This is a genomic window from Pseudochrobactrum kiredjianiae, assembly GCF_030362795.1.
Classification (GTDB): Bacteria; Pseudomonadota; Alphaproteobacteria; order Rhizobiales; family Rhizobiaceae; genus Pseudochrobactrum; species Pseudochrobactrum kiredjianiae.
The window spans coordinates 1-96078 of record NZ_JAUCBM010000011.1 but is presented as its reverse complement, the minus strand read 5'-3'; the positions used below and the strand labels follow the sequence as shown (position 1 = coordinate 96078).

Annotated in this window: 82 protein-coding genes and 1 pseudogene; 46 read left to right on the top strand and 37 right to left on the bottom strand. The window is 49.7% G+C overall.

The genetic code is table 11. From position 1 onward, the window contains the following. Nucleotides 1-370 (top strand): DDE-type integrase/transposase/recombinase (locus QUF18_RS16520; RefSeq protein ID WP_289388376.1); only part of this gene is annotated, 370 nt, incomplete at its 5' end. A gap of 178 nt (nucleotides 371-548) precedes the next feature. On the opposite strand, the gene QUF18_RS16515 is transcribed toward QUF18_RS16520, so the two are convergent. Further along, nucleotides 549-950, bottom strand: coding sequence for a DUF4440 domain-containing protein (locus QUF18_RS16515; RefSeq protein ID WP_289388375.1), 402 nt, complete (start codon nucleotides 948-950; stop codon nucleotides 549-551). A gap of 18 nt (nucleotides 951-968) precedes the next feature. Next, a complete protein-coding gene (locus tag QUF18_RS16510; protein WP_289388374.1) occupies nucleotides 969-2378 on the bottom strand; it encodes an MFS transporter in 1410 nt (469 codons plus the stop codon). Between the two features lie 117 nt (nucleotides 2379-2495). Between QUF18_RS16510 and QUF18_RS16505 the strand changes: the two genes are divergently transcribed. The 7 genes from QUF18_RS16505 (at nucleotide 2496) to QUF18_RS16475 (ending at nucleotide 10137) form a co-directional block, all read left to right on the top strand. After that, complete coding sequence (locus QUF18_RS16505) at nucleotides 2496-3392, top strand: LysR family transcriptional regulator (RefSeq protein WP_289388373.1); 897 nt, start codon at nucleotides 2496-2498, stop codon at nucleotides 3390-3392. 135 nt (nucleotides 3393-3527) lie between these two features. Beyond that, nucleotides 3528-5738 (top strand): TonB-dependent receptor plug domain-containing protein, encoded by a 2211-nt coding sequence (locus tag QUF18_RS16500; protein ID WP_289388372.1) that lies wholly within the window; start codon nucleotides 3528-3530, stop codon nucleotides 5736-5738. Continuing rightward, nucleotides 5732-6709: an ABC transporter substrate-binding protein gene (locus tag QUF18_RS16495; protein WP_289388371.1), complete on the top strand. Its 978-nt coding sequence runs from the start codon at nucleotides 5732-5734 to the stop codon at nucleotides 6707-6709. Before QUF18_RS16500 ends, QUF18_RS16495 begins: the two co-directional genes overlap by 7 nt. Next, nucleotides 6709-7698 carry a FecCD family ABC transporter permease gene (locus tag QUF18_RS16490; RefSeq protein ID WP_289388382.1) on the top strand — a complete coding sequence of 330 codons (990 nt, stop codon included), beginning with the start codon at nucleotides 6709-6711 and terminating at the stop codon, nucleotides 7696-7698. The genes QUF18_RS16495 and QUF18_RS16490 overlap by 1 nt, the downstream gene beginning before the upstream one ends. Nucleotides 7699-7709: 11 nt before the next feature. Further along, on the top strand, nucleotides 7710-8711 hold the full coding sequence (locus QUF18_RS16485) for a FecCD family ABC transporter permease (protein WP_289388370.1): 1002 nt from the start codon (nucleotides 7710-7712) through the stop codon (nucleotides 8709-8711). Nucleotide 8712: 1 nt separating this feature from the next. Further along, a complete protein-coding gene (locus tag QUF18_RS16480) occupies nucleotides 8713-9516 on the top strand; it encodes an ABC transporter ATP-binding protein (RefSeq protein WP_289388369.1) in 804 nt (267 codons plus the stop codon). Nucleotides 9517-9642: 126 nt separating this feature from the next. Further along, nucleotides 9643-10137 (top strand): hypothetical protein, encoded by a 495-nt coding sequence (locus tag QUF18_RS16475; protein WP_289388368.1) that lies wholly within the window; start codon nucleotides 9643-9645, stop codon nucleotides 10135-10137. Nucleotides 10138-10185: 48 nt separating this feature from the next. Here QUF18_RS16475 and QUF18_RS16470 read toward each other — a convergent pair whose 3' ends face one another. The 3 genes from QUF18_RS16470 to QUF18_RS16460 form a co-directional block, all read right to left on the bottom strand. After that, nucleotides 10186-10488 (bottom strand): hypothetical protein, encoded by a 303-nt coding sequence (locus QUF18_RS16470; RefSeq protein WP_289388367.1) that lies wholly within the window; start codon nucleotides 10486-10488, stop codon nucleotides 10186-10188. Between the two features lie 62 nt (nucleotides 10489-10550). Beyond that, the gene (locus QUF18_RS16465) at nucleotides 10551-12260 is read right to left on the bottom strand and encodes an amidohydrolase (protein WP_289388366.1); all 1710 of its coding nucleotides are present in this window, start codon (nucleotides 12258-12260) and stop codon (nucleotides 10551-10553) included. Nucleotides 12261-12351: 91 nt separating this feature from the next. Continuing rightward, nucleotides 12352-13425: a saccharopine dehydrogenase family protein gene (locus QUF18_RS16460; RefSeq protein ID WP_289388365.1), complete on the bottom strand. Its 1074-nt coding sequence runs from the start codon at nucleotides 13423-13425 to the stop codon at nucleotides 12352-12354. Nucleotides 13426-13522: 97 nt separating this feature from the next. On the opposite strand from QUF18_RS16460, the gene QUF18_RS16455 reads away from it, so the two are divergent. Further along, nucleotides 13523-14089 (top strand): TetR/AcrR family transcriptional regulator, encoded by a 567-nt coding sequence (locus QUF18_RS16455; protein ID WP_289388364.1) that lies wholly within the window; start codon nucleotides 13523-13525, stop codon nucleotides 14087-14089. Nucleotides 14090-14130: 41 nt separating this feature from the next. Beyond that, a complete protein-coding gene (locus QUF18_RS16450; protein WP_289388362.1) occupies nucleotides 14131-14928 on the top strand; it encodes a class I SAM-dependent methyltransferase in 798 nt (265 codons plus the stop codon). Nucleotides 14929-14952: 24 nt separating this feature from the next. Here the strand turns inward: QUF18_RS16450 and QUF18_RS16445 are convergent, their stop codons facing one another. Both QUF18_RS16445 and QUF18_RS16440 read right to left on the bottom strand, forming a co-directional pair. Next, the gene (locus QUF18_RS16445; protein WP_289388361.1) at nucleotides 14953-17688 is read right to left on the bottom strand and encodes an autotransporter family protein; all 2736 of its coding nucleotides are present in this window, start codon (nucleotides 17686-17688) and stop codon (nucleotides 14953-14955) included. A gap of 298 nt (nucleotides 17689-17986) precedes the next feature. Beyond that, nucleotides 17987-18850, bottom strand: coding sequence for a MurR/RpiR family transcriptional regulator (locus QUF18_RS16440; protein WP_289388360.1), 864 nt, complete (start codon nucleotides 18848-18850; stop codon nucleotides 17987-17989). 114 nt (nucleotides 18851-18964) lie between these two features. On the opposite strand from QUF18_RS16440, the gene QUF18_RS16435 reads away from it, so the two are divergent. The 7 genes from QUF18_RS16435 to QUF18_RS16405 all read left to right on the top strand — a co-directional run bounded on the left by QUF18_RS16435 (nucleotide 18965) and on the right by QUF18_RS16405 (nucleotide 26947). Next, nucleotides 18965-20590: an ABC transporter substrate-binding protein gene (locus QUF18_RS16435; RefSeq protein WP_289388359.1), complete on the top strand. Its 1626-nt coding sequence runs from the start codon at nucleotides 18965-18967 to the stop codon at nucleotides 20588-20590. A gap of 143 nt (nucleotides 20591-20733) precedes the next feature. Beyond that, nucleotides 20734-21711, top strand: coding sequence for an ABC transporter permease (locus QUF18_RS16430; RefSeq protein WP_289388358.1), 978 nt, complete (start codon nucleotides 20734-20736; stop codon nucleotides 21709-21711). Then, the gene (locus QUF18_RS16425; protein WP_289388357.1) at nucleotides 21708-22607 is read left to right on the top strand and encodes an ABC transporter permease; all 900 of its coding nucleotides are present in this window, start codon (nucleotides 21708-21710) and stop codon (nucleotides 22605-22607) included. The genes QUF18_RS16430 and QUF18_RS16425 overlap by 4 nt, the downstream gene beginning before the upstream one ends. Further along, the gene (locus tag QUF18_RS16420) at nucleotides 22607-23626 is read left to right on the top strand and encodes an ABC transporter ATP-binding protein (protein ID WP_289388356.1); all 1020 of its coding nucleotides are present in this window, start codon (nucleotides 22607-22609) and stop codon (nucleotides 23624-23626) included. Before QUF18_RS16425 ends, QUF18_RS16420 begins: the two co-directional genes overlap by 1 nt. Further along, nucleotides 23623-24624, top strand: a complete 1002-nt coding sequence (locus tag QUF18_RS16415; protein ID WP_289388355.1) for an ABC transporter ATP-binding protein — start codon at nucleotides 23623-23625, stop codon at nucleotides 24622-24624. Before QUF18_RS16420 ends, QUF18_RS16415 begins: the two co-directional genes overlap by 4 nt. After that, nucleotides 24624-25499 (top strand): alpha/beta hydrolase family protein, encoded by an 876-nt coding sequence (locus tag QUF18_RS16410; RefSeq protein WP_289388354.1) that lies wholly within the window; start codon nucleotides 24624-24626, stop codon nucleotides 25497-25499. Before QUF18_RS16415 ends, QUF18_RS16410 begins: the two co-directional genes overlap by 1 nt. 29 nt (nucleotides 25500-25528) lie before the next feature. Beyond that, nucleotides 25529-26947 (top strand): M20 family metallopeptidase, encoded by a 1419-nt coding sequence (locus QUF18_RS16405; protein ID WP_289388381.1) that lies wholly within the window; start codon nucleotides 25529-25531, stop codon nucleotides 26945-26947. An 83-nt stretch (nucleotides 26948-27030) separates the two neighbouring features. Here QUF18_RS16405 and menC read toward each other — a convergent pair whose 3' ends face one another. The 8 genes from menC to QUF18_RS16365 all read right to left on the bottom strand — a co-directional run bounded on the left by menC (nucleotide 27031) and on the right by QUF18_RS16365 (nucleotide 36610). After that, nucleotides 27031-28167 (bottom strand): o-succinylbenzoate synthase, encoded by a 1137-nt coding sequence (gene menC / locus QUF18_RS16400; protein ID WP_289388353.1) that lies wholly within the window; start codon nucleotides 28165-28167, stop codon nucleotides 27031-27033. Nucleotides 28168-28246: 79 nt separating this feature from the next. Further along, on the bottom strand, nucleotides 28247-29776 hold the full coding sequence (locus QUF18_RS16395; RefSeq protein WP_289388352.1) for an ABC transporter substrate-binding protein: 1530 nt from the start codon (nucleotides 29774-29776) through the stop codon (nucleotides 28247-28249). A gap of 51 nt (nucleotides 29777-29827) precedes the next feature. Beyond that, nucleotides 29828-31228, bottom strand: coding sequence for a M20 family metallopeptidase (locus QUF18_RS16390; RefSeq protein WP_289388351.1), 1401 nt, complete (start codon nucleotides 31226-31228; stop codon nucleotides 29828-29830). Continuing rightward, on the bottom strand, nucleotides 31215-32798 hold the full coding sequence (locus QUF18_RS16385; RefSeq protein WP_289388350.1) for a gamma-glutamyltransferase: 1584 nt from the start codon (nucleotides 32796-32798) through the stop codon (nucleotides 31215-31217). Before QUF18_RS16385 ends, QUF18_RS16390 begins: the two co-directional genes overlap by 14 nt. Before the next feature lie 18 nt (nucleotides 32799-32816). Further along, entirely contained in the window at nucleotides 32817-33791 is a 975-nt protein-coding gene (locus QUF18_RS16380; protein ID WP_289388349.1) for an ABC transporter ATP-binding protein, read from the bottom strand. Beyond that, a complete protein-coding gene (locus tag QUF18_RS16375; protein WP_289388348.1) occupies nucleotides 33788-34786 on the bottom strand; it encodes an ABC transporter ATP-binding protein in 999 nt (332 codons plus the stop codon). The genes QUF18_RS16380 and QUF18_RS16375 overlap by 4 nt, the downstream gene beginning before the upstream one ends. Before the next feature lie 10 nt (nucleotides 34787-34796). After that, the gene (locus QUF18_RS16370) at nucleotides 34797-35696 is read right to left on the bottom strand and encodes an ABC transporter permease (RefSeq protein ID WP_289388347.1); all 900 of its coding nucleotides are present in this window, start codon (nucleotides 35694-35696) and stop codon (nucleotides 34797-34799) included. Continuing rightward, a complete protein-coding gene (locus QUF18_RS16365) occupies nucleotides 35693-36610 on the bottom strand; it encodes an ABC transporter permease (protein WP_289388346.1) in 918 nt (305 codons plus the stop codon). The genes QUF18_RS16370 and QUF18_RS16365 overlap by 4 nt, the downstream gene beginning before the upstream one ends. Nucleotides 36611-37042: 432 nt before the next feature. Between QUF18_RS16365 and QUF18_RS20415 the strand changes: the two are divergent. Together QUF18_RS20415 and QUF18_RS16360 are read left to right on the top strand one after the other, a co-directional pair. Beyond that, nucleotides 37043-37177: pseudogene (locus QUF18_RS20415) on the top strand (helix-turn-helix domain-containing protein); the annotation flags it as partial. A 33-nt stretch (nucleotides 37178-37210) separates the two neighbouring features. Next, a complete protein-coding gene (locus QUF18_RS16360) occupies nucleotides 37211-37780 on the top strand; it encodes an IclR family transcriptional regulator (protein WP_289388345.1) in 570 nt (189 codons plus the stop codon). Nucleotides 37781-37814: 34 nt separating this feature from the next. Here the strand turns inward: QUF18_RS16360 and QUF18_RS16355 are convergent, their stop codons facing one another. Then, nucleotides 37815-39146, bottom strand: coding sequence for an aminotransferase-like domain-containing protein (locus tag QUF18_RS16355; RefSeq protein WP_289388344.1), 1332 nt, complete (start codon nucleotides 39144-39146; stop codon nucleotides 37815-37817). A 102-nt stretch (nucleotides 39147-39248) separates the two neighbouring features. Here QUF18_RS16355 and QUF18_RS16350 point away from each other — a divergent pair, with 102 nt between their 5' ends. The 5 genes from QUF18_RS16350 to QUF18_RS16330 all read left to right on the top strand — a co-directional run bounded on the left by QUF18_RS16350 (nucleotide 39249) and on the right by QUF18_RS16330 (nucleotide 44253). Continuing rightward, complete coding sequence (locus QUF18_RS16350; protein ID WP_289388343.1) at nucleotides 39249-40211, top strand: ABC transporter substrate-binding protein; 963 nt, start codon at nucleotides 39249-39251, stop codon at nucleotides 40209-40211. A gap of 126 nt (nucleotides 40212-40337) precedes the next feature. After that, complete coding sequence (locus QUF18_RS16345; RefSeq protein WP_289388342.1) at nucleotides 40338-41228, top strand: ABC transporter substrate-binding protein; 891 nt, start codon at nucleotides 40338-40340, stop codon at nucleotides 41226-41228. Beyond that, entirely contained in the window at nucleotides 41225-42145 is a 921-nt protein-coding gene (locus tag QUF18_RS16340; RefSeq protein ID WP_289388341.1) for an amino acid ABC transporter permease, read from the top strand. The genes QUF18_RS16345 and QUF18_RS16340 overlap by 4 nt, the downstream gene beginning before the upstream one ends. Continuing rightward, nucleotides 42142-42927 (top strand): amino acid ABC transporter ATP-binding protein, encoded by a 786-nt coding sequence (locus tag QUF18_RS16335; RefSeq protein ID WP_374807185.1) that lies wholly within the window; start codon nucleotides 42142-42144, stop codon nucleotides 42925-42927. The genes QUF18_RS16340 and QUF18_RS16335 overlap by 4 nt, the downstream gene beginning before the upstream one ends. Nucleotides 42928-43059: 132 nt before the next feature. Beyond that, a complete protein-coding gene (locus tag QUF18_RS16330) occupies nucleotides 43060-44253 on the top strand; it encodes a M20 aminoacylase family protein (RefSeq protein WP_289388340.1) in 1194 nt (397 codons plus the stop codon). Nucleotides 44254-44352: 99 nt separating this feature from the next. On the opposite strand, the gene QUF18_RS16325 is transcribed toward QUF18_RS16330, so the two are convergent. After that, nucleotides 44353-45117 carry an AraC family transcriptional regulator gene (locus QUF18_RS16325; protein ID WP_289388339.1) on the bottom strand — a complete coding sequence of 255 codons (765 nt, stop codon included), beginning with the start codon at nucleotides 45115-45117 and terminating at the stop codon, nucleotides 44353-44355. Between the two features lie 165 nt (nucleotides 45118-45282). Here QUF18_RS16325 and QUF18_RS16320 point away from each other — a divergent pair, with 165 nt between their 5' ends. Next, nucleotides 45283-46245: an alpha/beta hydrolase gene (locus QUF18_RS16320; protein WP_289388338.1), complete on the top strand. Its 963-nt coding sequence runs from the start codon at nucleotides 45283-45285 to the stop codon at nucleotides 46243-46245. Nucleotides 46246-46264: 19 nt separating this feature from the next. After that, nucleotides 46265-46873, top strand: coding sequence for an FMN-binding negative transcriptional regulator (locus tag QUF18_RS16315; protein ID WP_289388337.1), 609 nt, complete (start codon nucleotides 46265-46267; stop codon nucleotides 46871-46873). Between the two features lie 35 nt (nucleotides 46874-46908). Here the strand turns inward: QUF18_RS16315 and QUF18_RS16310 are convergent, their stop codons facing one another. Continuing rightward, nucleotides 46909-47325, bottom strand: a complete 417-nt coding sequence (locus QUF18_RS16310; protein WP_221723071.1) for an Lrp/AsnC family transcriptional regulator — start codon at nucleotides 47323-47325, stop codon at nucleotides 46909-46911. A 254-nt stretch (nucleotides 47326-47579) separates the two neighbouring features. Here QUF18_RS16310 and QUF18_RS16305 point away from each other — a divergent pair, with 254 nt between their 5' ends. The 5 genes from QUF18_RS16305 (at nucleotide 47580) to QUF18_RS16285 (ending at nucleotide 52394) form a co-directional block, all read left to right on the top strand. After that, entirely contained in the window at nucleotides 47580-48356 is a 777-nt protein-coding gene (locus QUF18_RS16305; protein ID WP_289388335.1) for an ABC transporter substrate-binding protein, read from the top strand. Between the two features lie 157 nt (nucleotides 48357-48513). After that, nucleotides 48514-49161: an amino acid ABC transporter permease gene (locus QUF18_RS16300; protein WP_289388334.1), complete on the top strand. Its 648-nt coding sequence runs from the start codon at nucleotides 48514-48516 to the stop codon at nucleotides 49159-49161. 11 nt (nucleotides 49162-49172) lie between these two features. Then, nucleotides 49173-49829, top strand: coding sequence for an amino acid ABC transporter permease (locus tag QUF18_RS16295; RefSeq protein ID WP_289388333.1), 657 nt, complete (start codon nucleotides 49173-49175; stop codon nucleotides 49827-49829). Beyond that, nucleotides 49826-50590, top strand: coding sequence for an amino acid ABC transporter ATP-binding protein (locus QUF18_RS16290; RefSeq protein ID WP_289388332.1), 765 nt, complete (start codon nucleotides 49826-49828; stop codon nucleotides 50588-50590). Before QUF18_RS16295 ends, QUF18_RS16290 begins: the two co-directional genes overlap by 4 nt. 124 nt (nucleotides 50591-50714) lie before the next feature. Beyond that, nucleotides 50715-52394: a M20/M25/M40 family metallo-hydrolase gene (locus QUF18_RS16285; protein ID WP_374807186.1), complete on the top strand. Its 1680-nt coding sequence runs from the start codon at nucleotides 50715-50717 to the stop codon at nucleotides 52392-52394. Nucleotides 52395-52468: 74 nt separating this feature from the next. On the opposite strand, the gene QUF18_RS16280 is transcribed toward QUF18_RS16285, so the two are convergent. Further along, a complete protein-coding gene (locus QUF18_RS16280; protein WP_289388331.1) occupies nucleotides 52469-53551 on the bottom strand; it encodes an AraC family transcriptional regulator in 1083 nt (360 codons plus the stop codon). Nucleotides 53552-53672: 121 nt separating this feature from the next. Between QUF18_RS16280 and QUF18_RS16275 the strand changes: the two genes are divergently transcribed. The 6 genes from QUF18_RS16275 to QUF18_RS16250 are packed head-to-tail and all read left to right on the top strand — an operon-like array spanning nucleotide 53673 to nucleotide 61925. After that, nucleotides 53673-54845 (top strand): isovaleryl-CoA dehydrogenase, encoded by a 1173-nt coding sequence (locus QUF18_RS16275; protein WP_289388330.1) that lies wholly within the window; start codon nucleotides 53673-53675, stop codon nucleotides 54843-54845. A gap of 12 nt (nucleotides 54846-54857) precedes the next feature. Continuing rightward, the gene (locus QUF18_RS16270) at nucleotides 54858-56462 is read left to right on the top strand and encodes a carboxyl transferase domain-containing protein (RefSeq protein WP_289388378.1); all 1605 of its coding nucleotides are present in this window, start codon (nucleotides 54858-54860) and stop codon (nucleotides 56460-56462) included. A 7-nt stretch (nucleotides 56463-56469) separates the two neighbouring features. Beyond that, nucleotides 56470-57261 (top strand): enoyl-CoA hydratase/isomerase family protein, encoded by a 792-nt coding sequence (locus QUF18_RS16265; protein ID WP_289388329.1) that lies wholly within the window; start codon nucleotides 56470-56472, stop codon nucleotides 57259-57261. A 4-nt stretch (nucleotides 57262-57265) separates the two neighbouring features. Further along, nucleotides 57266-59275: an acetyl/propionyl/methylcrotonyl-CoA carboxylase subunit alpha gene (locus QUF18_RS16260; protein WP_289388377.1), complete on the top strand. Its 2010-nt coding sequence runs from the start codon at nucleotides 57266-57268 to the stop codon at nucleotides 59273-59275. Nucleotides 59276-59308: 33 nt separating this feature from the next. Next, nucleotides 59309-61000 carry an AMP-binding protein gene (locus tag QUF18_RS16255; RefSeq protein ID WP_289388328.1) on the top strand — a complete coding sequence of 564 codons (1692 nt, stop codon included), beginning with the start codon at nucleotides 59309-59311 and terminating at the stop codon, nucleotides 60998-61000. A gap of 19 nt (nucleotides 61001-61019) precedes the next feature. Further along, nucleotides 61020-61925 (top strand): hydroxymethylglutaryl-CoA lyase, encoded by a 906-nt coding sequence (locus QUF18_RS16250; protein ID WP_289388327.1) that lies wholly within the window; start codon nucleotides 61020-61022, stop codon nucleotides 61923-61925. 110 nt (nucleotides 61926-62035) lie between these two features. Here QUF18_RS16250 and QUF18_RS16245 read toward each other — a convergent pair whose 3' ends face one another. From QUF18_RS16245 to QUF18_RS16230, 4 genes are all read right to left on the bottom strand, one after another. Continuing rightward, nucleotides 62036-63715, bottom strand: a complete 1680-nt coding sequence (locus tag QUF18_RS16245) for a dipeptide ABC transporter ATP-binding protein (protein WP_289388326.1) — start codon at nucleotides 63713-63715, stop codon at nucleotides 62036-62038. Beyond that, entirely contained in the window at nucleotides 63712-64593 is an 882-nt protein-coding gene (locus QUF18_RS16240; RefSeq protein ID WP_289388325.1) for an ABC transporter permease, read from the bottom strand. Before QUF18_RS16240 ends, QUF18_RS16245 begins: the two co-directional genes overlap by 4 nt. Continuing rightward, nucleotides 64593-65567 carry an ABC transporter permease gene (locus tag QUF18_RS16235; protein ID WP_289388324.1) on the bottom strand — a complete coding sequence of 325 codons (975 nt, stop codon included), beginning with the start codon at nucleotides 65565-65567 and terminating at the stop codon, nucleotides 64593-64595. Before QUF18_RS16235 ends, QUF18_RS16240 begins: the two co-directional genes overlap by 1 nt. A gap of 107 nt (nucleotides 65568-65674) precedes the next feature. After that, nucleotides 65675-66382: a creatininase family protein gene (locus QUF18_RS16230; RefSeq protein WP_289388323.1), complete on the bottom strand. Its 708-nt coding sequence runs from the start codon at nucleotides 66380-66382 to the stop codon at nucleotides 65675-65677. Between the two features lie 182 nt (nucleotides 66383-66564). On the opposite strand from QUF18_RS16230, the gene QUF18_RS16225 reads away from it, so the two are divergent. The 3 genes from QUF18_RS16225 to QUF18_RS16215 all read left to right on the top strand — a co-directional run bounded on the left by QUF18_RS16225 (nucleotide 66565) and on the right by QUF18_RS16215 (nucleotide 69363). Then, nucleotides 66565-67134 carry a MarR family winged helix-turn-helix transcriptional regulator gene (locus QUF18_RS16225; RefSeq protein ID WP_289388322.1) on the top strand — a complete coding sequence of 190 codons (570 nt, stop codon included), beginning with the start codon at nucleotides 66565-66567 and terminating at the stop codon, nucleotides 67132-67134. Between the two features lie 38 nt (nucleotides 67135-67172). Continuing rightward, nucleotides 67173-68750, top strand: coding sequence for an ABC transporter substrate-binding protein (locus QUF18_RS16220; protein WP_289388320.1), 1578 nt, complete (start codon nucleotides 67173-67175; stop codon nucleotides 68748-68750). A 415-nt stretch (nucleotides 68751-69165) separates the two neighbouring features. Then, complete coding sequence (locus QUF18_RS16215) at nucleotides 69166-69363, top strand: hypothetical protein (RefSeq protein WP_289388319.1); 198 nt, start codon at nucleotides 69166-69168, stop codon at nucleotides 69361-69363. A 272-nt stretch (nucleotides 69364-69635) separates the two neighbouring features. Here QUF18_RS16215 and QUF18_RS16210 read toward each other — a convergent pair whose 3' ends face one another. The 6 genes from QUF18_RS16210 to QUF18_RS16185 all read right to left on the bottom strand — a co-directional run bounded on the left by QUF18_RS16210 (nucleotide 69636) and on the right by QUF18_RS16185 (nucleotide 76062). After that, nucleotides 69636-70631, bottom strand: a complete 996-nt coding sequence (locus QUF18_RS16210; RefSeq protein WP_289388318.1) for an ABC transporter ATP-binding protein — start codon at nucleotides 70629-70631, stop codon at nucleotides 69636-69638. Next, nucleotides 70628-71653, bottom strand: coding sequence for an ABC transporter ATP-binding protein (locus QUF18_RS16205; RefSeq protein ID WP_289388317.1), 1026 nt, complete (start codon nucleotides 71651-71653; stop codon nucleotides 70628-70630). Before QUF18_RS16205 ends, QUF18_RS16210 begins: the two co-directional genes overlap by 4 nt. Beyond that, nucleotides 71650-72555 carry a D,D-dipeptide ABC transporter permease gene (gene ddpC / locus QUF18_RS16200; RefSeq protein WP_289388316.1) on the bottom strand — a complete coding sequence of 302 codons (906 nt, stop codon included), beginning with the start codon at nucleotides 72553-72555 and terminating at the stop codon, nucleotides 71650-71652. Before ddpC ends, QUF18_RS16205 begins: the two co-directional genes overlap by 4 nt. Nucleotides 72556-72557: 2 nt before the next feature. After that, complete coding sequence (locus tag QUF18_RS16195; RefSeq protein ID WP_289388315.1) at nucleotides 72558-73571, bottom strand: ABC transporter permease; 1014 nt, start codon at nucleotides 73569-73571, stop codon at nucleotides 72558-72560. Nucleotides 73572-73762: 191 nt separating this feature from the next. Then, on the bottom strand, nucleotides 73763-75304 hold the full coding sequence (locus tag QUF18_RS16190; protein WP_289388314.1) for an ABC transporter substrate-binding protein: 1542 nt from the start codon (nucleotides 75302-75304) through the stop codon (nucleotides 73763-73765). 134 nt (nucleotides 75305-75438) lie between these two features. Then, nucleotides 75439-76062: a helix-turn-helix domain-containing protein gene (locus tag QUF18_RS16185; protein ID WP_289388313.1), complete on the bottom strand. Its 624-nt coding sequence runs from the start codon at nucleotides 76060-76062 to the stop codon at nucleotides 75439-75441. Between the two features lie 148 nt (nucleotides 76063-76210). Here QUF18_RS16185 and QUF18_RS16180 point away from each other — a divergent pair, with 148 nt between their 5' ends. Continuing rightward, the gene (locus QUF18_RS16180) at nucleotides 76211-77473 is read left to right on the top strand and encodes an amino acid deaminase (protein ID WP_289388312.1); all 1263 of its coding nucleotides are present in this window, start codon (nucleotides 76211-76213) and stop codon (nucleotides 77471-77473) included. A gap of 46 nt (nucleotides 77474-77519) precedes the next feature. Here the strand turns inward: QUF18_RS16180 and QUF18_RS16175 are convergent, their stop codons facing one another. Then, nucleotides 77520-78977 carry a M81 family metallopeptidase gene (locus QUF18_RS16175; RefSeq protein WP_289388311.1) on the bottom strand — a complete coding sequence of 486 codons (1458 nt, stop codon included), beginning with the start codon at nucleotides 78975-78977 and terminating at the stop codon, nucleotides 77520-77522. Nucleotides 78978-79083: 106 nt separating this feature from the next. On the opposite strand from QUF18_RS16175, the gene QUF18_RS16170 reads away from it, so the two are divergent. The 3 genes from QUF18_RS16170 (at nucleotide 79084) to QUF18_RS16160 (ending at nucleotide 82129) form a co-directional block, all read left to right on the top strand. Next, complete coding sequence (locus QUF18_RS16170; RefSeq protein ID WP_289388310.1) at nucleotides 79084-79908, top strand: M55 family metallopeptidase; 825 nt, start codon at nucleotides 79084-79086, stop codon at nucleotides 79906-79908. A gap of 200 nt (nucleotides 79909-80108) precedes the next feature. Continuing rightward, nucleotides 80109-81488 carry a sensor histidine kinase gene (locus tag QUF18_RS16165; protein ID WP_289388309.1) on the top strand — a complete coding sequence of 460 codons (1380 nt, stop codon included), beginning with the start codon at nucleotides 80109-80111 and terminating at the stop codon, nucleotides 81486-81488. Then, nucleotides 81485-82129: a response regulator transcription factor gene (locus QUF18_RS16160; protein WP_289388308.1), complete on the top strand. Its 645-nt coding sequence runs from the start codon at nucleotides 81485-81487 to the stop codon at nucleotides 82127-82129. Before QUF18_RS16165 ends, QUF18_RS16160 begins: the two co-directional genes overlap by 4 nt. A 140-nt stretch (nucleotides 82130-82269) precedes the next feature. Here QUF18_RS16160 and QUF18_RS16155 read toward each other — a convergent pair whose 3' ends face one another. The 6 genes from QUF18_RS16155 to QUF18_RS16130 form a co-directional block, all read right to left on the bottom strand. Further along, nucleotides 82270-83715: a serine hydrolase domain-containing protein gene (locus QUF18_RS16155; RefSeq protein WP_289388307.1), complete on the bottom strand. Its 1446-nt coding sequence runs from the start codon at nucleotides 83713-83715 to the stop codon at nucleotides 82270-82272. 110 nt (nucleotides 83716-83825) lie between these two features. Further along, nucleotides 83826-84824 (bottom strand): ABC transporter ATP-binding protein, encoded by a 999-nt coding sequence (locus tag QUF18_RS16150; protein WP_289388306.1) that lies wholly within the window; start codon nucleotides 84822-84824, stop codon nucleotides 83826-83828. Continuing rightward, nucleotides 84821-85816: an ABC transporter ATP-binding protein gene (locus QUF18_RS16145; RefSeq protein ID WP_289388305.1), complete on the bottom strand. Its 996-nt coding sequence runs from the start codon at nucleotides 85814-85816 to the stop codon at nucleotides 84821-84823. Before QUF18_RS16145 ends, QUF18_RS16150 begins: the two co-directional genes overlap by 4 nt. A gap of 10 nt (nucleotides 85817-85826) precedes the next feature. Beyond that, entirely contained in the window at nucleotides 85827-86717 is an 891-nt protein-coding gene (locus QUF18_RS16140) for an ABC transporter permease (protein ID WP_289388304.1), read from the bottom strand. Further along, entirely contained in the window at nucleotides 86714-87640 is a 927-nt protein-coding gene (locus QUF18_RS16135) for an ABC transporter permease (protein WP_289388303.1), read from the bottom strand. Before QUF18_RS16135 ends, QUF18_RS16140 begins: the two co-directional genes overlap by 4 nt. Nucleotides 87641-87815: 175 nt before the next feature. After that, nucleotides 87816-89402: an ABC transporter substrate-binding protein gene (locus QUF18_RS16130; RefSeq protein ID WP_289388302.1), complete on the bottom strand. Its 1587-nt coding sequence runs from the start codon at nucleotides 89400-89402 to the stop codon at nucleotides 87816-87818. 590 nt (nucleotides 89403-89992) lie between these two features. On the opposite strand from QUF18_RS16130, the gene QUF18_RS16125 reads away from it, so the two are divergent. Both QUF18_RS16125 and QUF18_RS16120 read left to right on the top strand, forming a co-directional pair. Then, entirely contained in the window at nucleotides 89993-90880 is an 888-nt protein-coding gene (locus QUF18_RS16125) for a methylenetetrahydrofolate reductase (protein WP_289388301.1), read from the top strand. Between the two features lie 132 nt (nucleotides 90881-91012). Beyond that, nucleotides 91013-92500, top strand: coding sequence for an inorganic phosphate transporter (locus tag QUF18_RS16120; protein ID WP_289388300.1), 1488 nt, complete (start codon nucleotides 91013-91015; stop codon nucleotides 92498-92500). 2325 nt (nucleotides 92501-94825) lie between these two features. Here the strand turns inward: QUF18_RS16120 and QUF18_RS16115 are convergent. After that, nucleotides 94826-96015 (bottom strand): IS3 family transposase gene (locus QUF18_RS16115; RefSeq protein ID WP_289386482.1). Its coding sequence is split into 2 segments (ribosomal slippage): nucleotides 94826-95763 and nucleotides 95763-96015, totalling 1191 coding nucleotides; the frame shifts between segments, so codons are not numbered across the junction. Nucleotides 96016-96078 lie beyond the last annotated feature (63 nt).

Below are 96078 nucleotides of genomic sequence, written 5' to 3'. Positions count from 1 at the left end.
TGATCTGACAGCTGCTAAACGCTTTATACGCAAGGCACTGGCCCGCCACGGCAGGCCAGTGCGCATTACCATCGATGGAAGCGAGACCAACAGGATTGCTATTCTACAATGTGATGGAGAGAGCCGGCTCAGACAGGCTGGCAAACCTATTGCCATTCGTTCCAGCAAATATATGAACAATACCATTGAGCAGGATCATCGTCGCATCAAACGACGCACACGCTCCATGCTTGGTTTCAAATCAGAGAGTACAGCTAATATCACGCTCGCCGGTATTGAACTCATTCACATGATGCGCAAACAACAAGGCATCTTTTCAGCGGCAAATGCACTCTCTATCAAACAACAATTCCAAGCACTCGCTGCATAACTACATCCAGAGTTAAGCCGTGCTCTGTTCAAATCAAATTTTTGCAACAGAACCGCACGATATCAGGACAGCCGGAACATTGAACGCGGAAATGAAGTGAAAACATTTCGCTTCTGATCTGCGGTCTCATACTCAAAACGATACATCAGGGGCTGCTTGCAGCCCCTGATGCTGTCAGTCATGACGCAGCCGTTGTTTCATGCAGGTGCCGCCAGAGCGGTTTGCCATTCGGGTCTTTGCTGACAATGACGGTTGAGAAACGTCGGTGAGGAGGTTTTTGTGGCTGCTCCTGCGTTTCCTGATAGGTGATAACTGCGCTGTCATTGTTTTCATATATGGTTGTCATATTATGCAATGTGATTTTCAGTGCGGGTTTTGCACCGGATTGCGCTTTAAAGAAGCTGCACAGATTGGCATAATCCAGCTCTTTGCCGCCTAAAGTGATCATCGTGAAATCCGGTGAAAAATCGGCAATGAGTTGTTCGTAAATGGTGTTGGCGGTATCGGATCCGCTAAACCAGTTTTCGATCAGATCATGCGTGTGTTTAATCAGATCAAAGTAGATATTGGTATTTGGCATCGTATTTGTCCTGTATGGTTAGGTGCGGTTTTTTAAAGTTTGTAAAATCTGCTTATTCGGCAGGCGCAGGCATAAAATGAGCGGTATCAGGGCCGATACTGCGACAAACATAAAGCAAAGACGAAACGCGTGAATAATGGCGCTGTGTTGAGCAGAATTGTTCACATTATCCACGCCTTGCCATGACAAGATCATGTTCAGGAACAGCGACAGAAAAGCGACGCCAAATCCGAAGGCCAGTTGACGATTGATGTTCCAGATAGCGCTGGCATCTGCCAGATGATCGTGTGGTGTTTGGATAAAGGCCGTGCTTTGTGCTGTGCTGCTGCATAGACTTCCGCCCATTCCCATAAAAGCAAAAGCTGCAAGGAGTAACGGGTAGGTCGTTGCATCGGCCTGTGTGAGCAGGGCAATACCTGTCCCTTGCATAATACACCCAATGATAAAGAGCGGGCGGGGACCGCAGCGATTATATAATTTCCCTGTTAGCGTGATCGCCAGAAATGAAGCCAGTGACCAAGGCAGCATGAGAAAGCCGGTATCTGATGCACGCATGCCAAGGACAGATTGCAGGTAGAGCATGGTGATCATACTCACACCGATGAAAACACCGGGGATCAGCAAATAGACCAGCATGGAAATGCGCATCAACGGGTCACGTATTAATTTCAGATTTAAAACCGGCTGTGCGTTTTTCAGACTGAGGCGGGTGAAAATGATGAGCGCTGCGAGACCGGCAATCGTAAACAGCGCTCCGGAAGATAGTGTTGTGCTACTCCCCAATCGCCCTAGTCCCAGCAGCAGTAAGATCAGTCCGGCAGATCCTGTAATAAAACCATACAAGTCGAAAGGTGCAGAGGGAGCTGCCGGTTTTTCATCGGCCTTCAGCCAGCACAGTGCAAACACGAGTGTCAGTAATGCCAGTGGCAGATTAATAAAGAAAATCCAGCGCCAGCCGAGATAATCAACAATAATACCGCCAACAGCCGGTGAGAGCGCCGGAGCAAGCAGGGCGACCAGCAGAATAAGCGAGGTTAATCCTGCACGCTCATCCGGCCGGTATTGCTGATAGGTTAAAGTCTGACCGACAGGAATGAGCAGTCCCCCGCCGAGTCCTTGCAAAACGCGCCATGCAATCAAGACATAAACAGAACCAGCAGTGCCTGCACCTGCAGTCGCCACCGTGAACAGAGACAAGGACAGGATAAGGATAGTCTTTGCCCCCAGTCGCTTTGATAGCCAGCTGCTGAGGGGGATAATAAGGGTAAGTCCGAGTATATAGCCGGTACCCACCCATGCCAGTTCATTCACATCGGCGCCCAAGTCTTTACCGATCACGGGATAGGCAACATTGGCGACGAATAAATTGATCAGATCAAGAAAGAAACCCAGCAGATAAACTGTGGCTGTTTTAACGCGGTATGACATAGGATCTCCTGACAACGGATCCGGCCTATACGCTGCAATATCCTTCTGATAAATCTGACAATAGCAAAATAACTGGCAAAATAATTTTGACAATCAGTAGGGTTGTTTGAGGGTAATATGCTCAATCTGCAACGGATCAGCATCTTTGTAACAGTTGTTGACAGTGGTTCTTTTACCGCTGCTGCTGATCTGTTGGGGCAAACACGGGCTGTTATCAGTTTTAACATCAAGCAGCTTGAGGCTGATCTCGGCGTGTCACTGCTGACACGTACAACCCGCCGGCTCATGCTGACGGAAGCGGGGCAGCGTTTCTATAGTCATGGGCAAAAACTGTTGCAGGATGCAGAACTGGCAGAAGAAGATGTGCGGAGCGGGCATCAAGGACTGAACGGCACCTTGCGGATAACCACAACGCCTGAATACGGAATTTATAAAATTATACCGGCTTTAGCCGCTTTCTCTCAATTGCATCCGCAACTGAAAATACAGCACAGTGCGTCTTCTCATCATGCTAATCTGGTGGCAGAACGGTTTGATGTTGCTATTCGGCTGGGGCAGATTGCCGATTCAGGATATCGCGCTGCACTGATTGAGAGCTTCGATATTTTTCCGGTTGCATCGCCGGATTATCTGCGGAATGGCCGGTTTGATGAGCCTGCTATTTTGTCGGACCTCCGGTCAATGGCATGGATAGCGCATAGCCGTTTGGATGCTCCTCTGATCTGGCGTGTGGAGACGCCGCACAATACAACGGAAATCCTTGATGTTCATGAGCAGGCAACCATGTCGTCGGACAGTTCTTCCGCGTTGCGGGGATTTGCTCTGCATGGTGCAGGTGTGGCCTTGCTGCCCGAATGGCTGGTCAAAGATGATATTGTGAATGGTTCTTTAAAACATTTATTACCAGCTTACCGGTTTCCGCAGCAGGGTATTTATGCCGTCTATCCCGGTACGCGCCATGTGCCTGCCAAGGTGCGTGCATTCATAGATTTTCTTAAAAGCAGAAGTACTTAGGAAATATAAGCAGTGCGCTAATATTAGTGTCCGACAAGCAAAATTAAATGAAACTGTTGAATAGTTTAACGTCTCTTGACGAATGTGACGGTAATATGACAAAAGAACTCAAATATAAATTTGAGTGGAATTGTCATGAAAAAATCGCGGGCGTTACTTTTCTCAACAGCAGCAATGGTTGGTTGTTTCTCGATGAGTTCTGCTGTTGCGCAGCAAGCGAATGAAGTTCTGCAACTCAAAGAAATTGTGATTAAAGATCTGGTGCGTGGTTCTGTTGTCAATGCACTTGATGCCCGCGCACAAGCGCCGAATGCTATGACTGTTATTGAAGGTGAGCAGCTTAATCAGTTTAATGATCTGAGTGCGGGTGATGCCATTCGCCGTCTGCCTGGCGTGACATTCCCCGGTGTGAACCGCTCGCGTGAAATCAAGTTGCGCGGTATTGGCCGTGAATACACGCAGGTTCTGATTGATGGTCGTCCGCTGATTGACGGTGATTCAAGCCGTAATTTTGAAGTGGATCGCCTGCCGTCGGCGATGATTGAGCGCATTGAGATTATCCGCAGCCCGTTGTCGAATATGGCATCACTGGGTGCGGCAGGCACCGTGAATATCATCACCAAACGCCAGTTTGAAAGAAACGGTGCCGGTTTGTCGCTTGGCGGTGGCTATCTGACCGATAATGGTCCGACAGGCGATATTACCGGCTGGGCATCGGGGTCTGAAGGCGGTTTCCGTTACTTCCTTGGCGGTGATTATCAGCGTCGTCGCGTTAATGAAAGTTCTTCAGAGTATAGTTTCGGTAAAGGCGGCACAAAGCCAGACGGTGGTTCCACCGAGCAGCAGGAGCGTAGTTTTGATGATACGCTTTTAACCGGCCGTTTTGAGTTTGATCTGACGGAGAAGGATACACTCACCTTCACGCCGACTTATTCGCGCTCACATGAGAAGCGTGATCAGACATCTTATAAATTCGACACGGATCAGGTCACGCTCAAAGAGCAAAATGATGAGCTGCGTAAACGCACCCGCGAGACCTATGCCGGTTATCTGGAATGGGCGCATGATTTCAGTGAAGAAACCCGCTCTCGCCTGTTTATTGATCTGCAAAAAGGCAGCGAAGATACAACGCGCGAGGGCATGAAATATGACCTCTCGAAAACACCGGCAAAGACTGAGGCCGATCGCAGGGAAGCCGATATCTCTCTCCAGCGCGTTGCCCCTGGCTTCGTCTGGAACAGCCAGCTTGGCGGTCATGCGGTTGAAGGCGGCTTTGGTGTTTCTTTCAGCAAGCGCGATGAAGAAGAAACCCGCTTCCGCAAAGGCAAGGTTGAGCCTAATCTGGTACGTATCTATAATGTCAAGGAAGACATTTATTATGCCTATCTGAGCGATCAGTTCTCGGTTTTCGGGCCTGATGAGCTGACTGCGGGCCTGCGTATCGAGCACAGCCGTACGGGAACGACAGATGCGGACGGCAATGATTATGATGTCAATGCAACCGATTACAATCCGTCCCTGCAGTATAAATATAGCCTGAGCGAAGATCTGGACTGGCGTCTTGGCGTTGCCAGAACACTGCGCAGACCGGATTTGCGTGATCTGACACCATCGCTGACCAGCAAAGACGGTACTTTGGCCAAGCCGGATACGCGCGGTAATCCTTATACTTCGCCGGAAAAAATCTGGGGTGTGGATACGGGTGCGGATTGGTACATTCTGGATCGTCAAGGCATTGTTTCCGCGAACTTCTATGCACGTAAATTTGAAGATAAAATTGAAAATTCTCTGTCGCGGGATGCATCCAATAATCGCTGGGTCAGCACACCGGAAAATGTCGGGAATGGTCATCTTTATGGTCTTGAGCTTGAAGCACGCGCACCGCTGGATTTCCTGAACCTTGAGAACCTGACAGTTTTTGCCAATGGCACAGCAATGAAAAGTCGCCTGACTGATGATCGCACCGGTCAAAAGCGCCGCTTCAGCGAGACACCGGATTTTGTTTCCAATATCGGGATGGATTACTATCTGCCGGATTTGAAAACCACATTGGGTATCAATCTTAATACCACTTATGCCTATACGCAGAACATTCTGGAAGTGAATAAAGACGATGGCTTATCCAATGTCCGCACGCATTTCTCGGCTTTGAACCGGCTCGATCTGAGTGCGCGTACTGATATTACAGAAAATTTCTCTGTATCCTTCAGTGCCCTGAATGTGTTGCGCACAAAAGACAAACGTGAACGCACAACCTTTGATGATACTGGCGCTGTAACTGGACTGACGGATACCAAAGAGCCTTCCTATAGCTCCTATTATGTGCGTGGGAGTTATAAATGGTAACACGCCTGTCATTGTTGTTCTGTTTGCTGGCCGCGCTTTTGAGCGCGGCTTCAGTGCCTGTTGCTGCGCAAGCACAGGATGAACAGCGAGCGGTAACAGAACAGACAGATGATAATCGTGTTCAAATCATCAGCCGTAATGCGGCAACACAGATCGTGCAGCATCTGGCGGGGCAAAGTGAAGTGTGCCTGCGTCCCGCACGGATTGTAACGCTTCATAATAGCTATACCGAAGCACTGATAGCGCTGGGAATAGTGCCGGTCGGTGCGGTGGAGCGTCCTCAGGGCGTAGCAGCACAGCTTAAAGATGCTTTGCGCGCAACACCGTCTGTCGGTGATCAAAGCAGCCCGGATTATGAAGCAATATTAGCGCTTCAACCCGATCTCATTCTCTCTGTCGGCGAGGTGCACGGGCAGAATTATGAGCTGCTGAGCGCTATTGCGCCAACGATTGTGTTGCGCGAGCCGGATAAAGACTGGCGGGACTGGCTGAAAGCACTCGCGGTCGTGCTCGATCGTGAAACGCAGGCTGATACACGCATTGCTGCCTATGAGCAGCGTGTCACGAAGCTACGCCAAATACTTCAGACACAGCATTCTGATGAGACTGTTCTGTTGTTGCGTGTCCGGCAGAAAGATATCCGGATTTACGGAGCCGGTCGTCGTTCGGGGCCGGTTCTTTATGAGCAATTAGCACTCACGCCGCACCGGCTTGTTCCGCTGAATAAGAATTATGAGGCCATTTCTAACGAACTGATCGGACAGATGGATGCTGACCGGATTTTTCTGATGGTTGAAGATACAGGGCGGCTAGGATCAATAGAAAAAAGCCAGTTATGGAAAAACCTTCCGGCTGTGAAGTCCGGCCGTGTTTATAAAGTGAATATCGAACCGTGGAACCAGTCCAGCGGCCCCCTCAGCTCTGGCATTATTATTGATGATATTGCCTCGGCATTTGGTATCCGTGAGTGATGGTCAGACGCTTTACTATAGTTTTGAGCGGGATGTTTTTGCTGCTGGCAGGGCTGTTGCTATCGGTCAGTTACGGTGCCGCCGACATTTCCTATTCGACGATTGTAAAAGCTGTTTTTGCCTTTGATGGTCTGGATAATGATCATCTCATCCTTCGGGAGTTTCGTATTCCTAGTGCCTTGGCTGCGGCGCTCGTTGGTGCTGCTTTAGGTGCAGCGGGGGCTTTGATGCAGGGAATTACCCGTAATCCTTTGGCCAGTCCGTCTCTGATGGGGCTGAATGCCGGTGCCGGTCTCATGCTGGTGCTGGGCTTGGCACTTAGCCCGACGCTTGCCTTTACGGTTCTGATCGGGCTTTCGTTTGCCGGTGCCGCGATGGGCGTTGCCGTTGTTTTTCTCGTGGGTTCAGCGCAGCGCGGTGGGTTAACGCCGGTCAGACTGACGCTTGCCGGTGCCGCAGTCTCAGTGTTTTTCGGTGCATTCACCAGCTTCATCATTGTCTATTATAAAATCGGGCAGGATGTATTGTTCTACACTGCGGGCGGCGTGCAAGGTGTTCAGGAAGAGCAATTGTTGTTTGTAGCGCCGTGGATCGGCGGGGGGCTGATTGTTGCCTTGTTGCTGTCACGCAGTGTTTCACTGCTTAGTCTGGGGCAGGACGTGGCAACAGGGCTGGGCTTGAATATTGTGCATGTCCGTATTCTTGCAGGTCTGGCTATTCTCATTCTGGCAGGCAGCAGTGTTGCCCTTGCCGGCGGTATTGGATTTGTCGGGCTGGTTGTTCCTCATGTCAGCCGGTTTTTGACTGGTCTTGATTATCGCTGGATTGTGCCGGTTTCTGCCATTCTGGGTGCTTGCCTGCTGGTCTTTGCAGATCTCGCTGCCCGTATGATCAATCCGCCATATGAAATACCGGTCGGCTTGATGACTGCACTGATTGGCGTGCCGTTTTTTCTGATGCTGGCATGGCGTGATGAGCGTGGTATCTGATGAAAGTGATAATGCGCACCCCGACAGCCTTGTTTGCTTTAGCCGGATTGTTGTTGCTGACTATCTTGATTAGTTTGCAATTGGGCTCTTATCCGTTACGGCTTTATGATCTCTATGCTGTGCTATCACAGCAAGGCACCCCACAACAGGAATTAGTGCTGTTCTCTATCCGGTTGCCGAGATTGTTGCTGGCCATTTTGACCGGCTGCGGACTGGCTGTATCAGGCGCAATATTACAGGCGGTGTTTCGCAATGATCTGGCTGATCCGGGATTGTTGGGTTTAAGTGCGGGCGCAGGGCTGATGATAATCCTGCTGCTCTCAATCCAGCAACATGGGCAGCAAAACACCTTGATGCTTGCAGGGGTATGGCGACCTGTGGCGGCGTTTTGTGGTGCGGCTCTGTCTGCCGGTCTTATCTATATGCTTGCACGTAAAAAAGGAGTTGCCAGTCCTGCACGCATTTTGCTCACCGGTATTGCGATCAATGCCGGTCTGAGCGCGGTGACACTGGTTTTGGCGATGAGCCTCGACCGCAGCCTCTATGATCAGGCGCTTGTCTGGTTGTCCGGCAGTCTTTCTGGCAAAACCTACAAAGAGATTATCCTGTTGCTGCCATGGTTTATCTGCTTGCTGCCACTGCTGATGCTGCGCGTGAAAGTGCTGGATATTCTGGCGCTTGGGGATGAGGCAGCAACGGCTCTCGGGCTTCATGTCGGTAGACAACGATTGCTGATGATCGTGATTGCTGTTGCTTTAACCGGTGCAAGTGTAGCCGTTGCGGGTGGTATCGGGTTTGTCGGTCTGCTGGCCCCACATATGTGCCGTCGTCTGGTTGGCGCAAGGCATATCTTGCTGTTGCCTGCATGCGCTCTTTGCGGTGCACTCCTCGTGCTGGTTGCCGATAATCTGGGGCGCACAGTTTTAGCACCAGTGGAAATACCGGCGGGTATTTTCTGCGCCATGATCGGCGCGCCGTATTTTTTATATCTGCTGATGAAAACGTCACGATGAGATGGTTAAGGGTCGTATGATGGGACTGGAAGCCAAAAATATCAGTTTTTCCTATGGCGAAAAGCCGGTGTTCAGCGGGTTGAATTTGCAGCTATTGCAAGGGAAAATCACCGCTTTAGTGGGGGCAAACGGTTCCGGAAAAAGCACGATCCTGAAAAATCTTGCCCGTATTTTACAGCCTTCCGATGGCACGATTATGCTCGATGGACAGGAAATTCAGAACTTTTCGGCAAAATATATCGCACGGAAAATGGCGGTCTTGTCGCAAATGCCGGAGGCACCGGCGGGGTTGCGTGTCCGTGATCTGGTCGCTTACGGACGCTATCCGTGGCAAAAAGGCTTTGGTCTGCTCAGCGATGAGGATAAAGAAAAAATCCGTCATGCTCTGGAGCTGACCAGCCTGACAGAACTGGCGGAGCGTGATCTTGGTTCGCTTTCCGGCGGGCAAAGACAGCGGGTATGGATCGCGATGGCACTGGCACAGGATAGTGAGATTATTCTGTTGGATGAGCCAACAACATTTCTGGATATGGCGCATCAGCTGGATGTGATGCAGCTGTTAAGTAAGCTCAATACGGATCATCAGAAAACGATAATTATGGTGCTGCATGATCTTAATCAGGCCGCACGTTTTGCTGATTATATTATTGCGATCCGGCAAGGCAAAATCATCCGGCAAGGCACTGCCAATGAGATTATGTGTGCAGAGGTTATGCGGGATGTTTTTGGTGTTGAGGCTGATTTTTTTGAAGACCCGCGCACCGGAAAACCAATCTGTATGCCCTATGCGACGTGTGTGGCGTAAGAAGATACGTCTTTTAAAGCCTTTGAAGTGTGGAAATTATTTCTGCCAATGAGTGGTGGTGTTATGAGTCTGACGGATAAATACCTTCCGGAATATAGTTTCTAAGAAGTGCATTCCTGTGAGGTGATGGCGAAACCGTCTGTTGTGCTTCAGGCCGCTGCAGCATACCAGCCTGATGATGATCCGTTTTTTCGTAAAATGATTGGTCTTCGGGAACTTCCAATGCGTATTGGTGCGCGGATGCGGGGGAAACATGCGGAGGTTGCACCACCGTTCGGATTGCACAATTTTGTAGCTTTAGAACAGCAGGACGATGCGTTGGCCTATGGGCTGATCGGACGGTTTTGGCGGCCGGATTTCGGGCTTATATCCGTCAGTGACGGGGCTGCATATCGCGATTTTAATATGGCGGGTGTGGCCAAGCTTGCTTTGGTGTTCTCGGTGAAACCTCAAACGGATAAAATTACCAAGCTTGAAACGGAAACGCGGGTTTTCTGTCCTGATCTTGCAAGCCGCCTTAAATTTACACCTTACTGGTATCTGATCCGTCCGGTGAGCGGGCTGATAAGAGGAAGAATCCTCAACTCAATCAAGCGCGAGAGTGAAAATTCTCGCAACTGACGCTGGGTGATCTGTGGTGGAGAAGCTCTGCTCCTTGAAAAATCGCTGTCATGTGAGATTGTTATGATACGCGGCGAAGGATGCGATCGTGCTGAGTAAGCCGATTGCCGCGAGAATGAAATACTGCCGCGACATGATTGGTTTTTTGCTTATCAAGCCGCTGATCAGCATTACCAATGACCATAGGCAAGTGAAGATCAGCAGAAGCAGCGTATAGACAGGTTTGGACAGATCATATCCGCCGCCGCCAATGGAGGGATAGAGTGGCGGTGCAGGATTCAGCAACCAGTTCAAACTGCCAGCAACGACGATAAAAATTGCCAGAAATATAAAGAAAGTCCGGTATTTCAATTCTTCATCCTTTAGCGGATTGCTTGGCACAGTAGGCTTTTCTCTCAAAACGAGAAACAATCTTATTGGTTCGTAAATATCCCGTCTGCATCATAAACCGGTTTCCCTTGCAGAAGGGTTGCTTTGACAGCGACATCACCTATTTCATTGACGGGCATATCAAAAATATCACGCTCTAAAACGACGAGATCGGCATATTTACCGGGTTCGAGACTACCTGTGCGATCGTCCTGATTGAGAAGGCGTGCCGGATTGATCGTCATCCATTTGACTGCCGTTTGTATATCCGTAGCCCCTTCGGTTGGTCGCTCCAGTGCGGCCTGAATTTTTACAAGCGGTGACAGTTCATCGGCATCGAAATCACTGCTCATGACCACCAATGCGCCGCTTTTTTCAAGACTAGCAGCGGGCATCATATGGTTGGCGCGTTCACCGATAAATTCCTTGCTGGAGGCAATATATTCCGGGTCAAGGGAGCTTGGTGCCAGTTGAAAATCTGCAGTCGTTCCGGTTTTGCGAAAACGCGGATAATCTGCCTGATCCAACAGGTAGAGATGTGTGAGACGATGAGGACTAGCTTTTTTGTCAGCTTGTTCAATGGCATCAAGAGCAAGGCGGGCGCCACGGTCGCCTGTGACATGAAAATGCAATTTGTAACCGATTTTAGTAAGTGCAATTGCATATTTTGTCAGCACATCCGGCTCGAAATACAGAAAACCTGAGTCAAAGCCGTGATCAATACCCTTGCCTTTCAGGTAGGGTTGTAAAACAGCACCGGTACGTTGCTCAAGGATACCGTCAACATAAATTTTAGCTTGATTGAACTTCAAAAGCCGCGTGGGATCATTGCTGTAGAGACTGCTCAGTTTTTGCAGTTGTGTGTCAAAGGGCATATCCGGATAAACATAAAGTCCGTTGAAGGCACGCACGGTCAGCGTGCCGTTTTTCTCAGCCGTTTGCCAAGCTTTCAAATGTCCCTGTGGCCAGAAACCTCCGGCATCGCTGACTGTCGTAATGCCATTTTCAGCAAAGATTTTTAATGTGGGCAGCATGCTTTTATAAGCAAAATTCTCATTTTCCGGCGTGTCAGGAAAAGCAAGATTGCGCAATTTTTGTTGCGCATTTTCGAGAACAATTCCATTAGGCAGTCCGGTTTTTGCATTGCGCAGAATGATGCCGCCTGCCGGATTACCTTTGATCTTATCATAGCCTGCCAATTGCAGTGCTTTACTATTTGCCCATGCACCGTGGCCAATATCATCGAGGATCAGGATTGGTCTGTCCGGCTCGATTTTATCCAGAAAAGCAACAGGATTATCGCTCTCATCAAGAAGATGCGGCATATTTATACCCGAGCCGAGTATCCACTCTCCGGTACTCTCCTCAGCACAAGCTCTCACAGCTTCTTGTATCTCTCTGAGGTCTGCAAATTGGTCAAACGCACAAAGAATTTCATTTATACCTGCTTCGATCAAATGCACATGACTATCCTGAAAGCCGGGCAAAACTGTCTGCCCGCCGAGGTCAACAATGCGTGCCGCAGAACCGGCTTTAGCTAATACATCAGTGTCTTTGCCGACAGCAATAATAATCCCCTTGGCATCTATAGCTAAAGCATCCGCTTTCTGCTCATGTTCCGCAATTGTATGGATAACAGCATTGCGAATAACGGTTGTCTGGTCTGCTGCATAAACTGGCGTTCCGCTAAATATTGTCATGACTGCGATTGTAATCGCACGCACATCGGCCGTTTTCTTCATTGGAGTTTTCATGCGGTTCTCCTCGCTGCGCTGATGCCGTTTCGACCAGAGTTTATCGTAAGCTAATATATTCGACAATATTTCGATTGATGCAGGACATGCGCTATTCTGCAAATGTTTCCGTTACGCTGACGTTTTCCTCCTTCAACTGGGCAACCACATAGGCCGGATCAAGCAGGGCTTCCCCAAGATAGCTTCCGGCAATTGGCGCAGCGGGACTGAGAAGATTTTCAATTTGTAAAACGGCACCCAAAGCGGTCAGGTGTGTCTGCCCTGACGGATCGTTAATCTCCAGTATCTTTGTCACAGGTTTGCCCGTTGCATCCTGTCCTTTGACTGTAATTTTAATACGATGTTCGGCTCCGTTTCCGGGATTGAATAATATGGCTTTACGCACATTATCGAACATCGGTCGTGACAAGAGCGACCATATTCCGCTGCGTACAAGAAGATGCAGCAAAACAGTTGCTTTGCGGTCATCAAAGCCGATACGGGCATCAACTGTTTTAGCACCGGTGATGAGCGGCAGGCTTGATTGGTCAGGTGTATCAAAACGATAAGTTTTATGGTTTCCGGCATTTTCAAAACTGACCAGATGACCATCCAGCATACCGAGGCGGCGAGTCCATTGACCATTGTGCAATGTATAAAAGGGCTCAGAAAGCCGATCCATATAGGCTGCTGAATTGGGGCCGGCCTGATCCGAGACGGCAAATAGAATATCCAATGTAACCGTATCAATAACAGGTAAGTCGCGGGATGCGTACCGCACCATTAAACCGGCAAGTGATGCCATCCATGCGGAGGCAAAAACTGCGGGTGCCTGTAAATCTCCATGCCCTGCTGCAGTGACAAGTCCTTGTTTTAAACGCTCGGTCCAGCGTGTAATATCCACATATGGCATGCCTCGCACGAGTGCGAGTTTCAAAAGGTGGTCAGAGGGATCATTTGTTAGTCCGGCGATAAGACTGCCATCCAGCGTGTCCGGTAAAACAGGCGCATTAACATCTATACGCAGAGCGGTGCCACCGACAGCAAATGCAACCGCCTGAGCTGTTTCAATGTTTCGACCTGCGATTATCAGATCACTTTGCGGCATCCGTCGTTTGAGCATTTGGGCAACTTGTGTCCCCACTATACCGCTGCCACCTGCCAGCACGATTTTTCGTTGTGTCATTCTAAAACTCCAAATTTGGTCGTTTGACCTATATTGAAACTTGGTCATTTGAACAAGAGTAATATTCTGCTAGGAAATGGCAGAACAGGAGAGGCAAATGGTTCCCAGAGGTGACGATCGGCGTAGCGCAATCATACAGGCTGCTTTAAGGGTGTTGATCCGTGAAGGTGCGCACGGTTTCCGTATGCGTGCGATAGCAACAGAGGCCGGTATCGGGCTTAGCCATGTTCAGTATTATTTCAAAACGATTGATCTGATGCTGGCAGCGGTCGTTGAGACGCATCTTCAGGAATGGGATATTGTGATGCAGGACGCACCGGCCGATCTGTGCGGTGCTGTGGATTTTCTATTGCGCAAGCAGATTGAGCGTGATGAATGCCAGTTGCTTTGGGAGCTGTGGGCATTGTCAGGCCGTGATGTCGCCGCGAATGATGCTTTGGTTGCCTTCTATCAAGGCTATATTGATCGTGTTTGTATGCTGATCGATCCGCTTGTGCCGCACGACCAGTGTGATCTGTGTCTTCGGCCACGCGCTGCACTTATCGTGGCATTGCTTGAAGGAGCTTCGATTTTGCGCGGAAACGGGCGGGAGCAAAGGTTGAGTATCAATATCGCCGATCATCTTGCCGCAGCTGTCAGGGCTATTGCCATTTCGCCAGCCTGAATAATGCATTTGCGCAGGTTTTTATCAAGGAAAGGTGCAATATGTCGTCAATCACATCCAGTAATGCTGAGCAATATAGCGACAGTCAGAAACTCGCTGCACGTGCCCGTTTGCATAACAAATATACCATTGCTGAGCATGACTGGTTTTCGTGGGTTATCGGACAGTTGCCCTTTAAAGCTGAAGACAGCATTCTTGATATTGGTTGCGGGCCTGCCTGGTTTTGGGCGAAAGCGATCGAGGTTTTACCGCAAGATCTGCACCTGACGCTTGCAGATCTTTCACAAGGAATGATGCAGGAAGCAGCAGAGCGCTGCCGAACATTACCATTAGCGTCCGTCACCGGACAACAAGCCGATGCGGGTAATCTACCTTTTGACGATGCGTCGTTTGACGCTGTTATCGCAATGCACATGCTATATCATCTGCCTGATCCACAGGCGGCACTTGCAGAAATGTATCGGGTATTAAAGCCGGGTGGTTTTGTTGGGGTAACAACCAACGGGGTCAACAATATGCGCGAGCTTTATGCGCTGGCAACTGTTTTTGGCAGTGCGCCTTACGATCCGGCAGGCGCTGCCTTCGGATATGATGTTGCCCAAAAGATGCTACAGGATCAGTTCGGCAATGTGACGATGACGCAATATCCGGCGTACTTGGTTGTGACTGATCCGGAAGATGTCTTTCTGGCGCTCACATCTTACTCTCCGGGAGATATGGCCGATCGTATTCAGCTTGATACGTTACGCAAAGCGATTGGCAATACCTTTCAAGCGGGAAATGGTGCCTTAAAGATTGAAAAAGAAAGCGGCCTGTTCATCAGTCAGAAAAGCATCTGAAGAACAGGTCGCGTTTACGTGTCATTACCACTTTACGCGGAGACCAATGGTGCCTTTATATGCGTAGCTGTCTCCGAAGTTTTTCAGGCTGGAATTGACTGACCCTTCACCATAGAGCGAGTATTTATCGTCGTTCCAGTTATAGGAACCACCAAGCCCGATACCTGCCCAGAGGCGCTCGCTTTTGTTGTAGAAACTGACATTGCTGACATCAACTTTGGTGCCGTCCAGAAACTCATTGTAGAGATTGGCAATGCCGTAAACATAAGAACGGTTCATCATGCCTTGTGCATTCTGCCATGAGTTTTGGTAATCCAGACTGACACCAACACGTCCGCGAAGGCTTGCGGCTCTCTCTCGGCTCACAGAAGCGCCAAACACATCCGTGAAGCTGTTAAAATCAGCCACAGTGTAATTCAGTTGTGCTTGCGGGGTTAAAGACCAATGGTCATTCAGTGAAAAGCGCTTACCCAGTTCCGTTGAGAGAGCATAGACAAAGGCATGATTACCCTCTTTGAGGACAGAGTCTCCGCCCTGATAGCTGAGATCGCTTTTATGCCATGTGGCTTGCGCCTGATTATCCAGATACAGACCGTCATCGCCGTACCAGGTCAGCGTACCGCCAAAACCGTAGCCGTCTGAACTGATGCGTCCGCGACCAAGATCGGAATCGTAAGGCGACCAGACGCTGGCAACACCATGGGTATAATGCACGGTAATGCCACCGATCAGCTTGCCTGTTTTACCTTCATGCAACATGCCGTCAATGCCGGCCTGCATTTTATAGGCGCTGTAGTCATAGGTGGCATCGGACGTCGATGTGCGCGGCTGCATCTTGGTATAGGAGCCTTCAACCCGCCCCCAAATACCAGAGGTTTCAATATAGCTGCCAGCCTCGCTGTTTGGTGCATAAGGCTCGATTGTATCTGCGCCTTGTGAGAGCATCAGATTGCCGGCATGGCTCCAATAGCGATTGCCCACACGCTGTTGAAGCGTTGGCAAAGTGTTCAACCCCAGCAGGAATTGCGGATAGATTTCATAGACCGGTGCGCCCGGCTGATAATGCGGCTTCTTTTCTTTCAGTTCAGAGCGCAGATACCAGTTACCATCGGCACTATTGTCTCCTAAGCCATTGTGAAACAGCCGGTACGCATAAGCACCGCCGACAACAGCCTGATCGCCTTTGTGAATATAGTCGCCCTTCAGCTTGAATGCGCCATCAGACGCACCAGTGACTTCAATAATTCGGATGCCGTTGACTGTCTGGGCTCCAGTGCCGCCGATATTTTTTACCCGCACAAAGGTGTTTCCGGTCGTATCACCGTCGATGATCAGCTTGTCTGTTGCTGCGCTATCATCATTTAGAATGGTATTCAGGATCAGAAAGCCGTCTGCACCGGTATATTTGCCTTTAATCGTCAGAGCATCGCCAACCAAATCTGTCGCGCCTGTAAGGTCAATATTGCCGCCTTTGTTCAGCACTTCACCGGTTAGCGTACGGTTGGTCAGATTGCCGCTGTTATCATAAGGGGTAAGGGTAGCGCCACCGGATAATGTGAGACGGGTGAGGTTGGAGTCCGCATCCATATTCCATTGGCTGCCCGCACCGTCAATATTCAGAAGAATATTGGAAGCCTGTGTTATTTCCGGATGGGCATTGGTCGAGCCTAAAAACTGACTGCCTGCAGACATATTCAGTGCAATCGTGCCGCCATCAATTGCATCCATGATGCCAATAACGTCAAAAACGCCGGATGTGTCGTGGGTTGCGGTTTTATCCAGTCCCTGAATACGATCATTACGCTCGTGAGTATCCGCGATAACCGGAGTGTCGATCACCTTATTGGCAATGATTGAGCCTTCACCGCTTGCACGTATAACAATCGGGCTGTTTTCGGCGCGCAATGTAGCGCCGCCGCCTAGGTAAATATACCCTTGCCGTACATTGTCTGTATGGCTGCCCTGCTGTTCGCGCGATGCGTATAAGGCATAGGCATTGTTGCCGGTCGTGCTGACTTTTGCGCCGTCGCCAAGCTGAACAAGGCCACCTTTATTGGCGTAAACAGCGTGTCCGTTGGTCATTGAACTGGCAATATCAGCATTCGCACCAATAAAAACATAGGCATTACCGAGTGTATTATTGTTTTTACCTAAAAGAATATCCAGACGGCCAAGGCCATTGGTATCCCGGTCACGGTTGCCGGCATAAACGGCATAGCCGTTTCCTTCACTCCAGTTGGTTGCTGTGCCGGTACCGGTCTGCCGGACACGTGTGCCGTCAGGCAAAATTATCACGGTATTGGCATTCGCATTTTGAAAATTATTTGCACGCACACCGATGCCGCTGTTGACTTCAATATCAGCAAAATTTTTCACATAGGCGAGGGTGTCACCATCAATATTACCATTTGAAGAGAGGTTAATACCATCAGCGGTTTTGCCAGAGGTTTTAATTGTCAGGCGGCTAGCCCGAAACATGCTGTTTTCGGCGTTGGTGCGAATAGCGTCCGAAGTATTGCCGGAGGTGATGATTGTAATATCGTTTAGTTTGGCAGTTGAATTATTTAAATAAACACCAAACCCTTGCAGCGGAGCATAGCCTGCAGTTTCTGTGGTGGTGACGGTAATGACATCATCTGGACCGTAACTGCAAAAATACAATGTTGTTGTGCATGTAACGTCTGCTGCGGAAGCATTTTCAGAAGCCATAAACAGACTGGCAACTGCGATTATACCATTCACAAAAATAAAACGGGTCATACGATGTCCAATGCCAAATAAACAATAAATATCATTGATGATAATATTTTTTAAATATGGTTAATTAATTGTCAAATTAATTAGCAATTGACGTTTATAATAAAATATGACCTTATATAATATTTTTATATTACTTTTAAATGTGATGTTTATAATGATTGTTTGATAATGTTTTATTTAAATCAGATGTTGTTAGTATATCAAACAGTTGGGCCTGTTTATGTGAATGTGCACAGACATTTTCGTAAGATTACAGGATGTGCAATTTTTGTATAATTGGTCAGCCGCGCGTTTTTCTCTATAAAAATAAATCATCCGGTGCTGTGCCAATTGTGGAAGTCACGATGTCAGGACGGCGTTCGGCCACTGCTGTGACAATGGCATCGGCCAGTGCAAAGATTGCTGCGGGAGAATTTGGCAGCAAGCGATTACGCGCCGGTGCGAAGAAAATGACGTCCGCAACAGGCACAAGCGGGGATGTCGGGCTGTCGGTAATGGCCAGAATCACAGCGCCTTTTTGCTTGGCCGCTTTAGAGAGCTGTACGGTATTATTGGAATAACGCGGCATGGAAATAGCGATCACGACATCGCCCTCATCGACAGAGCGCACGAAATTATTGGCATATTGAGACGCGCCTCTGGAGAGGACATTGATGACATTTTTCTCGGTATAAAGTGCCAGCCCTTCCTCCAGCAGCGTTGCTGCATAATGGCTTGCACCGGTGCCAAGAATGATAATGCGGCGGGCATTGATCAGCGCTTCAATAAAGGCTGCCGATGAGGCTGCATCAATATTGGCAATCGCATCTCTGATATTGTCGGAACTGTCTGACAAAGCTGTATGTAAAAACGATTTTTTTAACCCGCTTTCATGGTTTTCAGGGCTATTTTTGTTGTTTTCTGAGGCTTCAAATTGAAAATCAGAGACGATTTTTTCTCGAAATTCCCCATAGCCGCTATAGCCGGCTGCGCGTACAAAACGCGTAATTGTCGCGGTTGAACTGCCACTGGATTGTGCCAGTCCTTCAATCGACATTGCAACGACGTCAAGCGGTCTTGCCAGCACGAAATCGGCAATACGACGATAGGATTTGCTGAAGGACGGATATGCCGCTGACATGCGGTTGGCAAAATCGGACTTGGGATTCAAAGTTTGTGACATTTGTGTTTCCGGTGTTGACGGCATAAAATTTTCATATACGTTATTTATGAAAATAACTATGTCAAATTAAACAATCATAGCAAATACGACATTCGTTGGGGAACGGAGACTTTAATGGTTAAAAAAATGCTCGTGGCGAGTCTGCTTGGAACAACTTTGCTCAGTTCCGCTCTGTTGAGCGGTGCAGCATCTGCGGAGACGCTGCGTATTGCTCTTGGCTCGGAGCCGACTGCAATTGATCCGCATTATCATGATCTTACGCCAAACAATGCTTTGGCAGCGCATATTTTTGAAGGTCTGACCCGTCAGGATGAAAAGCAAAATGTACATCCCGCTTTGGCGACTTCATGGGAAAATGACGGTAAGAATACCTGGACATTCAAGTTGCGCGAAGGTGTAATCTTCTCCGATGGTTCGCCGTTTACCGCAGATGATGTGGTTTTCACATTCTGCCGTACACTCAAAAACGAGACTGCAATTGCCGGTTCATTCGCGGATATTACTGCGAATTTTGCATCTGTTGAAGCACCGGATGCGCAGACATTGGTCATCAAAACCAAAGAGCCTGAGCCGTTGCTGCCGACATTTGTCGGAACTGTGGGTATTCTCAGCTCATCCATCGTCAAGCATGACAAGATCAGTTTTGCGCCTGAGCAGAACTGCGGTGTTTCGGGTGCATGGCCGGTGGTTGGTGATTTTAACGACGGCAAACTGGCAATCGGTACCGGCCCTTATAAGCTGAAAAGCTATGTGCGTGGCTCTGCCATTGATCTCGATCGCAATGATAAATATTGGGGCGATGCTGAGCCTTGGGAAAGCGTTCGTTTCCTGCCGGTTCCGAATGCAGGTCCGCGTCTGGCCGGTCTTCTTGCCGGTGATTATGATATTATTGAAAATCCGGCTGCACGCGATCTGTCCCGTATCAAGGATGACAAGCGTTTTGGTTACACGGTTACACCTTCAACACGCGTCATCTACTATCAGCTTGATGTTGCCCGCGATGAAAGCCCGTATGTAAAGGCTGCTGATGGCAAGAACCCGCTGAAAGATGTGCGTGTTCGCGAAGCGATGTCGCTGGCGATTGACCGTAATGCGATTGTTGCGCGTCTGATGGACGGCGCTGCGGAACCTGCCTATCAGTTCCTGCCAACAGGTATGTTTGGTACACTGCCTAATCCGCCGGAACTGCGTTATGATCCTGCCGCAGCCAAGAAACTTTTGGCCGAGGCCGGTTATCCGGATGGTTTCCAGCTCACACTTTCCACAACCAATGACCGTTATATCAATGACAGTCAGATCACACAGGCCGTAGCGCAGTATCTGACACAGGTCGGTATCAAGTCGGATGTGGATGCAATGACCCGCGCGATTTATTTCCCGCGTCGTTCTAAGAAAGAGCTGAGTGTCGCGATCGGTGGTTGGGGTTCAACCAGTGGCGAGGCTTCGTCCTTCCTGCGTCAGTGGCCGGCAAAGCCGAATGAAGCTGGCACCTTAGGTGGTTCTAACTACGGTGGCTATTCCAACCCTGCTTTTGACAAGCTGATCTATGAAGCTGTGGCAACAATGGACGATAATAAGCGTTCAGAACTGTTGCAGCAGGCGCAAACTGAAGTCATGAAAGACTATGCTTTCATTCCGCTGCATTTTGAAGCTGGCATCTGGGCACATAAGGCTAATGTGACTTATACAGGTCGTTCAGATCAGTTTACGATGGCTATGTCTGCAAAGCCTGCCAAATAACTGAAGGCTAACCCAGAGCGGTTTACATTCCTGTTGGAATAATGTGACCGCTCCGGGTTCTTTCGTGGCTGTAAGGCACAGTGCAATCAATTTTCACTGTGCCATGTTTCAGCCTTCCTGACAGATAGCCTGAGAAAAATGTCATGACAGCTTATATTCTTCAGCGACTTATCCAGAGCGCATTGGTTCTGCTTGCCGTGTCGGTCGCTGTTTTCTTTGCCGTATATGGCATTGGTGATCCGATTGAACTCCTTGTGCCGCCGCAGGTCAGTGCCGTTGAAAGACTGGCATTAATCAAGCGTCTCGGTCTGGATTTGCCGGTTTGGCAGCAATATTTCACGTTTTTGGGCAATGCGCTGCAGGGCGACCTTGGCACATCTTTCGTGCATGGTGTGCCCGTAGTTTCCCTCATCCTCGCCCGTCTGCCAGCCACATTTGAACTGGTGCTGCTGTCGATGACAGTTGCGGCTGTTGTCGGAATTCCGCTCGGACTGCTGGCTGGGCTTAATCCGGACAGCCGCCCGTCGCGCTTCATTATGGCGGGAACAGTAATTGGTTTTTCGCTGCCGAGTTTCTGGAAAGGCATGATGCTGGTTTTGCTGTTTAGCGTGCTGCTTGGCTGGTTACCGACAGCAGGGCGAGGTGAAACCGTGTCCGTGCTGGGTATTCAGACCAGTCTGTTTACCGCCAATGGTCTGCGCCATCTGATCCTGCCTGCGTTGAACCTTGCTATTCCGAATATGGCTTTGATGATCCGCCTCGTTGCTGCGGGTACTACAGAAGCGATGACACAAGATTATGTGAAGTTTGCCCGCGCCAAAGGCGTGCGCCGCAAACGCATCGTCAATCGCCATGTGCTGCGTAATATTTTGATACCGGTTGTCACCGTTGTTGGCATTGAGTTCGGCAGTCTTGTCGCCTTTTCCACGATTACTGAAACCGTGTTCTCATGGCCCGGTATGGGCAAGTTGCTGATCGATAGTATTTACCAACTCGACCGGCCTGTGGTGGTTGCCTATGTGCTGCTGGCCACACTGCTATTTGTCGCCGTAAACTTCATCGTTGATGTGCTTTACGCTGTGCTTGACCCGCGGGTTAAACTTTCCGGAGATATGGTATGAATAAGCCGATTATTCCGGATTATGCCAATACACCGCTGCGTCAGAAAATTTTGCGCAGTATTCGCAATAAACCGACAACACGCGGCGCAGGTATCCTGCTTGGGCTTTTGGTTCTGCTTGCAGTGCTTGCACCATTCATTGCACCGCAAGATCCTTATGATCTGGCCTCTCTGAGCGTGATGGATAACCGCCTTGCACCGGGTTCAGCCAGTATGTCCGGTTCTGTCTATTGGCTCGGCACCGATGCGCAAGGTCGCGATATGGTCAGTGCCATTCTTTACGGATTACGCACCAGCCTGCTGGTTGGCTTGCTTTCGACACTCGGCGCAATGACTATTGGCGTGAGTGCAGGGTTGTTAGCTGCACAGCTTGGCGGCGTTGCCGATGCGATTATCATGCGCGTGGTAGATTTTATGCTCGGCTTTCCGTCAATGTTGGTGGCACTGGTGCTGCTGGCCTCTGTTGGGCGCGGCGTTGATAAAGTGGTTCTGGCGATTATTCTTGTGCAATGGGCGCAATATGCGCGCCTGATGCGTGCCTCCGCTTTGGTTGAACGACGCAAGGAATATATTGAGGCGGCTGTGAATTTTGGTCTGCCAACCTATTACATCATGCTCCGGCACTTGCTGCCGAATTCCATCGGTTCGGTGCTGGTGATCTCCACCATCAGCATTGCCAGTGCGATTACGCTTGAAGCGACATTGTCATTTCTCGGTGTCGGTGTGCCGGTTACACAGCCGTCTCTCGGTTTGCTAATCGCCAATGGATTTGATTACCTGCTGTCGGGCGAATACTGGATTGCAGTGTTTCCGGGCATTGCATTGGTGCTGCTGATTATCTCGCTCAATTTCGTCGGCGATCGTCTGCGTCGCAGCTTTAATGTGAGGAGCGCGTGATGACAGCTTTACTTGAAGTCAAAGGACTGAGAACTGTTTTTCATCTGCTCGGCGGCGCATGGTCTGCGGTAGACGGGATTGATCTGAATATTGCGCGTGGCGAAGTGCTTTGCCTCGTAGGGGAATCCGGCTCCGGCAAATCTGTCACCGGTTTCTCGCTGGTGCAACTGATTGATCCGCCGGGGGAAATTGTTGAAGGCGAAATCCTGTTCAACGGTGAAAATTTGCGTGAGGCATCCGATGAACGGTTACGCAATTTGCGCGGCGACCGCATTGCGATGATTTTTCAGGACCCGCTCTCCACACTCAATCCGGTGCTGACTATTGGCGAGCAGATGTGCGAGGCCATTCTTGAACATCGTGCTTGCGGCAAAGCACAAGCGATGAAAGAGGCCGCCAGTGCTTTGGGGCGCGTGGGCATTTCCTCAGCAGAAGTGCGGCTGAAGCAATATCCGCATGAGTTCTCCGGGGGTATGCGCCAGCGTGTAGCGATTGCAACGGCGCTGCTCAATAATCCCGATCTGATTATCGCGGATGAGCCGACGACAGCGTTGGATGTGACCATTCAAAGCCAGATCCTTTATGAAGTGCAAAAGCTGGCACGAGAAACCGGCACGGCAGTACTGTGGATTACCCATGATCTGGCTGTTGTCGCCGAACTCGCTGACCGCGTGGCGGTGATGTATGCAGGCCAGATTGTCGAAACCGGTGCGGTGGATGATGTGCTGGACAGGCCATTGCATCCTTATACGCAAGGCTTGCTAAATTCATCCTCCGGCATGGTAAAGCCCGGTGAAAGACTGCATCAGATTGACGGCAATGCACCACGTATTGATGACCGGCCAAGTGGTTGTCCGTTTCGCACGCGATGCGAGCGTGTCAAACCGGTTTGTGCAGAAATTTATCCCGAACCGCAGGTGATCGACGGGCGTATTTTCCGTTGTCACAATCCGGTGTCGCCAGTTTTGGCGGAACGATCAACTGTGAATGCGGCCTCTGTTCAGGAGACCAGACTATGAGCGATGCTTTCTTTGAAATGCGTGGTGTTAAAAAGCATTTTCGCTCCAAATCCACCATTGCAGACCGGATTCTGCGTGCGACAGGGCAGGCTGCACCAGCACGTGTGTTACGCGCGGTCGACGGCGTTGATCTGAGTATCAAGCGTGGTGAAGTGCTGGGTTTGGTTGGGGAATCCGGTTGCGGTAAATCCACGCTGTCACGCATGGCAACGGGCATATATCAGCCGACCGAAGGCAATGTGCTTTATGACGGCCGTGCCGTTGAAAAGCTCAAAGGACGAGAAAAGCTCGACTTTCTATTGAAAGTACAGATGATTTTTCAAGATCCTTATGCCTCGCTTGATCCACGGATGAAGGTCAATCAGATTATCGGGGAGGCATTGAAAGTACATCGCCTGATACCCAAAGCAGAGATTACTGGTGCGGTGAACAAGGCGCTTGAGGAGGTTGGTCTTGATCTGGCCTATCGTGATCGCTATCCGCATCAGTTTTCCGGCGGTCAACGTCAGCGTATCGGTATTGCCCGCGCCTTGGCGGTGAAACCTGATTTTCTGGTGTGCGACGAACCTGTATCGGCACTGGATGTGTCCATTCAAGCGCAGGTGATCAATCTGTTTATGGATTTGCGTGCCCGTTACGGGCTGACCTATCTGTTTGTCAGCCATGATCTTGGGGTTGTGCAACATATCAGCGACCGGATTGCGATTATGTATCTCGGGCGTATTGTCGAGATCGGCTCGGCATCGGCGATTTTTAGCAAGCCTGCACATCCCTATAGCGCGGCACTGATTAATGCCAGCCCGTCTGTCAGCCGGAGAAAACGTGATTTCCAGCCGCTGACCGGTGATCTGCCGTCACCACTTAATCCGCCTTCCGGCTGTCCGTTCCATCCGCGCTGCGCCCATGCCATGCCGGTTTGCCGCGAGCGCCGCCCCGAACTTGAAAATGTGACAGCAGACCAGAGCGCTGCCTGTCATTTGCATAATCCGGAGACATAATGACTACCACCATTCTTCGTCCAGAAACCGGACGCAGCACGCTGCCGTTTGTTGATCAGTATCATCCGGACAGACCGCTGGAAGTGAATTTCTATCGCCCTGAAAATCATCGCCCTGAAGATCCGGTGATTATCGTGCAGCATGGTATGCTGCGGAATGGTGATGAATATCGCGACTTCTGGATTCCGGCGGCTGAAAAACACCGGCTGCTGATTGTTGCACCAACTTTCCCTGATACACAGTTCCCGATGGCTGAAAGCTATAATAACGGGTTGATCCTTGATGAAAGTGCAGGCCTTGTGCGTGCGCAACAAGACTGGCTCTATGGTGTGCCTGCCCGTATCTTTGCAGCGCTTCAACTGGCTGGTGTAACCACGCTTAAACAGGCTCGTTTATATGGTCATTCAGCTGGCGGGCAGTTCTCGCACCGTCTGTTGGCCACGCAAGATCATTCTATCTTTTCTGATGTGGTCGCGGCTAATCCGGGCTGGTACACCTTGCCTGATCTGACACGTAAGTTTCCGGAAGGTATGGGCGGCATTGGACTTGATGAGGTGCAGCTTGCCCGTTGGTTCGCCTATCCGATGCATATTTTTGCCGGTGATCAGGACATTGATGAGGCTGACCCAAATCTGCCGGATCAGCCGGAAGCATTCGCGCAGGGACCTTCTCGCTATAAACGGGCACATTTCGTCTATGATTTTGCGCAGAAGCAGGCGCAAGGTTTAGGCATGCCGTTCAACTGGAAGCTGATTGATGTAGCCGGTGTCGGCCATGACGGTGCGGCTATGTCGCGGGCTGCTGCGGCTTACTGGTTTGAGGGACGTATCCCGCCCGCATCCGAACTGGTCTTCGAAGAAGCAACGAATTTATAAAATCTCAATTCAGGAATGATCCAATGAGCATGAATGACCGTCAGGACTTGTGGCAGAAGGTTGAGGACGAAAAGCAGCGTCTCATCGAAATGAGCGACCGCGTTTGGGGGATGCCGGAGGTTTGCTATACCGAAGAGCGCTCTATGGCTGAACATAAGGCCGAGCTGCTGCATCATGGTTTTCGCGTAACTGAAGGCATTGCCGGTATTCCGACCTCTGTAATCGGTGAAGCTGGTGAAGGTGGACCGGTTATCGCTTTTATGGGCGAATATGATGCGCTGCCGGGCTTAAGTCAGGAAGCGGGAGCATCTGAACATACGCCGATAGAGGCTGGTGGTCATGGCCATGGCTGTGGTCATAATCTGCTGGGCGCAGGCGCATTGCTTGCGGCAGTGGCATTGAAAAACTATCTGGCTGAAAACGGACTTCCGGGTCGTGTACGCTATTATGGCTGTCCAGCGGAAGAGGGCGGTGCCGCCAAAGCTTTCATGGTGCGTGCCGGTGCTTTTGATGATGCCGATGTGGCTATCTCGTGGCATCCTTACAGCTTCTGGGAAGTGGCTCCGGCTTTGTCACTGGCTAATACCCGTGCGGATTTTATCTTTATCGGTCGTGCTTCGCATGCGGCGGCGGCCCCGCATCTTGGGCGCAGTGCGCTTGATGCGGTTGAACTGATGAATGTCGGCGTCAATTACATGCGTGAGCATATGCCGTCTGATGCGCGTATCCATTATGCTTTGCTGGATGCCGGCGGCATTGCGCCAAATGTGGTGCAGGCCCATGCGCGGGTGCGTTATTCCATTCGTGCGATGGATTTGCAGACCATGCTGTCACTGGTCAACCGTGTTAATAAAATTGCGCAAGGCGCGGCCATGATGACCGAAACCCGCATGGAGATGAAGATCGTCAGCGCAGTTTCCAATACGTTAGGCAATAAACCTTTGGAGCAGGCGCTGTATCGCACTATGCAGGAACTAGGCGCACCGGAATTTGACGAACAGGATCGCGATTACGCCCGTAAAATCCGCGCAACACTGTCGCCGGAAGAAATCTCCTCGGTTTATAATGTGATTGGTATGCCGGAGACGGATGCGCCACTGGCAGAGTTTTTGGTGCCGCTGGATCAGCCGCATAAAACACAGATCGGCTCGACGGATATTGGTGATGTCAGTTGGGTGGTGCCGACAGTGCAGGTTCATGCGCCAACCGTTGCAATCGGCACGCCTTTCCACACATGGCAGGTGGTGGCGCAGGGCAAATCTGCGGCAGCGCATAAAGCGATGGTGCATGTGGCAAAAGCGATGGCAGCAACTGGTCTTGCTGTGCTGAGTGATCCGGTGTTGATGGCGGATGCTAAGGCAGCGCTGGCATCACAGACTGCCCGCAAACCTTATGTCAGCCCGCTGAGCGAAGGTGTTGAACCACCGTTGACTATGTCTAAAGGCTGAGCATTAACCACGGTTTTAAATATAGAAAATCGCGCCTGATCAATTCAGGCGCGATCTTTTTGTCTGTACGAAGAGCTATAATTTTAAAGAGTTTCTCGGGATAAAGTTACAGTCTCGAGGAAATCATAGTCCGGCGTGACACCAATACCTGCACCGTTTGACGGAACAGGCATAATGCCATTTTCGGTTTCCAGCTTCTCACACACAATATCCCGTTCAAAGTAACGCGAGGAAGAAGATGTATCACCCGGACGCTTGAACTGCTCCAGTGTCGAGAGGTGAATATTGTGGGCGCGTCCGATACCGGATTCCAGCATGCCGCCACACCAGACCGGCACATCATGTGCCTGACAAATATCGTGAATCTGGCGTGCATTGGCATGGCCGCCGACACGACCGACTTTAATATTAATCACGCGGCCGGCATCAATCGCCAATGCTTTACGGCAGAGTTCCGGTGTGCGGATACATTCGTCCAGACAAATAGCCGTGCGCATCATGGATTGCAGTTTTGCATGATCCTGCAGGTCATCCCAAGCCAGCGGCTGTTCGATATAATCCAGATCGAAATCGTCGAACTGGCGCAGCAAAGCGAGATCAGCCAGCGTATAAGCACAGTTAGCGTCTACCGTCAGGTGAATGTCAGGGAAACGGTTACGCACTTTTTCCAACAGTTTCAGGTCATGTCCCGGCATGACTTTAAGCTTAATGCGGCGATAGCCTTGCTGAACGTGACGCTCAACATCTAAGAGCGTATCCGGAATTTCTTTGATGCCCAATGAGACGCCGACTTCAACATCTTTGCGCGTACCACCAAGCGCATGGGACAATGACAGGCCAAGCGTCTTTGCCCATAAATCCCAATAGGCCATTTCAACGCAGGCTTTGGCCATTTGATGATCGCGCCAATGGCGCATCATCTGGCTCAGCTCGTAGGGTGTTGAGAATTCCTTGCCGATAATTTGTGGCAGGAAAACATCCCGCATCATCATCATGGATGAAACTGTGGTTTCCGGCAGATAGTCGGGCAGAGTATCACATACACCTTCCGCATAGCCCTCAATATTACCACTGCGCAAGATCAGAAGCGGGAAAGTTTTTTTCGTTGCCACACCGGTCGAGATACGAAACGGGTTGAGCAGTTTCAGCTCTACAAGGCGTAGCTCTGCGCTATCAATGCGGATTTTCGGACGCAGTTGTGACGGGGGCTGGAGTAACATGATTGATCTCTGTAATTTTGTATGCGGGGAAACGGAAAGTGCCGGTGAGATCGCAGCACAGGCTGCGGCCTTTTAAGGCTTAGTTCCAGCTCATGTCGTAGAAGCGCACGAACTCATCCGGCGTTGGGGTGAAGTTCAGATCTTTGGCCAGCACATAATTGGTTGTGTAGGACCACAACGGTACCCAATAGGCCTGATCTGCGATCTGGCGCAGAGCTTTGCTGTAAAGCTCTTTTCGCTTTTCGGGATCTGTGGTGGTATCTGCCTGTTTGAGCATTGCGCTCAGATCAGCATTTTTGACATCATCAATGTCAGAACCGTCAAAAAATTTTGAGGTTGATGCAGATGCGTCAGCCACCGAGCCCGATCCCCATGTGACAAAACCCATTGGAACCTGTCCCTTGAGCTGCTTATCTGCGAGGGCTGCATATTTCAGCATTTGCAGGTCAACTTTTACGCCGACATTGCCCAGCATTTGCGCCATAGCTTCGGTCGCAGCTTTATCACGATAGAAATACATCGTGGTGGTGAAGCCGTTCTCGTAACCTGCTTCTTTCAGCAGTTGTTTGGCTTTTGCAGGATCAAAATCATAAGAAGTCACATCCTGCTCGCAACCAAATTGCAGCGGACTGCAAATGGAATTGATAAGCTGTGAAGACGGTGCAAAGAACGCATCACGCACGGCTTTGCGATCAATTGCATGATTGATTGCCTGACGTATACGCACATCTTTGAGCGGCGTATCAGCACTTGAACGGCCGGACACATCCATGGAAATGTATCCGAAGCGTAAAGTCTCACCCTGAACAACATTGAAGCTGTCACGTGTTTTGATTTTCTGCGTCAGGTCTTCAGGAACCTGCCAGATAAAATCAACCGAACCGGAAAGCATTTCAGCGACTTGCGTGTTGGTATCCGGAATACTGCGAACTTCAACATTTTTGATTTGTGGTTTCTGGCGCGGGCCACCATCATGATAATCAGGGAAGGCTTTCAGCGTATACCCGCTACCTGGTTCAATCTTATCCACCATATAGGGGCCGGTGCCGATTGGTTTTTTGGAAAAACCTTCATCACCGACTTCCTGATAATATTTCGCCGGATAAATCTGGATGGCACTTTCAAGGAAATCAAGCGCGGCAGGGAACGGAGCTTTCAGATGAACCAGAACCGTCTGATCATCAACCTTCTCAGCATTTTTGATCCATGCAACAGTGTTCGGCATCGCAACCGGTGTTTTTGGATCGGAAAAATGGTTCAGCGTGAACATGACATCATCCGCACTGAAGATATCGCCGTTATGGAATTTCACACCCTGACGCAATTTGAATTCAAGGGTGACATCATCAACCCATTTGAAGCTTTCAGCCAGATTGCCAACCCATTCGCGGGTTTTTGGGTCACGCTCAACCAGTGTGTCCCAGACAGCATAGCCAAAAATCGTGCTTTCACGGGCTGAGCTGAAATAGGTGTTCGGATTATCCAGTTCTTTAGCAAATGCGATATTGACCGTATCATCGGACTTTCCGGCCAAAGCAGCACCGGAAACACTCAGGCACAAACCGGCAGTGACGGTTGCCAAAATTGCAAATTTTGTATGAAAGCTCATGTGTCGCTCCACTTCGACGCAAGGTTAAAACGTAAGGCTGTTTGTTGTTATTTATCGGATTGTTGGCTGCGGGCTTTTGCCCTCAGCAATATCGGTAAAAATCCCTGCCATGCAGCGCAGGGCATCGCGGCAGGTTGATTTCAACACATGCTCATTCGGGGCATGTTGTGAGCAGGCACGGTAGGAATGCGGCACCCAGACCGTTGGCAAGCCAAGCGTTTCTGAAAAACATTCATTCGGCAGCGAACCGCCGAGATTGGGCAGAATATGTGGCGGTTTGCCGGAGGTTTTATGCAGAGATTGCGTAACAAAACGTGCCCACGGATGATCAGGATCGAGACGGGTCGCGGTAAAATCATCATCCTCGCGTTGGGTGATCCGGATATCCGCAAAGCCATGCTTATCCAGATGACGTCGTAGTGCGGGTATAATGTCGCCCGCATCAGTACCGACCACATAACGCAATTGACAGGTTGCGCGGGCTTTGCCGGATATTGCATTAACCGGTGCCTCAGGCACGCCGGATGTCATGGCAAGTATGGAAAAACTGTTCCAGCCATAAACCCGCTCGGCAGGTGTCAGACCGGTTTCGCCCCAGTCTTTATCAACACTCGGGCCGGCTTCCATATCAACTGGCAGATCGTGCAATGCGGCGCGGATAGTGTCGGTCAGGCTGGTCGGGCGCCATTCCGGAATACGGATTTGGCCGCGTTCATCAGTGATTGTTGCAAGCGCCTTAACGAGGATCATTGCCGGATCGGCGAGCAATCCGCCCCAATTGCCGGAATGATGCGCGCCTTCGCGCTTTTCAACACTCAGATCGACAGTGACTGCGCCGCGTGCACCCATGAAAACCGTGGCTCTGTCCGGTTGTAACCGCGGGCCGTCTGAGGCAATCAGCACATCAGCAGCGAGTTCCTGCTGGTGTGCGGCACAAAATGCCTGAAGTCCCGGAGAGCCGTTTTCTTCGGCCATTTCCAGAAGAATAGTGGCGTTGAAGCCAAGTCGTCCGTTTACGGCAAGCAGGGATTCAAGTGCTGCAATATTAATGAGATGTTGTACTTTATTATCCGCAATGCCGCGCCCGTACCAACGATCACCTTCTTCAGTCAAAACAAATGGTGATAGTCCTTCACGCCATTGGCTGGTCTGAGCATGAATAACATCGCCGTGACCATAGATCAGCACTGTCGGTAGCGCAGCATCTTCCGTGCGGCGGGCGATCATCAAAGGCCCGCCCTCGGTCGCTGGGTTTTCATAGATTTTGATCTCAAATCCTGCTGCTTTCAGCCGTGGGGTAATAGCCGAGTTCAGATAGTCCTCCAGCACCGGTTTTCTCTCCGGTACCTGACTTTCTGTCGGATAGCTCACCAATGCGGCCAGTTCGGATTTCATCGCGCCGCTGTCGAAATAGGCTTCGATCCGGCTGATAACAGTCTCACGCAAAGTCATGGCTGTCCTCCTCGGTCACTGCATCACCCCATGGCGACATAATCTCGGTGCAACCAGAATTCAGATCACCTTCGCGCATCACACCGGCCGGACAAGCAAAGGCAAAAGGCCAGACCGTGCGGCGGGTGGTGACCGTTTTGGCGACTTTATTCAGCTCCGTAATCGTATTCGCAGGCAGGCTATCATCGGCGATGATGACATCGGCGGCAGACATATCGAGACGCGGTTGATGGAAGGCACCTTCAATATCCATGCCGGAGTCGACAATAAAGGAAGAGAGCTGAGCAACAGCTGAAACAATCTTACGTCCGCCCGATGCACCAATGGCGAAACGGCGATCGCCTTGTTCACCAAGAACTGGACAGATATTCATCAGGCACTGGCGTCCCGATTGCAGGGAATTCGGTTTTCCCTGCACAGGGTCGAACCACATAATGCCATTATTGAGCAAAAAGCCGGTTGAAGGCGAGACGACTTTTGAGCCAAAAAGTGACAGCAAAGTCTGTGTCATCGTGACCATATTACCGTGGCGATCCACTACGGAAAAATGCGTTGTGCAGCCTGGTGCTTTTGGTACTTCGCCGTCATCACCCATATTCTCCAGCCGCTGCTGATAGGCATGGCGCAGCGCTTTGGCGTAACCGGTATAGGCATCAGCGTCCGGCTGACCTTTGCCGATTTCCGGCAGGGCTTCAAAGGCTTGTCTCATGGTCGGACCGGCGGTCAGATGCGGTGTGACATAGAATGTCGCATCGCCGCGCTTAAAGCTGAGCGGATCGGCAATGGTCGCACGGTAATCACGCAGATCCTGCATGGATAATGAGCCGCCTTTTGCGCGGACATCCTTGACCAATGCCTGCGCCAGATCGCCTTCATAGAATGTGCGATAACCCTGTTCCGCCAGTTCTGTCAGGGAAGGTGCATAACCGGACATATCAACGCGCTTGTCAGACAGGCTTGTCCAGCCATTGATCATCGGCCACTGGCCGTCTTCCAAAAACAGTGCTGCCGCATCCGGATCTTTAGCCAGTTCGCGGGTTGCCCCTGCAATAACAAGAGCTGCATACCAGTCAACCGGCAGGCCTTCTTTTGCGAGTTTAATCGCCGGAGCCAGCAGTTCTGCCCAAGGCATAGTGCCCCAGCGTGCATGTGCCTGACCGATGCCGTCTACCACGCCCGGTACTGCGACGGCGGTTGCACCCATGATGTTGCGGTCATCAACCACAGCTTCCCACGGGAAAAGATCAGAGTTTTTACCGGCACCGGAAAGCGGATAATCGGCAGGGTTCAGTTCCACCGGTGCGCGCATGGCATAGGTCACGGCATGAGCTTTACTTGAGGCGGTATCCCAAACCATCATGGCACCACCACCGGCTGGCCCCGACATCCACGGCTCAAGCACACCAATGGCGAAAGAGACAGCCGTTGCGGCGTCCATTGCATTACCACCGGCCGCGAGCACTGCCGCGCCGATTTGTGCTGCACGGCTGTTTTGTGCCGCCACGACACCGCCTTTGGTACGGATGACATTCTTGCGGGTGATTTGCGTACGGGAAAGACTGGTTTGCATTTCAGTTCCTTAATCAGTTCAGGCAGGCAGTGCAGTGGCATTGGTATAAAGGTGGCAGGCGACACAACCGCTGTCGTTTTCACGCAAAACAGGACGGGTTTGATCGCAGAGGGTAAAGCGGTCAGGGCAGCGCGGATGAAAGGCGCAACCTGCAGGCGGATTGATCGGATTGGGATATTCGGTGCCGAGTTGTGTATCCGGCACACCGAGTTCCGGTTCCGGTGTCAGAACGGAATCCAGCAACGCCCGTGAATAAGGGTGACGGGCATTGCGGAAAATGTCTTCAGTTTCGCGCTCTTCAACAATGCGCCCGAGATACATGACCGCGACCCGTGTCGCGAGATATTCAACAACCGCGAGATTGTGGCTGATGAACAGATAGGTCAGGCCGAGTTCACGCTGCAGATCGCCTAGCAGATTGAGGATTTGGCTCTGCACGGAAACATCGAGTGCGGATGTCGGTTCATCGCAGATAACGATTTCCGGTTTCATAATCAGAGCACGGGCAATGGCGACGCGCTGGCGCTGGCCACCGGACATCTGGTTCGGATAGGCATTGAGCATACGCGAAGGCAGCCCGACCACATCCATAATCTCCTTCACCTGTTTTTCACGCGATGCCTGATCCCCGACACTATGCACCACAAGCGGTGCCATAATAATCTGCCGGATAGTTTTGCGCGGGTTGAGTGAGGAGTAGGGATCCTGAAAAATTGGCTGGATGCGACGTGACAAAGCAAAACGGTTTTGCTGCGTTATATCTTCGCCGTTAATCTCAACGCGACCGCTGCTCGGCTTTTCCAATCCGAGAAGGATTTTTGCCAGTGTGGATTTTCCGCAACCGGATTCACCGACAAGGCCAAGAACCGAACCGCGCTCGACCGACAGGGAAACATCGCTGACCGCTGCCAGCGGTTTTTTGCCGGAGAAAAATCCCTGCCGTACCTGATAGATTTTGGAGACATTGTGAAGCTGTAAAACTGGCTGGCTCATAAAAAAGCCTCCGCAGGCTGACGCATGCCGTTTTCATGGATGCATTGTAAAGAATGATGCGCGGAAAGATCGCGTTGCGGGATAGTTCCAGTACAAGCCTCGATAGCTTCAGGGCAACGATCACGGAAAATACATCCGGTATGACGACCGACGAGGTTGGGAACAATGCCCGGTATGGTGCCGAGCCGCTCGCCGCGCTTAATCCGCCCCGGTATCGGAATACACTCCAGCAACCCGCGTGTGTAAGGATGTGCGGGATTACGGAAAATTTCGCTCACAGAACCGGCCTCAACCAGCTCACCGGCGTACATAACGGCAACTTTATCAGCAATGCGTGCGACCACACCAAGATCATGAGTGATCAGGATCATTGCCATGCCCATTTTAGTCTGCAGGTCTTTCAGCAAGCGCAGGATTTGAGCCTGAATAGTTACGTCCAGAGCTGTTGTCGGCTCATCAGCGATCAATAGTTCCGGCTCGCACATCAGCGCCATTGCAATCATGATACGCTGGCGCAAGCCGCCGGAAAGCTGATGCGGATACTGATTGAGGCGGCTTTCTGCAGCGGCAATCCCGACCATACGCAGAAGCTTTGCGGCACGCTTGAGCGCTTCAGTTTTACTGACGGATTTGTGCAGACGCAGTGCTTCGGCCAGCTGACTGCCAATTGTATAGGCAGGGTTCAGGCTCGTCATCGGTTCCTGAAAAATCATCGCCATACGATTACCGCGCAGCGCGCGCATTTCTCTCGCTGACGCTTTTTGCAGGTCAATACCGTCAAAGCTCATCTCATTTGCGTTGCGCTGGATGCCCGGAGATAACAGTCCCATAACCGCAAGAGATGTGAGCGATTTTCCGGAGCCGCTTTCACCGACGATACAAAGCGTCTCGCCCGCTTTGACCTCAAGATTGATATTGCGCACTGCATGTAGTGTGCCTGCCGCTGTCGGGATGTCCAATGTCAGATTTTGAACTTTGAGAATAGCATCAGTCATGTATTTACCCTCAATTCCGACCGCCCGGCGCAGTAATATCGCGCAGGCCGTCTCCCATGAGATTGATTGCCAGCACCAGTACAAACAGCGCGACACCGGGGATCATCACAAGCCAGGGTTCAAACAACATCATGTCTTTGCCCTCAGAAATCATCAGACCCCAGCTGGCTGTCGGCGGCTGTACACCAAGTCCGAGAAAGGACAGGGCTGCCTCCAGCAAAATGGCATGTGCCATTTCCAGCGTGGCAACAACGATTAGATTGTTCATCAGATTAGGCAGAATTTCAGAAAACAGGATTCTCGGTGCCGATGTTCCGATGGCATAGGAGGCTGCAACATATTCACGCCGTGCGATCTGCAAAGTTGAAGCGCGCATCACCACCGCATAGCGATCCCATAGCAGCAGGCCGAGAATGGTTGCCACGACGGTTAACGAACCACCGAACAATGCAACAACGGCCAGTGCGACCAGAACAACCGGCATAGCGAGGCGCACATTGATCAAAAATGTCACCACGGCATCAACGCGCCCGCCGAAGTAACCGGCTGCAACGCCCATAGCCGTGCCGATTATACCGGAGATCAGAGCAGCAGAGAGGCCGATAAATAGTGATACGCGCGCACCGTGAAGCAAGCGGGCGAGATAGTCGCGACCGAGCTGGTCTGTTCCGAAAAAATGATCGGATTTTCCGCCTAAAAATTCAGGTGCAACCATCCGGTTCAGCAGGTCTTGCGTGTAGGGATCATATTTGGTGATCAGTGGCGCGAAGATTGCGATCAGTGCCATACTTGCCAGCACAAGGCTGCCGATCATGAAGCCGCTATGTCCGAAAATACGTCGGCGTAAAATGGCGGACGGTGATGGTTCCAGAATTTGCTCTGCGGTCGGAACGGAAGAAAAAGTGGTCATGAGGTCCTCATACGTGGATCAAGCCAGGCATTCATGATGTCGGCGAGCAGCGTAAAGACGATATAAAACATGGAAAACAGCAGGATCAGTGCCTGAACTGTTGGCAGGTCATTACGTGTGATCGACTCCCATGCGAGCAGTCCTGCACCCGGCATAGCGAAGACGGATTCAACAACAATGGAACCACCGAGCATGAAGCCCATCTGCACAGCGGATAGCGACACAACCGGGATGATGGCATTGCGCAGGGCATGAGTGAACAGCACCCGCCATTCGGACGAGCCTTTGGCGCGAGCGGTGCGGATATAATCTGACGACAAAACCTCAAGCATACCGGCGCGTGTCAGCCGCATAATTGCGGGCATGGCATAATAGCCGAGGACAATAGTTGGCAGGATGAAGTGCTGCCAAGTCTTGGAACCTGAAGCAGGCAACCAGCCGAGATCAATGGAGAAAACAGAGATCAAGACAAGAGCAAACCAGAAGCTTGGCATTGCCTGTCCGGCGACAGAGACAAACAGAGCCAGCTTGTCTGTCAGCGAGTTCGGGCGTTTGGCAGCAAGTACACCAAGCGGCACGGCGACAAGTAGTGCAAAAACAATGGCTGTCAGGCCAAGGCGCATTGTTACGCCCAGACGGCTTGAAATGAGATCAGCGACCGGAAGTTTGAAATAATAGCTCTGGCCAAAATTGAAATGGGCGGCACTCCAAAGCCAGTCCGCATATTGAATCATCATAGGCCGATCAAAGCCATAAAATTCACGGATTGTCTGAATGTCCTGCGCACTCGCGCCTTCGCCAGCGATAGCAGTTGCCGGATCGCCGCTGAGATAAAGCAAACAGAAGCTGATGAAAGATACAGTCAGCGCGACCAGAAAGGCGAGGCTGAGCCGCTTGAGGATGAAACCAAGCAAGTTTTGCTCCGTCGAAATCGTTTCAGGATATGAAATTATGGCTGGTGCCGGCAGGACAAAGCATGATTGGGCGTTTTGTCCGTGCTTTATCGGTTCGTATTAGCCCGATTAAAGCGTTCGCCCTGTCCGTCAATTGTTGCTGTCTGAGCGGATAATGCTATGCGCAATACGGTATTTCAGCAGCAATAATATTCAGCCAGTCATGCCAATGCTGAATTAATAAATGTCTGCGGCCAGCATATTTTTGATGCCAAAACGCTCAGCGAAGATTTTTTGTATTTTCATTGATTTCCCCATTTGTATCGTATTGCAATACTTGTGATCGCATGTTAATAACGAAGCATAGTTTTCTCTTCTGCGTCAAGAGTTTTTTGTCATTGGAGTGCCACATTGAGCGAAAGCGAAAGAAACCCTTTAATTATCAGTTCTTTAGTGAAAGCCGTCACTCTGTTGAAAGCTTTCGATGAGGAGAATGCTGTTTTGGGAATCTCTGATCTTGTGCGCAAAACGGGGATTGAAAAAAGCAGTATTCAGCGAATTTTAGCGACCCTATATTCGGAAGGGATGCTTAATCGTGATAGCCGTAGCAGGCGTTACCGCTTGTCTAATCAATGGCTCCATATGGCCTATGCCCATTACATTGCTGAGCCATTGACATCGCAGGTAATGCCGCGTCTTTTTGCGCTTCAGCAACAAATCGGGCAGTCCTTCAACCTTGCGGAAATTTGCGATACATCAATTATTTATTCCGTGCGTTTACCGGTGCAGCGGACGAATTTTGAGGGCACATTGGTTGGCCGTACGCATCCTGCATTGAATACATCGGGCGGGCGTGCAATTCTCTCAACTTGGGATGTGGAAGCACGGCAAAACGCTGTACAGAACTGGCCTGTGGCAGAATATACGCCGCGTACAACGACAGATCGTGGTGAAATTGCTGAGCTGGTTGAACAGGCACGACAGGACGGATTTGCTTTGTCGTTTCAGGAAATATTGCTCAATGAAATCGGTATAGCCGCGCCGATTAAAGCATCAAACGGTAAGGCGCGTGCAGCCATTCACTGTTCAGTTTCTATGGCGGATTGGTCTGTAGAGCGGGTGCGCAAAGAAATCGCGCCCTTACTAGTCGATGCGGCGCGAACCTTTTTCGATCCGGGGGAGGATGATTAAGGCGCATCGCATTTTCTGACATGGTGAAGGCTTGCTATCTTGGGTAGCTTGCAAGAAATGCTGCATGAGCAACATTTTCTACCTGATGATCCTGTAACGTGCTGGTTGCAATGCGCACGGCAGGCAGTGGCCGGACTGAGAATTTGGAACCCGGTGCGACAGCAATATTGCGTGCTGCCAATGTGATCAGCGCGAATTGCTCGGATTCCACCGGCATAAAACAGCATAGGCCGTGGTTATCCGGTATTTTTTTGCCATGAGCGGCCAGTGCCTGCTGAAAATTGCGTGCGCGTTGCTGGTAAATCTGCCGCGCCTGTTCCAGACTGCTTTGTGTTGCGTCATCTTTGAGCAGCCATGCCACCGCAGATTGCAGGATGCGACTTGTCCAGCCCGAACTGAAACTTCGATAAGACTGAATTTGCTCCACAAGGCTGGCAGAGCCGGAAAGCACAGCCAGACGTAAATCCGGCCCCAATGTCTTGGAATAAGAAAGAATATGCACCACGCGGTCAGGGAAACGTGCGCCGAGTGTCTGGCGAGGGGATGCGGCGATATCGGCAACGCCGTCATCTTCGATAATCAATGTGTCGTGGCCTTCAAGCACATCGCCCAGCGCCATCAGGCGTTCTTTGCTCATGCAATGGCTGGTCACGGAATGCACGCGCGGCTGGAACAAAAAGGCTGCCGGTTTCTTTTCAAGGGCTGCCGCAAGGGAAGAGGGCAGAGGCCCCTGATCGTCACAGTGTACAGGGATGATCTTCGCGCCAAAATCCTCAATAATATCAAGGAGACGCATGGCTGTCGGATCTTCAATCGCAATTGATGCGCCAGGCGTTAAGAGGGCGTGGATCAGCGTGTAAGTGGCATTATAGCCGCCATTGGTCGCGAGAAAAGCTTCAGGTTCATAAGGCCAGTCGCGGCGTACAGCCTCTTCAAGTTCCGGTAATATGCGAACGCGCTGATAGCTATTGAGGCCTTCCGCCTGTGCGCCATGGCGGAGTGCCAGTTCCAGAGATGGCAGTAATGCCGTATCCGGAATCGCCATCGAGAGATCCAGTACATCGTCACCGTAATTGCCGAAGCTCATCAAACGTGCAGGTTTAGCCGCAAAATGATCGCCGCTGACCCAAGTGCCGTTTCGTCCTTTGCCATTAATAATTTTGAGTTTGCGTAATTCGCTCAGCGCTTCAGAGATCGTGGCAGGGCTGATCCCCAGCACATAGGCCAGATCACGGATTGGCGGTAATTTGGTGCCGACAGGCAATGTGCCGCGTCTGATAAGGCCGGCCATATCGCGGGCAATACCACGCATTGTGCGGTCTTCGAGGTGGTTGGCAAACCACGCGCTGGAAAAATCAGGCACCATAGCTCATTATCCGATTTAATGTTCAGTAACATAATAACATTTGATCAGTTTAATTTGAACATTTAACCTCATTTGTACAGAGGAAATTTTGAGGGACTGTTTATGACGGTTAAACTGCGTATCGCTGTACGTGACTGGGATTATCTGACACCGCTGGCACTTGGCGATATTCGTTCGGAAAAGCTTGATGTGATTGTTGATCGTGTCGGCACACTGGTTTCCGATCCGGGTGAGGATGAAGCGCATGAAGCTTCGGAAATGTCGTTCAGCCGCTATGTTTCATTGCGTGATGAAGGCGATACCAGCATTGTCGGAATTCCGAATTTCATCATGCGCGGCTTTCGTCATCGCTGTGTCATTACCAGTAACGACAGTGGTATCACCAGTTTTGAGCAACTGGCTGGCAAGAAAATCGGTGTAACCGGCTGGCGTGATTCCGGTAATACATGGACAAGAGCTGCGCTGCGCCGTCATGGTGTTGGTGTTGAAGATGCCTATTGGTATGCAGGACGTTTGACCGCCGCGCATCCGATCACCGATCGTCTGGATGGTTTTGGCCGTGAAGGCCGGATTGAAGCCATGCCGGGTGAGCAGCCAATGATGGAGGCCTTGCGTGAAGGTGTGTTGGATGCCGTGTTCACGCCTTTTATGCCGGATGGTTATTTTGGCAAGAATGCAGGTTTTCGACAGGTTCTGCCTGATTTTCGCAGTGCAGAGCTGAATTATTTCAATGATGTCGGATATGTGCCGGGCATGCATCTGATGGGTATCAAGCCGGAAATTCTGGCAGAACATCCGTGGGTTGCACAGGAACTGAGCGATCTGCTGGATGAGAGCCAGCGTATGTGGACGGCCAAGCGCCGCAAATATGCTGAAACCACACCATGGATGATCGATGAATTGCTGAAATGTGCGCAGGATCTGCCGGAAGACTGGAATGTCAGTGGTATTGCGGCCAATGAGGCGATGATCAATGATTTTGCAGAAGAACTGCACCTGCAAGGCATCTTGCAACGCAAGCTGAGCGTTGAAGACCTGTTTCCGTTTTATGCGAACAAGGCGTGAAAACGCTTACCAGAGCGTATCCCGAAAAGTGTAAGCGGTTTTCGGATAAGATACGCGCCAAAACAAACAGATAGAGCATTTCCTATCATTGAAGACAAACTGGAAGTGCTCTGAACTATTGGGAGAATGAGAATGAAGAAGACCATGCTGGCTGCTGCTGTGTTTGGCAGCGTTTTTGCGCAACAGGCTTTGGCTGAAACTGTGAAGATTCCGGAACAGACATTGAATGAGGCGCTGCGCGCTCGTCTGCCGGAAGACGTCATCAAAGCCGGTGTTATTAATGATGCGAATTCGGGTTCTTTCCCGCCATACCAGATTATCAATGGTAAGGAAGTCAACGGTGCAGCGGCTGATATGACCGATGCACTGGGACAGCTGATGGGAATTAAGATCACCCATTCCACAGTCAGTGGTCTTCCATCTGTTCTCAGCGGTATTTCCGCCGGACGTTACCAGCTCGGCTTTGGCCCCAACGGTGATTTTCCGTCGCGCCAAGGTGCCAATGATTTTGTTGACTGGGTTCGCGAATATGTGGTTTTCGCGGTTAAAAACGGCAATCCGGAAGGCATCACTTCGCTGGATACAGCTTGTGGCAAACGCGTTGCAGTGATGGCCGGTGGCTCCGCTGAAAAAGTAATCAAAGAGCAGAACGAGAAATGCACTGCCGACGGTAAGCCGATCGAAGTGCAGTCCTATAATGATCAGCCTAGCTCTATTCTGGCTGTACGTTCCAACCGTGCTGATGCGTTCTTCTCTTCGCAGGCACCGCTGACCTATTTTGTTCAGCAGTCCAATGGCCAGCTGGAACTTGCGGCAACCGGACAGAAAAACGGTTTTGACGACCTGTATCAGGGTGCCGTTTTGCCGAAAGATTCTCCGCTGAGTGAAGTCTTCCGCGATGGTATTCAGCTTCTGATCGATAATGGTACCTATGCCACCATCATGAAGAAGTGGGGTCTTGAAAAAAATATGATTGATAAAGCAGGCATTAATCTGGCCGGAAAGACCGCGCAATGAGCGCGTCTGTTCCCAGTGCAGCTGCGGGTGACGTCGAGCGTTTCGACGTTGCTAGAGCGCGCCCGCCTTTTCCGCTGCGACGGGTGATCCTGTGGGTCGTCATTCTCGGCGTCGCACTCGATTTCGGTATTATTGTCGCCAATAATCCGAATTTCGGCTGGCCGGTTGTCGCGGCTTACTTCTTTGATCCGACAGTGATGGAAGGGCTGACAATTACGCTCGGCCTGACTGTTATTGCGATGATTATTGGTGTCGCGCTCGGTCTTATTCTGGCGATTGCCCGTATGTCGCAGGACAGGCTCGCAAGCTCGCTTTCTAACCTGTTCATCTGGTTCTTCCGTGGCACCCCTTTGCTGGTGCAGCTGATCTTCTGGTACAATCTTTCGACATTGTTCCCGAAAATCTCTCTGGCCATTCCTTTTGGTCCGACACTAATCAGCTGGAACACCAATGACATTATTACACCGCTGACGGCGGCGATTGTTGGTCTGGCTTTGAACGAAGCCGCCTATATGGCGGAGATTATTCGTGGCGGTCTGTTGTCTGTCGATAAAGGACAGGGCGAAACCGCTGCAGCCTTTGGTATGACACGGGCACGCGCTTTGCGTCGTGTGATTATTCCGCAGGCAATGCGGTCGATAGTGCCGCCAACAGGTAACCAGTTGATCAGCATGATCAAAGCGACATCGCTTGTCAGTGTGATCGCGATGGCTGATCTGCTCTATTCCGTCCAGTCGATCTATAACCGCACATTCGAAGTTATTCCGATGCTGATGGTTGCAGTTATCTGGTATTTGCTGATCACAACAGTGCTGAATATCGGGCAAAGTGCGATTGAACGCCACTATAATCGTGGTGAGCGCGGTGATGCTACCAAGGATGAAGCCCCTGCCGTACCGGCACAGGAGAATGCATGATGGATAAGACAACCAATATGCAAAAACCTCTGGTTCGTGCCAATAATGTGCATAAAGCTTTTCATGGTATTGAAGTGCTGCGCGGCATTGATCTGGAAGTACGTTCCGGTGAGGTTGTGGTTATTCTCGGGCCTTCCGGCTCGGGTAAATCGACCTTCCTGCGCTGTATCAACCGGCTTGAAACCATCGACAAAGGGTCGATCTTTGTCGATGAACAGCAAATCGGTTATCGGTATAAAAATGATCGGCTACTGCCATTGTCAGACCGCGCTATCGCCAAACAGCGTAGCCAGATTGGCATGGTGTTTCAGCAGTTCAATCTCTATCCGCATATGACGGTTTTGCAGAATGTGATTGAAGCGCCGGTCGGCGTTCATGGTCATAGCAAAAGTGAGGCTATTGCAACGGCAAAGGAACTGCTGGCTAAAGTCGGTATGTCGCATAAGATCAATGCTTATCCGCGCCAGCTTTCCGGTGGTCAGCAGCAGCGTGTGGCGATTGCCCGTGCACTGGCTGTGAAGCCGAAACTGATCCTGTTTGATGAACCGACCTCGGCACTCGATCCGGAACTGGTGGGTGAAGTGCTGACCACGATGCGCAGCCTTGCCGATCAGGGGCAGACGATGATCGTGGTCACGCACGAGATTGGCTTTGCCCGTGAAGCGGCTGACCGTGTGGTCTTTATGGATGGCGGCAAAGTGGTTGAAGAGGGAACACCGCAAGAGGTGATCGAAAATCCTCAGCATCCGCGCACCCGCAGTTTCCTCAGCCGCTTTATTTGATAATTTACAACACGCCGGAGACAAAACCGGCGTGTTTTGCATATAGTGCAGTAGTTTGAGTCTCTGACCGCAATGCAGCATGCCTGCCGATAACCATTACAGGAGATCCCGTTCTTATAACGGGAGCAGACCATGACACAGTCCGATAATTTCGCCCGTCTCGCCGATCTTGAACCACGCCGTGAAGCGCTGGAAGAAATTCGCCATCATCTCCATGCTAATCCGGAGCTTTCTTTTGAAGAAGAAAAAACCGCTGCTTTTGTTGCAGATAAACTGGAAAGTTGGGGCTATGACGTCACGCGCAATGTTGGTGGTCATGGCGTTGTCGCTTGCCTGACCGTTGGCACCGGCGGGCGCAGCGTTGCGATCCGTGCGGATATGGATGCCCTGCCGATCTTAGAAAAAACCGGCCTGCCTTATGCAAGCACGGTGGCCGGTAAAATGCATGCCTGCGGCCATGATGGTCACACAACCATGCTGCTGGGTGCTGCGGAATATCTGGCGCGTACCAAAAACTTCAACGGCACTGTAACACTGGTCTTCCAGCCAGCTGAAGAAGCCGGTGAAATCAGCGGGGCGCAGGCGATGATCGCCGATGGTCTGTTCGAGCGTTTCCCGTGCGATGCGATTTTTGGCTTGCACAATCATCCGGGTGCACCGGAAGGCACAGTTCTCACCCGCTCAGGCCCGATCATGGCAGCGGCTGACACAGCCTATATTAAAGTTATTGGTAAAGGCGGTCATGCCTCCCGTCCGCATTTGACCGTTGATCCGGTGATGGTTGCCTGCAGTCTGGTGATGGCTTTGCAGACTGTTGTTGCCCGTAATATTGATCCGACAGAAACCGCGGTTATCACTGTCGGTGCTATCCATGGCGGCGAAGCATCCAATGTTATTCCGGATGATGTTGATCTGGCCGTGAGCATCCGCTCTTTCTCGCCTGTCGTGCGCGATCTGTTGCAAAAGCGTGTTTGCGAACTCACGGAGCAGCACGTGGCGGCCTATGGTGCGACTGCTGAGATCAAATATGAGCTGGGCTATCCGGTCGTAGTCAATTCTGATGCGGAAACCACTTTCGCGACAGAAGTTGTGCGCGAGCTGATCGGTGATGACAAGGTTTCAACCTGTCCGCTTATTCCGGGCAGTGAAGACTTCGCTTATTTCCTGCAGCATAAGCCAGGCAGCTTCCTGCGCCTTGGTAATGGCGTGGATTCAGCCGTGTTGCACAATCCGAAATACAACTTCAATGATGCGAACCTGCCTGTTGGCGCAGCGTTGTGGGCGCGTCTGGCCGAACGCTATCTGGCTGCCGGTGGCAATAGCTAAAACGACCGCGATAATACGTGAAAGATAGAAGGTGGTTCGCCACCTTTTATCTGTAATTTCATGCTCTTAGCATTGAGTGTAAAGCAGAATTGCTACACATCATTGTTTATCTTTCCGGCTATAACGGGTCGGGGATGTGCCGAAAAACTTGCGAAACATTGCGATAAACGCACTGACGCTTTCATAGCCGAGCCGAAAGGCAATATCAGTTACACTATGTCCGCTATCCAGCAAGGACAGTGCTTCCATCAGCCGGATTTGCTGCTTCCATGTGGTCAGGCTCATGCCGGTTTGCTCACGAAACATGCGTGTGAAAGTTCGCCGTCCCATTGCCGCATAAGACGCCCATGCATCCAGATCGCGCGGATCGGACGGTTCTTCGCTAATAGCCTTACAGACCCGCAATAAACGCGGATCAGACGGCATTGAAACACTGTAGGGCGCGGCAGGCATGGCTTTAAGCTCTGAGATCAGTAGTTCCGCAATCTTCATATCGCGCTCACCCGCAGGTTTGCTGCGGTCAAAGGATACGACTTCGACAATTAACGCACGTAGAAACTCTGATATTTCCATCAGGATACAACCGTCCGGCAATTCCGCGCTGTTCTCAAAGTAAAGTGTGCGCAGAGCAACACTGTCACGGCACGAGACCTCATGTCCCATTCCCGCCGGTATCAGTAATGCCCGTTGCGGCGGCACCGTATATTGCGCGGCAGTGGTGGAAACAGACATCACACCGGTAATGGCATAAAGCAGTTGCGCGCGCTCATGGCTGTGCCATGCATCGGTAAAACCGGCGCTATATTCATCAGACAGGCCGATGACCGGACAACCATTATTTTTTAAATCGCTCGAATGCTTCATTTGTGACACATATCCGCCAGACAGAGTGCCAAATAAGCACAAATCCGGCCTAAAAACGAGCGCTTTGCCCGAGATACATATTTTTTGGCCCTTTTTCGATAGAAGCAAAACAATCGATTGCCGATGATTATCCCATAATGATTTTATAATGAATGGGAAATTGGTATGCTGGCCAATAATCAATCGGGTGACGGCACGGATATTGATCCGGATATTCGGGAGTTCATTCGCATTACCTCGCAGGACTACATGCGTTTTGCCGGTGACGATCCTGCCAGTATTGCGCAGCGCCGTCTTACTGCCGAAAAAGTGCGCGAACCTTGGGTTCAGGGTGGCCCTGTGATGCACAGCACGCAGGATCTGAGACTGGACACAATCGGTGTGCGAATCCGTATTCATAAAAATTGTGCAGAGCGGGCAAAGGGGACGCTGCTTTATATTCATGGTGGCGGCTGGGTTATTTTCAGCATGGATACCCATGACCGTCTGATGCGCGAATATGCAGCACGCAGTGGTCTGGACGTCGTTGGTATCGATTACAGCCTGTCACCGGAAAACCGTTATCCGACAGCGCTGAACGAGATTTCTGCCACTATCGACTGGCTTAAAACCCATGGCGAGCAATATGGCCTGAATGTTGATCGCCTTGCCATCGGCGGGGATTCCGTCGGTGCAAATATGTCTTTAGCTACAAGCATAGCTATGCGTGATCGCGGCACGCCTTTAGATGCGATGATCCTGAGCTATGGTGCTTATGATACCGAACATCGGTCTTCTTATGACCGGTTTGACGGGGTGAATTATATGCTCACATCTCAGGAAATGGTCGGTTTCTGGCAGGACTATCTCGGCAGCCAGCCGATAGAAACAGCACCGCTTGCGCGACCAATCCATGCTGATCTGGCCGGTCTGCCGCCTGCATTTTTATGTATTGCGCCTTGTGATGTGCTGGCAGATGAAAACTACGCACTGGCCGATAAATTGAAGGCTGCGGGTGTTGATACCACCAGTGTGGTCTATACCGGCGCGACCCATAGTTTTCTGGAAGCCGTGTCCATTTCCTGCCTTGCAGATCAGGCGCTGAGTGATGCCTCAGGCTGGTTGAAACACCTCTTCAATAAAGTATAAAAAACAGAGTAACCGACTTATGGCCGATCTTTTTTCAAAATGGACTTATGCCGATATCCGCGATCTGATTACGGATTACCCAATGGCGTCCATTATCAGTGCTGGTGTTACAGACAGCGCTGATATCTCTGTCAGTGAAATGCCGATGTTGCTGGATATAGATGCTGACGGCCTGCCGGTTAGCTTGCTCGGGCATTTCCCATTAAGGAACCCGCATTATGCGGTGTTGAAAGAGCAACCGCGCGCGGTTTTCAACTTTCACGGGCCGAATGATTATGTGTCACCAGCCTATGCCGGTAAAAGCGATTGGGCGCCGACATGGAATTTTGCGACAGTGCGGATTGTTGCGGACGTGTATTTTGATGATGCTCTGACTGATGAGGCTCTAGAGCGTGTTGTTGCGCATATGGAGCGCAATCAGCAAGAACCGTGGAACCTGTCGGCTCTCGGTGCGCGTTATGAAAAATTACGCAGCGGTGTCATGGGCTTCCGCGCACAAATCCGCTCTGTTTCCGGTCGTTTCAAACTCGGGCAGGATGAAAATGACACCGTGTTTGAAAGCATCCTGAACCAGCACAGTAATGATCCCCTGTGCCAATGGATGATCCGTATGCGAGGTCGTCAATGAATTTATTGACTGGGCGGTTACTCGTATCAACGGATTTATGCGGGTCCCAAAAACAAATGGGTTTCGGTTTTGGCTATCCCTTCCATTGCACGCACCGTGGTCACCAGACGATGAAACTCGTTCATGTTGGGAACTTCGATTTCAGCGATGAGGTCCCAGCTGCCGTTGGTGATATTCAGTGCAGCAAAACCAGGGTTTTTACGCAAGCTCGCAATTGCATTTTTAATGTTTCGTCCAGTCAGCTCGACCATCATAATCCCTTTGATCATATCGGTGGGGCCATGATCTTTAAGGCGAACGGTGAAACCGGCAATCATACCGGAGGCGATCAATCGCTCCATCCGGCTTTGCACTGTTCCGCGCGCGACACCGAGAATACTGGCGAGGGTCGGAATGGACGCACGGGCATTGATACGCAATTCAGAGATAAGGCGTTGATCCAGATCGTCCATAATACCTGCTAATTGACTATTTAAACAATTTGCTGACTATAACCGCAAAATAATGCGTTATTCTATACATAATTGACGTTTTCGCTGATCGTATGGTTCGATAGCGTGGTGTTAACAAGAAAACCGGATAAGCTTCTGACTTATAAACGGTCAAGGGAATATTCGGATATGATATCGGGCTGTCAGCAAAATTTATCAGGTTAAGGCAAGCCTGTTTATCGCAACTTTGCCGATTTATTAAAAATGGGGAATTTATGAAAACGTTTTTATCTTCTGTTATCGCTGCCGGTATCGGTGCATTTCTGGCTTTGACACCAGCCGCACAGGCTGATGATCTGGATGCTATCAAGAAAAGCGGTGAACTACGTGTCGCTATGAGTGGTGTATTCGCGCCGTTCAGCTTTGTTGATGAGAAAAATGAAGTTGTCGGCTTCGACGTCGATATCAGCAATGAACTTGCCAAACGTCTTGGCGTAAAGCCGGTTATCATTACCACTGCTTTTGACGGTATTATTGCAGGTCTTCGCGCAGGCAAATTTGACACTGTGATCGGCAGCATGAGCATTACGCCGGAGCGCGAAAAAGCCGTTGATTTTGCCGGCCCTTATTATCGTGGCGGACGCGGCGTGTTTGTGGCTGAATCTTCGCCAATCAAGACACTGGAAGAATTGCAGACAAAAACGCTCGGTATCATTCTTGGTGAAACCAGCGATAAATGGGCACGCGAAAAAGGCGGCTGGACCATTCGTACCTATAAAGGCATTCCTGAATTGCTGCTTGAACTGCGCGCAGGTCGTGTCGATGGTATTGCGACCGATGATATTCCTGTGCTGATCGCGATCAAAAATGGCAATGAAAAGGTTCGCCAGCTCGATACGCCGGAACTTCAGGGTTCGGACAATGTTGGTATTGCGATCCGCAAAAACAATCCTGAACTCAAGGCTGCACTTAATAAAGCACTTGATGATATGAAAGCCGATGGCACCTACGAGAAAATCTCGACGAAATGGGTTGGTCGCGACATTCGTTAATCGCACAATTCAAGCCGGAGACCAGTTTTGAACTCCGGCTTTTGTTTTGAAAATATTGACTTTTCATATGTGTATGGCCGGTTTTGAAACAGATTTTCATAAGTGTCGTTGTGCCGTACCATTTTTATGATGCGCGATTAAAGAGATTGGGGGATCGATGGATTTCTCGTTAATGGCGGAAGTGTTCCCGTTTTTCGTGAATGCCGCTATTGTCACTATTCATATTTCAGCATGGGCTTTTGTCATTGGCATTACAGTCGGTGCGATTGTAACCGCTGCCAAACTGTCCCGTTTCTGGCCGGTGCGTTATCTCGGCATTGCCTATGTCAGTGTGTTTCGCGGCACACCATGCCTGCTGCAATTATTCGTCTTGTATTTTGGCGGACCACAGATCGGGTTGAATTTCGACCCGTTTGTTGCCGGTGCGATCGGCCTCGGGCTTAATATTGCCGCCTATATGGCTGAAGCCATGCGCGGTGCAATTCTGACTGTTGATGGCGGGCAGGCCGAGGCTGCACGGTCCATCGGTTTCAGCCGCGGACAGGCGATGTTCTATATTGTGCTGCCACAGGCCGGACGGTTGATGATCCGTTCTATCGGTGTGAACACGATTATGCTGGTCAAAGGTTCTGCCCTTGTTTCTGCTATTTCCGTGGTTGAGCTGACCTATACTGCACAGCGCTTTATTGGCTCGACCTATCGTCCGTTTGAAATTTTCGGTGTTGCTGCCGCAATCTACATGGTGCTGATTTATGTCATCTCGCGCTTTGTCGATTACGCTGAAGCCCGCTTTGCGCTTAAATAAAGGGTGATTTCATGGAACTCGATTTCTCCATCGTCCCGCCCTATACGGAATTGTTGCTGACCGGATTTTACTGGACACTGATCATTGCTGTATCGGCAGGGATTGTCAGCTTTATCGGCGGCATTCTTTTTGCTCTGCTGGTGCTTTATGCGCCTGCGGTGGTTCGCTATCCGCTGCGTTTCTTCATGTGGCTGTTCATGGGCACGCCTCTGCTGTTACAGTTGTTTTTGCTCTATTACGGGCTGTCGCAAGTCGGCATCAATATCCCCGCATTATGGACAGGTATTATTGGTCTCGGACTGCACTTTGCTGTTTATAATGCCGATATTTTCCGTACCTCTATTCTGACTGTCGATGTTGGTCAGACAGAAGGTGCGCGCTCCATCGGCTTCAGCAATGTGCAGACATTGCGCTATGTGATCGTGCCGCAAGCCGTGCGTAATGCTCTTCCGCAAGCGGGTAATAATCTGATTGCACTGCTCAAAGATACGGCGATTGTTTCTGTTCTGGGTATTACGGAACTCGTGCATGCATCCCAGCAGGCGATCAGCGAAACCTACAGCCCGTTTGAATTCTACATCACCGCAGCTGTGATGTTCTACATCCTTAATCTCATCCTCGAAGCCGGCCTGCATTGGATGGAAAAGAAAGTGGAGGCCTATCGATGAGCGATAGCAAACCAATGGTTGAAGTGCGCAATGTCCATAAGGCCTATGGCGCACTGGAAGTTCTCAAAGGTATTGATCTCTCGGTTGAGCGTGGCCAGATCATCGCGATTATCGGTCCCAGCGGTTCCGGGAAAAGCACGCTACTGCGTTCCATCAATCATCTTGAAACCGTAAATTCCGGTGAAATTCTGCTGGACGGTGTACAGGTCAATCAACCGCTGAGTGGCCGCGCTTTTGAAAACCATATCAATTTTGTACGCCAGCAAATGGGTATGGTGTTTCAGCATTTCAATCTGTTTCCGCATCTTAACGTGATGGATAATATCACGCTCGGACCGATTAAGCTGAAGGGCAAATCCAAGCGTGAGGCACAGGAACTGGCAGTCTCATTGCTTGAGAAAGTCGGACTGGCGGACAAAGCAGAAATGTATCCGTCGCGCCTGTCCGGCGGGCAGAAACAGCGCGTGGCTATTGCCCGTGCCTTGGCGATGCAGCCTAAAGTGATGCTGTTTGACGAGGCCACTTCCGCACTAGATCCCGAATTGGTGGAGGAAGTGAACTTGGTGATGAAACAACTGGCACAAGAGCATATGACAATGCTGATTGTGACCCATGAAATGCGTTTTGCCAGTGAAGTCGCCGACAAGGTTCTGTTTATGGATAAAGGTGTTGTTGTCGAACAGGGCAAACCTGAGGATATTTTCACCAATCCGCAGAATGAGCGCACCAGAACATTCCTGAGAAAACATCTTAATCAGTAAGTGAAATCAGACCGGTCACAATAGTTTCGATTGAAGCTGTTGTGACTGCCCCCTTAACGCATCTCCTGACCAACCTGTTTTTGATGAAGAACGGGAACGGGGAAATTATAAGTTGAGAAAAATCGTGACAGCATTCAACACAACTGAACTCAATGCATGGCAGCCTGCAGAGCGCGTTCGAGAACTGTCTTACCAAATGGTGCGATGGCCGAGCGAAACCGGAACTGCAGGTGAGGCTGAATTCGCACCGAAATTGGTCGAGCTGCTGCGTAAAATTCCTTATTTTCAGGCCAATCCTGATGATATTGCAGTGATCGACAGCCACGGCTCTCCGATGACGCAAAATGTCGTTGCAGTGGTGCGCGGCCACGGCCGTAAAGCACTGGCTTTTGCCGGTCATTATGACGTTGTTGAAACCGGTAATTACCGCGATCTCAAACATCTGGCATTTGAGCCGGATGCCTTACTGGAAGCCTTGCTGGCCGATCTGACCAGCAGACCGCTTGCGCCAAATGAAGCGAAGGCGCTGAGCGATTTCCAAACCGGTGATTTTATTCCGGGACGCGGCATGCTGGATATGAAAAGTGGTGTTGCAGCGGGCATTGCGGTGCTGGAACATTTCTCCTCTAAACAGGATCGCGAAGGCAATCTGCTGCTATTTGTAACACCTGATGAGGAACGTGGCTCGCGCGGTATGCGCAGCCTGCGTGACGCTTTACCTGCTCTTATGCAGCGCTGGAATTTGGATATTGCCGCAGGCGTCAACCTTGATGCCACAAGCGATCAGGGTAACGGTTCAGAAGGCCGTGCAATTTATCGCGGGACAATCGGTAAACAATTGCCGTTTGCCTTTGTTGTCGGCAAGCCATCCCATGCGGGCTATCCGTTTGAAGGGATCAGCGCGCATCTGATCGCCTCGGAAATTATGCGTGCGGTGGAAGCCAATGCGGACTTGAGTGACACTGAGGGCAATGAAGTTTCACCACCGCCGATCTGTCTGGAAGCACGCGATTTCCGTGGTGGATATGAGGTAACAACACCTGAGCGCACCTGGATTGCGTTTAACTGGCTGGCACATTCCCGCTCGCCGGAAGCTTTATTCCAGCATTTCCAAACTATCGTCGGTGATGCACTGAACCGTGCAATCGGTCATTTTAACGGTCATGCACAGGCCTACGCTAAGCTGTTGGGAACAGAGCAATCGGCAAGCGATCATGAAGGCCGTGTGATGACAGTTGCCGAGTTGCGTGCAGAGGTGATCCGTATCGGTGGTGATGCGGCTCTCAAGCGCATTGAGGAACTGGAGCAGAAACTGTCAGTCCATGACAATCCGCTGCTTTTGACCCGCGAACTCGTTGACCGGATGGTTGTTGAAGCACGCATTACCGGCCCGACAGTGATTATCGGCTTTGGCAGTCTCGTTTATCCGCATGTGCATATGGGCAATGAAACTGCGCTGGAGCGTGATTTCAGTACGGCGCTGGATGCTGCACGCCAGACGATTGAGCAGAGGTTTTCTACGACCATCAAATATCGCGATACTTTTGCCGGTATCTCGGATATGAGCTTCTTCGGCTACAAACCGGATGCTGCTGATAGTCAGGTCGTTTCTGAGAACACACCGGCAGTGCAGTTTATTGATCAGGTGCCGGCTGATGCGCTGACTTATCCGGTCGTCAATATCGGTCCTTGGGGGCGCGAATATCATCAGCGGCTGGAACGTGTTTATGCGCCTTATGCCTTTGATACTTTGCCAAAATTCCTTGATGAAATCGCAATGCACGTTCTTTCATCCGGTAAGTAGTATAAATGAAAGACTGCCTTCTAAATTAGAAGGCAGTCAGTTGCTGCTATATCCTATGCCGATCCCGATTGTATTTATTTAGCTGCTTGTAGCCGCTTTCTGAACATGCTCGGTGTTTCATTGGTCGCATTGTGAAATGCTCGGGAAAAACTTTTCTCGCTTCTGAAGCCTGCAATAAAAGCCACTCTTTTGATCGGTTGTGTTGTCCGCGTAAGGGCTTCTTTTGCCTGTTCCATCTGAACTTGTTTTTTAAGCTGTCGTAAGGATGCTCCCTCAACTGTAAGGCGGCGGTGCAAGGTGCGTATGGAGAGATTAAACAAAGCTGCCACATCTTCTGCAGATGGCAGTTCTGTTTTTGCCATGCGTAATAAACGCCTCACCTGACTGGTTAGCCTGTGTTCATTTTTATAGGGCAGAACGGTGAGGGGTAATGCGCGCTTCAACATAAGGTTGATCGCGGCCTCGTCGCGTTGCAGTGGCTGCTCCAGATAATGTTTGCTGAAGTGAATCCGTGCATGTGACGCTGAAAAATGCAGATTTGGTGAAAATAGCTTACTGTAAACATCAGAGTAGGCTGGAGGAGCGCAGGGAAACTCGGCTGAAACCAAAGGGATTTTTTCATCAATTGCCCAGCAGGCAAAACCAAGAATATAGCGCAGCAGCGTGAGAAGGCAGAATGCTCGAAAATCTCCTAGATCACGCGTTTCAGTGATTTCTATCGAAGCAGTTTCATCTGTGACATTCAGGGTCAGAAAAATATCGTCGGTAAGCAGGCGGTGATGCCGTGTCCAGCGATGCAGGGCTATGCCAAGTGTGGGTGCACCAAGCGATGCACGGCATAGCATGCCATAAGTTCCCCACGGTAATTTGCGTGAAAACCAACCCAGAGCCTCATCATCAAGCTCTTGCATGGCCTCCCAGTTAAAATCTTCAAATTGTTCGGTGGTTACACGGGCATCTGTTTTTTGAACGGAATCTGGCCGGATTTGCGCCTTTGACAATGCTCGTGCCGGATCCATGCCATATTTGGCATAAGCCAGCAAAATGCAGCGTACAAAGTCCATTGGTACGACTTGAGGCGCAAAGGAGGGCGCAACCGGAGCCACGGCCGGAAGTGTGTTTCCGGTGGAGCAAGGAACCGAAGAAACAGATGTCATAATTTATTCTGTGCCTTTATGGCCGATTTTGCAACCTCTCTGGCAAGACAGGCACCGGCTTTTGCATCACACTCATCTCACAAAAGGTGGAATACACAACTGCAGCTTGGGAGGGCCGTTCTTGATAATTCCGAGCCTCGATTTTCATTTTGACGATGAGATTACGCAACTACGCGATAGCGTGCGTGCATTTGCGCAGACAGAAATTGCCCCTCATGCGGCATTGATCGACCGGAACAATATGTTCCCCGCTAATTTGTGGAAAAAACTCGGAGCAATGGGGCTGCTCGGCATCACCGTCCCGGAGGACTACGGCGGTGCGTGTATGGGCTATCTTGCGCATATCGTGGCAATGGAGGAAATCTCCCGTGCCTCTGCCTCTGTCGGACTTTCTTACAGCGCTCATTCAAACCTCTGTGTCAATCAAATCCGCCGTCATGGCACTGCGGCGCAGAAGGCCAAATATCTGCCGAAATTAATATCAGGAGATTATATCGGTGCTTTGGCTATGTCGGAGCCGGATGCAGGGTCCGATGTCGTGTCAATGAAACTGCAAGCGCAGAAGCGTGGCGATCATTACATTCTGAATGGTTCGAAAATGTGGATCACCAATGGTGGTGATGCAGATATTCTCGTGGTTTATGCGAAAACCGACCCGCAAGCCGGACAAAAGGGCATCACCGCTTTTCTCGTTGAAAAAGGTGTCAGCGGTTTCAGTCACGGAGCGCATCTGGACAAGCTCGGGATGCGTGGTTCCAATACATTTCCGCTCTATTTCGATCAGTGTGAAATCGCAGAAGAGAATGTTCTTGGTGGTGTTGGTCAAGGCGTTCAGGTTCTGATGTCTGGCCTTGATTATGAGCGAGCGGTCTTAAGTGGCGGGCCGCTTGGTATCATGGCAGCCTGCATGGACCTGACGCTGCCTTATATGCATGAGCGCAAACAATTTGGGCAGCCAATTGGTGATTTTCAGCTGATGCAAGGTAAGCTGGCCGATATGTATGCGGGCTGGCAGGCAACACGCGCGTATATTTATGCTGTTGGTGCGGTTTGTGATCGTAAGGATCATGCACGCAGTCTGCGTAAAGATGCGGCAAGTGCCATTCTTTATGCGGCCGAAAAAGCAACCTGGATGGCGGGGGAAACGATACAGGCTCTGGGCGGTTACGGCTATACCAGTGACTGTGCCGCCGGAAGGCTTTGGCGCGATGCTAAGCTGTATGAAATAGGCGCAGGCACATCAGAAATCCGCCGTATGCTGATCGGGCGGGAACTCATGACCGAAACCAGATAGCCGGAGTTCATGATGAGTATCCTTAAAACCAACATCAATATGCGCAGTGAAGACTTCATCAGCAATCGTGATGCTATGCAGGCACAAGTTGAGGAGCTACGCGCGCGCAGCGCGATTATCTGCACTGGCGGCGGCGTTGCGGCGGCGGCACGGCACAAAGCAAGGGGCAAGTTACTGGCGCGGGAGCGCATAGACCAACTGCTTGACCCCGGCGCCGCTTTTCTGGAAATCGGGCAATTGGCGGCCAATGGTCTTTATGACGATGACGCACCGAGTGCAGGCATTATCGCTGGCATCGGCATGGTCTCAGGTGTGCAATGTGTCATCATTGCCAATGATGCGACAGTTAAAGGCGGCACCTATTATCCGCTGACAGTGAAAAAACATCTGCGTGCGCAGGAAATCGCCGAACAAAACCATCTGCCATGTATTTATCTGGTAGATTCCGGTGGCGCATATTTGCCAAAACAGGATGAGGTTTTTGCCGATCGGGATCATTTTGGCCGAATTTTTTACAATCAGGCGAATATGTCAGCCAAAGCTATTCCGCAAATAGCCGTTGTCATGGGGTCATGTACGGCTGGTGGTGCTTATGTGCCTGCAATGTCGGATGAAACAATCATCGTGCGTAATCAGGGCACAATATTTCTTGGTGGGCCGCCTTTGGTAAAAGCGGCGACTGGAGAGGTGGTAACAGCGGAAGATCTTGGCGGTGCGGATGTGCATACCCGACTTTCCGGTGTTGCCGATCATTTGGCCGAAAATGACGCGCATGCTCTTGGCATTGCCAGACGTGTGGTCGCAAATCTCAATCTCAGTAATAAGCCCGATCTTTTCAAAGAGAGTGAAACGCCGCTTTATGATGCGCAAGATTTATACGGGATTGTTTCGGCTAACTTGCGTCACCCTTATGATGTCCGCGAGATTATTGCACGATTGGTTGATGGCTCACGGTTTGACGAATTTAAAGCCCGTTACGGCACAACGCTTGTGACGGGTTTTGCGCAGATTTACGGAACAACTGTTGGTCTGGTCGCAAATAACGGCATTTTGTTTGGAGAATCCGCCCTGAAAGGCGCGCATTTTATCGAGCTATGCGCACAGCGGCATATTCCGTTGGTTTTTTTGCAAAATATTACCGGCTTCATGGTTGGCCGGAAATATGAAAACAGCGGAATTGCCAAAGATGGTGCCAAGATGGTCACGGCTGTCGCAACGGCTCAGGTTCCTAAAATTACTATGCTGATCGGCGGTTCTTTCGGTGCCGGTAATTACGGTATGTGCGGAAGAGCCTATTCGCCGCGTTTTCTGTGGTCGTGGCCCAATAGCCGCATTTCGGTGATGGGCGGCGAGCAGGCAGCCAGTGTGCTTGCCCGCGTGCAACGTGATGCTTTGGAGGCGCGTGGTGAAAGCTGGAGCCAACAGGAGGAGGATGTGTTTCAGGCGGCAATCCGTGCGCAATATGAAACGCAGGGTAATCCTTATTATGCGACTGCCCGCATGTGGGATGACGGTATTATTGATCCTGCACAGAGCCGACGTGTTCTCGGGCTTTCTTTAGCGGCAGCAATGAATGCGCCGGTCAAAGAAACCAAGTTTGGTATTTTCAGAATGTGAGCCAGTCATGTATGAATTTCTCGAAATCACCCGTGCGGGTTCTGTCGTTACACTCTGGATGAACCGCCCGCAGCAGCATAATGCTTTTAATGCTGTGATGATTGCAGAGCTGACAGATGCTTTCACGTGTTTGAGTGCTGATGACAGCGCGCGGATCGTGATTTTAGCCGGGCGCGGTAAAAGCTTTTCGGCAGGTGCTGATCTTGATTGGATGAAGGCCGCAGGTGAGGCTGGTTTTGACGATAATCTTGCCGATGCGCATAAATTGGCACAAATGTTTCGTATCTTAGCGGAAATGCCTAAGCCAACAGTGGCGCGGGTGCATGGTGCAGCGTTTGGCGGTGGTATGGGGCTGGTTGCAGCATGCGATATCTGCATCGCGTCCACGGATGCAAGATTTGCCACATCTGAAGTGAAATTCGGCATTATTCCGGCTGTTATCAGCCCCTATGTGATACGGGCAATCGGCTCGCGTCAGGCTTCACGGTATTTTCTTTCAGCAGAGACGATAAGCGCCGCAACCGCACAGCACATTGGCCTTGTTCATGAAGTGGTACAATCATCTGCGCTTGATACCAGTATTGATGAGCTGGTTCGTAGTCTGATGAGCGGCGGGCCGCGCGCGCAAGCCGCTGCAAAAATGCTGATACGTGACGTTGCCGAAAAAGCCATGAGTGATGCACTGATGCAGGAAACGGCACAGCGTATTGCCTCGTTGCGTATGGATGCAGAAGCGCGTGAAGGGCTTCGTGCCTTTCTCGATAAACGATCCCCTGACTGGATGCACGAGGCGCAATGAGATGATGTTTGACAAGATTCTAATCGCAAATCGCGGCGAGATTGCGTGCCGTATTATCAAAACTGCCCGCCTTATGGGCATCAGAACTGTTGCCGTATTCTCGGATGAAGACGCTCAGACACGCCATGTCCGCCTTGCCGATGAAGCTGTTTATATCGGTGCTGCAACTGCCAAGGAATCTTATCTTGATGGCGGGAAAATTATCACAGCTGCATTATCGACCGGAGCGCAAGCTATCCATCCGGGTTACGGATTTCTCTCGGAAAATGAAGCTTTTTGTGTGGCCTGTGCGCGTGCCGAATTGGTATTCATCGGCCCCTCTGCCTCAGCCATGCGCATTATGGGAGCAAAATCAGAAGCAAAAAAGCAAATGGGAGGTGCAGGCGTTCCCCTGACCCCCGGCTATCATGGCGATGAGCAGAGTGTTGAACGATTACGCAGCGAAGCAGATGCAATTGGGTATCCGGTTTTGATAAAGGCATCTGCCGGTGGTGGTGGCAAGGGTATGCGTCTGGTTGAGCGACGCGAGAATTTTGCTGAAAATCTATCCGCCTGCCAGCGGGAAGCCCAAGCTGGATTTGGTGATGATCATATCCTGATTGAACGCTATATCACGCCCGCTCGGCATATAGAAATTCAGATATTCGGTGATACGCACGGTAATTATATCTCGCTGTTTGAGCGCGATTGTTCGGTACAACGCAGACATCAGAAAGTTGTCGAGGAAGCGCCTGCGCCCCATCTTGCCCCCGAGCAGCGCCGCCTCATGGGGGAGGCTGCTGTCAATGCCGCGCGGGCGATACAGTACACCGGAGCGGGTACCGTTGAGTTTATCGTGGCGCCCGATGGTCAGTTCTATTTCATGGAGATGAATACCCGTCTTCAGGTGGAACATCCGGTGACGGAGATGATAACGGGGCTTGATCTTGTGGAATGGCAATTGCGTGTAGCGGCAGGAGAAACATTGCCGCTCGGCCAAGAGGCATTATCCTTGCGCGGTCATGCGATTGAGGCACGGATTTACGCGGAAGATCCTTCTCACGATTTTATGCCGTCGGCTGGCCGACTGGTGCATTTCTCTTTGCCGGAAGAAAGCGCTCATGTGCGTATCGACAGGGGCTTTGAGGAGGGCGACAGTATCAGCCGGTTCTATGATCCGATGATTGCTAAACTGATTGTCTGGGATGAAACACGCGATAAAGCGCTGGCACGTATGCAGCGGGCGCTAGCGGATGTTCAAATTGCGGGCATAGCCAATAATATTGATTTCCTCTCACGTCTTGTCCGTTGCCCTTCTTTTGTGCAGGCGCAGCTTGATACAAGCCTGATAGAGCGAGAAAGCGCGTTTCTGTTGGCTGACAAGCAATCACCGCCTGCCGAAGTGTTTTTATTCACGGCCTTGGCGCGGCTTATGAGCGAAGCAGGGCAAACTTGCACCTCACCATTGTTCGGATTAAAAGATGGCTTTCGGTTGAATACTGAAGCCAAATGTAATTTGAGCTTCCGTTGTAACGGTATTTCTGAAACTGTTATTGTTACTTATCGCGATAGCGGGTTTCGGTTACAGACCGGTGAGCTTGACGTTATCGCACAGGCTACCTTGGATCAAAATAACCGCATCATTGCTATGATCGACGGATGGCGAAAAACATTTAATTTTGCTAATATAAATAATACATTTCATATTTTTACGCAGCATCAAAGCTGGAAGCTGGAATGGCTTGATCCGCTTGATGTTCTGGTTGAAAGCGCAGCACCAAATGAGGGGCTGCTTGCACCAATGCCGGGAACTGTCACTGCCTTGCTTGTTGATGAGGGGCAGCACATTGAAAAAGGCACACCGGTACTGATTGTTGAAGCGATGAAGATGGAACTTAAGCTCTTTGCGCCAGCCGCCGGATATGTGCGGGCTTACCGCTGTGCCGTGGGAGATCAGGTGAGTGAAGGCATTGAGCTGGTGGATTTTGAGGCTGATGAAACAAGTGCGTCGATAAAAGAAAGTACAGAACGATAAAGATGCTGCGCTCTAAAAACAGAAGGAGCGGAAGTGGGCGAAAAACTGAGCATTGTAAAAGGAACGACGGGCAGACCGCTGATAGAAACCACAATTGGCCGGTTTTTCGACGACGCCTGTTTGCGGTATGCTGCAATTGATGCTCTTATTTCTGTGCATCAAAATATACGCCTGACTTATGCCGAGCTGCGGCAAAAAACCGACGCACTGGCATGTGGCTTTTTACGCCTTGGTCTGAGGTGCGGAGATCGGATTGCGATCATTTCACATAACAATGCGGAATGGGTTCTGACGCAATTTGCTGCCGCTAAAGCGGGCTTGATCCTCGTCAATATTAACCCTGCTTATCGCTTAGCAGAGCTGGATTTTGCGATTGGTAAAGCTGGTTGCAAAGCGATTATTCTGTCGCCTTGTTTCAAAAGCAGCGACTACCTTACAATGATCACCACACTGGTGCCGGAAATTCCAAATGCGGACCCGCTTAATCTGCATTCAGAACACTTTCCCTTTCTGAAAAAGGTTATTCGTTTAGGCGAAGAAAAAACGTCAGGGATGATCAATTTCGCGGATTTGTTTATACCGCCGCAAGCTACGGAGCTCGAAGCTCTGCAAGTGATCGGTGCTGGTCTTAACGCCACAGATCATGCCAATATTCAATTTACATCCGGCACAACCGGCTCTCCAAAAGGTGCGACCCTCACACATCGCAATATACTCAACAATGCACAGTTTGTGGGCGATGCAATCGGTCTTACTGCCGGAGAGCGGCTTTGTATTCCCGTTCCTTTGTATCATTGTTTTGGCATGGTGATGGGAAACCTCGCATGTCTGACACATGGCGCGACAATGATCTATCCTGCGGCTTCCTTTGAGCCGGAGGCTGTGTTGCAAACCGTGCAGAATGAGCACTGTAGCGCACTTTACGGTGTTCCCACGATGTTCATCAGTGTGCTGAACCACCCCGAATTTGCAACATATGATGTCTCAAGTCTACGCACCGGTATTATGGCAGGTAGTCCGTGTCCTGTCGAAGTGATGAAGCGTGTCATTGAAAACCTGCATATGAAGCAGGTCACGATTGCCTATGGTATGACGGAAACATCGCCCGTATCCTTTCAGAGCAGCATTGACGATACGGTTGAGTGCCGTGTTACAACTGTCGGACGGGTGCAGCCACATTGTGAAGTTAAAATTATTGATGGTGAAGGCAAGATTGTACCGCGTGGTGTATCTGGAGAATTATGCACGCGGGGCTATCTCGTGATGTACGGATATTGGGACGATCCCGAGCAGACCGCAGCGGTTATAGACCGTGATGGCTGGATGCATACTGGTGATCTTGCGGTCATTGATGGTGAGGGTTACTGCAATATTGTCGGGCGTATTAAGGATGTTATTATCCGCGGCGGGGAGAATATTTATCCCCGTGAGGTAGAGGAGTTTCTGTTTCGCCATCCTGTAATCAAGGATGTTCAGATTGTGGGTGTGCCTGATAAAAAATACGGTGAAGTCGTATGTGCCTGGATTATTCTCCATGATGGCGCGGCTTTAACGCCTGATGATCTTCAGGCCTTTTGTGAGGGGCAGATCGCCCATTATAAGATTCCGCATTATGTGAAATTTGTTGATAGTTTTCCGATGACTGTAACCGGAAAAATTCAAAAATTTATCATTCGCAGGCTTATGATGCAGGAGCTTGGCCTTGAGGAACAGCATACGGCTTAAAAAATAAGGTGTCATCAAGATGCGGGATAGAGTCAGGATTGTTGAGGTTGGGCCGCGGGACGGTTTGCAGAATGAGAAGCAGATTATCCCGACAGCTATCAAACTTGAACTCATTGAGCGTTTGATTGGCTGCGGTATACAAAATATTGAGGCTACCGCTTTTGTGTCACCCAAATGGGTGCCGCAAATGGCAGATCATTCAGCCGTGATGCGTGGTTTGAAAAAGCATGATGGCGTTTGTTATTCAGTGCTTACACCTAATTTACAAGGGTTTGAAGCTGCGGCAGAGGCAGGCGCAAAAGAGGTCGCAATTTTTGCAGCTGCGTCTGAAACCTTTAGCCATAAGAATATTAATGCCGGAATTGCACAATCTCTGGAACGCTTTGCACCAGTCATCGAGGCAGCGCGCAAAACCGGAGTTAAGATACGCGGTTATGTTTCATGCGTATTGGGTTGTCCTTATGAGGGCGATATTGCCCCTCAAACTGTCGCGCATGTCGCCAAAGATTTATATGATATGGGGTGTTATGAAATCAGTCTTGGCGATACGATCGGTGTCGGCGTGCCGGACAATGTGCGCAGACTGATTGAAGCAGTTGCGAGCGAAGTTCCAGTTCCTGCGCTGGCCGGACATTTTCATGACACTTATGGAATGGCTGTGGCGAATATTGTGGCTGCACATACCATGGGTCTTCGTGTGTTTGATAGCTCGGTTTCCGGATTAGGCGGCTGTCCCTATGCTGCGGGGGCTTCTGGCAATGTCGCTACGGAAGATGTTGTCTGGTTGTTTGATCGTATGGGTATTGAGACCGGTATTGAATTGGATAAGCTCGTGGACTGCGCGGTCTGGATCAGTAGTAGGCTTGATCGTCAGCCTGCGTCTCGCGTTGCCCAAGCGATTATCGCAACAAGAAAACGAAATTAGAGCATGTCTCCCAAAAGTGGACACCGGGTTTGGGGCAAAGACATGCGTAAAAACAAGAAGATAGCCCATCCCGAAAAGCGCTTCAAACTTTTCGGGATGCGCTCTACCTCTCATGCAAGCTTTGGAATGGCGTTCAACAGCATTTTTGTATAGGGCTGCTGCGGGGCTTCAAAGATCGTTTCGGCCAGTCCTTCTTCAACAATCTTGCCGTGATGCATCACAATGATACGGTCACAGAGATGGCGAACCACGGACAGATCATGGCTGATGAACAGCAATGTCAGGTTTAGTTCTTTACGCAGTCGCAGAAGCAGATTGAGAATTTGCGCCTGAATGGACACATCAAGCGACGCCACCGGTTCATCGCAGACAATCACCTCCGGCTGCATTGCCAAAGCGCGGGCAATGGCAATACGCTGGCGCTGACCACCAGAAAACTGATGCGGATAACGGTCTGCAAAGGCCGGATCAAGGCTTACGGCTTTCAACCATTGTGCCACATAGGCACGGGCTTCGCTTTTGCTGGTCAGCCCATGGGCAATCGGCCCCTCGGCAATCGACTGACCAATCGTGCGGCGCGGGTCAAGTGACGCGAATGGATCCTGAAAAATCATTTGGATTTTGGTCGTCAGTTTACTCCCATGTACGCTGTCAGACATCACAGGTTGGCCGGATAAACGGATTTTCCCTTCTGTTGGCTGATATATGCCGCAGACCATACGCCCGAGGGTCGATTTACCAGAGCCGGATTCCCCGACCAGTCCAAGAGCTTCACCTCTGGCGATCGTCAGGTTCACATGGTTCACAGCAATAACCGGTTTTCTCGGTTTAAGAAGGCCGATTTTCTGGCCGAACCTGCTCCAGACATCGCTTTTCCACTCAAACCGTTTGACGGCATTGTTTACTGTCACAAAATCGGGGACAGCTTTGCTCGCAGACGCTGTGGTCGTGATCTGCACAGCCTCTTCCTGCGCGGATGTTCCGAGCATCTGCCCCGGCTTGGATCGTGAGGGCAGGGCATCCAGCAGACCTTGCGTATAAGGATGGCTGGGCGCTTTCAGCACTTCTGAAGCCAGACCGGTTTCCACGATTTTACCGGATTTCATCACCGCAATGCGTTTTGAAATCGAGGCAACAGTCGCCAGATCATGGCTGATCCAGATCATCGAAATGCCAAGTTCGGCAACAAGTGCCTTCACTTCGGTCAGGATTTCCGCCTGTACTGATACGTCGAGTGCAGTTGTCGGCTCATCAGCAATAACAACTTTCGGCTTGTGCAGCAGTGCAATGGCAATCGCCACACGCTGACGCATACCACCGGAAAACTGATGCGGATAAAAATCAACTTTGTGCTCGGGGTCAACAATACGTACCTGACGCAAAGCTTCCACACAGCGTGTCCGTGCATCGCTGTCCGACAATGTTGCATGGGCGCGTAATGCCATCGTCATTTGATCGAGAACTGTCAGCACCGGATTAAGCGTCATCATCGGGTCCTGAAAGACCATCGAGATTTCACGTCCGCGCAATTTGCGAAGCTCTGTTTCATTCAGACCGACAAGCTCACGCCCTTCCAGCTTGATCGAGCCTTGCGTGATCCTCCCCGGCTTATCGATCAGCCCGATCAGTGAAAATCCGGTGATGGATTTTCCCGAGCCGGACTCTCCGACCAAGCCGAGAATTTCACCGCGATCGAGATGAAAGGATACGCCGTCTACAGATTTTACTGTGCCTGTGCGGGTTTCAAAATACGTGTGCAGATCGTTAACTTCAAGAAGATGCGCTGTCATTTGTTCAGCCTCGGATTGAGCTGGTCGCGGATTTGATCGCCAACAAGATTAATCGCCATAATGAGTATGATCAGCGCAATGCCCGGATAGATCGAAATCCAGTAGCGGCCTGACAGCAAATATTGGAAGCCGTTTGAAATGAGCATGCCAAGCGATGGTTCTGTCGGCGGCAGACCAACACCGAGAAAAGACAATGTTGCCTCAAGGGAGATCGCAGAGGCAACTTGCACGGTTGCAACGACGATAAGCGGTGGCAGAGCATTAGGCAAAATATGGCGGGTAACAATGAACCAGCCGCTCATAGGAACAGACAATGCAGCTTCTACATAGTCCTTATTGCGCTCTGCTGCCGCCGCGCCATGTGCTGTGCGGACAAAATACGCATATTGAGAAAAAACCAGAGCGATAATCAGCTGGCTTTTGCCCTGACCGAGTAAAGCTGCGACCACAAAGGCCAGCAGAATGGCCGGAAAGGATAATTGCAGATCGATGACACGCATCACAAAGGCTTCCAGCCGTCCGCCAACATAAGCCGCTGTAGAGCCAACAAGTGCACCGATGGTAAAAGCGATTGCACCGGCCAGCAGACCCATTTCCAGAGAAATACGCAAGCCGTAGAGGATGGCAGAGAAGAGGTCGCGGCCCTGACCATCAGTTCCCAGAAGATGAGTGTAACCGCCTTGCCCAACATAGCCGGGTGCGCGTCGTCCGTCACGTAACACAAGGCTTGAAAGGTCATAGGGATCTTGCGGGGCAATCAGCGGAGCGAAAACTGCCAGCAGGATGATTGTAAGAACAACCAGTGCAGCGATGACAGGCACCGGATGGCGCTTAAACTCTGACCAGAATTGTAGAGATCTGTTGTTGAGTAGTGCCATTATTTGCCACCTCCCTGACGCATGCGCGGATCAAGCACGGCGTAGGACAGATCCACAATCAGATTAATCGTGATGAACAGCAGGGAAACCAGCATGAGATAGGCCACCATCACCGGTCGGTCGAGGGATGTAATACTGTCAATAATCAGCTTTCCGAGCCCCGGCCACGAATAAATAGTCTCGGTAACAACGGCGAAAGCGACTGTAGAACCAAGCTCAAGCCCAAACACGGTGACAAGCGGAATGGAAATCAACCGCAGCACATGACGGCGCAGGATTGTGCGCTCGTTAATACCGGCAGCACGGGCAAATTTAATCGTGTCGGTCAGCATAATTTCACGCGTGCCTGACGCTGCAAGCCGTATCATCAACGAGAGTTTAAACAGAGACAGATTGATGGCCGGTAATGCCAGATGATGCAGGCCATCCAGCGTGAGGAAGCTTAAAGGAACGCCGAAAATCGAAACGGTTGCGCCCCGGCCACCCGCCGGCATAATGCCGAGTTGCACGGCAAAAACCATAATCAGCATCAGCCCGATCCAGAATGTCGGTACGGAAAAGCCGAGAATAGACAGCGCCATAATAATTTTGGATGCCCAGCTATCTGATTTGTAACCGGCATAAATCCCTAACGGAATACCGATAAGACTTGCCATGAATACTGCAGTCAGCGCCAGTTCGGCAGTCGCAGGCAGACGGGATGCAATCAGCTCTGATACCGGCATATTATAGACGAATGAACGTCCCAGATCGCCATGCAGCAGATTGGTCATGAATTGCAGATATTGCTGCCATACCGGCAGGTCGAGGCCGTATTGGGCAATAACTCTGTCACGGATTTCTTGTGTCGCATCGGGTGAGATCAGCACATCGACAGGATTGCCGATCACAAAAACCCCCATAAACACCAGTAGCGACATAACAAGCATGACCAATGCTGCCTGCCATAAGCGTCTGACAATAAATGCAATCATCAGCTATGCTCCCCCAAAAGCGGATAACGGACAGTTTCCTCCCGCCGTATCCGCTTAACTATTTCTAATGCCGGACGGGATTTCTCCTGTCCGGAAATTTGTGATTATCAGTGCCAGCCGTTTTCGAGTTCAAAGCGGGTCTCGCGCACAGCCACATCCCAGATCGTATGCATATCGGCATCAGGGCGTTCAAAAAGACCGTGATAATTGCCTTCGCAGCTTTCCAGCAGCGCACGTTTGCGACCGGCGTCAACGCGTGCCATAGCGCCGAAATCAATGCGCTCTACCGCATGTTCCGGTTGCTGAACACCAGCAAGACGTGTCCAGGGGAAATTTTCCATCCATGAGGCATGGGAAGCGCAGCTGTCGATTTCCAGTACTTTGCCCATGGTTTGTGGTGCGCGCCACCAGTCGTGCATTTTGACACTGGCATCGCGGTTGCGGTTCAGCCACTCAGACACAACAGTACCGGCAGGCGCATTGCCGCCATGGCCGTTGACGATCAGAATACGGCGGAAGCCCGAATGGTAAATGCTGTCGAGAATATCTTCAATAACGCCGATATAGGTGCGCAGGCTTAGTGATACAGTGCCCGGAAAATCCGCAAAGCTCGACGCCAGTCCATAAGGTAATACAGGAAAGACCGGCACGCCGAGAGGCTCTGCCGCATCCATTGATACCTTCTCCGCCAGAATCATATCTGTACCAAGGCTGATACGGGCATGTTGTTCAACGCTTCCGATCGGCAGAATGCAGCGGTCGTCCTGTTTGACACGTTCTTCAACCTGTCGCCAGTTCATAGCGTTAATATGCATTGGGAGTCCTCTCATTATCTGATGATCCCGAGTCTTTGCTCATGGGTTTCTAAAACTATTATTCATGAAATTAATTCGTATACAAGTTCCAATTGGAACAATAATTACGTTTGACATCCTAGAAACAAGCGATATTTTGTTCTAAATGGAACTTAATTGCTGAAAGTGCACTTGGAGGGGCGATGGAGGATCGTGTAGCAATCGCTCTGTTGGAGGGGCGTGCGGGGCGCAGTGAGGCTGCGGACAGCCGTCTAAGCGAAAGCGATATTCTGCATACAAAATTATGGGAAAATCCGTGCTGGTTATCCTTTCGGATCAACTATCTGGCGCTGCATTATAATAATCCGATCTACGGATTGATTGGTGCGGATCATGATCTGCTGCGACCGGAATTTGTTGTGCTGTATTCGCTGTTTCTGCGTGACCGCACAACCTTGTCTGAGGTGGTTGCCGGTTCAGGCTTTCCGAAAAATACACTAAGCCGTGCAACCAAAAAACTGACTCGACTTAAGCTTGTTCAGCGGGAAGGCGACAGTGATGACCTGCGTCGCGTTGTGCTGTGTCTGACGGATGCGGGGCATGCAATCGTTGAAACCAAAATGACGCCGATGATTGAGCGTGAGCGGCTTATGCTGGAAACGCTCAGCCCTGCGGAGCGCATGATGCTCTCGGAAATTCTGACCAAGCTTGTCATTGCATCACGCGAATGGCCGGAAACGATCACCTCTGACATGCCTGAGTGTGACGAATAATTCTGAATAATATCAATAAAGGGAACTGGAATTATAAAATGAAACATACGCTGCGCGCACTCATGCTTGGCACGACTTTGCTTTTCAGCGCCGGACAGCTTTTCGCTGCTGATCTGGTTATGGCAATTAAAGCCGGCCCTGCCTCAATGGACCCGCATTTCACAGCAACAGCTGCGAATGCTGAAGCAACAAAACACATTTTCGATACGCTAATCCGTTCCGGCAATAATCTTGAACTTGAGCCATCTCTGGCCGTGAGCTGGCAGGCGCTCAATGATACGACATGGGAATTCAAACTGCGCGAAGGCGTAAAATTCCATGATGGTTCTGATTTTACTGCCGAAGATGTAAAATTCTCTATCGAGCGTATTCCGCATGTAACAGGGCCAAATCCGGCAACGATTTTTGTGCGCCGTGTGAAATCGGTAGAAGTTGTCGATCCGCTGACAGTGCGCGTAACGACAAACTCCGCAGCGCCGACATTGCCGAATGATTTTATTCGTCTGTTCATTACATCGCATAAAGCGGCGGCTAATTATTCAACACAGGAAACCGCGGCTGAAGGTTTTAATAGCGGTAAGGCAACTATTGGTACCGGTCCTTATAAATTCGTATCATGGGCACCGACACAGGATCTCGTGTTAGAGCGTTTCGACGATTATTGGGGTGGCGCACAGCCTTGGGATCGCGTTATCCGTAAGGAAATTCCAAATGATGCCGCGCGTGTTGCACAGTTGAAAGCCGGACAGGTCGACGTGATTTCCAAGGTTCCGGCCTCGGATGTGCCTGTGTTGGAGCAGGATTCCTCTCTGACTGTCGTTAAAAATGAGAGCATCTATATCAGCTATCTGGAGTTCGATTTCCGCAAAAAAAGCCCGATGGTTTTTGCTAAAGATGGCAGTAAGCTGGACAAAAATCCGCTGCTTGATCCGCGCGTGCGAGAAGCATTCGATTTGGCAATTGATCGTGAAACCATTGTTGAATTTGCGCTTGAAGGCATGGCCGCTGTGCCAACCCAATTGGTGACCTCCAATATTTTTGGCTATGACAAGAACCTGAAAGCACCTGAGTTCAATATTAATCGCGCTAAAGAGCTGCTTACTGAGGCTGGCTATCCAGATGGTTTCAAAATCACATTGAGCTATTCGAACGACCGTATGCCAAATGAGCTGGGGCCGACACTGGCGCAGATGCTGGCAGCAATCGGGATTACCGCAGATGTAAATGGTGTTCCTGCTGCTGTGTTCAACCCTGCGAAAACACGTGGTGAATATTCGCTCTATATGGCGAGCTGGGGTACGCTGACCGGTGAAGCAAATTATATGCTTTCATCTTTGATGCATTCCAATGAACCGGCTAAATCGCTGGGTGCATTTAACGTACGTGGCTATGCTAATCCGGAAATGGACAAGCTGATTGAAGATGCCGCCGCCGCCATGGATGCAGATGAGCGTCGCACATTGCTTGAAAAAGCAAATGATCTTGTTGCAAAAGACCGTCCTGATCTGCCGCTTGCCATCCAGCTCAGCGCATGGGCTGTGAAGAAGGACAAGGTAGAACTGACGCCGCGTGCTGATGAAGATACATTGGCGATGAATATCAAGCCGGTTCAATAAAACTGCGAATGGCCCGGGTCTTCCGGGCCATTTATTTTTATATTGTTGATTTCCTTAAGAGTAAGGTGATTTAATCAATCAGAATTTCTTATTAAATATTTATTTTTACTTACAAATTGAAGATCTGTCAGTCTAAGGCTGCTGTCTGAGCGAATGATTTTTTGTTGAGGCAGATTCATCTTTGAGTGGTATGCAAATACATTTTACGAAATTTGAAGTATTGTAATTCAGTTTTGTATCAGAAACAGTTGGATTTTTAGTGTCTTTTTCTCTATATTTTTGATGTAGCTAACCCTTTCATTCTCTTGTCATAATCTATAAGGTGAAGAGAACGCGCTGAAGCGGTCAAGCTTTTTGTTTGACGTTAAAAAATTTAAATCTTATTTATAAATTAAATATGGAAAGGGCATAAATCTTGAATAAAGAAGATCAGAAAAAACTCAGAGTACGACTGATTAATCTCTCTAATATAATCCGTGCTGAACAAAAAACGCTTCTTATAGAGGCTGCCAATTTCGAAACGCTTCCAAATAAAAATTTATTACGCCAGATTGCTGAACTCGAATTAAACATCACAGCAATTGATAACACTATTGCGGAATTTGAAGAGTGAAGTAACTATAATTATTTTGATGTACGTTGATTAAAATTATAATTTTAATTTTTTTATTTTGAATAAAAATACAGTACTTCATCATTTTATTTTTTGATGTATTTTTGTATTTTTAATTATATTGAACCTGCTTTTTATTCTATGCCCCTTTTTCATATGCAGAGCCTGTGGCCTTCAGCATTTAGCGCCTTCTGTGGAGGCGAGCGGCTGAAAGGCCAATTCTCAGTCTGTCGGGAACTGAATTAATAACGTGCATTCCAGACCATGGGCAATCAAACGGATGCCAGATGGCAACGCACTTGAGTGGACAGATTATTATCGGTTTTGCGAGGGGATATCTCATGTAAAGTTTGTGGTATTGCACAAGCCGAAACGGCTTTGCCGCAACGTTCACGATAATAACAACCGGCAGGCAGGATACGGTTGTTAGGCAGTTCGCCAATCTTAACCTCAGAGAGCTCCGGTAATGGATTTTCCAAACTTGGCGCTGCAGCGAGCAGCGTTTGAGTGTAAGGGTGTTTCGGAGAGTTCAATACATCGCTTGCGGGGCCTGCCTCAACGATTTGTCCCAGATACATTACAGCAACATCATCACAGAAGTGGCGCACAAGTGCTACATCATGGGATATCAGCAAATAAGACAGGCCGAGATCGCGCTGCAATTTCAGCAGCAAATTGATGATCTGTGCTTGTACAGACACATCGAGTGCTGAAGTCGGCTCATCCAAAACCAGCAAATCGGGGTCGGTGCTGATCGCACGGGCAATGGCAATGCGCTGGCGCTGCCCGCCTGAGAACTCATGCGGCAGACGATCAAGATGCTCCGGTCGCAAGCCTACAGCTGTTGCCAGTTCTGCAGCTTTCGCCCGCAATTGGGCCTTGCTGTAGCCGCCGCGGATATGCAGCGGCTCACTGATCAGCCGCCAAACAGGCAAACGCCTGTCGAGGGAGGATTGCGGGTCCTGAAATACAATTTGCATTTTTTGCCGGATATCGCGTTTCGCTTTTCCTTGGGCACTGTGAAAATCCTGTCCGTCAATCGCAACACTACCATTGTTATAATCGACAAGTCCGATGATAGCTTGCGCGAGCGTGCTTTTTCCGCAGCCGGATTCCCCCACAATCCCTACGCTTTTTCCGGCTCGTACCTGTAAATCAACACCATTAACAGCATGTACAAATGAGGTTGGACGGCCAAGCCAGTTGCGGGAGACAGCAAACCGAACGGAAAGATTGGCAATATCAAGAACGGGAAGAGTTTGTGTCATTGCAGTTCCCCTTTATGACATGCTGATGTAAAAACTTCGCGTTGCCAGCATGCAACCTGCTGTGTTTCAACACCAGCCAAGGCGGGGGATTGAACTTTGCATTGCTCAGTCGCTTCTTTGCAGCGCGGCTCGAAAAAACAACCCGCTGGCGGATGTAATAAATTAGGCACAGTACCCGGAATGGCCTCCAGTTCCTGTTTGGGATTTACCCGCTCCGGCAGACAGCGCAACAGTGCTTGCGTATAAGGATGTTGCGGTGATTCAAGAACCTGGCGTGTTATACCCTTCTCGACAATTCTGCCTGCATACATCACGTAAAGCCGGTCGCAGAGTTGTGAAACCACGGCAATATTATGTGAAATAAAGACGACCGAAGTGCCGGTACGCCGCGCACGGTTCTGGATAAGGCGCAAGATCACGGCTTGTACCGTCACATCAAGTGCGGTTGTCGGTTCATCTGCGATAATCAGACTAGGATTGCAGGAAAAAGCCATCGCAATCAGCACACGCTGACGCATACCGCCTGACAATTCAAACGGATAGGCTTTCATTACCCGTTCCGGTTCGCCGATGAGCATGTCAGCCAGAATATCCCGCGCAACGCGTGTGGCTTCTGTTGTGCTGACTTTTTCATGGCGCTGGATAATATCGATCAGCTGCTTACCGATGCGGATGGTGGGATTAAGCGCATTCATAGGCTCCTGAAAAATAGTTGAAACCAGTTTACCGCGGACATCCTGTAATTCTTTTTCTTCCATCGCCAATGTATCACGACCAAACAGCCGCACGGAGCCACTGGTGATCTTGTAGCGTCCTTCCGGCAGTAATCGTGTTGCTGCCATTGTCGTGACAGACTTGCCGCAGCCGGATTCTCCGACAATGCCAATAATTTCGGCCTGCCTGACATCAATAGAGATATTATCGAGGGCTTTAACTGCACCACTATATGTTGGAAATTCCAGCGATAGACCATGAATGGCCAATACAGGCTCAGTTGATTTCGTCAATGTTGCTGTCATCATCTGGTCCTCAGGCGCGGATCAAGCATATCACGGATACCGTCACCCAGCAGGTTGCAGCCCATAGCGGTGATTAGAATTGCCAGACCAGGAAATGTTGCATACCACCATTGATCGAGCATAAAACTGCGACCGCTGCTCACCAAAGCGCCCCATTCGGCTGTTGGCGGTTGTGCGCCAAGACCAATGAAACTTAATGCGGCTGCAATGAGAACAACCCCACCCAGATCAAGTGTGGCTTGTACGATAATCGGTGACATAGCATTCGGCAGAATATGCCAGCGGAGAATATAGAAAGGGGAGGCGCCATAAGTGCGTGAAGCTTTCACATAAACCTGCTCGCGTAAGGACAGTGTTTGCCCGCGCGCAAGGCGCACATAAGCAGGAATGCGAACGATCGCTACTGCAAGCATTGAGTTGAAAAGGCTTGGCCCCAGAGCCGCAGCCAATGCCATGGCCAGTACCAGTGCCGGCAATGCCATCACCACATCCATCAGGCGCATAATGCCGGTATCGATCCGTCCGCCAAGTACACCGGACAGACACCCGATCATTACGCCGATGCTCATAGAAATCAGCACAATCATAAATGCTGCGCCGCAAGAAGCGCGCGCACCATAAACAACACGGGAAAACAGATCGCGTCCGACCTCATCCGTTCCGAACCAGTGGGCAGCACTTGGTGGCGCTAATCGTGCAGTCAGGGATATCTTGTCCGGATTATAAGGGGCAATCCATGGTGCAAATATAATCATAATCAGCACAAGCGTAATGATACCAGCACCAAGCAAGGTGAGGGGACTACGACGGCTGAGATACCAGAGAAAATGCAGCCGGTCATATATGGTTTTGGTTTTTGGTAATGCGGCGGCTGTAGCTTGTTCTGTTGGCAGTGTTACCGACATACTCAAACCTCCCTGATCTGCGGATCGGCGAGCATATAAGCCAGATCAACCATCAGATTGATCAGCACATAACCGATGGAAGCAACGATGGTGAAACCCATAATGGCTGGGAAATCGAGCGTTTGAATCGAGGTCACGACATAGGTGCCCATGCCTGGCCATGCAAAAATCGTTTCGGTCAGTACCGCACCATAAAGCAGGTCACCCAGCGCCAGCCCGAGCAAAGTGATGGACGGGATCAAAGCATTTCTCAGGGCATAGTTGAAAATAATGATGCGTCTGCGCAGCCCGCTTGCCTTTGCGGTACGGATATAATCCTCTTGCAAGACATCCAGCATTGAGGCACGGATTTGGCGGGTAATCACGCCCATATTGGCGAATGCCAGCACAAAACCGGGTAGAATAATGTGATAAAGAGCACTGCGGAAAGCATCAAAACGCCCCTGAAGCAGTGAGTCAATCAGCAGAAATCCGGTTATGCGTTCTGGTGCAACAATGCCCATTGCGAGACGCCCGCTGCCGGGTAAGATCTGAAACTTGGCATAAAAGAGATAAATGAGAACCAGCCCGAACCAAAATACTGGCATAGAGATACCGCACACCGATACAGTTCGTGCCACCTGATCAATAGGTCCGTCTTTATAGACCGCTGATAATACACCGAGCGGCACGCCGATGAGAATAGAAATCAGCAAAGCGACTGTGCCAAGCTCAAGTGTTGCGGGTAAAAATGTGCGTATGTCAGCGGCAACAGGACGATTAGTGCGTAGGGACGTTCCGAGATCGCCTTGCAGAAGATTGCCGATATAGATGGTAAATTGCTCGACGACAGGCCGGTCAAGACCAAGATTACGCCTGATATTTTCAAGCGTTTCGGCGCTGGCGCGATCCCCTGCAATCATACGCGCCGGATCACCCGGAATAAGATGCGAAATCGTAAATGTGATAACGGCGACGCCGAAAACCACAAAAAACAACAAGATAAGACGCGGAATAATAATTCGGGTGATTGCCATCAGTGGAAACCCTTTTGAACAGAACGTAATTTGACAGTCTTGGCGCTGTCAATTCTGATGCTGCCGCAGATAGGAAGGGATGAGACCGGCAGACAGAACACCAGTTCAGGTGCATAGTCTGCCGGTTGATGCCTGAGGTTGAGTTATCACGGCGGTTCATGATTTTACCCGCCGTGATGTGCAGAGTTCCGCTATTCTGATTTCGACATTGTTGCGAAATTATAGACCTGAATGAGCATCGGGTTATAGACGTAACCCTTCACCACTGCACGTCGGGCAAAGATGTCGTTCTTTTCCATAATATAGAGATATGGCGCATCCTGCGTAGAGATTTTCTGTGCTTCGATATAAAGCGCTTTGCGCTTATCTTCATCTACAATACTGGCAGCTTCTTTGACCAGTTTGCCAACTTCCGGATTGTTGTAGAATGAACGGTTGCCGGGCCCGCCCATGCGATCCGGATCAAACCAGTAATTCATAAACATATAGGGATCAGCAAAATCCGGTGTCCATGCCCCGGGAGACATGTCGTATTTTCCGGTGGCTGCAAGTTCGCGTTTGGTCGTATCCGCTACGGATTTCAGCTCAAGTTTAATGCCGATTTCTGCGAGATAGGCTTGCAGTGCAAGGCCAAACGGCTCCCATGCGGGATCAGCCTGCGAAAACGTATAGGTGAGGCTGATATTCTTCTCGCCGGATTCTGCGAGCAAAGCTTTCGCTTTTTCAACATCGTAAGTGTATTGGAAACCGTCAGGATCATGCCCCCACATACCGCTTGGCACAGGGCCGCGCATCTGCTTGGCCTGACCAAGCATAATGCCGTCAATAATGCCCTGATAATCAATAGCATAGGATATGGCCTGACGAACTTTTACATTATCAAGCGGTGCCTGCTTATTGTTCATATAGATGTAATTAACATACATGCTGGGGTTGCTCTCAACCACAACCGATGGATCTTTTGCCAGTGCCTCAGCCTGATCGAGCGGAATTTGCTCAATAATATCTGCATCACCGCTGACCAGCTTCAGGCGGCGCCCTGAAACATCGCCGACAATCTGCATGACGACCTGTTTTAACGCAGGTTCAGCGCCATTATAGTGCTCATTGCGTTCAAGCACGATGCTTTGGTTGCGCTCCCAACTGGCGATACGGTAGGCACCGCTGCCAGCGGAATGTTCGGCAAGCCAGCCTTTAGCCATGTCGCCGTCTTTTTCATGCTCCATTACTTTAGGATTAATAATGGCAGCACCGGAAACGGCGAGTGTGGAAATAAAAGGTGCAAACTGGGCATTCAGAATGAATTTAACAGTCTGAGGGTCAACAACCTCAACCTCTTTTAGAACTGGAAACGCATCGGACGGACCGGCTTTCAGCTTCATCAAACGGTCAAAGCTGAATTTAATTGCTGCAGCGTCTACGGGCGATCCATCGTCAAATTTATGACCGCTGGCGATTTTGAAAGTCCAGACAAGACCTGCATCATCCGATGTCCAACTCTCTGCGAGCTGGGGCCCAACCTCAGTTGTCTCGCCTTTATAGGCTACAAGTCTCTCATAGGTAGCATAGGTCAGTGTGTAGCCGCTATTGCTGATCTCAATACCCGGATCGGCCGTTGGCGGATCTTCCGCCCGCGCAAGAATAAGCACATCCTGCGCGGCGAGTGCTCCTGAAAGAGCGGTTGAAGTTAATAAAAAAGCAAGACAGACGGATTTCCACTTTGAAATTATCATTTTTAATCCCCTCCGAAGTTCGGCGGTGACGAACAGTGCCTTTTTGGCAATTTTACCGCAGCTCCAGAGTAGGTAACGATTTTACGAAGCGCAACTATTTTTCTTATCGTACGCTAATTTTATGCAAAAGGAGATCAGTCGCGAATATTTGTCTCTTTGTGTATGGAGGCAGCCAGTTCGCTTTCTGACGTGGAGCAGACACACAGGATGTGTGCCGGCTCTTCACTCAGACTGAGATATGCGTGGCCGGTTGTGGCATCAAAATAAGCGGAATCGCCTTTTTTGAGACGTAAGGGCGCATAATGCTCTGTATGCAGCTCCAGTTCGCCTTCAAGGACATAGAAATATTCTTCACCGGTGTGGCGAATAAGCGGGCCGAATTCCTCCAGCGTGCGCGCATGTGCAACAGCAAAGATCGGTACCATCGATTTTTTGGAAATCTCGGTGCAGAGATAGAGATAATCATAATTCTGAGTTTTAATTGAGCGGCCATGCCCTACAAGGGTGAACGTGCGTCGACCAAGCAGGTTGGGCGTATCATTCTCTGAAGATGTGCCAAAAAGCTCAACGATATCAATTTTCAAGCCTTGAGCGAGTTGTACCAGACGATCATAGGTCAGGGACATTTGATTGTTTTCAACCTTCGATAAGGTCGAGACCGCAAGACCGGTCATGGTGCTTACCTGTGATAATGTCCAATGATTGCGAAGACGAATATCTTTGAGATAATCACCAAGAACGGCTTTTTGATCGCTCATTTTATTTTTACACCTTGCGTTTCAGTTATGCCTGAATACTTCGTTTTAATTTCATTGACGATAATGAAAATTGATAGATATGATAAGAAAATTTTTTCCGATCTTGTCATCTGATATTTATAACGAATGCGAATGAGAAAGAGCATCCATGACCTTCAATCTTGAGCCACTAAAAGCGATTGTAGTGGATGATACGTCGAAAGCTATCCCATCCGGTGTAAAACTCGGATTGGGTGAAATTGGCAAGCAGGGCTGGAACGTGCTGGCAGGAGATGTGCCTTTGCCTGTTGCTGTCATACGTGCGCAAGCACTTCAGCACAATTCCCGCTGGATGCAGAAATTCGTGGCAGAGCGCGGCGCCTTGATTGCTCCGCATGTTAAAACCACGATGTGTCCGCAGATTATGGCTCAGCAGCTTGCTGATGGGGCATGGGCTCTGACCGTCGCTACAATCCAGCAATTGCAGGTTTGCGTTGCCTTTGGTGCGACCCGTATTATTCTTGCTAATCAAGCAGTTGGTCGTGCTGAACTGGATGCGATTGCAGGCATTGTCAAAGCTGGCAAGATTGAATTTATGATGCTGATTGACAGTGAAGCAGGCATTGTGGCAGCATCGGCTGCTATGCGTCGTCATCAGGTGGGTACGCCGTTGCAAGTCTTGGTGGAACGTGGATTTGAAGGCGGGCGCACGGGCTGCCGCACCAATCAGGCCGCTTTGGAACTGGCCAGAAAAATCAGTGCTGCGCCAGAGCTGTCTCTGGTTGGCGTAGAGGCTTTTGAAGGGCTGATTAAAGCACCGGCAGAACATAAAGAACAGGTTGTTGCGGCCTTTATGGATGATATTGCAGTGCTTTATCAAGCCTGTAAGGATGAAGGTCTGTTCGGCTGTGAAAATCCGCTCGTGACCGCTGGCGGCTCTTCTTATTATGATATTGTTCTGGAAAGACTGGCAGGATGCAGCGCACGCGTGGTTACGCGCAGCGGTTGTTATGTCACGCATGACTCAGCCTTGTATCATGCACAACATCAGCGACTGGCTGCCCATACGGGTGAAACTGATGGTTTGCGCCGAGCTTTGGAAGTCTGGGCTTATGTGCAGTCAATTCCGGAAAAAGGCTTGGCACTGGTTTCGGCAGGACGGCGCGATTGTGGTACGGATGCTGGTTTTCCGATACCGCATCTGGTGTCCAAACAGGGTGGCAAGCCACGGGATTTGCCTGAGGCGTGTGAGATCATTGATATGAATGATCAGCACGGTTTTATGCGTTTTCCCGAAGATCTTGAGCTGTCGGTCGGAGATATGATCGGTATGGGAATTTCACACCCATGCACAACATTTGATAAATGGGATATCCTCTCTCTGGTGGATGAGGATTACAACATTACGGATGCATTGAAGACCTATTTTTAAGAGTGGTTCCCTTCCGGTGTTTTGAACAGCCGGAAGGGCGTTTTTTTTAAATGGGGAAAGGGTTATCCACCCGTGGCCAGTAAGTTTTTTTCAATTTGGTGAAAGGCACTTTATCGAAGTGCGGTTGCAGAGCACCGGGTGCCTCAACATAGTGAATCTCACGGGCAATCGGCTCAAAACCGGCACGAAAGTGATTGCTTGATTTCACAATAACAATTTTTTTCTTGGTTGGGTCAAGTCCCAGCGCACTCATGCATTCCGGATGAAAAGTCTGTGTGCGTGCGCTATTCAAAACAATATCCACGCTGCCTGCACTAACCCATACGGCATCGCCGATAGAGAGCGGCACGATGCCAAAGCGCTGGGTAATGCCAGCGCTGATACGCCGTACAGTCACAACTAGATCGAGCGGGTCGCCTGATGCCTCACCAATTTTACCGCCAATACGTAAGGGAAGCGTCGCACCTTCTCCGGCTTCTTTGCACATACGGACTGCAATCGGATCCCAGTAAAGACAGCTGGCAACATCTTCAATACCGCGCTCGATAATGCGTCGCAGAATAAAGGTGGAATCCCCCGGTGCACCGCCACCGGCATTGTCGGAGACATCAGCCAGAATAATCGGGCCCTGAGTTGCAGCAACTGCATGGTCAAGTGCTTCATCAATGGTCAGGTAGTCGCCTAGAAGGGTATCACGGGCATTGAAGATTTCTTCGCCAAACTCCTGAGCAATTCTGGCTGCCTGCGCCTTGTCATTATCTGTAACCACCAGCATTTTTGCGCCGACATCTTCAACATCACCCCACGGAAAACCGTGTCCGAAAGAGAGCGACAAGATACCATTATGGCCTTCCATGGCTTTCATTCTGTCCACAATCCCGCGTAATGGTGCCTGATGGACCCGAAAGGTGCTGATCATTCTGCAATCATACAGCGCCATAACCGGTTGCACTTCGCCAGCCAGAGTCTTCACCATCACAGCAAAAAGCTGAGCCGCAACTTCCTCAATATCCGTATGTGGGTATTCTTTGTACGTCGCAATTATGGTGGCGTTGTCGACCATACGATCAGTGAGGTGACAATGCAGATCGAGTTCAACTGCAATGGCAATGTCGGGGCCAACAATCTGGCGCACATGCTCAATCAGGTCGCCTTCAACATCATCGTAGCCATCCGCAACACAAGCACCATGCAATGCGAGCATAACCCCGTTAACAGGCATCGCAGCTTTAAGATCATTCAGGATTGTTGCTCTAAAACTTTCATAAACAGCACGGGTGGTTTTGCCGCCGGGTTCAGCCACGGCGCACAGGCTTTCAACAATGTCCCAGCCTTTGGCTTCTGCTGCTTTGCGCCAGACAAACAGCTGAGAAGAACAGCAATTCAAAGGTTTACTGGTCGCATCTCCATATGCAATCTGGTTCTCACTGAAGGCTTCATGTCCGGTTTGCATCGGAGAAAATGTATTCGTCTCGGTGTCCAGTCCTGCGATGAACAGCTTCATTTGTTATTCCCCATATTAAGAAACATATTTTCTAATAATGAAAATATGTTTACCATTCGAAAGTCAAACACAATTCCGCGTCGGGAGCGCGGCAAAGGGGAAACAAATGCGTCTGTATATTTCTGCTGATATTGAAGGCATTGTTGGTGTTGTTAGTCGTGATCATCTGGGGCCGGAAGGCTTTGAATATGAAAATGCCAGAAGATGGATGACTGATACTGTTGTACATGCTTGCGAAGCTGCCCGTGAAGAAGGTGTGGATGAGATTATTCTCAGTGACTCTCACGGCAATGGAGAGAGCATTCTGATTGATCGTCTGCCGGAATATGTACAGATTGTGCGTAGCTGGCCACGCCCGTTGATGATGATGCAAGGGGTTGAAATTGGCACTTATACGGGCGCGATGCTGCTTGGTTATCATGCCGGTGCAAGTCATATGGGTGGGGTGCTCTCTCATACGATTGGCGGCACAGCTTTTGCTGAGGTTAGGATTAATGGTGTTATCATGCCGGAGGCAGGCATTAATGCTGCTATTGCCGGACATTATGATGTACCGGTTATCTTAGCTTCAGGCGACGATGTGGCTCTGGCCGAAATCAATGAAAAGATTGGCGATATTGTTCAAGTTGAAGTAAAAAAGACCTACAGCACACAATCTGCACTGACTCTCACTCCAGCTGTTGCTCATAAGAAATTACGTGAAGGTGTGAAATCAGCTTTCGCTAATATCGGAAACGCCAAGCCGTTTAAGCTTGAAAGTCCGGTACTGGAGATTGTATTCCGCAATCGTTTGCCCGCAGAATACTTATCTTACCTTAAATGTGTGGAACGCACCGATGGTTATACAATCCGTTATTATGCTGACGACATTGTTGATTTGTCACGCTTCATCCAATTTGTGGTCGGTTACAATTCACGCCTGACATTCTAAATTTTCACCGGAAAAGCGTGAGATTTAAATTGTAAATTACAGGTTTATTTTAAGGCCTCACACTTGGGCTTAGTTTTTGTATTCGGTGGTCGTAATGAACAAGCTTCCACCGAATACTGTATTTCGAGATTTTTTTCATTATAGTCATATTACAATTTTGCTTTTGGCCATTTTCGGCCGCTTATACATCCGCAGGTTAAATGAAAATCAATCGTGCTTACACTCTGGCTATTATAGCGATGCTGGGATTTAGCCTGATGCTGGGTTACGCCTTCTACCAATTGTTGAGGGTGGAGCGTAGTCTGGCAAATTATGTCGGCGAAAATATGCTATGGGCAATCAATCAGGCTGATCGGGAGACGCGTCGTTTTAGTGATACGCTGCTGCTGGATAGTGCTGACAAAGACATGATTTTACTTCGTCTGGACATATTGAAAAGCCGTGTTGATCTTTTGAGTGAAGGCCCCCAGCTTGAATATTTTAAAACTATTGGTGCTGAAACACAGCTAAAAAATATCATCGAGACAGTAGAGCGCGTTGAAACGCATTATGGTACCGGCGATAATTTTGCCATGCATGATGTTTTGTCACTTTATCGCGAAATTCAGCCAATTTTTAGCGATTTTGGCCGGATAGCCAACCTTTCAATGCTCTATGAAAGGAACGCTGGCGGTGCGAACCGCGATAGGCAACTGCAAATTATTTATCTGGTTACAGCAGCTGTTCTTGGTTTGATGACAGTGGGCGGTCTTTTGTTTCTGCTGCTAATTGTGAATATTAAGTCTGCTAATCGCGCCAATCAGGAGTTGCGGCGCTATCAGGAAGAACTTGAAGCAATTGTTGAACAGCGCACTAAAGCACTAAGTGTGGCGTTGAAAAATGAAAAAAAGGCCAATGAAATCTACAAAGGCTTTCTCACGACCGTGTCGCATCAATTTAAAACGCCGGTGGCGATTATTGATCTGATCGCTCAGCGTTTTATACGGCATCCGCAAGATATCAATAATGCCAATGTTATTGAAGCTGCGGGTAGAATTCGTGAAACTCTCGGTCGGTTGACCCGCGTTATTGAGAGTACCATCAGTGGCGATATTGTTGCCCATGAAGGTGTGAAACTGAATATCTCAGAGTTTGATTTGGTGGAGATGGTTGGTCAGACCATTGCCTATCATAAAGAAATTTATGCCGGCCGTATTGTTGACTTTGACCCGCAGGTAAAAGCATTTTGTTATCGTGGTGACAAAACGCTGCTTGAGCAAATTATCATCAATCTCCTTGCCAATGCTGATAAATACTCGCCTGACGACAAGCCGATCCATGTAACGGTCATGCGTGACGGTGACGCTTTTTCATGTCGGATAAAAGATTTTGGCGCAGGTATTCCGGCAGGTGAGGCGGATATGATTTTCAGTCGTTTTTATCGTGCCAGTAATGTCGCGCATTTGTCCGGTAGCGGTCTTGGGTTGAGTTTTTCACGACAAATTGCTGAAATGCATGGGGGGCAGCTCATCTTGTTGAACTCTGCTATGGGTTCCACAGAGTTTGAGTTAAGACTGACGCGGCAGGAGAATAGTGAATGAGTGATCGTGTAAAAAGAACCGATGGCCGTGCATTGGTTATGTGCGTTGAGGATGAAAAATATATCCGTGAGGAGCTGGTTCGTGAATTAAAGCGATCGGGTCATGATGTTATTGAAGCAAATGACGGCGCTTCTGCCTTGGTGCAACTTAAAAAACAAACCCCTGATTTGATTGTTTCTGATATTCTGATGCCGGAGATGGACGGACTTGCTCTGTTGCATCAGGTGCGAACAGGCGGAGCGGAGCTGAGTACAATTCCGTTTCTTTTCTTGTCGGCTCTTGCAGATCGGGATCGTATTCTTGAGGCCTATCGGGCGGGTGTTGACGACTATCTGGTGAAGCCGGTTGATATGGGCGTTTTCCTCTCGCAGGTTAATGCCAAGTTGCGGCTCGTGCAGAGAATTGAAAGCAGAAAGCAGACAGCGTCTCCGGGCATTAATGCCAAAAAACTATCCCCGCGTGAGATTAATGTACTGGTTCATCTGGTTGATGGTAAAAAGACCGCTGATATTGCCACGGCTTTGCAACTCTCCGATCATACCGTGAATGATTACATCAAAAGTATATTCAAAAAACTAAATGTACATTCAAGAGCTGAGGCAGTCAAAGAAGCGGTGAAGAACAAAATTATTGAACCATAATGAAATGGTTTCAATAAAATGCATAATATTGAATGTCACGATCTGAACGATGGATGAGGCCAGACAGAGCTATCGTTCCGCCGTTCAGACGTAGCTGATATCAACTCTCAACACTAACGGTTGGCGCCTGACTTTGTCGTTTAACGGCTGTGGCGGTGAAATGTACAATCACCAAACCACATATTTTTCCATTCCAGTGTTTCACTGTCTGCAGACAGAACAAGCATAGGAATTTTATCCTCTATACCCCACCATCGTTCCGGTGCTTCCAGAGAGCGTAATGGAAACGCACCGGAACTATCGGCCTGCATAAGGCAATATTGATAGTCGGGTAATAAATCCAATGAAGTCACGAGCTGACCGTCACCTGCTTTAACGTGCAACGTGCCCATTGGGCCACCATCATAGGTACCAGCAATGACGGAGTTGACCGGAGCCGTCTTTAATCCATGCCAAATGCACTTGCGATAGTGAGACTGTTTTTCTTGTAATGTTTCAGCCGCCTGATCGCATAGTTTTTGCGCATCATCTGCGTCACCATGTGCAAGTTCAACTGCGAGATTGACTGCTGCATTGCGGAAATCTTCAACTTCTGTTCCGCTGGCATTGATGGAGATGAAAATTCCGAACTCAGCGTCCGGCACTAATCTGGTGATGGAAAGAACGCCGCTGATCGCGCCTGTATGGTCAATAATTCTTATGTCATTGCCATTTCCAATCCGCCAGCCGAGGCCATAACCGAGAAAATTATTGTCGGCAGTTGTGCGGGCGTGAATGCGCTTCAACTCTGCAAGTTTGTTGGCAGGCAGAACGTTTTCACTGTTCGGCAATGCGCCCAGATTGAATAACAACCATTGTGCTGCATCATTCGGGCTTTGCGACATTGAACCTGCGCCAATGAGGTTGGAGAGATTATCAAGTCCAATCCTGCGCATCGTGTCACCGCTACGAACATGAGGAAGCGCAAATCGCGGATCGCTTTCCAGTTCCGGTCGGTCTGCCGATGCTGTTTTCATTTGCAACGGAGCAAAAATATATTTAGCTATAGCTTCTGCAAAATTCATATTATTTGAGCGGTTGCAGACTTCTGCCGCGACGGTGAAATGCAAATTGCAGTATGAATAACGATCACGGAATGGCGCGATTGAAGGAACGTCACCGGCGCCATTGACGACCTCATCAAAGGATAGGACAGAGCCGTATTCGAGCGCAGTTGCCTGACCGATACCGGTGCGGTTAGAGCACAGGTCACGGAGTGTCACTTGTTTGGAAATATCCGCTGAGCCGAATGCAAAGTTCGGCCAGATTTCATGAATTGGGCGATCCCAATCCAGTTTCCCTTGTTCCGCCAGAATAGCGCATAAAGTGGTGGTAAAAGCTTTTGAACAGGATGCAATAGCGAACAAGCTGTCTGCTGTCACGGGCCTGTCTGTTCCGGTTTCTAAGACCCCTATGCCGCCGGTGTAGAGAATTTTCCCCTGCCGGACAATGGAAAGCCCGATGCCGGGGATTTGCAGCGGCGCACTTTGTTCGCGCAGAAAAGTGATCAGTCGCTCGACAAGAATATCATCAGCTATTCGGTTCATTTTTATCCATCCGTTGTAATGCTCAGCGAATTTTATTGTCACCTGAGCGACTTACACAGCACATAGTTTCATCATTTAAGGAAAGCAGAGAAGTCATTGTCTGAATTAGATTAAACGGCCATTTGTGTCTCGCTGATTTGCAGACCCGGGAAATGACAGGCCGCACGATGCCCGCCATGACTGTTGAGAGCAGGTTCCGTGCTACGACATATATCCTGCACATAGGGACAACGTGTATGGAAGCGGCATCCGTTTGGCAGATTCATCGGGCTAGGTATATCGCCTTTTAAGAGAGGGCGAACACGATTGCGCTGATGCGGATCAGCACGCGGAACTGCTGAGATCAGGAATTGCGTATAGGGATGCAGAGGATTGGTAAAAATTTCTTCAGTGGTGCCGACTTCCACCAATCGCCCGAGAAACATGACACCAACCCGGTCTGCAAATTGCCGCACGACGCTGAGGTCGTGCGTAATGAACAAATAAGTGAGTTGAAGTTGTTCTTGCAAGTCTTTGAGCAGGTTCAGAACCTGCGCCTGAATGGAAACATCCAGCGCAGAGACAGCTTCATCGCAGACGATAAATTCCGGGTTATTTGCCAATGCGCGCGCAATACCAATACGCTGACGCTGACCACCACTGAACTGATGGGGGTAATGATTGATGAGATGCGGTCGCAACCCCACCATATCCAGAAGTTCTTTGCAGCGGGCTTCAATTTGCTGGGTGGTGCCGAAATTATGTGCGCGTAATGGCTCAGCTAAGATATCTTTCACACGCATACGCGGATTGAGTGATGCGTAAGGGTCCTGAAAGATGATCTGGATATCTTTACGCAATGCGCGCATTTTTGCTTCATCAAGCGCGTAAATATCCTGCCCTTTAAATTTCACTGATCCGCTGCTACGCTCCAGCAATCGTAGCATAATGCGTCCAAGCGTTGACTTTCCGCAACCGGACTCACCGACCAGAGCAAAAGTCTCACGCTCATAAATCTCGAGCGATACATCATCGACCGCTCGAACCACTTTTTCGTTGAAGGAGAACAGGCTTTTACCAAAACGAAAATGCTTGCTCAAATTTTCTGTAGAGATGAGAACTTTGCTCATAGGGTGGCTCCAGTCTCGTCATGCAGCCAGCAGCGTGCTTTATGGTCGTTTTCCAGTTGCACCAAATCCGGTGATTTCACACTGCAAACCGGCATGACATCGCCACAACGCGGATTGAAACGGCATCCTGCAGGCAATCTAAACAAGTTAGGTACAACACCGTTGATGCTTTTGAGGCGCTTGCCATCCGGCTTTTCGTTTGCCTTTGGGATCGATGCCAACAGGCCGCGCGTGTACGGGTGTGATGCATGGTCAAACAGATCGTAGACATTTGCCTGTTCAACGATCTGACCGGCATACATCACATTCACTTCGTCACACATTTCGGCAATGATGCCGAGGTCGTGGGTAATGATGATAATTGCTGTGCCGACGCGATCACGCAGTTCCATCAGCAGGCGCAATATCTGCGCCTGTGTTGTCACGTCCAAAGCTGTTGTCGGCTCATCGGCGATGAGTAATTTGGGCTCGCATATCAAACCCATAGCAATCATGGCACGTTGACGTAAGCCACCGGATAGTTCGTGCGGATAGGCATCAAGGCGTGCTTTCGCCTCCGGAATACCCACTGTTTCGAACATTTTCCAGACTTTGTCGCGTATATCCCGCTTGGAGAGATGACGGTGGATTTGAAGCGGTTCCCCGACCTGTTGAACCATTGTCTTTACAGGGTTGAGCGAAGTCATGGGTTCCTGAAACACCATCGACATATCCCGACCGCGTTTCTGACGTAACTGATCTTTGGTCAGGGCGGTCAATTCAACGCCGTCAAGCATGATACTATCGGCAGTTACCGTTGCGGACGGCGGTGTCAAGCCCATCAGGGATAGAGCTGACATGCTTTTTCCGGAACCGGATTCTCCGACAAGGCCGACTATACGGCCGGGGTCGACACTAAAGGACACATTGTCGAGAATACGGACTGCGCCGCGGTGTGAGTTGAACTCTGTACGCATATTGCGCACTTCCAACAGAGGCTTTTGATGGGTCATATCAGCCCCCTTAATCTTTCATATAAGGATCAAGAGCGTCACGCACTCCGTCACCAATAAAGTTGAATGCCAGCACGGTAATCAGGATCGCGACCCCGGGCATAATGGCAACGAGCGGTGCGGCGAACAGATATTCTTTGCCCTTGGCAACCAGCAGCCCCCAGCTTGCTTCAGGCGGCTGAACCCCAACACCAAGGAAACTGAGGCTGGATTCCCACATAATTGCTTCCGGAATGCTCAGGGAAAACAGAACAATCAGCGTCGGCACAACATTGGGAAACAGGTGCCGGAACATAATCGTTCCGTTTTTGGAGCCATTGGCACGTGCTGCTTCAATAAATTCCTTTTCCTTCAGTGCCAGTGTCTGAGAGCGTACAACACGCGCAACACCTGCCCAGCCAACCAGACTGAGAGCAATGAAAATATTGAACAAATTGGCGCCTAATGTGTACATCACCACCATCGCCAGCAGAAGTGACGGGAAGGCGATCATCATGTCGGCAAGGCGCATAATAGCGAAATCAATACGGCCGCCGAAATAGCCGCTGATGATCCCCATAATTGTACCGATAACCAGCGAAATGAAACTTGGCACAATACCAACGACGAGTGAAATGCGCGCACCGTAAAGGATGCGCGTTAGGACATCCCGGCCAAAATTATCTGTACCAAGCCAATGTGTAAGAGAGGGAGGGAGAAACTGCTCGTCCATCACAACACGATAAGGATCATGCGGGCTGATAAATGGCGCAAATATTGCTGCGAAAACCAGAATACCAACGATGACCAAACCTATCATCGCCATGGTATTACTTCTGAAGACACGAATGGTATCACTCAAAAAGCTCGCGCTTTGCTGTTCTTCAACATAAGTGTCTTTTGCCTGAGCAAGTTCAGTCATTTTGAACCTCCCTTCATCTGATGGCGAATACGAGGGTCAAGGACAGAATAAAGCACATCCGCAATGAGATTGCCGATCAGCACCAACACTGTTGCGAATAAAACGGAACCTTGCAGCAGCGGCATGTCACGCGCTTGAATAGCGTTCACAGAGATACGCCCAATACCGGGAATACCAAAAATTGCTTCGGTGATAACGGCGCCTGATAAGAGACCGGCAACCTGAATTGCCATGATCGTCACAACAGGAATTAGTGCATTTTTGAGCGCGTGACGGAGGATAACCAGAATTTCACGCAGGCCTTTTGCGCGCGCAGTTCTGATGTAATCGTTCCGCATAACTTCGAGCAAACTCGAACGCACAAGGCGGGCAATAACACCTGCAGAGCTCCAGCCGAGAACAATGGCTGGCAGGATGGCATATTTAAAGCCGTAAAACCCTGAAACCGGCAGCCACTTCAATTGCATTGCGAAAATATATTGCAACAACAATGCTGACCAGAACACCGGCATGGAAACGCCGAGCAATGAAAACCCCATGAAGAAGTGATCAACCGCTGAATCGCGTTTGACGGCCGAGAGAATACCGACCGGAATTCCGATTGCCCAGGATACAACCGCAGCGCATGCTGCGAGATAAAGCGTATTAGGAAATGCCTGCAGGATCAGCTGTGTCACATCGCGGTTGAGCTTGATGGAGACACCTAAGTCGCCTTGCATTGCTGCGAACAGAAAGCGGAAGTAACGGGTAATCAAGGGGTCATCGAGATGCATCTGCGCACGAACGCGCTCAATGACCTCAGCGCTGGCATGCTCTTTCATCAAAAGAGCAACCGGATCGCCCGGAATGACGTTCATCATGATGAAGAGCAATACAGTTACCCCGATCAGAACCGGAATAAAAACTGCTATACGCTTAATCAAAAAGGTCAGCATTGTATGGAAGCTTTCATTTATTCAGGCGAAACAAAGCGGCCAGCGACATTGCTATAGTCAGCAAACATCATTTGGCGGGGCGGTCTCGTCCCAAACCTATGTTTTATGGAGATTTACGACAAATTATCCGGAGAGTGCCGCACACTCTCCGGACAGAGTTGTGTTATTCTTCAACTTCCATTTTGTAATAGCTCATGCTTGTCCAGCCGTTCCACGGAACGACGAAGTTCTTGACGCGTGGCTGTACAATAAACAGATGGTTGAGGCTAAACAGCGGTACCCATGCTGCATCGGTTTGAACAATCCGCTCTGCAAGCTGTTCATAAAGCTTACAACGCTCATCAGGATCGGTCATGCTGCGTGCTTTTTCGATGCCGTCGAAAACTTCCTGATCCTCATTATTGAAACCACGCACTGACGTGCCCGATTTGCTGAAGAATGTGTAGAAGAAGTTGTCGGGATCGTTGAAATCGGCAGACCAGACCTGCGGGTAATTGTTGATCGTGCCACCTTTACGCATGTCGAAATAGGCGGACTCGTCAACAACCTTGATTTCAGTGTTAAAGCCGGATTCTTTCAGCTGCGCCTGAACGATCTGATTGAGATCAACCCATTTTGATGACCAGCTGCTGACTTGCGAAAAGGCAATATCAACGCCATTCGGATAACCGGCTTCAACCAGCAGTTCTTTGGCTTTTTTCGGGTTATACTCAATTGGCGTGGCTGGTTTGTAGCAAGCTACACCACTTGGCAGAATGCCGTTTTCAAGCTGTCCTTCGCCATAAAACATCTTGTCGAGAATTTCCTGACGATTGATGCCCATCTGGAAGGCTTTTCTGACCCGAACATCATCAAAAGGCTTAATTTTCTGATTGATGTTGTAATAATTCAGCCCCGCAACCGGGCCTTTACGGATCTGATCCTTCCATTTTTCACTTTTTGTGAAATATGGGATCTGTGTGATGGCGGAATCCGTGTCAAAAACGTCAAGTTCATCGGATTCAAACAGCATCCGCATCGTTTCGGCATCTGGCACAACACGAATAAGAACGCTGTCCAGCTTGGAGCGACCTTTGAAATATTTGTCGTTGGCTTCCATCCGCTGACTGTCATTCAGACTGTATTCGGTCAAAATAAACGGGCCGGTTCCGTTAACAGTTTCCGGAGACAGGCCATATTTATTGCCGAGCGGCTCAGTGAATTTACGATTATAAATCGAGGCCTGCGGGCTGGCGAGCAGCGCGATGAAGGCAGCATAAGGCTGCGTAAGAGCAATTTTAACAGTGTATTGGTCAACAGCTTGCAGACCTGAAACGGATTGAGCTGTTCCGTCCAGACGGGCTTTTGCGCCTTCAACAAAATCCAGAATGTCGGTGTTGAGTGCCTTGGTCGCCGGATTGAGCATACGGTCATAGGTAAAGACGACATCGTCGGCTGTCAGCTCTTCGCCATTATGAAACAGCACGCCTTTGCGTAAATGCAAAGTATAGGTCTTACCATCTTCAGAAATATCCCAGCTTTCAGCGAGGGATGGGAGGATTTTAGACTGACCGGGAGCGATTGTTTCAGCTTCAACCAGTCGGTCATAGACGTTCAAAGGAATGGTATAATCATTGGTCGTCATCTGGACGTCGATGGTGCGGGGATCGTCAGTGCTCGCCAGACGAAGCATCTGATCGGCAAGTGCCGGAGATAGCAAAACAAGATTCACTAATCCTGTTGCCAGTAATAATTTGGTTTTATTAATCATATTTTCCCCTCGTTTATAAACCGAAATTTTTGTATTTTTTTGTTCAGTCTTTCATTTGATGTCAAACGTGCAATTGTGTTTCAAGCTAAACTACAACCAAAACAAACCATCGATTAAATTTGTTTTATTTTCGCTATTAAGGAAATATCAATTTAACATTGATCGCAGATTGTTATTTAAGGCTTATTATTGTTACTGGCGTTTTCTCATCGTAAATCGTTCTGTAAATACGTGATTTACAGTTTTGTATCTCCTCATTTTATTCCAGTGTGAGAATTAAACTCCCACTATTCTTCCCGTTTTATTATTTATTTTTTCAAGCATGACGCATTCAAAATTAAATGTAAAATTCTATTTGGCAATGAGTTTCATTCAAAATTGATATGATAGACACTCTTAAATTAGGGGAATACATGCGTCGATTCAGGCCAGAATTGCAGACATTTGCCTGCTAACACGACAGAGGAATGTGAAGATCGGCATGGCATAGAGTGCATAATTTCCACAGTATTTGTCGTAAATTGCTCGCCGATAAATGTATTTATCAGGTAAACAGCAAGCAATCTGAATATTTATTGAAGGAGCCGGAAATGGATATTTCTAATTCCAGTCGCGGGCAGGTCTCTGTTACATTATCCGGTGACCGAACTTACACTTTGGAAATTACGGGGAAAGCAATCGCTGAGATTGTTGCTACCCGGCATGTGATCCCAAAGGGCACGCAAATCAATATTGCTTTTCTGGGCAATGAAAGTCACGAGCAACGTATCAATGCCGCCAAGGTCATTCGGGACAGCGGTTTTGAACCTGTTCCTATTATTTCATCCCGCCGGTTGCGCTCAGAGCATGATCGGGATTTGCTTCTTTCTGCTTTGGTTGCGGAAGCTGCCCCGCAGCGCTTTATTCTGGTTGGGGGTGATCCGTCAGAAGCTGCCGGGCCGTATAATGATTCAATTGACCTGCTTAAAAGCAATATATTAGAGAAATATTCTATACGAAATGTAGGCATTGCTGGCTATCCTGAAGGGCATCCTAAAATTGACGAGCCAGCACTTTGGCGCGCACTGAAATGGAAATTCGAATTTTTGCAAAAAGCCGGTTGTTCGGTTGAGATTACAACGCAATTCGGTTTTGATGCTCAGGCCACCATCCGATGGATCAGACAATTACGCGACGAGGGAATAGGTGCACCTGTGCGTATCGGGTTGCCCGGCCCTGCAGATGCAGGAAAATTACTGCGTTATGCAAAACAATTCGGCGTCGTGACCTCTGCTGCCATCATACGCCGCTATGGATTGTCATTAGCAAACCTGATGCGGAAGTCTGTTGCTGATCGTTATTGGGCTGATTTAAACGCCATGCTTTCAGATCATGACTTAGGTGCGGTACATTTCCATCTTTATCCGTTCGGCGGTATGCTGGAGAGCGCCGTATGGATTAATGATCAGCTGTATAATAAGAGGAAAACACCAGATTGAATGGACTATGGTGTTCTTTAGGCCGATATCTGATTAAAAGCACTGTTTGATAACTCGGTCTTAACGGTAAATCACGGTTGCATTCCTTATGAAAGCCGCTTACTCAGCCATTTCAAAACCTATGGAATAGATATGGCTTCGAACGGCTTACAATCAGATCATCTTGAGACTTTGGATCGTGACCTTGGACGGTTCTCCACCCTTGAACGCGCGACAAATTATATGGCGCGCCCAATGGTTGGCCCGAGTATCGGCTTTATCTTCATCCTTTTTGCAGGATTAATTGCGGCGCTCTCTTTTGGTCAAGCGAATAACACGCTGATCATTATTATCGTTGCTGTATTTGGCGCCTATATGGCGCTGAATATTGGCGCCAATGATGTGGCCAATAATATGGGCCCCGCTGTTGGTGCGAATGCTCTGACTATGGGCGGCGCAATCGCCATTGCCGCAGTCTTTGAAAGTGCCGGCGCTTTTATTGCAGGTGCGGATGTCGTTTCGACCGTGGCTACCGGTATTATCGCGCCTGAATCTATGGGGGATTCTGCTACTTTTGTGTGGGTAATGATGGCAGCTCTGGTTGCAGCCGCATTATGGGTGAATTTGGCGACCTGGATTGGCGCACCGGTATCGACGACGCATGCGGTTATTGGTGGCGTTATGGGTTCCGGCATTGCCGGTGCGGGTTTCATGGCGGTCAATTGGGAAATGATGGTCGCGATTGCTGCAAGCTGGGTTATTTCACCGATTATGGGTGGTGTGGTTGCTGCGGCGTTTTTGTGGTTTATCAAGGCTCGGATTATTTATCAAAATGACAAGTTAAGTGCTGCGCGCACATGGGTTCCGGTTTTGGTGGGGATCATGGCAGGCACTTTCGTTGCCTATCTGGCGCTTAAAGGTCTTAGCCATGTGATTGAGATTTCGTTGAATCTTGCCTTGTTGATTGGTCTGGCGTTCGGCATGGCGACTTGGCTAATCATGATACCGGTTATCCGTCGTCAATCGGCAGGACTGGAAAACCGTAATAAGTCTTTGAAAGTGCTATTCGGTGCGCCGCTTGTGCTTTCGGCAGCTCTGCTAAGCTTTGCACATGGTGCCAATGATGTGGCGAATGCGGTCGGCCCGTTGGCAGCGATTGTGCAGGTCGCAAAGTCGGGATCTATCGCTCAGGATGTCAGTATCCCTTTTTGGGTTATGTGTATTGGTGCATTAGGCATTTCTTTTGGACTGTTTCTGTTCGGGCCAAAACTCATCCGCGTTGTGGGGAGCCAAATTACCAAGCTGAATCCGATGCGGGCATATTGCGTTGCATTGTCGGCGGCCATTACAGTTATTCTGGCAAGCTGGCTTGGATTGCCGGTGAGTTCTACACATATCGCTGTCGGTGCTATCTTTGGTGTTGGTTTTTTCCGCGAGTGGGATACAGAGCGTCGGCTGAAACTGGCACATCAGTCAGAAGCAAGTCCACGCTTAGCACCAGAAGAGCGCCGTCGTCGCAAGCTGGTCAGGCGCTCGCATGTTCTGACAATTGGTGCCGCTTGGGTATTTACTGTGCCTGCAGCTGCTATCTTGTCGATTATCTTGTTTTTCGCAATTTCCGGCGTTGCAGGAAGTATTTAAAATTAAAATGAAAATATATAAACAACGTCAGCGTCTTTATTGTTGAGCGCGCTGACGTTGTTTGATGTTTATTGTATATCCAGCAGTGGCAATAAACATTATTCTCTATGATACACCCCGCACTGATGTGGCGGTTTGCTGGTCGAACGGTGCTATCCAAGGTTCCATTCTGTAACGTACTTCATGCGCGTAACTACCACCTGGCTATGATATGGGAGCCATGCGCTTTTATAATTTAACGCAAGAGTAAATAATTTTTAGATAAAATCATATTTCTAGCGAATTTGTAGTAATTTTACAAATTTGTAATTTAAAATATTATTATGTACCCGTTAATTGAAATTGATGGGAAGTGACAATGAACCATATCAGTAAGAACATATTAAAGAGCAAAATTGACTTAATTAATGTGGACTTAATGAGAGGGAAAAGTGCTGATAAAGTGTGTGCTGATGGCGGTGCGAAAAAAGAACTTAAAAACAGTTATTTAACGCATAAGATATATTCCATCCGCATTTTTAGAGACGCACTATTAGCCAGTAGTTTTTTGTTGTTTGCATTTAACGGGACCACTGTTGCGCAGCAAATCTATGATGGCAATGCTGGTCTGCTAACACTCAGTGATAGTATTACCGGAAATTTGCAAAATATAATTGGCGGTAATTTAGTGCAGGGTTTCATTGCGCGTGATGACAATGGTGAGCCAATTTTAAGTGGTGCTAATGCGGTTATCGATTTCAGTAACGGAAACATTCCGGGATTTGTTGTCATAGGTTACTCCGGTTTGTATGGCACAACAGAAAAAATCTCGGCAACGAATGGCAATACTTTAACACTTACAAATGGCTCTGTAGACGGAGACATCTTTGTTGGTCTGACGCATTTTACAGAAGAAATCGCAACCAAGGAATGCTTAAGTCTTGGAAAATGCGACATAAAAAGTCAGTTGAGTGAATTTGACCTGCAGGCAAATAATAATAAAATTCAGTTTAATTTGAATAACTCAACCATGAAGAACAGTCGCTTAAATGCCGGCGTTGTAACGGTGCGACAAATTTTGGGGGACGTTAAGGGCGGAGCAAGCAGTTCACATTTTGTGCAGGCCTATACTGAGTTGAAGAAAAGCAATTTAACCAGTGAAGGAAATACCATCGTCATTAATGGCGAGAAAAACAATATAAATGGTCACATAAATGCAGGCGAAGCCAGTGTTTATCACTATGTTGCCAGTGTTCAGGCCGGTACAGCGGCAAGTGCTACCGGCAAGATGGCTTCAGATGTTTTGAATAATAATTTTACCAGCAATAAAAACGCGATGTCCATTCTTGGTAACGAGAATAAAATAGTTGGAAATCTGAATGCAGGAACTGCAAGTGTTTTGCAGGACCTTAATAATTTTCAAGGCGGTGACGACAGTGGTGCTGATGTAAGATCTCTCTCTAATGCGAAAAACAACAATTTAACTGCTGATAGTAATATTATTAATATAAATAGTTTTGGTAATAATCTTACTGGCGATACCAATACTGGTACGGCCAGCATCATTGTAAAATATGGCGATATACGTCCAGGGGCAAATGGTTTCGGCAAGGTCCAAATCGATCACTATGTCTATGATAATGAGCTGACCAGTAATTCCAACCTGACCACCATAGCCGGTTCTGGAAACGTATTCAAAGGGGATGTGAATACAGGATCATCTGTTATCATTAATGAGCATGGTAATGCTGAAGCTTATGAAAAAGGCAATGCAGTAACATTCAGTCCACATACAAGAAATAATAAGATGTACAGCAATGAGAATACTATTCGTATTCTTGGTGATCGCGCTGATATCAGCGGCAGCCTTAATGCCGGTAATGCATTAATTGCTCAAAATTTTGGCATACTGCAAGGAACAGGTGGGATTTATGCGAATGCGCATTTTGACTCAAATGACTTAACCAGTAATGGCAACAAAATTGAAATACTTGGAAATAATAACAGCATTTCTGGTGACTTGAATGCAGGTTCAGCGCAACTTAAACAACGCTTCGGAGCTATTAATGATGATGCCGAAGGAAGTATATATTTAAACAACACAAAATTTAATAGTAATAATAATAGTATTGATATTTCAGGAAGCGGAAATGTCATTAAAGGGAATTTAATTGCCGGTAAAGCCGGATTTGATTTCTCCATAGATAATCCAAAAGGCATGAACGCCTTAAAAATCAACGTCGGTAACGTCAAAATGGAGGCCAGTGATAACAGTATCAATTTAACTGGCAATACGGAGGTCGGTGGCAATATTTACGGCGGTTATGTTGACCTGCCACTGAACTTTCATCCAACGGCGATTAGAGCCTCGGCGGTTTTGACTACGCCAATTGGCGTGTTGGTAGCAACCGGCGGAAACGCCAAGCTTTCATCTTGCGCAGCGTTGGAGCCGGTTGCGGCGATGGATCCAGCATAGTCTGCCGGGGTTTGGTATCCCAGCGACGAGTGTGGCCGGAAATTGTTGTAATCGTCGGCCCATTGGGCGATGGCGCTGCGGGCGTGATCGAGGCCAAAGAACAGGCTTTCGTTGAGCAATTCGTCGCGCATCCGACCGTTGAAGGATTCAACATAGCCGTTCTGCATAGGCTTTCCTGGCGCGATATAGTGCCACTCAACCTTGTGATCCTTCGACCAGGCCAGGATGGCATTCGAGGTGAGTTCCGTGCCGTTATCGGAGACAATCATTCCGGGCTTGCCGCGTCGTTCGATCAGCGTCGTCAGTTCTCGGGCGACACGGCGGCCGGAGATTGAGGTGTCCGGGATTGCTGCCAGGCATTCCCGTGTCACATCATCAACGATATTGAGGATCCGGAACCGTCTCCCGCATGCAAACTGGTCGTGCACGAAATCGAGAGACCAACGGGCATTTGCTTTCGCCTCGACCAGGATCGGCGCACGCGTGCCGACGGCCCTTCGTCGAGCCTTCCGCTTGCGAACCGAAAGCCCTTCCTCGCGATACAGCCGATAGATGCGGTTGACGCCGGATGGCTCTCCGTCCCGCCTGAGCAGGACGAACAGCCGTCGGTAGCCGAAGCGCCGTCGCTCGTTGGCGAGATCGCGCAACTTTGCTCGCAATTCGACCTCCGGCGGTCGGCAGGACCGATAGCGGATCATCTTGCGATCAGCCGAAACAATCTGGCAGGCCCGCCGCTCCGAAAGACCCATTATGTCCTTCAGATGTGCAACGGCGTCACGCTTGGCGGCAGGCCCTACCATTTTTTTGCGAGAAGCTCGCGGAGTGCGGCGGCATCGAGCATCTGCTCGGCCAACAGCTTCTTAAGCTTGGCGTTCTCTTCTTCGAGTGCCTTCAGGCGCTTCGCCTCGGACACCTCCATACCGCCGTATTTGGCTTTCCAGTTATAAAATGTTGCGTCCGAAATCCCATACTTGCGGCACAGGTCGGCCACCTTCATGCCTGCCTCCTGCTCCTTCAGCACCGCAATAATCTGCTCTTCCGTAAATCGCTGCTTCTTCATTCGTCCGTCCTTTATCGGGCCGGACTCTAATCCATTCTGGAGGAAATTCTCAGTGGCAGGTCA

What these genes read in the sequence shown, in the direction of transcription:
- QUF18_RS16140 (WP_289388304.1), bottom strand. Translation starts at nt 86,717, where the DNA reads ATGACTGAACTTGCTCAGGCAAAAGACACTTATGTTGAAGAACAGCAA.
- QUF18_RS16235 (WP_289388324.1), bottom strand. Translation starts at nt 65,567, where the DNA reads ATGATTGCATTTATTGTCAGACGCTTATGGCAGGCAGCATTGGTCATG.
- QUF18_RS16405 (WP_289388381.1), top strand. Translation starts at nt 25,529, where the DNA reads ATGAATGACCGTCAGGACTTGTGGCAGAAGGTTGAGGACGAAAAGCAG.
- QUF18_RS16205 (WP_289388317.1), bottom strand. Translation starts at nt 71,653, where the DNA reads ATGATGACAGCAACATTGACGAAATCAACTGAGCCTGTATTGGCCATT.
- QUF18_RS16160 (WP_289388308.1), top strand. Translation starts at nt 81,485, where the DNA reads ATGAGTGATCGTGTAAAAAGAACCGATGGCCGTGCATTGGTTATGTGC.
- menC (WP_289388353.1), bottom strand. Translation starts at nt 28,167, where the DNA reads ATGTTACTCCAGCCCCCGTCACAACTGCGTCCGAAAATCCGCATTGAT.
- QUF18_RS16505 (WP_289388373.1), top strand. Translation starts at nt 2,496, where the DNA reads ATGCTCAATCTGCAACGGATCAGCATCTTTGTAACAGTTGTTGACAGT.
- QUF18_RS16290 (WP_289388332.1), top strand. Translation starts at nt 49,826, where the DNA reads ATGAGCGATAGCAAACCAATGGTTGAAGTGCGCAATGTCCATAAGGCC.
- QUF18_RS16495 (WP_289388371.1), top strand. Translation starts at nt 5,732, where the DNA reads ATGGTAACACGCCTGTCATTGTTGTTCTGTTTGCTGGCCGCGCTTTTG.
- QUF18_RS16180 (WP_289388312.1), top strand. Translation starts at nt 76,211, where the DNA reads ATGACCTTCAATCTTGAGCCACTAAAAGCGATTGTAGTGGATGATACG.
- QUF18_RS16380 (WP_289388349.1), bottom strand. Translation starts at nt 33,791, where the DNA reads ATGAGCCAGCCAGTTTTACAGCTTCACAATGTCTCCAAAATCTATCAG.
- QUF18_RS16355 (WP_289388344.1), bottom strand. Translation starts at nt 39,146, where the DNA reads ATGGTGCCTGATTTTTCCAGCGCGTGGTTTGCCAACCACCTCGAAGAC.
- QUF18_RS16370 (WP_289388347.1), bottom strand. Translation starts at nt 35,696, where the DNA reads ATGACCACTTTTTCTTCCGTTCCGACCGCAGAGCAAATTCTGGAACCA.
- QUF18_RS16120 (WP_289388300.1), top strand. Translation starts at nt 91,013, where the DNA reads ATGGCTTCGAACGGCTTACAATCAGATCATCTTGAGACTTTGGATCGT.
- QUF18_RS16295 (WP_289388333.1), top strand. Translation starts at nt 49,173, where the DNA reads ATGGAACTCGATTTCTCCATCGTCCCGCCCTATACGGAATTGTTGCTG.
- QUF18_RS16395 (WP_289388352.1), bottom strand. Translation starts at nt 29,776, where the DNA reads ATGAGCTTTCATACAAAATTTGCAATTTTGGCAACCGTCACTGCCGGT.
- QUF18_RS16475 (WP_289388368.1), top strand. Translation starts at nt 9,643, where the DNA reads ATGGCGAAACCGTCTGTTGTGCTTCAGGCCGCTGCAGCATACCAGCCT.
- QUF18_RS16510 (WP_289388374.1), bottom strand. Translation starts at nt 2,378, where the DNA reads ATGTCATACCGCGTTAAAACAGCCACAGTTTATCTGCTGGGTTTCTTT.
- QUF18_RS16145 (WP_289388305.1), bottom strand. Translation starts at nt 85,816, where the DNA reads ATGACCCATCAAAAGCCTCTGTTGGAAGTGCGCAATATGCGTACAGAG.
- QUF18_RS16345 (WP_289388342.1), top strand. Translation starts at nt 40,338, where the DNA reads ATGAGAATGAAGAAGACCATGCTGGCTGCTGCTGTGTTTGGCAGCGTT.
- QUF18_RS16170 (WP_289388310.1), top strand. Translation starts at nt 79,084, where the DNA reads ATGCGTCTGTATATTTCTGCTGATATTGAAGGCATTGTTGGTGTTGTT.
- QUF18_RS16270 (WP_289388378.1), top strand. Translation starts at nt 54,858, where the DNA reads ATGAGTATCCTTAAAACCAACATCAATATGCGCAGTGAAGACTTCATC.
- QUF18_RS16155 (WP_289388307.1), bottom strand. Translation starts at nt 83,715, where the DNA reads ATGAACCGAATAGCTGATGATATTCTTGTCGAGCGACTGATCACTTTT.
- QUF18_RS16460 (WP_289388365.1), bottom strand. Translation starts at nt 13,425, where the DNA reads ATGACACAACGAAAAATCGTGCTGGCAGGTGGCAGCGGTATAGTGGGG.
- QUF18_RS16195 (WP_289388315.1), bottom strand. Translation starts at nt 73,571, where the DNA reads ATGGCAATCACCCGAATTATTATTCCGCGTCTTATCTTGTTGTTTTTT.
- QUF18_RS16225 (WP_289388322.1), top strand. Translation starts at nt 66,565, where the DNA reads ATGGAGGATCGTGTAGCAATCGCTCTGTTGGAGGGGCGTGCGGGGCGC.
- QUF18_RS16435 (WP_289388359.1), top strand. Translation starts at nt 18,965, where the DNA reads ATGGTTAAAAAAATGCTCGTGGCGAGTCTGCTTGGAACAACTTTGCTC.
- QUF18_RS16210 (WP_289388318.1), bottom strand. Translation starts at nt 70,631, where the DNA reads ATGACACAAACTCTTCCCGTTCTTGATATTGCCAATCTTTCCGTTCGG.
- QUF18_RS16425 (WP_289388357.1), top strand. Translation starts at nt 21,708, where the DNA reads ATGAATAAGCCGATTATTCCGGATTATGCCAATACACCGCTGCGTCAG.
- QUF18_RS16260 (WP_289388377.1), top strand. Translation starts at nt 57,266, where the DNA reads ATGTTTGACAAGATTCTAATCGCAAATCGCGGCGAGATTGCGTGCCGT.
- QUF18_RS16125 (WP_289388301.1), top strand. Translation starts at nt 89,993, where the DNA reads ATGGATATTTCTAATTCCAGTCGCGGGCAGGTCTCTGTTACATTATCC.
- QUF18_RS16415 (WP_289388355.1), top strand. Translation starts at nt 23,623, where the DNA reads ATGAGCGATGCTTTCTTTGAAATGCGTGGTGTTAAAAAGCATTTTCGC.
- QUF18_RS16250 (WP_289388327.1), top strand. Translation starts at nt 61,020, where the DNA reads ATGCGGGATAGAGTCAGGATTGTTGAGGTTGGGCCGCGGGACGGTTTG.
- QUF18_RS16185 (WP_289388313.1), bottom strand. Translation starts at nt 76,062, where the DNA reads ATGAGCGATCAAAAAGCCGTTCTTGGTGATTATCTCAAAGATATTCGT.
- QUF18_RS16280 (WP_289388331.1), bottom strand. Translation starts at nt 53,551, where the DNA reads ATGACATCTGTTTCTTCGGTTCCTTGCTCCACCGGAAACACACTTCCG.
- QUF18_RS16340 (WP_289388341.1), top strand. Translation starts at nt 41,225, where the DNA reads ATGAGCGCGTCTGTTCCCAGTGCAGCTGCGGGTGACGTCGAGCGTTTC.
- QUF18_RS16430 (WP_289388358.1), top strand. Translation starts at nt 20,734, where the DNA reads ATGACAGCTTATATTCTTCAGCGACTTATCCAGAGCGCATTGGTTCTG.
- QUF18_RS16420 (WP_289388356.1), top strand. Translation starts at nt 22,607, where the DNA reads ATGACAGCTTTACTTGAAGTCAAAGGACTGAGAACTGTTTTTCATCTG.
- QUF18_RS16490 (WP_289388382.1), top strand. Translation starts at nt 6,709, where the DNA reads ATGGTCAGACGCTTTACTATAGTTTTGAGCGGGATGTTTTTGCTGCTG.
- QUF18_RS16300 (WP_289388334.1), top strand. Translation starts at nt 48,514, where the DNA reads ATGGATTTCTCGTTAATGGCGGAAGTGTTCCCGTTTTTCGTGAATGCC.
- QUF18_RS16310 (WP_221723071.1), bottom strand. Translation starts at nt 47,325, where the DNA reads ATGGACGATCTGGATCAACGCCTTATCTCTGAATTGCGTATCAATGCC.
- QUF18_RS16315 (WP_289388337.1), top strand. Translation starts at nt 46,265, where the DNA reads ATGGCCGATCTTTTTTCAAAATGGACTTATGCCGATATCCGCGATCTG.
- QUF18_RS16335 (WP_374807185.1), top strand. Translation starts at nt 42,142, where the DNA reads ATGATGGATAAGACAACCAATATGCAAAAACCTCTGGTTCGTGCCAAT.
- QUF18_RS16350 (WP_289388343.1), top strand. Translation starts at nt 39,249, where the DNA reads ATGACGGTTAAACTGCGTATCGCTGTACGTGACTGGGATTATCTGACA.
- QUF18_RS16410 (WP_289388354.1), top strand. Translation starts at nt 24,624, where the DNA reads ATGACTACCACCATTCTTCGTCCAGAAACCGGACGCAGCACGCTGCCG.
- QUF18_RS16320 (WP_289388338.1), top strand. Translation starts at nt 45,283, where the DNA reads ATGCTGGCCAATAATCAATCGGGTGACGGCACGGATATTGATCCGGAT.
- QUF18_RS16440 (WP_289388360.1), bottom strand. Translation starts at nt 18,850, where the DNA reads ATGTCACAAACTTTGAATCCCAAGTCCGATTTTGCCAACCGCATGTCA.
- QUF18_RS16375 (WP_289388348.1), bottom strand. Translation starts at nt 34,786, where the DNA reads ATGACTGATGCTATTCTCAAAGTTCAAAATCTGACATTGGACATCCCG.
- QUF18_RS16330 (WP_289388340.1), top strand. Translation starts at nt 43,060, where the DNA reads ATGACACAGTCCGATAATTTCGCCCGTCTCGCCGATCTTGAACCACGC.
- QUF18_RS16465 (WP_289388366.1), bottom strand. Translation starts at nt 12,260, where the DNA reads ATGAAAACTCCAATGAAGAAAACGGCCGATGTGCGTGCGATTACAATC.
- QUF18_RS16385 (WP_289388350.1), bottom strand. Translation starts at nt 32,798, where the DNA reads ATGCAAACCAGTCTTTCCCGTACGCAAATCACCCGCAAGAATGTCATC.
- QUF18_RS16220 (WP_289388320.1), top strand. Translation starts at nt 67,173, where the DNA reads ATGAAACATACGCTGCGCGCACTCATGCTTGGCACGACTTTGCTTTTC.
- QUF18_RS16130 (WP_289388302.1), bottom strand. Translation starts at nt 89,402, where the DNA reads ATGATTAATAAAACCAAATTATTACTGGCAACAGGATTAGTGAATCTT.
- QUF18_RS16245 (WP_289388326.1), bottom strand. Translation starts at nt 63,715, where the DNA reads ATGACAGCGCATCTTCTTGAAGTTAACGATCTGCACACGTATTTTGAA.
- QUF18_RS16515 (WP_289388375.1), bottom strand. Translation starts at nt 950, where the DNA reads ATGCCAAATACCAATATCTACTTTGATCTGATTAAACACACGCATGAT.
- QUF18_RS16240 (WP_289388325.1), bottom strand. Translation starts at nt 64,593, where the DNA reads ATGGCACTACTCAACAACAGATCTCTACAATTCTGGTCAGAGTTTAAG.
- QUF18_RS16480 (WP_289388369.1), top strand. Translation starts at nt 8,713, where the DNA reads ATGGTTAAGGGTCGTATGATGGGACTGGAAGCCAAAAATATCAGTTTT.
- QUF18_RS16305 (WP_289388335.1), top strand. Translation starts at nt 47,580, where the DNA reads ATGAAAACGTTTTTATCTTCTGTTATCGCTGCCGGTATCGGTGCATTT.
- QUF18_RS16190 (WP_289388314.1), bottom strand. Translation starts at nt 75,304, where the DNA reads ATGATAATTTCAAAGTGGAAATCCGTCTGTCTTGCTTTTTTATTAACT.
- ddpC (WP_289388316.1), bottom strand. Translation starts at nt 72,555, where the DNA reads ATGTCGGTAACACTGCCAACAGAACAAGCTACAGCCGCCGCATTACCA.
- QUF18_RS16230 (WP_289388323.1), bottom strand. Translation starts at nt 66,382, where the DNA reads ATGCATATTAACGCTATGAACTGGCGACAGGTTGAAGAACGTGTCAAA.
- QUF18_RS16150 (WP_289388306.1), bottom strand. Translation starts at nt 84,824, where the DNA reads ATGAGCAAAGTTCTCATCTCTACAGAAAATTTGAGCAAGCATTTTCGT.
- QUF18_RS16390 (WP_289388351.1), bottom strand. Translation starts at nt 31,228, where the DNA reads ATGACTTTGCGTGAGACTGTTATCAGCCGGATCGAAGCCTATTTCGAC.
- QUF18_RS16500 (WP_289388372.1), top strand. Translation starts at nt 3,528, where the DNA reads ATGAAAAAATCGCGGGCGTTACTTTTCTCAACAGCAGCAATGGTTGGT.
- QUF18_RS16325 (WP_289388339.1), bottom strand. Translation starts at nt 45,117, where the DNA reads ATGAAGCATTCGAGCGATTTAAAAAATAATGGTTGTCCGGTCATCGGC.
- QUF18_RS16485 (WP_289388370.1), top strand. Translation starts at nt 7,710, where the DNA reads ATGCGCACCCCGACAGCCTTGTTTGCTTTAGCCGGATTGTTGTTGCTG.
- QUF18_RS16450 (WP_289388362.1), top strand. Translation starts at nt 14,131, where the DNA reads ATGTCGTCAATCACATCCAGTAATGCTGAGCAATATAGCGACAGTCAG.
- QUF18_RS16165 (WP_289388309.1), top strand. Translation starts at nt 80,109, where the DNA reads ATGAAAATCAATCGTGCTTACACTCTGGCTATTATAGCGATGCTGGGA.
- QUF18_RS16445 (WP_289388361.1), bottom strand. Translation starts at nt 17,688, where the DNA reads ATGACCCGTTTTATTTTTGTGAATGGTATAATCGCAGTTGCCAGTCTG.
- QUF18_RS16455 (WP_289388364.1), top strand. Translation starts at nt 13,523, where the DNA reads ATGGTTCCCAGAGGTGACGATCGGCGTAGCGCAATCATACAGGCTGCT.
- QUF18_RS16265 (WP_289388329.1), top strand. Translation starts at nt 56,470, where the DNA reads ATGTATGAATTTCTCGAAATCACCCGTGCGGGTTCTGTCGTTACACTC.
- QUF18_RS16175 (WP_289388311.1), bottom strand. Translation starts at nt 78,977, where the DNA reads ATGAAGCTGTTCATCGCAGGACTGGACACCGAGACGAATACATTTTCT.